At 33.6% G+C, this 113,962-nt stretch carries 107 protein-coding genes, 1 tRNA gene and 1 rRNA gene (1 of these 109 only partly in view); 57 read left to right on the plus strand and 52 right to left on the minus strand.

The features are described 5' to 3' along the window. Positions 1-204, plus strand: partial view of a C40 family peptidase gene (locus ASC72_RS22230; RefSeq protein ID WP_056196186.1) — the 3' portion only. 309 nt of this gene lie to the left of the window's left edge; 204 of the gene's 513 nt are visible here — the last part of the coding sequence; its start codon lies beyond the left edge, outside the window; the stop codon is at positions 202-204. A gap of 278 nt (positions 205-482) precedes the next feature. Here the strand turns inward: ASC72_RS22230 and ASC72_RS22235 are convergent, their stop codons facing one another. Together ASC72_RS22235 and ASC72_RS22240 are read right to left on the minus strand one after the other, a co-directional pair. Beyond that, the gene (locus ASC72_RS22235; RefSeq protein WP_056196189.1) at positions 483-2,063 is read right to left on the minus strand and encodes a murein L,D-transpeptidase; all 1,581 of its coding nucleotides are present in this window, start codon (positions 2,061-2,063) and stop codon (positions 483-485) included. Between the two features lie 172 nt (positions 2,064-2,235). Further along, a complete protein-coding gene (locus ASC72_RS22240; protein ID WP_056196191.1) occupies positions 2,236-2,643 on the minus strand; it encodes a DUF1573 domain-containing protein in 408 nt (135 codons plus the stop codon). A gap of 165 nt (positions 2,644-2,808) precedes the next feature. Here ASC72_RS22240 and ASC72_RS22245 point away from each other — a divergent pair, with 165 nt between their 5' ends. The 3 genes from ASC72_RS22245 to ASC72_RS22255 all read left to right on the plus strand — a co-directional run bounded on the left by ASC72_RS22245 (position 2,809) and on the right by ASC72_RS22255 (position 5,639). After that, positions 2,809-4,071 carry a sensor histidine kinase KdpD gene (locus tag ASC72_RS22245; protein WP_056196194.1) on the plus strand — a complete coding sequence of 421 codons (1,263 nt, stop codon included), beginning with the start codon at positions 2,809-2,811 and terminating at the stop codon, positions 4,069-4,071. Then, the gene (locus tag ASC72_RS22250) at positions 4,068-4,754 is read left to right on the plus strand and encodes a response regulator transcription factor (protein ID WP_056196197.1); all 687 of its coding nucleotides are present in this window, start codon (positions 4,068-4,070) and stop codon (positions 4,752-4,754) included. The genes ASC72_RS22245 and ASC72_RS22250 overlap by 4 nt, the downstream gene beginning before the upstream one ends. A gap of 120 nt (positions 4,755-4,874) precedes the next feature. Next, positions 4,875-5,639, plus strand: coding sequence for an MBL fold metallo-hydrolase (locus tag ASC72_RS22255; RefSeq protein WP_056196199.1), 765 nt, complete (start codon positions 4,875-4,877; stop codon positions 5,637-5,639). Position 5,640: 1 nt separating this feature from the next. Here the strand turns inward: ASC72_RS22255 and ASC72_RS22260 are convergent, their stop codons facing one another. Then, the gene (locus ASC72_RS22260; RefSeq protein ID WP_056196201.1) at positions 5,641-7,824 is read right to left on the minus strand and encodes a radical SAM protein; all 2,184 of its coding nucleotides are present in this window, start codon (positions 7,822-7,824) and stop codon (positions 5,641-5,643) included. A 122-nt stretch (positions 7,825-7,946) separates the two neighbouring features. Here ASC72_RS22260 and ASC72_RS22265 point away from each other — a divergent pair, with 122 nt between their 5' ends. Then, entirely contained in the window at positions 7,947-10,547 is a 2,601-nt protein-coding gene (locus ASC72_RS22265) for a T9SS type B sorting domain-containing protein (protein WP_056196203.1), read from the plus strand. Between the two features lie 55 nt (positions 10,548-10,602). Here the strand turns inward: ASC72_RS22265 and ASC72_RS22270 are convergent, their stop codons facing one another. Then, positions 10,603-11,880, minus strand: a complete 1,278-nt coding sequence (locus ASC72_RS22270) for an MFS transporter (RefSeq protein WP_056196439.1) — start codon at positions 11,878-11,880, stop codon at positions 10,603-10,605. 343 nt (positions 11,881-12,223) lie between these two features. Here ASC72_RS22270 and bshC point away from each other — a divergent pair, with 343 nt between their 5' ends. From bshC to ASC72_RS22285, 3 genes are all read left to right on the plus strand, one after another. After that, on the plus strand, positions 12,224-13,813 hold the full coding sequence (gene bshC, locus ASC72_RS22275) for a bacillithiol biosynthesis cysteine-adding enzyme BshC (RefSeq protein ID WP_056196206.1): 1,590 nt from the start codon (positions 12,224-12,226) through the stop codon (positions 13,811-13,813). 226 nt (positions 13,814-14,039) lie between these two features. After that, positions 14,040-15,311, plus strand: coding sequence for an acyltransferase family protein (locus tag ASC72_RS22280; RefSeq protein WP_056196208.1), 1,272 nt, complete (start codon positions 14,040-14,042; stop codon positions 15,309-15,311). 136 nt (positions 15,312-15,447) lie between these two features. After that, entirely contained in the window at positions 15,448-15,867 is a 420-nt protein-coding gene (locus ASC72_RS22285; protein ID WP_056196211.1) for a nucleoside-diphosphate kinase, read from the plus strand. A 129-nt stretch (positions 15,868-15,996) separates the two neighbouring features. Here ASC72_RS22285 and ASC72_RS22290 read toward each other — a convergent pair whose 3' ends face one another. Next, positions 15,997-16,293, minus strand: a complete 297-nt coding sequence (locus ASC72_RS22290) for a DUF721 domain-containing protein (protein WP_056196214.1) — start codon at positions 16,291-16,293, stop codon at positions 15,997-15,999. Further along, positions 16,274-16,714 (minus strand): hypothetical protein, encoded by a 441-nt coding sequence (locus ASC72_RS22295; RefSeq protein ID WP_056196216.1) that lies wholly within the window; start codon positions 16,712-16,714, stop codon positions 16,274-16,276. The genes ASC72_RS22290 and ASC72_RS22295 overlap by 20 nt, the downstream gene beginning before the upstream one ends. Positions 16,715-16,943: 229 nt before the next feature. Between ASC72_RS22295 and ASC72_RS22300 the strand changes: the two genes are divergently transcribed. Next, positions 16,944-18,008: a serine hydrolase gene (locus ASC72_RS22300; RefSeq protein WP_056196441.1), complete on the plus strand. Its 1,065-nt coding sequence runs from the start codon at positions 16,944-16,946 to the stop codon at positions 18,006-18,008. Positions 18,009-18,028: 20 nt separating this feature from the next. Here the strand turns inward: ASC72_RS22300 and ASC72_RS22305 are convergent, their stop codons facing one another. From ASC72_RS22305 to ASC72_RS22360, 12 genes are all read right to left on the minus strand, one after another. Then, on the minus strand, positions 18,029-18,634 hold the full coding sequence (locus tag ASC72_RS22305; RefSeq protein WP_056196444.1) for a Zn-dependent protease: 606 nt from the start codon (positions 18,632-18,634) through the stop codon (positions 18,029-18,031). Between the two features lie 201 nt (positions 18,635-18,835). Beyond that, positions 18,836-19,789, minus strand: coding sequence for a signal recognition particle-docking protein FtsY (ftsY, locus tag ASC72_RS22315; RefSeq protein WP_056196222.1), 954 nt, complete (start codon positions 19,787-19,789; stop codon positions 18,836-18,838). 168 nt (positions 19,790-19,957) lie between these two features. Beyond that, entirely contained in the window at positions 19,958-20,110 is a 153-nt protein-coding gene (locus ASC72_RS23815; protein ID WP_007805819.1) for a DUF4295 domain-containing protein, read from the minus strand. A gap of 74 nt (positions 20,111-20,184) precedes the next feature. Continuing rightward, positions 20,185-20,367: a 50S ribosomal protein L33 gene (gene rpmG, locus ASC72_RS22320; RefSeq protein WP_008253902.1), complete on the minus strand. Its 183-nt coding sequence runs from the start codon at positions 20,365-20,367 to the stop codon at positions 20,185-20,187. Between the two features lie 27 nt (positions 20,368-20,394). Continuing rightward, positions 20,395-20,631 (minus strand): 50S ribosomal protein L28, encoded by a 237-nt coding sequence (rpmB, locus tag ASC72_RS22325; protein WP_007805815.1) that lies wholly within the window; start codon positions 20,629-20,631, stop codon positions 20,395-20,397. Positions 20,632-20,702: 71 nt separating this feature from the next. Continuing rightward, positions 20,703-21,956, minus strand: coding sequence for a CinA family nicotinamide mononucleotide deamidase-related protein (locus tag ASC72_RS22330; RefSeq protein WP_056196225.1), 1,254 nt, complete (start codon positions 21,954-21,956; stop codon positions 20,703-20,705). Positions 21,957-22,177: 221 nt separating this feature from the next. Next, positions 22,178-22,522 (minus strand): Hpt domain-containing protein, encoded by a 345-nt coding sequence (locus ASC72_RS22335; RefSeq protein ID WP_056196228.1) that lies wholly within the window; start codon positions 22,520-22,522, stop codon positions 22,178-22,180. After that, complete coding sequence (locus ASC72_RS22340) at positions 22,522-23,133, minus strand: fumarylacetoacetate hydrolase family protein (protein ID WP_056196230.1); 612 nt, start codon at positions 23,131-23,133, stop codon at positions 22,522-22,524. Before ASC72_RS22340 ends, ASC72_RS22335 begins: the two co-directional genes overlap by 1 nt. A 93-nt stretch (positions 23,134-23,226) precedes the next feature. Beyond that, on the minus strand, positions 23,227-23,997 hold the full coding sequence (locus ASC72_RS22345; RefSeq protein WP_056196233.1) for a 3'-5' exonuclease: 771 nt from the start codon (positions 23,995-23,997) through the stop codon (positions 23,227-23,229). Between the two features lie 217 nt (positions 23,998-24,214). After that, positions 24,215-25,540: a dihydrolipoamide acetyltransferase family protein gene (locus ASC72_RS22350; protein ID WP_056196237.1), complete on the minus strand. Its 1,326-nt coding sequence runs from the start codon at positions 25,538-25,540 to the stop codon at positions 24,215-24,217. A gap of 84 nt (positions 25,541-25,624) precedes the next feature. Then, the gene (locus ASC72_RS22355) at positions 25,625-26,788 is read right to left on the minus strand and encodes a glycosyltransferase family 2 protein (protein ID WP_056196240.1); all 1,164 of its coding nucleotides are present in this window, start codon (positions 26,786-26,788) and stop codon (positions 25,625-25,627) included. Between the two features lie 30 nt (positions 26,789-26,818). Continuing rightward, on the minus strand, positions 26,819-27,922 hold the full coding sequence (locus ASC72_RS22360; protein WP_117595825.1) for a hypothetical protein: 1,104 nt from the start codon (positions 27,920-27,922) through the stop codon (positions 26,819-26,821). Positions 27,923-28,154: 232 nt separating this feature from the next. Here ASC72_RS22360 and ASC72_RS22365 point away from each other — a divergent pair, with 232 nt between their 5' ends. Continuing rightward, the gene (locus tag ASC72_RS22365) at positions 28,155-28,727 is read left to right on the plus strand and encodes a hypothetical protein (RefSeq protein WP_241775777.1); all 573 of its coding nucleotides are present in this window, start codon (positions 28,155-28,157) and stop codon (positions 28,725-28,727) included. A 62-nt stretch (positions 28,728-28,789) separates the two neighbouring features. Here ASC72_RS22365 and ASC72_RS22370 read toward each other — a convergent pair whose 3' ends face one another. After that, the gene (locus ASC72_RS22370; protein WP_056196242.1) at positions 28,790-29,980 is read right to left on the minus strand and encodes a DUF5009 domain-containing protein; all 1,191 of its coding nucleotides are present in this window, start codon (positions 29,978-29,980) and stop codon (positions 28,790-28,792) included. A 137-nt stretch (positions 29,981-30,117) separates the two neighbouring features. Here ASC72_RS22370 and ASC72_RS22375 point away from each other — a divergent pair, with 137 nt between their 5' ends. Continuing rightward, complete coding sequence (locus tag ASC72_RS22375) at positions 30,118-30,855, plus strand: tyrosine-protein phosphatase (protein ID WP_056196245.1); 738 nt, start codon at positions 30,118-30,120, stop codon at positions 30,853-30,855. Positions 30,856-30,864: 9 nt separating this feature from the next. Here ASC72_RS22375 and ASC72_RS22380 read toward each other — a convergent pair whose 3' ends face one another. Next, a complete protein-coding gene (locus tag ASC72_RS22380; protein WP_056196248.1) occupies positions 30,865-32,283 on the minus strand; it encodes an undecaprenyl-phosphate glucose phosphotransferase in 1,419 nt (472 codons plus the stop codon). Positions 32,284-32,468: 185 nt separating this feature from the next. Between ASC72_RS22380 and ASC72_RS22385 the strand changes: the two genes are divergently transcribed. The 3 genes from ASC72_RS22385 to ASC72_RS22395 all read left to right on the plus strand — a co-directional run bounded on the left by ASC72_RS22385 (position 32,469) and on the right by ASC72_RS22395 (position 35,998). Beyond that, complete coding sequence (locus ASC72_RS22385; RefSeq protein ID WP_056196251.1) at positions 32,469-33,434, plus strand: hypothetical protein; 966 nt, start codon at positions 32,469-32,471, stop codon at positions 33,432-33,434. A gap of 93 nt (positions 33,435-33,527) precedes the next feature. Continuing rightward, positions 33,528-35,390 (plus strand): ABC-F family ATP-binding cassette domain-containing protein, encoded by a 1,863-nt coding sequence (locus ASC72_RS22390; RefSeq protein WP_056196254.1) that lies wholly within the window; start codon positions 33,528-33,530, stop codon positions 35,388-35,390. 146 nt (positions 35,391-35,536) lie between these two features. After that, complete coding sequence (locus tag ASC72_RS22395; protein ID WP_056196257.1) at positions 35,537-35,998, plus strand: FKBP-type peptidyl-prolyl cis-trans isomerase; 462 nt, start codon at positions 35,537-35,539, stop codon at positions 35,996-35,998. 154 nt (positions 35,999-36,152) lie between these two features. On the opposite strand, the gene ASC72_RS22400 is transcribed toward ASC72_RS22395, so the two are convergent. Next, entirely contained in the window at positions 36,153-37,703 is a 1,551-nt protein-coding gene (locus ASC72_RS22400) for an SDR family NAD(P)-dependent oxidoreductase (protein WP_056196452.1), read from the minus strand. A 148-nt stretch (positions 37,704-37,851) separates the two neighbouring features. On the opposite strand from ASC72_RS22400, the gene ASC72_RS22405 reads away from it, so the two are divergent. Continuing rightward, positions 37,852-38,643: an O-methyltransferase gene (locus ASC72_RS22405; RefSeq protein WP_056196260.1), complete on the plus strand. Its 792-nt coding sequence runs from the start codon at positions 37,852-37,854 to the stop codon at positions 38,641-38,643. Between the two features lie 52 nt (positions 38,644-38,695). Here ASC72_RS22405 and ASC72_RS22410 read toward each other — a convergent pair whose 3' ends face one another. Continuing rightward, positions 38,696-39,355, minus strand: a complete 660-nt coding sequence (locus tag ASC72_RS22410) for a DUF6565 domain-containing protein (RefSeq protein WP_056196263.1) — start codon at positions 39,353-39,355, stop codon at positions 38,696-38,698. A gap of 303 nt (positions 39,356-39,658) precedes the next feature. Here ASC72_RS22410 and ASC72_RS22415 point away from each other — a divergent pair, with 303 nt between their 5' ends. The 9 genes from ASC72_RS22415 to ASC72_RS22455 all read left to right on the plus strand — a co-directional run bounded on the left by ASC72_RS22415 (position 39,659) and on the right by ASC72_RS22455 (position 50,992). Then, entirely contained in the window at positions 39,659-40,345 is a 687-nt protein-coding gene (locus ASC72_RS22415; RefSeq protein ID WP_056196266.1) for an ABC transporter ATP-binding protein, read from the plus strand. A gap of 104 nt (positions 40,346-40,449) precedes the next feature. Beyond that, positions 40,450-41,019, plus strand: coding sequence for a cob(I)yrinic acid a,c-diamide adenosyltransferase (locus tag ASC72_RS22420; protein ID WP_056196270.1), 570 nt, complete (start codon positions 40,450-40,452; stop codon positions 41,017-41,019). 172 nt (positions 41,020-41,191) lie between these two features. Beyond that, positions 41,192-41,413 carry a DUF2795 domain-containing protein gene (locus tag ASC72_RS22425; protein WP_007138072.1) on the plus strand — a complete coding sequence of 74 codons (222 nt, stop codon included), beginning with the start codon at positions 41,192-41,194 and terminating at the stop codon, positions 41,411-41,413. Between the two features lie 89 nt (positions 41,414-41,502). Continuing rightward, positions 41,503-44,844 carry a preprotein translocase subunit SecA gene (secA, locus tag ASC72_RS22430; RefSeq protein ID WP_056196272.1) on the plus strand — a complete coding sequence of 1,114 codons (3,342 nt, stop codon included), beginning with the start codon at positions 41,503-41,505 and terminating at the stop codon, positions 44,842-44,844. Positions 44,845-44,979: 135 nt separating this feature from the next. Beyond that, positions 44,980-45,357 (plus strand): hypothetical protein, encoded by a 378-nt coding sequence (locus ASC72_RS22435; protein ID WP_241775778.1) that lies wholly within the window; start codon positions 44,980-44,982, stop codon positions 45,355-45,357. Between the two features lie 99 nt (positions 45,358-45,456). Further along, positions 45,457-47,616 carry a TonB-dependent receptor gene (locus tag ASC72_RS22440; protein ID WP_056196278.1) on the plus strand — a complete coding sequence of 720 codons (2,160 nt, stop codon included), beginning with the start codon at positions 45,457-45,459 and terminating at the stop codon, positions 47,614-47,616. 95 nt (positions 47,617-47,711) lie between these two features. Continuing rightward, positions 47,712-49,307: a PepSY-associated TM helix domain-containing protein gene (locus tag ASC72_RS22445; protein ID WP_056196455.1), complete on the plus strand. Its 1,596-nt coding sequence runs from the start codon at positions 47,712-47,714 to the stop codon at positions 49,305-49,307. A 153-nt stretch (positions 49,308-49,460) separates the two neighbouring features. Continuing rightward, positions 49,461-50,096, plus strand: coding sequence for a DUF2306 domain-containing protein (locus ASC72_RS22450; protein ID WP_241775779.1), 636 nt, complete (start codon positions 49,461-49,463; stop codon positions 50,094-50,096). Continuing rightward, complete coding sequence (locus ASC72_RS22455; protein ID WP_056196284.1) at positions 50,093-50,992, plus strand: YARHG domain-containing protein; 900 nt, start codon at positions 50,093-50,095, stop codon at positions 50,990-50,992. The genes ASC72_RS22450 and ASC72_RS22455 overlap by 4 nt, the downstream gene beginning before the upstream one ends. A gap of 54 nt (positions 50,993-51,046) precedes the next feature. Here the strand turns inward: ASC72_RS22455 and ASC72_RS22460 are convergent, their stop codons facing one another. Next, positions 51,047-51,709, minus strand: coding sequence for an RNA methyltransferase (locus tag ASC72_RS22460; protein WP_056196287.1), 663 nt, complete (start codon positions 51,707-51,709; stop codon positions 51,047-51,049). Positions 51,710-51,870: 161 nt separating this feature from the next. On the opposite strand from ASC72_RS22460, the gene ASC72_RS22465 reads away from it, so the two are divergent. The 4 genes from ASC72_RS22465 to ASC72_RS22480 all read left to right on the plus strand — a co-directional run bounded on the left by ASC72_RS22465 (position 51,871) and on the right by ASC72_RS22480 (position 57,179). Then, positions 51,871-52,572, plus strand: coding sequence for an NAD-dependent deacylase (locus tag ASC72_RS22465; RefSeq protein WP_056196291.1), 702 nt, complete (start codon positions 51,871-51,873; stop codon positions 52,570-52,572). After that, the gene (locus tag ASC72_RS22470) at positions 52,569-53,261 is read left to right on the plus strand and encodes a sterol desaturase family protein (protein ID WP_056196292.1); all 693 of its coding nucleotides are present in this window, start codon (positions 52,569-52,571) and stop codon (positions 53,259-53,261) included. Before ASC72_RS22465 ends, ASC72_RS22470 begins: the two co-directional genes overlap by 4 nt. 91 nt (positions 53,262-53,352) lie before the next feature. After that, entirely contained in the window at positions 53,353-54,699 is a 1,347-nt protein-coding gene (gene purB / locus ASC72_RS22475; RefSeq protein ID WP_056196295.1) for an adenylosuccinate lyase, read from the plus strand. A 242-nt stretch (positions 54,700-54,941) separates the two neighbouring features. Continuing rightward, a complete protein-coding gene (locus ASC72_RS22480) occupies positions 54,942-57,179 on the plus strand; it encodes a cation:proton antiporter (RefSeq protein ID WP_056196298.1) in 2,238 nt (745 codons plus the stop codon). Between the two features lie 99 nt (positions 57,180-57,278). Here ASC72_RS22480 and ASC72_RS22485 read toward each other — a convergent pair whose 3' ends face one another. Both ASC72_RS22485 and ASC72_RS22490 read right to left on the minus strand, forming a co-directional pair. Further along, the gene (locus ASC72_RS22485; RefSeq protein ID WP_026984920.1) at positions 57,279-57,917 is read right to left on the minus strand and encodes a peroxiredoxin; all 639 of its coding nucleotides are present in this window, start codon (positions 57,915-57,917) and stop codon (positions 57,279-57,281) included. A gap of 109 nt (positions 57,918-58,026) precedes the next feature. Then, positions 58,027-58,956, minus strand: coding sequence for an AEC family transporter (locus ASC72_RS22490; protein WP_305728037.1), 930 nt, complete (start codon positions 58,954-58,956; stop codon positions 58,027-58,029). Positions 58,957-59,165: 209 nt separating this feature from the next. Between ASC72_RS22490 and ASC72_RS22495 the strand changes: the two genes are divergently transcribed. From ASC72_RS22495 to meaB, 3 genes are all read left to right on the plus strand, one after another. Next, on the plus strand, positions 59,166-59,573 hold the full coding sequence (locus tag ASC72_RS22495) for an Rrf2 family transcriptional regulator (protein WP_056196303.1): 408 nt from the start codon (positions 59,166-59,168) through the stop codon (positions 59,571-59,573). A gap of 57 nt (positions 59,574-59,630) precedes the next feature. Then, entirely contained in the window at positions 59,631-60,272 is a 642-nt protein-coding gene (locus ASC72_RS22500) for an NAD(P)-dependent oxidoreductase (RefSeq protein ID WP_056196305.1), read from the plus strand. Between the two features lie 154 nt (positions 60,273-60,426). After that, on the plus strand, positions 60,427-61,524 hold the full coding sequence (gene meaB, locus ASC72_RS22505; protein WP_056196307.1) for a methylmalonyl Co-A mutase-associated GTPase MeaB: 1,098 nt from the start codon (positions 60,427-60,429) through the stop codon (positions 61,522-61,524). Positions 61,525-61,586: 62 nt separating this feature from the next. Here the strand turns inward: meaB and ASC72_RS22510 are convergent, their stop codons facing one another. The 3 genes from ASC72_RS22510 to ASC72_RS22520 are packed head-to-tail and all read right to left on the minus strand — an operon-like array spanning position 61,587 to position 65,222. After that, positions 61,587-63,521 (minus strand): LTA synthase family protein, encoded by a 1,935-nt coding sequence (locus ASC72_RS22510; RefSeq protein ID WP_056196310.1) that lies wholly within the window; start codon positions 63,519-63,521, stop codon positions 61,587-61,589. A gap of 60 nt (positions 63,522-63,581) precedes the next feature. Next, positions 63,582-63,809, minus strand: coding sequence for a hypothetical protein (locus ASC72_RS22515; RefSeq protein ID WP_056196313.1), 228 nt, complete (start codon positions 63,807-63,809; stop codon positions 63,582-63,584). A gap of 27 nt (positions 63,810-63,836) precedes the next feature. After that, the gene (locus ASC72_RS22520) at positions 63,837-65,222 is read right to left on the minus strand and encodes an MATE family efflux transporter (protein ID WP_056196316.1); all 1,386 of its coding nucleotides are present in this window, start codon (positions 65,220-65,222) and stop codon (positions 63,837-63,839) included. A 257-nt stretch (positions 65,223-65,479) separates the two neighbouring features. On the opposite strand from ASC72_RS22520, the gene ASC72_RS22525 reads away from it, so the two are divergent. Continuing rightward, positions 65,480-66,025: a hypothetical protein gene (locus ASC72_RS22525; protein WP_082564380.1), complete on the plus strand. Its 546-nt coding sequence runs from the start codon at positions 65,480-65,482 to the stop codon at positions 66,023-66,025. 189 nt (positions 66,026-66,214) lie between these two features. Here ASC72_RS22525 and ASC72_RS22530 read toward each other — a convergent pair whose 3' ends face one another. After that, positions 66,215-67,090, minus strand: a complete 876-nt coding sequence (locus ASC72_RS22530; protein ID WP_056196319.1) for a PPK2 family polyphosphate kinase — start codon at positions 67,088-67,090, stop codon at positions 66,215-66,217. A gap of 207 nt (positions 67,091-67,297) precedes the next feature. On the opposite strand from ASC72_RS22530, the gene ASC72_RS22535 reads away from it, so the two are divergent. From ASC72_RS22535 to ASC72_RS22565, 7 genes are all read left to right on the plus strand, one after another. Beyond that, positions 67,298-68,134, plus strand: coding sequence for a hypothetical protein (locus ASC72_RS22535; protein WP_056196323.1), 837 nt, complete (start codon positions 67,298-67,300; stop codon positions 68,132-68,134). A gap of 365 nt (positions 68,135-68,499) precedes the next feature. Next, the gene (locus ASC72_RS22540) at positions 68,500-69,000 is read left to right on the plus strand and encodes an RNA polymerase sigma factor (RefSeq protein ID WP_056196326.1); all 501 of its coding nucleotides are present in this window, start codon (positions 68,500-68,502) and stop codon (positions 68,998-69,000) included. A gap of 2 nt (positions 69,001-69,002) precedes the next feature. Then, positions 69,003-69,965: a hypothetical protein gene (locus ASC72_RS22545; protein ID WP_056196329.1), complete on the plus strand. Its 963-nt coding sequence runs from the start codon at positions 69,003-69,005 to the stop codon at positions 69,963-69,965. Positions 69,966-70,040: 75 nt separating this feature from the next. Continuing rightward, complete coding sequence (locus ASC72_RS22550) at positions 70,041-70,382, plus strand: TonB-dependent receptor plug domain-containing protein (RefSeq protein ID WP_056196334.1); 342 nt, start codon at positions 70,041-70,043, stop codon at positions 70,380-70,382. A gap of 116 nt (positions 70,383-70,498) precedes the next feature. Further along, positions 70,499-71,086 (plus strand): LURP-one-related/scramblase family protein, encoded by a 588-nt coding sequence (locus ASC72_RS22555; RefSeq protein ID WP_056196459.1) that lies wholly within the window; start codon positions 70,499-70,501, stop codon positions 71,084-71,086. A 111-nt stretch (positions 71,087-71,197) separates the two neighbouring features. Next, entirely contained in the window at positions 71,198-71,914 is a 717-nt protein-coding gene (locus ASC72_RS22560) for a 3-ketoacyl-ACP reductase (RefSeq protein ID WP_056196337.1), read from the plus strand. Between the two features lie 91 nt (positions 71,915-72,005). Beyond that, on the plus strand, positions 72,006-72,515 hold the full coding sequence (locus tag ASC72_RS22565) for a hypothetical protein (RefSeq protein ID WP_056196463.1): 510 nt from the start codon (positions 72,006-72,008) through the stop codon (positions 72,513-72,515). Positions 72,516-72,706: 191 nt separating this feature from the next. On the opposite strand, the gene mtaB is transcribed toward ASC72_RS22565, so the two are convergent. Continuing rightward, positions 72,707-74,041, minus strand: a complete 1,335-nt coding sequence (gene mtaB, locus ASC72_RS22570) for a tRNA (N(6)-L-threonylcarbamoyladenosine(37)-C(2))-methylthiotransferase MtaB (protein ID WP_056196340.1) — start codon at positions 74,039-74,041, stop codon at positions 72,707-72,709. Between the two features lie 489 nt (positions 74,042-74,530). On the opposite strand from mtaB, the gene ASC72_RS22575 reads away from it, so the two are divergent. Continuing rightward, a complete protein-coding gene (locus tag ASC72_RS22575) occupies positions 74,531-75,052 on the plus strand; it encodes a hypothetical protein (protein ID WP_056196467.1) in 522 nt (173 codons plus the stop codon). 99 nt (positions 75,053-75,151) lie between these two features. On the opposite strand, the gene ASC72_RS22580 is transcribed toward ASC72_RS22575, so the two are convergent. From ASC72_RS22580 to hisS, 12 genes are all read right to left on the minus strand, one after another. Continuing rightward, positions 75,152-75,682 carry a GNAT family N-acetyltransferase gene (locus tag ASC72_RS22580; RefSeq protein ID WP_056196343.1) on the minus strand — a complete coding sequence of 177 codons (531 nt, stop codon included), beginning with the start codon at positions 75,680-75,682 and terminating at the stop codon, positions 75,152-75,154. Beyond that, entirely contained in the window at positions 75,666-76,493 is an 828-nt protein-coding gene (locus tag ASC72_RS22585) for a Cof-type HAD-IIB family hydrolase (RefSeq protein ID WP_056196346.1), read from the minus strand. The genes ASC72_RS22580 and ASC72_RS22585 overlap by 17 nt, the downstream gene beginning before the upstream one ends. Positions 76,494-76,577: 84 nt before the next feature. After that, the gene (locus ASC72_RS22590; protein ID WP_056196349.1) at positions 76,578-76,796 is read right to left on the minus strand and encodes a putative signal transducing protein; all 219 of its coding nucleotides are present in this window, start codon (positions 76,794-76,796) and stop codon (positions 76,578-76,580) included. Between the two features lie 29 nt (positions 76,797-76,825). Further along, entirely contained in the window at positions 76,826-77,641 is an 816-nt protein-coding gene (locus ASC72_RS22595) for an alpha/beta hydrolase (RefSeq protein ID WP_056196353.1), read from the minus strand. A gap of 66 nt (positions 77,642-77,707) precedes the next feature. Then, positions 77,708-78,373: a DEAD/DEAH box helicase gene (locus ASC72_RS22600; RefSeq protein WP_056196354.1), complete on the minus strand. Its 666-nt coding sequence runs from the start codon at positions 78,371-78,373 to the stop codon at positions 77,708-77,710. 133 nt (positions 78,374-78,506) lie between these two features. Next, a complete protein-coding gene (locus ASC72_RS22605) occupies positions 78,507-79,670 on the minus strand; it encodes a sigma-54 dependent transcriptional regulator (protein WP_056196357.1) in 1,164 nt (387 codons plus the stop codon). 115 nt (positions 79,671-79,785) lie between these two features. After that, complete coding sequence (locus tag ASC72_RS22610) at positions 79,786-81,102, minus strand: ABC transporter permease (RefSeq protein WP_056196360.1); 1,317 nt, start codon at positions 81,100-81,102, stop codon at positions 79,786-79,788. A 79-nt stretch (positions 81,103-81,181) separates the two neighbouring features. Further along, complete coding sequence (locus ASC72_RS22615) at positions 81,182-82,111, minus strand: ABC transporter ATP-binding protein (protein WP_056196470.1); 930 nt, start codon at positions 82,109-82,111, stop codon at positions 81,182-81,184. Positions 82,112-82,274: 163 nt separating this feature from the next. Continuing rightward, a complete protein-coding gene (dnaJ, locus tag ASC72_RS22620) occupies positions 82,275-83,384 on the minus strand; it encodes a molecular chaperone DnaJ (RefSeq protein WP_056196363.1) in 1,110 nt (369 codons plus the stop codon). Positions 83,385-83,466: 82 nt separating this feature from the next. After that, positions 83,467-84,045, minus strand: a complete 579-nt coding sequence (locus tag ASC72_RS22625) for a nucleotide exchange factor GrpE (RefSeq protein WP_056196365.1) — start codon at positions 84,043-84,045, stop codon at positions 83,467-83,469. Positions 84,046-84,548: 503 nt separating this feature from the next. Beyond that, a tRNA-Trp gene (locus tag ASC72_RS22630) sits at positions 84,549-84,619 on the minus strand. A gap of 120 nt (positions 84,620-84,739) precedes the next feature. Next, positions 84,740-86,167, minus strand: coding sequence for a histidine--tRNA ligase (gene hisS, locus ASC72_RS22635; protein ID WP_056196368.1), 1,428 nt, complete (start codon positions 86,165-86,167; stop codon positions 84,740-84,742). 199 nt (positions 86,168-86,366) lie between these two features. Here hisS and ASC72_RS22640 point away from each other — a divergent pair, with 199 nt between their 5' ends. After that, positions 86,367-87,611 (plus strand): ABC transporter permease, encoded by a 1,245-nt coding sequence (locus ASC72_RS22640; RefSeq protein WP_056196370.1) that lies wholly within the window; start codon positions 86,367-86,369, stop codon positions 87,609-87,611. A 214-nt stretch (positions 87,612-87,825) separates the two neighbouring features. Here the strand turns inward: ASC72_RS22640 and prmC are convergent, their stop codons facing one another. Together prmC and ASC72_RS22650 are read right to left on the minus strand one after the other, a co-directional pair. After that, on the minus strand, positions 87,826-88,692 hold the full coding sequence (gene prmC, locus ASC72_RS22645) for a peptide chain release factor N(5)-glutamine methyltransferase (RefSeq protein ID WP_056196473.1): 867 nt from the start codon (positions 88,690-88,692) through the stop codon (positions 87,826-87,828). A gap of 77 nt (positions 88,693-88,769) precedes the next feature. Further along, positions 88,770-89,255 carry a GNAT family N-acetyltransferase gene (locus ASC72_RS22650; protein ID WP_056196371.1) on the minus strand — a complete coding sequence of 162 codons (486 nt, stop codon included), beginning with the start codon at positions 89,253-89,255 and terminating at the stop codon, positions 88,770-88,772. Between the two features lie 109 nt (positions 89,256-89,364). On the opposite strand from ASC72_RS22650, the gene ribD reads away from it, so the two are divergent. The 3 genes from ribD to ASC72_RS22665 all read left to right on the plus strand — a co-directional run bounded on the left by ribD (position 89,365) and on the right by ASC72_RS22665 (position 91,862). Continuing rightward, positions 89,365-90,414: a bifunctional diaminohydroxyphosphoribosylaminopyrimidine deaminase/5-amino-6-(5-phosphoribosylamino)uracil reductase RibD gene (gene ribD / locus ASC72_RS22655; protein ID WP_056196375.1), complete on the plus strand. Its 1,050-nt coding sequence runs from the start codon at positions 89,365-89,367 to the stop codon at positions 90,412-90,414. Then, positions 90,407-91,009: an HAD family phosphatase gene (locus tag ASC72_RS22660; protein WP_056196378.1), complete on the plus strand. Its 603-nt coding sequence runs from the start codon at positions 90,407-90,409 to the stop codon at positions 91,007-91,009. Before ribD ends, ASC72_RS22660 begins: the two co-directional genes overlap by 8 nt. Positions 91,010-91,229: 220 nt before the next feature. Further along, positions 91,230-91,862 carry a YigZ family protein gene (locus tag ASC72_RS22665; RefSeq protein WP_056196380.1) on the plus strand — a complete coding sequence of 211 codons (633 nt, stop codon included), beginning with the start codon at positions 91,230-91,232 and terminating at the stop codon, positions 91,860-91,862. A 31-nt stretch (positions 91,863-91,893) separates the two neighbouring features. On the opposite strand, the gene ASC72_RS22670 is transcribed toward ASC72_RS22665, so the two are convergent. Next, positions 91,894-92,298, minus strand: coding sequence for a thioesterase family protein (locus tag ASC72_RS22670; RefSeq protein ID WP_056196383.1), 405 nt, complete (start codon positions 92,296-92,298; stop codon positions 91,894-91,896). 187 nt (positions 92,299-92,485) lie between these two features. Here ASC72_RS22670 and dnaA point away from each other — a divergent pair, with 187 nt between their 5' ends. The 10 genes from dnaA to scpA all read left to right on the plus strand — a co-directional run bounded on the left by dnaA (position 92,486) and on the right by scpA (position 102,785). After that, entirely contained in the window at positions 92,486-93,913 is a 1,428-nt protein-coding gene (gene dnaA / locus ASC72_RS22680) for a chromosomal replication initiator protein DnaA (protein ID WP_041517015.1), read from the plus strand. A 9-nt stretch (positions 93,914-93,922) separates the two neighbouring features. Beyond that, positions 93,923-94,390 carry a low molecular weight protein-tyrosine-phosphatase gene (locus ASC72_RS22685; protein WP_056196388.1) on the plus strand — a complete coding sequence of 156 codons (468 nt, stop codon included), beginning with the start codon at positions 93,923-93,925 and terminating at the stop codon, positions 94,388-94,390. Between the two features lie 72 nt (positions 94,391-94,462). Continuing rightward, positions 94,463-95,176 carry an SAM-dependent methyltransferase gene (locus tag ASC72_RS22690; protein WP_056196390.1) on the plus strand — a complete coding sequence of 238 codons (714 nt, stop codon included), beginning with the start codon at positions 94,463-94,465 and terminating at the stop codon, positions 95,174-95,176. Positions 95,177-95,199: 23 nt separating this feature from the next. Continuing rightward, complete coding sequence (locus tag ASC72_RS22695; RefSeq protein ID WP_082564382.1) at positions 95,200-95,730, plus strand: energy transducer TonB; 531 nt, start codon at positions 95,200-95,202, stop codon at positions 95,728-95,730. 56 nt (positions 95,731-95,786) lie between these two features. After that, the gene (locus ASC72_RS22700) at positions 95,787-96,914 is read left to right on the plus strand and encodes a methionine aminotransferase (RefSeq protein ID WP_056196392.1); all 1,128 of its coding nucleotides are present in this window, start codon (positions 95,787-95,789) and stop codon (positions 96,912-96,914) included. Between the two features lie 77 nt (positions 96,915-96,991). Beyond that, positions 96,992-97,873 (plus strand): SDR family oxidoreductase, encoded by an 882-nt coding sequence (locus tag ASC72_RS22705; protein WP_056196395.1) that lies wholly within the window; start codon positions 96,992-96,994, stop codon positions 97,871-97,873. Positions 97,874-98,127: 254 nt separating this feature from the next. Further along, positions 98,128-98,736, plus strand: a complete 609-nt coding sequence (gene udk / locus ASC72_RS22710) for a uridine kinase (protein ID WP_056196397.1) — start codon at positions 98,128-98,130, stop codon at positions 98,734-98,736. A gap of 155 nt (positions 98,737-98,891) precedes the next feature. After that, complete coding sequence (locus tag ASC72_RS22715; RefSeq protein ID WP_056196399.1) at positions 98,892-99,224, plus strand: septum formation initiator family protein; 333 nt, start codon at positions 98,892-98,894, stop codon at positions 99,222-99,224. A gap of 16 nt (positions 99,225-99,240) precedes the next feature. Continuing rightward, positions 99,241-100,605 carry a methylmalonyl-CoA mutase subunit beta gene (locus ASC72_RS22720; protein WP_056196402.1) on the plus strand — a complete coding sequence of 455 codons (1,365 nt, stop codon included), beginning with the start codon at positions 99,241-99,243 and terminating at the stop codon, positions 100,603-100,605. Positions 100,606-100,649: 44 nt separating this feature from the next. Further along, positions 100,650-102,785: a methylmalonyl-CoA mutase gene (gene scpA / locus ASC72_RS22725; protein ID WP_056196405.1), complete on the plus strand. Its 2,136-nt coding sequence runs from the start codon at positions 100,650-100,652 to the stop codon at positions 102,783-102,785. A 52-nt stretch (positions 102,786-102,837) separates the two neighbouring features. Here scpA and ASC72_RS22730 read toward each other — a convergent pair whose 3' ends face one another. From ASC72_RS22730 to dapF, 4 genes are all read right to left on the minus strand, one after another. Then, on the minus strand, positions 102,838-103,485 hold the full coding sequence (locus tag ASC72_RS22730; RefSeq protein WP_056196407.1) for a hypothetical protein: 648 nt from the start codon (positions 103,483-103,485) through the stop codon (positions 102,838-102,840). 454 nt (positions 103,486-103,939) lie between these two features. After that, a complete protein-coding gene (mltG, locus tag ASC72_RS22735; protein ID WP_056196409.1) occupies positions 103,940-104,980 on the minus strand; it encodes an endolytic transglycosylase MltG in 1,041 nt (346 codons plus the stop codon). A 10-nt stretch (positions 104,981-104,990) separates the two neighbouring features. Further along, positions 104,991-105,524 (minus strand): GNAT family N-acetyltransferase, encoded by a 534-nt coding sequence (locus ASC72_RS22740; RefSeq protein WP_056196412.1) that lies wholly within the window; start codon positions 105,522-105,524, stop codon positions 104,991-104,993. Between the two features lie 21 nt (positions 105,525-105,545). After that, positions 105,546-106,331, minus strand: a complete 786-nt coding sequence (gene dapF / locus ASC72_RS22745; RefSeq protein WP_056196414.1) for a diaminopimelate epimerase — start codon at positions 106,329-106,331, stop codon at positions 105,546-105,548. Between the two features lie 138 nt (positions 106,332-106,469). Between dapF and ASC72_RS22750 the strand changes: the two genes are divergently transcribed. Beyond that, positions 106,470-107,870, plus strand: coding sequence for a S1C family serine protease (locus tag ASC72_RS22750; RefSeq protein ID WP_056196416.1), 1,401 nt, complete (start codon positions 106,470-106,472; stop codon positions 107,868-107,870). Positions 107,871-108,074: 204 nt separating this feature from the next. Then, complete coding sequence (locus ASC72_RS22755; protein WP_056196419.1) at positions 108,075-109,523, plus strand: glyceraldehyde-3-phosphate dehydrogenase; 1,449 nt, start codon at positions 108,075-108,077, stop codon at positions 109,521-109,523. Positions 109,524-109,583: 60 nt separating this feature from the next. Here ASC72_RS22755 and ASC72_RS22760 read toward each other — a convergent pair whose 3' ends face one another. Continuing rightward, positions 109,584-110,042, minus strand: a complete 459-nt coding sequence (locus ASC72_RS22760; protein ID WP_041516998.1) for an Lrp/AsnC family transcriptional regulator — start codon at positions 110,040-110,042, stop codon at positions 109,584-109,586. A gap of 201 nt (positions 110,043-110,243) precedes the next feature. On the opposite strand from ASC72_RS22760, the gene ald reads away from it, so the two are divergent. Then, positions 110,244-111,362 carry an alanine dehydrogenase gene (gene ald, locus ASC72_RS22765; protein WP_056196423.1) on the plus strand — a complete coding sequence of 373 codons (1,119 nt, stop codon included), beginning with the start codon at positions 110,244-110,246 and terminating at the stop codon, positions 111,360-111,362. A 128-nt stretch (positions 111,363-111,490) separates the two neighbouring features. Here ald and pafA read toward each other — a convergent pair whose 3' ends face one another. Together pafA and rrf are read right to left on the minus strand one after the other, a co-directional pair. After that, the gene (gene pafA, locus ASC72_RS22770; protein ID WP_056196427.1) at positions 111,491-113,107 is read right to left on the minus strand and encodes an alkaline phosphatase PafA; all 1,617 of its coding nucleotides are present in this window, start codon (positions 113,105-113,107) and stop codon (positions 111,491-111,493) included. Between the two features lie 519 nt (positions 113,108-113,626). After that, positions 113,627-113,736 (minus strand): 5S ribosomal RNA (gene rrf / locus ASC72_RS22775). Between the last annotated feature and the right edge of the window lie 226 nt (positions 113,737-113,962).

Raw genomic sequence — 113,962 nt, forward strand, 5'->3', positions numbered from 1 at the left:
AAAGTGGGAGATATTTTAGTTTTTTACGGATACAAAGACAAAACCATTATTGGCCATCTCGGAATTATTTGCGAGGCCAATGGAATGCAATCTAAATTTATTCACGCTTCATCCGGAAAAGTAAACAGCGTCACGATTACTTCCCTTGATACAGAACATTACACCAATCGTTATTACAAGTGTATTGATGTTTTGTCGAATTAGGTCTTTTTGACCACAAATTACACAAATTTCCACTAATTATTTTTTTACACAGATTTAAAAAAGATTTAAGCAGATGTGCGCAGATTTTTTTACTGTGAAAGCTTAAAAAAAATCCAATTAAATCTACTTTAATCTGCAAAATCTGCGTGAAAATTACTGCATTCATCAATTAACCCTTAGTCATTAATTATCAGAATCTTAGTAATTATTTATATTCAAAGATTGAAAAAATAATTAGTGGAAATTTGTGAAATTTGTGGTAAACTTTTTTTTGCATTTTATTCCTCCGTTAATAATTTAATTAGACTTTCATCTCTTTGATAGACGTCTTTATAGAAATTTAATTCACCCTTACGATCAACCCAAGCGGTAAAATAACCTATATAAACTGGAACTTTCTTTTTTAGACTGACCCAATTTTCTTTTCCGGCGTGCATCGCTTTATCTATTTTTTCCGGTGTCCATCTTGGATCTTGTTTTAGGAGTTCAATAGCCAATTCTCTAGGTTTTCCAACGCGAACGCATCCGTGACTAAAAGCTCTGTTTTCTCTTTCGAACAAACTTTTGGCTGGTGTATCGTGTAAATAGATATTATTTGAATTCGGAAATAAAAACTTCACTAAACCAAGCGAATTGTTTTTTTCCGGCAACTGACGCACCGCCCCATTATTCCATTCCAGATTTTTCTGTGCCAGATAATTTTTGTTTTTGGCCATTCCCGGTTTGATTTCCTTATTGATAATACTTGTGGGAACATTCCAATACGGACTAAAAACTATATTATTCATCATTCCGCTGAAAATAACCGTTTTGGTCATCGCTTTTCCGACCACAACTGGCGAAACAAAAGCAATATCATGATCACGAATTAGGTACAATCTAAACTCCGGAATATTAACTTCGATGTATTCTTTGCCCTTTTCCAGTTGAGGATCAATCCATCTGCAACGCTCCATATTGACAATAATGGTTTTGATTCGATCTGAAACCGGAACGTTTAATTCGGCAATATGTTCTTTTAGAATTATATTTTTTGGTGTTAATCCATGATGTATTTCGTAGTTTTTAATGGCTTTAATCAAAGTAGTATCACATACATTACTTTTGTCATTTTCTTTGAGATCGCCGGTAATGAATAGTCTTTCTCTAATTTGTCCGATCGCAGCAACAGAATCTCCAATCTTCAGATTTTTAAAATCCTCATCAACCTCAACTGTTTTCCAGCCTCCTTTTTTCTCTATCTCTCTATATCGGTGAAGTGCATCTCTCAGTTTGTAATATTGACTGAACATTTTGCTCTTTTTATCATCGCTGATTGTCGCCTTTTCATGAATTGAATCTGAAAAAACTTTGTAGTCGAGTTTTTTTCTAGGCAAAAGCCATTCTAGTTTCTTTACTGTTTTTTCATCAACACCAGAAACTTTCTGCGCATAATAAAAATACAAGTTTGAAATCATCAAATCAGTATCAATTTTTGATAATTTATTTTCGGCAATATTATCAAAAACAGCATTAATCTTTTCGTTGTACGGAAAATTAGCCCTCAAACCTTCTGCTTCTAATCCTTTGTATTTATTGAATAAAGTATTTCCAAATTCGACAACACCTTTATTATCCAGCCATAATTGAGTAGATTTTTTTTCTTTGTATAAAGCCAAAACCTCATCCTGGAATTTAACCAACTTTGGATAAGCTTCATAAAATTTAGAAACTTGAAGACTGTCAATATGAAGTTTTAATTCCGGGACCACTTTTTCTGAGGTCTTTTTTAAATCTTCTTCGTTTTTTTCTGATTTAGAATTACATGAAAAAACAAAAAAAAGAATAACAACAACGACAGGCGAGTAGAAAATTTTCATAATAATATTTTTAATAAAAATAGAAAAGATTTGATAAAAACAAACCCTTTCCGAGAAAAATAATATTCACTTTACATAGCAAAATTTCATTTTAACTCAACTTCAAAAATGACATAAAAAAACTCCAAATACACTACATATTTGGAGTTCTTACTTTATAACCAACCTTTATCTAGATTACCGTTCCTTTGAGGGTAAGAATTTTTGGAGACGTTTCGGCACTTGTTGTTACCGTTACTGTTTTTGTAAAAGCACCTTTGTTTGCCGCATTGTATGTTGCAGTTACTTTAGCTGTTTTACCAGGCAAAATTGGCTCTTTTGTGTAATCTGTTGCCGTACAACCGCAAGAACCCTGAACATTTGTAATTACAACCGCTATTTTTCCTGTGTTTTTAAATTCATAAACAATTGCTTTTGGTGTTCCTTGTGGAATTTGTCCTACATCAATAGTTTCGGCTTTCCAGGCAATTGTTGAAGCAGTTGTTTCAATTTTAGAAGCAATTACTTTTACCGGTACAATTGCTGAAAATGACATTAGGCCTAAAGCCAAAGCCAACATTGAGATTTTGATGATTTTCATAGTTATTATATTTTAATGGTTTATAGTTCTAAATTTGTATTTCAAAAGTACTTCAGACAAAATCAAATCGCTGTTAAGCGGTTTCAAATCTTTGTTAACGACTTGTTAATCGCCCTTTTTAACTATAATTTTCATTAATATTACATTCTGAAAAACATTCTTTTCTTGAAAATAAATAAACTCAATACTATTATCCTTTTAGGATTGATCGCCATCATTAGCATATTGGTGGCACAATTGCTTTGGACCAAAGAGGCTTTTACTTTAGAACAGAAAAAACTAAGTCAGAAAGCCAATATTGCTTTGCTTGAAGTGGCCCGAAAATTATATGATGGAAAAGATCATGAACCATCGTGTCAAAATCCCGTTCGAAAAATTTCTAACGATTATTATATCGTAAACATCGAGAATGCTTTTGAACCTGATATTTTGGAATTTTATTTAAGATCAGAATTCAAAAAAATGCATATTACAACCGATTTTGAATATGCAGTGTACAATTGCCAAAGTGACGAAATGGTGTATGGAAAGTACATTTCATCATCTGAAAAAGGAAAAGAAAAGAAAGCAGTTTCTTTCCCAAAACATAAGGATCTGGTTTATTATTTTGCAGTTCGTTTTCCAAATGAAACAACTTATTTATTCAGTTCCATGCGTTTTTGGTTTATACTTTCTATTGCTTTAATTCTGATTTTACTGATTTATGTGTATTCGATTTTTACACTTTTACAGCAAAAGAAATATTCTGAATTGCAAAGGGATTTCATCAATAATATGACACATGAATTCAAAACGCCTTTGTCTTCAATATTGATTGCTTCGAAATATTTAATTGAACAAAACCCGATTAAAGAAGATAAAAAACTGCATACTTATACGGATATTATCATCAATCAAAGCAATAAACTCAACAGTCATATTGAACAGATTCTAAATATTTCAAAAGCAGATTATGCACCTTTGGAACTAAAAAAAGAAACTCTTTTAATTGTTCCTATTATTGAGGAAACAATTGAAAATATTCAGATGAAATATCCTGAGGCTACAATTAAGATTGATACCGATTCAGTAGAATATTATATTGAAACAGATGTTTTTCATTTCAGCAATTTAGTTTATAACCTGCTTGATAATGCTGTAAAATATTGCACCGATAAACCTGATATTACGATTCGAATTTCATTGGAAAATCAAATTTTAAAACTCGCTTTTATCGATAACGGAATCGGTATTTCTCCTAAAAACATTTCTCTTATCTTTGATAAGTTTTATCGCGCCCAAAACGAAAAAAGCAATGAAGTAAACGGCTTTGGTCTTGGTTTGTATTATGTAAAAGAAATCTGCAATCTTCAAAACTGGAAAATAAAAGCCGAAAATAACTTAGAAAAAGGTATCACTATAACTTTGTCAATTCCCTATAAAAAATGAAACAATTCAGAATACTTTATACCGAAGACGATGAAACCTTAGCGTTTTTGACCAAAGACAATTTGGAACAAAATAACTATGAAGTTATTCATTGTCCGGATGGAAAACTGGGTTTAGAAACCTTTAAAAAAGAAAAGTTTGACATTTGTATTTTTGACATTATGATGCCCAAAATGGACGGTTTTGAATTGGCAACAGAAATCAGAAAAGCAAATACAGATATTCCAATTATCTTTCTTTCAGCCAAAACTTTAAAAGAAGACCGAATTAAAGGATTGCGTTTGGGTGCCGACGATTATTTGGTAAAGCCTTTTAGTATTGAAGAATTGCTTTTGAAAGTTGAAATTTTTTTAAAGCGTTCACAGAAAAGTATTCCGACAGAAAAATCAGTTTATGAAATAGGAAAGTATCAGTTTGACACCAACAATTTTATCCTTTTTAATGAAAGCGAAAAAATCACTCTAACACAGCGCGAAGCCGAGTTGCTGAGATTATTTTTGGATAATAAAAACTCAGTTTTAAAAAGAGAGCAAATTTTAACCTCACTTTGGGGAACCGATGATTATTTTATGGGAAGAAGTCTGGATGTTTTTATTTCCCGACTTCGTAAAATCCTGGCTAATGAAAGTGGAATTTCAATAGAAAATCTACACGGAATTGGGTTTCGATTTTCTATTGTATAAACATCATTAAATGATTAGAAAATTTCAATTTAGATAATAACAATTCTGTTAAAAATAAAGAAAAATCTGTAAATTAAATTTGAAAAATCTTCGTATTTTTAAGTTCTAATTTTACATGATATGAAATTACATCATTTACGCAACGCTACTTTAGTTATTGAAACGGAGCAACATGTGATTTTAGTTGACCCGATGTTGGGAAAGAGAAAGACGATTCCACCTTTCACAATCTTCCGCTATAGCCCACATCGAAATCCAATGGTTTCTTTGCCAAAAAACAGTCGGGAAATTTTAAGTAAAGTAACACATTGTCTCATCACACATTTGCATCCCGATCATATCGATAAAGCCGGCGAAGTTTTTTTAAGACGAAAAAGCATTCCGGTAACCTGCAGTGTACAAATTGAAAAAGAATTATCAAAAAGAGGTTTAAACATTACTCAAACTTTTAATTATTGGGAATCTCAACCTTTTCTGGATGGAAAAATAACTGGAATCCCAGCGATTCACGGTTATGGATTTATTGCCAGATTTATGGGGAAAGTAATGGGTTTTTACATTCAATTAGCCAACGAAAAATCTATTTATATCAGTTCAGATACTATTTTCACAGAGCACGTACAAAAAGTTTTGGTTGAATTAAAACCCGACATCGCAACTGTCGCCTGCGGAACGGCAAGATTAGATATCGGTCAGCCTTTATTAATGCGAATGAATGATATTTTGAAATTTACAGCATTGGCACCTGGCAAAGTCTTCGCTAATCATTTAGAAGCTTTAAACCATTGTCCGACTACGAGAGAGCAATTGAAAACGGCGCTGGCAGAGAATGATCTTTTGTCTAAAACGGCAATTCCTGCTGATGGGACTTTTGTGGAGTATTGATTTATAAAACCAACAACCCAAATTCTCGTAAAGTATTCACAGGCTTTGAATACCAGAATAATTCGAAATCTTCCAATTGCGTTTCAAAATCTGCTTTTATTTCCTGAAAAGTATAACTCTTAGCATTTGAAATCGAAATTTTACTCAAAATTTCAACCAGCCATTCACCTTCATTTTTATTGGTCTGAATGTTGAAACTTTCCTTTTTATCATGAAAAGTAAAACTCATCATTTCCCAGGAATTTCCTTTTTTTGATTTTGTAAAATGTTCTACTGCTGGCTTTCCGCCAAGCCAAACTACTTTTGCATTTGGTTTAGTGTTGAAATCATTTCCTTCTTCCAGTGCATTAAAAATAAAATCGGGATCAATTTTAGTTTTCGGGATTTTAAAATCGAACCAATCCTGCAGTTCGTAATCAAAACAGATTCCGTGCATGAAATTAAAAAGTGATTTCTTTAATCCGAAACTGAATTTATCGTGATTGATTCCAGTAGAATCTGTATAATCGATGTCGTTATTAGCAAAAGTTCCAATTATTTCAGTTGCTTTTTTTACACCAAATTTTTCCGGATATAATCCAACCGGACTATGAGCCGTCATCGCAAACTGATGCCAAAAACCAGATTGCAAAATTCCGGCTTCAAACAATTGACGCACCATTTCGAGACTATCAATCGTTTCCTGAATGGTCTGGGTTGGATATCCGTACATTAAGTACGCATGTACCATAATTCCGGCTTCGGTAAAGTTGCGGGTTACTTTTGCTACTTGTTCAACTGTAACGCCTTTATCAATAAGTTTCAATAATCGGTCTGAAGCCACTTCTAAACCTCCGGAAACGGCAATGCATCCAGAAGCTTTTAAAAGCAAACATAAATCTTTAGAAAAACTTTTTTCAAATCGAATATTCGTCCACCAGGTTAACGCTAATTTTCTACGTAAAATTTCCAGAGCCAAAGCGCGCATCAAGGCTGGTGGTGCTGCTTCATCCACAAAATGAAAACCATTTTGGCCGGTTTGCAGCATCATTTCTTCCATTCTGTCGCACAATAAATTAGCCGCGACGGGTTCGTAAACTTTGATATAATCTAATGAAATATCACAGAAAGTACATTTTCCCCAATAACAGCCGTGCGCCATCGTAAGTTTGTTCCAACGCCCGTCACTCCACATACGATGCATCGGATTCACGATTTCGATAACCGAAATGTATTTATCCAAAGGCAAGTCAGAATAATCCGGAGTTCCAACAAATGCCTGTTTGTAGTCCTGTTTTAAGGAATTGTTTTTATAAACCACTTCTTCATTTTCCAAAAGAAAAGTTCTTTTATATGAATTATAATCTGGTTTTTCAACATTCAAAATCAATTCTTCTATCGGAACTTCTCCATCATCCAAAGTAATGAAATCAAAAAACTCAAAAACACGTTTATCAGAAAGGGAACGCAATTCGGTATTAGGAAAACCTCCGCCCATTGAAATTTTAATTTCAGGATGATTTTGTTTTACCCATTGCGCACAACGAAATGCGCTGTATAAATTTCCCGGAAAGGGAACAGAAATTAAAAAGAAAGTGGGATTTACGGCTTCAATTTTAGCTTTCAAAAGTGAAATTAAAATCGAATCAATATAAGTTGGCTTTTGCTGCAAAGCTTCATATAATTCATCAAAAGAATTGGCGCTCCGGCCCAAACGCTCGGCATATCGGCTAAAGCCAAAATTTTCATCGACACATTCTACAATATAATCCGAAATATCTTCAAGATATAAAGTTGCCAAATGTTTCGCTTTATCCTGAGTTCCCATTGTTCCGAAGGCCCAATCCAATTCTTCGAGCTGAGCAAAACGAGAAGCTTCTGGCAGAAAATCTTCCTGACAAATCTGCAACGCCAAAGTTGGATTTTTCCCTTGCAAAAACTGAATTACAGCATCAATAGTTTTGATGTATTCGTCCTGTAATGCAAAAATACGTTTTGAATTATCAGAGATTTCGTTTCCAACAACCTGAAACAAATCTTGTAAACCTTTCTTCGAAAACAATTCCAAAATCACATCAATACCCAAATCAGCCTGAGCAGATTCGATATTTTTTGTGTTTAGAAATCCTTTTATATAAGCTGTTGCCGGATACGGAGTATTCAGTTGGGTAAAAGGAGGCGTAATAATAAAAAGTTTTGTTTTCAAAAGGAATTATTTTTGCAAAAATACGAGATATTTAGGGACTTTTTAGGAAAAGATTGATAGCCGTAATTTTACTTTTGTTTTGTGGATATTTAATTACATTTGCCAGGATTCAAATTATAATTATGAGGCATAAATTACCTTTCATTTTTCTTCTTTTTTTATTTTTCTTTTACAATATAGGTACATCTCAAGATTTTCAATGGGTAAGGCAATTTGGAGATCAAGGCACTGATGAAGCGGAGTCTATAGAAGTAGATAACAATGGTAACTCTTATTCTATTGGAGTAGCGCAGTCTTATACCTATGACCTTGATCCAACTCCTAACGGCACACAACTTATTAATAATCTATCTACGCCATTTTCTCCGTTTAGAGATATTTATTTAGTGAAACTAAACGATGATGGGGACTTTGTTTGGGGAAAAACATTTGGCAGCTTAAAATACAACCAGTATGCTTACAAAATAAAAATCGGACCTGATGGTAATATTTACCTTTTTTTACAGACTTCAGAATTTGTTCCCAATCAAATTGATTCTTTTATTACCATTGTCAAAGTTTCTCCCAACGGAAATGAATTGTCAAGAATTAAAATTAAAAACCCTGGTTCATTTTTCACTTATAACTTTGACATAGATAATCAGAACAATTTTATTGTTAGCGGCTGGTTTGTAAGCTCAAAAACGATAAATTTCAAAAACACAGATGTAAATTTTGAGTCGCAAAACAGTATCGCTTCATACATTTTTAAGCTAGATAATTCTGGGAATTTTATTTGGAAGAAAATATTTGATACTCCACAATTATCTGACGTTACAATTCAAACAAAACCCGATGGAAATATTATCGCTGTATTAAACAGTTCAGTTCAGGGATCTCCAATAAGCTCGATACTGAACATTAATACAAGGGATGCAAATGTTATTTGGGAAAAAAAATTATCGCAACAAGCCATAAACACTTTTCATCTAGACCGTAAGGGAAATATTGTTATAGCAGGTTCTAATGGAGTTTATCAAGGAAATACAGATGTTGATCCTTCACCAAATGTAATAAATACTGCGTCGCAAAAATTTTTATTATGGCTAGACAGCAATGGTAATTTTCTGGATTTAAAAGAGTATTTTGTTACACAGTTTTCAGCAGATTTTCGAATGTGGAAGATAGAAAGTGATGTACAAAATAATATTTATTTAGTTGGTGACTTTGCTGGAAAAGTTGATGCTGACCCTTCGCCAAATACTTTTTTCTTAGAAAACCCATATGGATCAATTCAATATGGATCTGGTTATGCAATAAAATTTGATTCGAATCGAAATTTTGATAAGGCATATATGTTAATTTCTAATTATCGTTCAGTTGTAAAAGATATAAAAGTTAAAAATAACAATATATATCTTCTAGGCGATTTTAACTGGGAATGCGATTTTGATCCTGGAACCGGTAGTCAAAAATTAAATACTTTACATGGCGGAGGTGTAGTTACATCTGATGGCTTCGTCGTTAAACTTAGTCCATGTGACCCATCAAAACCTGTTGGTGAAGAAAATCAGTTTTTTTGTACAAACCAAAATGCAACAATCGGCGATTTAGTTCCAAATTTTAGTGGAATTCAATGGTATGACAATGCTACTAACGGAAATATTCTTTCCGCTATTACCAGTCTTCAAGACGGAAAAGTCTATTATGCGTCTCAAACATCAAACAGTTGTGAAACTGAAAGATTAGGTGTTAAAGTAAAAATTACGAATACTCCGATTGCTCCTACAGAAATTACAAGTCCGGTATTTTGTAAAAAAGAAGCTGCAACTTTAAACAATATTCAAATGTCAGGGCAGAATATAAAATGGTACGACAATAATATGGCTGCCACTACTTTATTTAATACTACTCTGTTAGAAGATAACAAGATATATTATGCATCACAAACAATTGGATGTGAAAGCGATAGAACACCTGTTTTAGTAAGGATTTATGATACAAAATTACCTTCCGGAAATGATAATCAATCCTTTTGCACAATTGAATTTGCAACTATTGAAAATCTTAATATAAACGGAATTGATCTCAAATGGTACGATTCTCCAGTAAATGGAACTAGTTTACAGAAAACAGATTTATTGAAAAACGGCATTTATTATGTTACGCAAACTATGAATAGCTGTGATAGTGAAAGATTTGCAGTTAATATAAAAATAAAAGAAACTCAAAACCCAATTGCTGATACACCACAAACTTTCTGCATACAGAAAAAGGCTTCAATAAACAACATTGATATTACAGGCCAGAATATTAAATGGTTCCAAAGTATTTCTTCAAGTACAAATTTATCTGAAACAACCCTACTTGAAAATGGGGTAACCTATTATGCTTCTCAAACCATTAACTCTTGCGAAAGCGATAGAATACCAGTTACGATAAATATACTTGAAGCGACAACTGGTGACTGTATCAATTTAGTTGAAGAACTTCCTTATCCAAAATTTTTCACGCCAAATAATGACGGTTACAATGATACCTGGGCAATTGATTTTGCTTATTTAGCTCCAAATACAGGGATCCGAATATTTGACCGTTATGGGAAATTCATTAAAGAACTTCACGTTAACGGAGCATGGGATGGAACTTACATAGGTATTAATGAACCCGCCTCAGATTATTGGTTTACTGTTATCCGATTAAATGGAACTGAATTTAGAGGACATTTTAGTTTGAAGCGATAAAAAAAGAGTGGCCACGACAATGTGAGCCACTCTTTTTTTTAAAATATATTTTTTTTTAAAACTGATGCACTTTTTTAGAAATCACTAAAAAGGAAACCAAAGAAATTAAAGCTGCGGCAGTCAAATAAAAGCCTACGTAACTTAATCCATAAGTACTTGCCAGCCATATTGCGATCATTGGTGCAAATGCTGCACCCAAGATTCCTGCCAAATTAAATGTCAGGGAAGCACCTGAATAACGAACTGCAGTTGGAAACAATTCCGATAAGAAAGTTCCCAACGGTCCATAAGTAAAGCCCATTAAGGACATTCCCATACAAACAAAAGCGGTTACTAAAATTGGATTTCCTGAATTAAGAAAGTACGAAAAGAAAAAACCGAAAACAGCAATAGCCGCTGTCGTAATAATTAATATTTTTCGGCGACCAATTTTATCAGCAACCAATGCTGAAACTGGAATAAAAAAGGCAAAAAACAGTACAGAAAGCAACTGAATTAATAACGCATCTCTTTTTGTAAAGCCTAAGTCGGAAGTTGCCCAACTTAAAGTAAAAACAGTCATTAAATAAAAAACCAAAAAAGTTGTTACAGCAGATAATGTTCCAAAAATCAATTGATTTTTATATGATTTCAATAAGGTAAAAAACGGAATTCTAACTTCTTTTTGTTCTAATTTAGAATTTTCGAAAGCCGGGGTTTCACTAATTTTAAGACGAATATAAAATCCAACAATTACTAAAAGCGAACTGGCTATAAACGGAATCCTCCATCCATAATCCATAAAAGCTTCGCTGGTCATACTGTCTGTTAAGATTAAGAAAGTACCTCCGGAAAGCAACAATCCAATTGGCGCTCCCAATTGCGGAAACATTCCGTACCAGGCGCGTTTATGCGGTGGTGCATTTTCAATGGCCAATAAAACAGCTCCACCCCATTCACCTCCTAAACCAACTCCTTGTCCAAATCGGCATAACATTAATAAAATTGGTGCCGCGATTCCGATACTGGCATAACCTGGTAAAAAACCAATTGCAATTGTCGATAATCCCATAGTTAATAATGCCACTACTAAAGTAACCTTACGACCGATTTTATCTCCATAATGTCCAAAAACAGCTGAACCTAAAGGTCTGGCCAAAAAAGCAATCGAAAAAGTAGCTAAAGATTCAAGTGTGGAATTTGTACTGCTAGCTCCCGGGAAAAATAGTTGTGGAAAAACCAACACGGCAGCATTGGCATAAATATAAAAATCAAAAAATTCAATTGTAGTTCCAATTAAAGAACCAAAAAGAACATGTCGAAGAGAGTTCTCCTGATTTGGGTTGTTTTTCATTGTAGTTGATATAGATTTTTTTTGAAAAATGCTAATGCAAAAATGAATCAACTCATTTAAAGCAACAAACATTTGTCTGCAAAAATATAGTTTCATTATTAAAAACACACATTTACAAACAACAGTTTTATATTACTCTCAGAATTTTAACAAAAAAACCAAATCTGTTGTTTTAATCTTTATCAAATTATTCTTTGCTCAATTAATCCCGAAACAAAAATTAAAATACTGATTATAACTATTTTAAATCAAAAATTAAAAATCAATCTTAAGCATTCGTTAAAAACACTTTTAAGTACATATTTTCATTAAATTTACAGCTATCAAAAATAAATCTAAAATTATGCCCACAGACTGTATCAGCTACCAAACCTCAGGATATTTCTCTAAATTGATACAAGATTATTTAGATCAAAAACCCGAATTGCACTCTCTGTACAATCATTACCCAACACTGGAAAATTTTAAAAAACAAATAGCAGAAAAACAGGCCAATTTTGATAATGCAAACCGAATTCCATTGGTTGAAACTTTAAAAAAGCAATATCAAAATATCGAGATTTCAGACGCAACAAAACAAAACATTGCTCTTTTAGCACATCAAAATACTTTTACAATTACTACCGGACATCAGCTAAATTTATTTAGTGGCCCGTTGTATTTCTTATATAAAATTATTTCCACGATTAATCTGACCAAAGAATTAAAGTCGAAATATCCAACGCATAATTTTGTTCCCATTTATTGGATGGCAACCGAAGATCACGATTTTGAAGAGATTAATTATTTCAATTTTAAAGGAAAAAAATTCCGTTGGAACAAAGAAAGCACAGGTCCGGTTGGAAGGCTTTCAACAGAAGGTTTAGCAGAGTTTTTCGAAATTTATGCTGCAGAATTAGGATCCAGCACAAACGCGAATGTTCTAAAAAAACTATTTGAGGAAGCGTATTTAAAACATGAAAATCTAGCCGATGCCACTCGTTTTTTAGCCAATAGTCTATTTGCCAATTATGGCTTAGTAATTTTAGATGCTGATGACGCCGATTTAAAACGTGCCTTTATTCTATTTATTAAAGAAGAATTAGAACAACAGACTTCATTCAAAGCTGTTCAGGAAACCATTTCAAAATTTGGCGATTATACGGTTCAGGTAAATCCGCGCGAAATCAATTTATTTTATATTGAAGATGATGTAAGAGAACGAATTATTTTTGAAAATGATAAATACTACGTAAACAATACAAAAATTTCATTTTCAAAAGAAGAAATTTTTAAATTATTAAAAAGTAATCCGGAGAAATTCAGTCCAAATGTAATTATGCGTCCGTTGTATCAGGAAATTATCCTGCCAAATTTATGCTACATTGGCGGAGGCGGGGAAATTGCATATTGGTTAGAATTAAAATCGTTCTTTGATGCTGTAAATAGTACTTTCCCAATGCTTTTAGTTCGTAATTCTGTGCTTTTAAATACTGAAAAACAAGCTAAAAAAGCAGACAAATTAGGTTTAAGCTGGGCCGATTTATTTACAAAACCTGCTAATTTGGTAAATGCGATTACACACAAATTATCTGCTTTTCCAATTGATTTGACTCCTCAAAAAGAAACATTAGAAAAACAATTTGAATATCTTTATGAACTCGCTCAACAAACCGATAAATCATTTAGCGGAGCTGTAAAAGCACAGGAAGTTAAGCAGAAAAAAGGCCTGGAAAACCTTGAAAAAAGATTACTAAAAGCTCAAAAAAGAAAATTAGATTCCGAATTACAGCGCGTTGCAGATTTACAATTTGAGTTGTTTCCAAACCAAAGTTTGCAGGAGCGACAAACCAATTTTTCTGAATTTTATCTAGAAAAAGGTGAACAATTGATTCCGCTTTTGATTCAAAAATTAAAACCATTAGAAAACAATTTTAATATTATAACGATATAAAAAAACTTGCCACAACCCGAGCGATAGCGAATTGGCGAAGCAATTACACAAATTTTCACTAATTTTTAATCGCAAAACTGATACTAATTCGTGGCAAAAAAGTCCAAAAAACGGGTAACAATAAAGTAATAATCATCAGAATAAATAACCGCCTCTTCTGAAATTATTGCCTCTCTAAACCAAATAGTAACTTTTTAAAACAAAAATTAACCTATTACCAAAAACTATGACCAGAGAGCGCTTGATTTCATTAGATGTCTTCAGAGGATTAACGATTTTATTAATGACCATTGTAAACAACCCGGGCGATTGGGGCCATGTTTACACACCACTTTTACATTCAGAATGGCATGGTTGTACACCAACCGATTTAGTTTTTCCGTTTTTTATTTTTATTATGGGAGTTGCAGTTCCGCTTGCAATGCCAACCAAAATCTGGGATGAAACCACTTTTAATAAAATATTGGTTCGTTCTTTACGTATGTTCTGTCTCGGAATATTCTTTAATTTCTTCGCTAAAATACAGCTTTTTGGCCTTGACGGGATTCCGCTTTTAATTGGCCGTTTAGCCATTACAATTGCAGTTGGTTATGCTTTAATGGGGAGTTTTAGTTCCAAGGTCAAAAACATTCTGGCCTTCTCCATTCTAATAATTTATCTCTTCTTAGCTTACAGTGGTATTGAAGCTTATCACGATGTACGTCTTCCGGGAGTTTTACAACGAATCGCGATTGTATATTTTGTTGTTTCTCTTTTATATTTAAAAACCACTCAAAAAACACAAATTATAACAGGAGTTGTTTTATTATTGGTTTATTGGGCCGTAATGACGTTAATTCCGGTTCCGGGAATTGGAGCGGCAAATCTCGAAAAAGGAACCAATTTAGCTTCATGGATAGACAGTATCTTACTAAAAGGTCATATGTATCGCGAGACAATTACCTGGGATCCAGAAGGAATTTTAAGCACAAGTCCATCAATCGTAAACGGAATTATTGGTTTATTAATTGGCCAAATATTACTGAGAGAAATAAGCAAAACCAAAAAAGCCAAAAAAATGGCTATAATTGGCGTAGCACTAATTATTGGAGGTTTATTATGGAATATTGTTTTCCCAATCAACAAATCGCTTTGGACAAGCAGTTACGTTTTATATACTACAGGATTAGCCACTACATTTTTAGCACTACTATATTATGTAATTGATATAGCAGATTATAAAAAAGGTTTCAAACTCTTTTTAATTTGGGGAGTAAACCCAATGATTGTATTTTTTACCTCTCAAATTATTCCGCAGGCCTTGGTAATGATTGAATTCCAAAATCTGCATAAACCTTTAGAAAAAATCAATCTTTTAAATTATTTGTATAGTTTCGGAATTGCCCCATTCTTCAGTAATCCAATGGCAGCGTCTTTAACCGGGGCATTGGTATATGTTGGAATCTGGACCTTTATATTGTGGATATTTTACAAAAACAAATTAATATTTAAAGTGTAAATCATTTAGATATACAACTCCCAATTCACAATTTTATTTGCCATAACATCATTTCACGATGTTTTAATTATGAATTTATTAAAATCAATTCATAAAAAAAGTATACTTTTGCACAAAATTAAAAATAAGCAATAAAATGGCAACAAATAGAACTTTTACAATGATTAAACCAGATGCTGTTGCAAACGGACACATCGGGAACATCTTAGCAATGATTACTAACGGAGGTTTCAAAATCGTTTCATTAAAATTAACTCAATTAACTGTAGCTGATGCTCAGGCTTTTTACGCTGTACACGCTGCAAGACCTTTCTACGGAGAATTAGTTGAATTTATGTCACGCGGACCAATTGTTGCTGCTATTTTAGAAAAAGATAACGCAGTAGAAGATTTCAGAACTTTAATTGGAGCTACAAACCCTGCTGAAGCTGCTGAAGGAACTATTCGTAAAGCATACGCAACTTCTATCGGAGAAAATGCAGTTCACGGTTCTGATAGCGACGAAAATGCTGCTATCGAAAGTGCATTCCACTTTGCTGGAAGAGAGCAGTTCTAATTTTAGATTTTAGAGTTCAGATTTTAGATTAAAATGCACAATAAAAAAATGCCGTTTCAAATTTTGAAACGGCATTTTTGTTTATTTATAAAGTTCAGCAATCTAAAATCTGAACTCTAAAATCTAAAATTAACGAAGCACTACATCCTTCACCACTTCGCGCCCCAATTCTTCATTAATCATCTTAACGATTTTCGATTTTCCATGGCTTAATTCTTCTCTTAAAACGGCAGATCCAAGTTCAACGTATAGTGTACTTCCTTTCAAAACAACGTTTTTAGTATACGTCTTTACACCATTTCCCATTAAGTTGCCCCAAGCTTCTTTCACATCAATCTGATCCATTCCGGGCTGTAATTTATTGACCTGAATAATCTGGTGCAAAACATCGCCAATCGTACTTTGATTATTTAGTCTTTTTGCCATCGTTTAAAATATTTAGTGGTCCTGCTTTTTTATAATGATATTCTTTTTGTTGCTCATTTTTAACGACAAACTCTTTGTCCGAAATCGAAATTAATTCCTCACTCCATTTCGCATAATCCGTTTTATAATCCAGAAAAGTTCCTTTATCAGTAAATCGAACCGAAACATTTTCGAATGTATTTGTAGTCAAAAAAGTACCATCAAGTTGCGCCATAACTTTCGTTCGCGTTCCTTTTGTTCCTTTAATTTGAAAATAATCAAAATTCTCATTCATTCCGTAATCCTTCACTTCTCCCTCATCAAAAACCACTTTTTCAATTTCCCAATAACCATTCAATTTTGCAATATCTACCGGTTTAATTTCCTGTTTACAGCTTACAAACAAAAGCGATAGAACCAAAATCATAAAAGTGTTTTTCATATAATATTTTTTATAAGGAGCTTATTGCCGCTGTCCGCTATATCTTTTCCTGTCTAAAGAAGCCAGAAAAAGGATACCGCTCCCATCGGGGCTGGGGCTCCAGTTTTCAAAAGAAATTTAGTGAAGTACAAAGTTAACTTTATATCAATCAAAAGAAATAAAAATTTGTAAATCTCATTAAACTATTTTGCATATTTTTGGTCAAACCCCAAACCAATACCAAAAAACCATGACCAGAAACATTTGTAAAATCTTGATTCTCTTATTATGTATAAGCTGTAGTAAAGAAGAGAATGATCCGGCACCTTCTCCAACGCAAAATATGTATTTTCCACCTTTAACAGGAAATACTTGGGAAACAACATCAATTTCAGATCTAAAATGGAATCAAACTGAGGTTCAGCCACTTTTAGATTACTTAGAATTAAAACATTCTAAATCTTTTATCATTTTAGTCAATGGCCGAATTGTTTTAGAAAATTACTTTAACGGACATTCCGCAACTACAAACTGGTATTGGGCAAGCGCCGGAAAAACATTAACTTCAACCATGACCGGAATTGCGCAGCAAGAAGGTTTATTGAATATTAATAATAAAGTTTCGCAATACATCGGAACAGGTTGGACAAGTGAAACACTAGCAAAAGAAAACCTCATTACCTGCAAACACTTATTGACCATGACATCCGGATTGGATGACAGTACTGACGACGTAGATCCGGCAAATCTTATTTACAAAGCCGATGCAGCCACACGTTGGGCTTATCATAATGTGTATGTAAAATTGCAGGATGTCGTTGCAAAAGCAAGCGGAAAAACCTGGGATAATTATTTCAATACCAAATTAAGAGACAAAATCGGAATGAATGGTAATTGGGTACAGCTTGGCGTAAATAGCGTATACACCAGTACCTCCAGAAGTATGGCGCGTTTTGGACTTTTAATGCTTAATAAAGGAAAATGGGAAAATAACCAAATTTTAAACGAAACGTATTTCAACGAAGCCACATCAACTTCACAAAATATCAATTTAGGTTACGGTTATTTATGGTGGCTTAACGGAAAAACTTCTTATCGCTTACCGCAATCACAGCTTACTTTTTCAGGAAGCGTGATACCAACTGGACCAAACGATATGTTTATGGCGCTTGGGAAAAATGATCAAAAAATATATGTTATACCAAGCAAAAATATGGTCATTATCAGAATGGGAGACGCTGCTGACAATGTCAATCTGGCGTTATCAGATTTTGATGAAACTTTGTGGGAGAAAATTAGCGCTTTGTATAAATAAAAGAATTCAAAAGAACTGCATTAGATTAATTGCCAACCACTATTTTTTAAAAACTTGGTGCAATTTTCACAAAAATCTTTTTCTTCATCCAATGGGTTTCCTCCTTCAGCATCACGCATCAAACACGTTTTAACTTTACAATGAGGTAAACCCGCTGTATGGCCAAGTTCATGCAAAACTAATTTATAAAACTGTTGATTTTTATTTTTTACAGATACTCTAAAATCAGAAACAACACAAGATTTCCCAGGTCGATAACCCAATCCCATAATGCCCCAATCTTTAATTCCGTTTTTAGTAGTACTGATATCAAAATGCGATAATCCAACAATTACTGAATCTTTTCCAATAGTATTACGAAGTGATTTAATAATACTGTCAGCGCGATATCGGTGCCTGGGTTTGTAATATGCATTTTCAGGAAAAGGAATATTTTGTCTCAAAACTACATTTGGGTTAATAGTCCTGATTTCAGAAAAAACTTTATTGGATTGTTCCAATTCAAAATTACCTAAAGGCTGAATTACAATTACCTTTTTGGAATGTATTTTTTCTACACTATTTTCATTATTTCTGTTTGTACAAGAAATTAAGCTAAAAAGCAGAATAAGAAAATAGTATTTCATAGGCAATTTATTTCTTGGTTCGGATTCTTTTAAGCATACCGGCAAAAAACAAACCTAAACCCAAAACCAATAAAACGTAATAAGAAGACAAACTCTTATCTTTTAAAACATTGGCTAAAACAAAACACACAACGCTTGCAAAATAAAAAGTAACAGGCGTTATATTTTTTAAAGAAGAAAAACTCATTAATTATCTAAAATTTATTTAAAAAAACTATCTACAAATTCATATTTATTAAAGACTTGCAAGTCTTCAATCCCTTCGCCAACACCAATGTACTTTACAGGAATCTGAAACTGATCTGAGATACCAATTACAACCCCACCTTTTGCTGTTCCGTCTAATTTAGTTACCGCAAGTGAAGTTACTTCAGTTGCAGCCGTAAATTGCTTAGCTTGTTCAAAAGCGTTCTGACCTGTAGAACCATCTAAAACCAAAAGCACATCGTGAGGAGCATCAGCAACAACTTTCTGCATTACACGTTTTACTTTTGTAAGTTCGTTCATAAGGTTGATTTTATTATGAAGACGCCCTGCTGTATCAATAATAACCACATCAGCATTTTGAGCAACAGCAGACTGCAAAGTATCAAAAGCTACAGAGGCTGGATCACTTCCCATATTTTGCCTAACGATTGGCACATCAACACGATCTGCCCAAACTTGTAATTGATCAATGGCGGCGGCACGAAACGTATCTGCAGCGCCTAAAACCACTTTATAACCAGCTTTTTTAAATTGATAAGCCAATTTACCGATTGTTGTAGTTTTACCAACTCCATTAACACCAACCACCATCAAAACATATGGTTTTTTGTCTTTCGGAATATCAAACTCAGTTGCTTCGCCTCTATTGGTTTCAGACAATAAAGCACCTATTTCATCACGAAGAATTTGGTTTAATTCGTCAGTCCCTAAATATTTATCTTCAGCAACGCGATTTTCGATTCTTGAAATAATTTTCAAAGTTGTATTCACACCAACATCTGAAGCTACCAGAATTTCTTCCAGATTATCTAAAACGTCATCATCGACCTTAGATTTTCCAGCAACGGCTTTGCTTAACTTTGAGAAAAAAGTAGTTTTTGATTTTTCAAGACTTTTGTCTAAAGTCTCTTTTTTATCAGTGGAGAATAATTTTTTAAAAAAACTCATTTTTTATAGGTTGTTAGTTTTTTAGATTAAATGATTTTACAATCTAAATAATCCTTAATATTTAAAGAAACCTAAAACTAGTCCTGCTTCTTTAAATTTTACACAAATATAAAAAATAAAAAAGCTACTTCCGAATGAAAGTAGCTTTTCTATATAATGTGATTGTTATTATTTCTTTTTCAAGAAAGTATCAACTTCTTCAGGAGCCATAATAGATTCTACGAATGTATATGCACCAGTTTTAGGAGATTTTACCATTTTGATGGCTTTTGATAATCTCTTAGAAGATGTTTGTAACGATGCTACGGTTTTCTTTGCCATGATTCAAATGTTATTTGAAGCTTTTATAAAACTCGAATGGCAAAACCATTGAGATTTACAAAAATCTCTAATTATTACTTAATTTCTTTGTGAACAGTTACACGTTTCAAGATTGGATTAAATTTTTTAATCTCTAATCTGTCCGGAGTATTTTTTTTGTTCTTAGTTGTAATGTATCTAGAAGTTCCTGGAACACCAGAAGTCTTGTGCTCAGTACATTCTAAAATTACCTGGATTCTATTACCTTTCTTTGCCATCTTGCTATATATTTATTTAGGAAAAGATTATTTGATAAATCCTTCTGACTGCGCTTTTTTCAAAACTGCAGAAATTCCATTTTTATTAATTGTTTTTATCGTAGATGCTGCTACTCTAAGAGTAATCCATCTATCTTCTTCTGGAAGATAAAAACGCTTTTTAACTAAGTTTACAGAAAACTTTCTCTTAGTTTTGTTCATAGCGTGAGAAACGTTATTTCCTACCATCGCTCTTTTACCTGTAAGGTCACAAACTCTTGACATTATACTTATCTTTTATCGTTATTCAAAATCAGGGTGCAAAGAAAAGAAAAATAAACCATTGTAGCAAAAAATTAATGCACATTTTTTAAAATTTCTTTCTGTAATATTTCTAAACTCTTAATCGTGGCTCTATCTATCACTTTCTCACGTGGTTGGCCAAAGTTAAATTCTTCTACAATTATATCAGTTGGGGTAGCCAAAGCGATAAAAACAGTGCCAATTTCAGCATCTGAATCACCTTTTGATGGTCCGGCGTTCCCAGTTGTCGCGATTGCATAGTCTGTTTTGAGTATCTCTTTCACATTCAAAGCCATAGCAGATGCAACTTGGGCACTTACAACCGAAAATTCATCAACTATATCTTGTGAGACACCGAGAACATTAACCTTCGCCTCTGTTGCGTACGAAACAACACTCCCTTTAAAATAATTTGAAGCTCCCGGAACAGCTGCCAAAAGCGATGCAATTTTTCCACCTGTAAAACTTTCAGCAGTCGAAATTGTTTTATTTTGTTTCGTTAATATTTTTCCAATTACGGTTTCGATTGTTTCATTTTCTTCATAACCTACTATAATATCGTGAATTATCGCATCTAAAGATTTTACATTTTCTTCAATTGCCGCTTCTAATTCTTCTTTATTGGTTCCTCTTCCGGTCAATCGCAAACGCACTCTTCCCGGATTTGGCAAATAAGCTAATTTGATAAAATCCGGCAGATTATTTTCCCAATCTTCAATACGCTCTGCCACCATACTCTCGCCTTGTCCATAAGTTAAAATGGTTTTATGAATGATATACGGGCGTTTGTATTCGCGAACAATCTTTGGAATTATTTCTTCTTCAACCAAATATTTCATTTCGTAAGGAACTCCCGGAAGTGAAATAAACACGGTATTTTCTTTCTTCATCCACATGCCCGGCGCCGTACCCACCTGATTATGCAGTACCGTACAAGTCGATGGAACAAGAGCCTGATCTTTATTTAATTGCGAAATTGGTCTTTTGTAAAAACCTTCAATTAATTGGGTTACATGCGCTAATACTTCAGGATTCACAACCAGTTCATCATCAAAGTATTCGCAAAAAGTTTTTTTAGTCACATCGTCTTTTGTCGGACCTAAACCTCCGGTAACAATCACAACATCAACTTTATTTTGCAGTTGCGCAAACGTGTCTAAAATATGTTTTTTATCATCGCTTATCGAAATCATTTCACGTATTTCGACTCCAATTCTATCAAGTGATTTGGCAATAAAACCAGAATTTGTATCGACGATCTGACCAATTAGAATTTCATCTCCAATTGTAATTATAGTTGCTTTCATGTAAATGCATTTTTTTCAACTTATCAGATTGTAAGTCAGTATTAGAAAGTAGATTGTTGTTGGAACGATTTGCATGAGGGGTAGAAACGGCATCCTTTTGTGACAAACAATAAGAACCCATCAAACAAAATTTCAGGAACAAAAGATGTAGTCTCCCGACGCTTTGGGACGACCTATTTTTGACCAAATTTAAAAAGGGCAAAAATAGGATCATACCTTACTTATAGGTCAAAGTCTTTTTTGATTTCTTTGATTGCTTCTTTAACCTGTATTTTTATGCTTTTGAAAGTTTCGATAATTTCTTTCTTTTTACCTTCTGCTTTTGTCCAAGCTTCCACTTGCAGAATTTCTTCAAAAGCCACATTTAAACCAATTAAATCTAAAGTAGGTTTTATTTTATGCGCATAGGCATAGGCGTATTTATGATCCTTCTTTTTAATTCCTTCTTTGATTTGTTTTAAATCCTCCGGAACTTCAGTAACAAATAATTTAAGAATTTCGTTTACAAATTCCGGATCATTGTCTGAAAGCGCATATACTTTCGAAAGGTTGTATTTTAAAGCCATTATTTTACCTGTATTCTAAATAATTTTTTTTCTTCTAAAAAGCCTTCCAAAACATCGTTTGGCTTGACCGCCGCAACTCCTGCAGGCGTTCCTGTAAAAATAATATCCCCAATTTTAAGCGTAAAATATTGCGATACATAAGCGATTAGCTCATCAATTTTCCATAGCATAAGTGCTGTATTGCCTTTTTGAACGGTTTGAGAATTATTTGTTAACTCAAAACTAAGGTTTTCCATTGAAACAAAATCGATTTTTGGCAAAAAATCTCCAATGACCGCAGAACCGTCAAATGCTTTTGCTTTTTCCCAAGGCAATCCTTTTGCTTTTAATTTATCTTGTAAATCTCTGGCAGTAAAATCGATACCCACACTAATTTCATCATAATACTTATGCGCAAATTTAGGTTCGATATACTTTCCTACCTTACTAATTTTAACAATTATCTCTATTTCGTGATGAATTTCCTCAGAAAATTCAGGGATTACAAACGGATGTTGCTTCAATAGAACTGCAGAATCCGGTTTCATAAAAATCACCGGTTCTGTTGGTCGTTCGTTTTTTAATTCTTCGATATGATTGGTATAATTTCTACCGATACAGATAATCTTCATTCCTTTATAAGTTGCTAAGTTGCTAAGATACTAAGGTTCTAAGAAACTATGCATACAAAACTTAGCATCTTAGAATCTCAGAGACTTACTGCCTTATTTTGTGTTTAATCTTCTTAATTTAATCGCTGTTAAAACCTTTTTGGTATACAATGGAAAATCGGCATTTTGAATCCAGCTGAAATATCCCGGCTCTGTTTCTAATACTTTTTCGACTTTTGCTCCTTTGTGTTTTCCGAAGGTAAAAATTTCTTCGTTGTCTGCATCAAAAGCAATCATTCCGGCAAAATCAGCGATTTTTTTTCGGGTAGTGAATTCAGATAATGATTTCATATCATTTTCTAAATCAGGATAACGGTCTAATTGTGCTTTTAGAATTTCGTAAGTCGCCATAGTATCCGCTTCTGCAGAATGGGCATTTTCTAAACTTTTTCCGCAATAAAACTTCAGGGCAGCACTTAAGGTACGCTCTTCCATTTTATGAAAAATAGTCTGCACATCAACAGAAACTTTATTTTTCATATCAAAATCAACACCAGCGCGAAGTAATTCTTCAGCCAAAAGCGGAATATCAAAACGATCTGAATTAAAACCACCTAAATCACTATCCTTAATCATGCCATGGATTTGCGATGCCAATTCATTAAAAGTAGGTTCATTAGCTACTTTTTCATCAGTAATTCCATGAACAGCGGTTGTTTGTGGCGGAATTGGAATTGTCGGGTTCACCAACCAAGTTTTACTTTCTTTATTTCCGTTTGGAAAAACTTTGAATATTGAAATCTCTACGATTCGATCTTTTCCGATATCAATTCCGGTTGTTTCTAGATCAAAAAAGCAGATTGGTTTGTTGAGTTTGAGTTCCATTTTTAGTTTTTATAAGATTACAAATGTAATTTTTAAAGCCGAATTTTCTCCCTTATTCGTGATTTTTTTTAGTTAAAAATGGACATTTTCCTGCGATTACAAGTTTAAAAATTATTCTTGAATAAAAATACTTCTTCACAAAACCACCTATTCATATCAACCAAAAAACCCGAAAAATTTTTAAATTTTCCGGGTTTCATTTTATTTGTTAATTGATTTAGAAATCCCTGTCTACATCAAAAGCTTCTAAATATTCTGCTACTCTTTTTACAAAACTTCCTCCTAAAGCTCCGTCAACAACTCTGTGGTCGTAAGAGTGCGACAAGAACATTTTTTGACGAATTCCGATAAAATCACCTTCCGGAGTTTCGATAACCGCAGGCACTTTACGAATCGCACCAAGAGCTAAGATTCCTACCTGAGGCTGATTGATAATTGGCGTTCCGAAAACACTTCCAAAAGTTCCAACATTCGTCACTGTGTAAGTTCCTCCTTGTGTATCGTCCGGTTTTAATTTTCCGGTTTTAGCACGGTTTCCTAAATCGTTTACCGCTTTTGCCATTCCAACAAGATTTAACTGATCTGCATTTTTAATTACAGGAACAATTAAGTTTCCGTTTGGCAAAGCTGCTGCCATTCCTAAATTTATATTTTTCTTTTTGATGATATAATCGCCATCAACAGAAATATTCATTCCCGGAAAATCTTTCAATGCTTTTGCAACCGCTTCCATCATAATTGGAGTAAAAGTCAACTTCTCGCCTTCTCTTTTTTCGAAAGCCGTTTTAACTTTGTCTCTCCATTTTACAATATTCGTTACGTCCACTTCAATAAATGACTGAACGTGAGCCGAAGTTTGAACTGAAGCCACCATGTATCCTGAAATCAGTTTACGCATTCTGTCCATTTCGATGATTTCATCACCTCCATTTACAGAAACCGGTACCGCCTGCTGACTTTTTTGAACTATTGGTTCTGCAGCTTTTACTGCTTCAACCGTTTTTCCAGGTTCAGCAACTTTGGGAGTTACAGCGCCAGATTTACGATCTTCAATATATTTTAAAATATCTTCTTTTGTAACGCGACCCTCTTTTCCTGAACCTTGCATTCCGTCAAGCTCAGCAATAGAAATCCCTTCTTCTTTAGCAATGTTTTTAACTAATGGCGAAAAGAATTTATCCGATGTGGTAAAATCCTGAGGAGTACTCATTGTTTCCTTAACAGTTTCAATTGTGTTCTCAATTTCAGTTACTTCCGCAGCAAATGCCGCTTCTTCAACTGCTTTTACAGCAGGAGCATCTCCTTCGGTTTCAATAATCGCAATGGTTTGTCCTACCTGAACTAAATCATCTTTACCAAATAATTGTTCAACTAAAATTCCCGATACTTCACTTGGTACTTCACTGTCAACTTTATCAGTTGCAATTTCAAGTACCGCTTCATCAGCTTCAATTTTGTCTCCTACTTCTTTCAACCAGTTGGTAATAGTTGCTTCAGCGACACTCTCTCCCATTTTAGGAAGCTTTAATTCAAATCTTGCCATATTGTTAACCTCAAGGGTGATTTTGATTTTCTGATTGCGAAATTACTGAATATTTTAAATATAAATTATATTTAATATAATTTTTTACTCAATTTTTATAATTTGACCTCTGCCATTTCGCGAATCGCTTCCGACAATAAAACTTGCATTTTTGGGGAAAATCTTAAAAGTAATGTTCTTATCTTTAAGAGTTTCTATGATTTTGATACATTTTTTAAATGAAACATACTGATTATCTAAAATTATCTCAGCCTTAGCGTCCTTTAAAATCAGGCACGAATTTACCATTTTTTCTTTTTTGAAATCCAAAAAGAGCACTTTATTTTTCAAGATAAAAGGTAATTTTTCAGACAAAATTTTATTTGAGGAGTAAAAAATATAACTTTCAGGCAACGCTTTTGTCTTTGGTTTGCCCTGAAACATTTTGATGAACGAGAAAACTACAATTCCAATTTTAATAAAGAAGGTAAAAAACCATGATTTCTTAAAATGTTTCTGATAAAAGAAATTCATGGCTTCCTGAAAACGATTCATGTACTTTTCGTCTTTTATCGTACTCTCTCCTTTATAATGTAACACAGTGGTTTCGTGAAAGTAATAATTCGTTTTTTGTTTTTGCAAAACACGATAAGATAAATCAATATCATCTGCGTACATAAAACAATCTTCATCAAAACCACCGAGTTCAAGATACAAATCACGTTTCATAAACATAAAAGCACCCACCAAAATTTCGACTTTTCCAGTTTCATTTTCGTTTATATGCTGCGCATAATATTGATTGAAAAGCGTCCATTTCGGAAAAACTTTATACAAACCAAAAACTTTCGTAAAAGCGACCCAGGGCGTTGGGATTCCACGTTTGCTTTCTGGTAGAAAATTCCCTGTTCCGTCAATTAATTTACAACCGATAATTCCGGGATCTTTTTGCTCTTCGGCGAAAGCCAAAATTTTAATAAAAGTATCTTCTGCAACAACCGTATCCGGATTTAGAATGCAAATGTATTTTCCTTTCGCTTCAGAAACTCCAATATTATTCCCTTTTGGAAATCCAAAATTCTCCTTGTTTTGAATCAGTTTTACAGATGGAAAGCGTTTCTCCATCATCAAACAGCTGTCATCTGCTGAATTATTATCGATGACAATAATTTCCGCATCAAGCGTACCGATTGCTTCCTGAACACTCAAAACGCATTGTTCCAGAAAGTAACGTACATTATAATTAAGGATAATTACCGATAATTGCATGAAAAATTAGGCTGTTGATTTTTTGGAAAGTTAGAAATTTTCTGTTAATCCCAACCGTAAAGACCAGTCGTTTTTACTAACCCCATAATCTAAGGCCAGATTACTGTTATTTTTTTTGTTCCATTTAATTCGGATTCCGGTTCCTATGGAAGGATGCCATTTATCGAATTGATAGGTATCTAACTTTGAAACTGACGAAATATTACCAAAAAATACTGCTCCAAAAAAACCATTTCTGGTGATATCCGTTCTATATTCGGTTTCTAAATAAATAAGTGCATTGCTTCGATATCTGTTTTTGGTAAAACCGCGGCCCGTTTTTCCGTCACGATCCCAACCAATACTTGGCAAATCAAGATAATGTGGTTTGCCTCCAAAAGTAGACCAATAAAAAGCCCGCGAAGCCCAAACCCGATGTTTTGTTTTACTGAAAGAATGATATTTTCGGGCATCAAAATACAGTGATTGCCATTTATTTCCGTCGACACCGCTTGTATTTATTCTCAAATCCGCTTCAACGTAAAGCCCTTGTTCTGGATTAATGATATTCTTTCTGGAATCATACAGCCCCTGAAAAGCAAAACCAAAAGAGGTTTCATCTGAGAAATCCCCATTCATATATTTTACGTAATCTGTTCCTTCATCAATATAAGAGTCCTCAGAGATATTTTGATAATTATCATACAGAAAACCGATTCCTAATCTATAATTACCTACTACTTTTGGGGTCACAAATTGATAAAAACGCCATTGTTGATAATCTAAAGTAGACATTTCTTCTTTTGAATTATGATCCCCTAATCCGTAAGTTAGCTGCGGATAAATCATATAACGATAATCTCCAATAAAATTCCATTTATTGTCTTTTGTATAAATATAAGACTGGATCGGGAAGACATATTGCTTGCTAAAACTAAAATAAGGTGAGAAAGAAACCTGTGACATATTGGTTGTTTCATGATCTTCCCCTAAATAAAAAGTCGTTAAAAAAGAAACCACCAATCCGTTTGAATTATTGGCACCGATAGGAACAGGCAATAACGAAAAAGCTAATTTTCTATCCTTTTGAATATTTGCGGAATCATTCTTTTTAAATATTTTCCGAATCACATCTAAAATATCTTTTCTTTCCACAGTTGTACTGTCTTTTTGCGAATAACAAAATGGAGAGATAAAAAAATACAAACCAGATAAATTTGATTTTTAACTTACTCATTAAAAAGATTTTAAGAATGCGTTCTTACAAATTTAAAATTTTATTAAGACAATTCTCTTATTTTGAAAAGAATTAAAAAAAGAAAACGAAATCGTTTAGAAAAGGTATATTTGAAAGGTAGAATGTTTATTATAAAACACGTTTGTGATTATGAATCGTTTGTATTTCTTACTATCAATAATTGCTATTTTCACTCTTAATTTTGATGGTAAAAGTGTTTCAGAAAAAGAGATAAATCTTGTCAAATCGAATACATGGTTTATTGCAGGACCTGTTATAGAAAGTCAGGAAATAATAAATACTACTCGTTTAAAAACGGGCATTATAAAAGTTACAGCAAAAGATAATCCGATTGGGGAAATTGAATTGAATGTAGCCATTACTCCTTCAGAATCGAATGATGGTATTCCGCAAAATTTATCCGATGACTCAAAGTATGTAACGATAACTTATAAATCATCACATCTTATAAAAATTCAGGCTCGCGAAGGAAATGAAGAGGGAACGGGCTGCGTGCATGGAGGTTCTCATCCAAGAGCTGATTTGCCAGCATCTCCCAAAAAATTTGCTACTCTTAAAATTCCCTGGCCTCATTTTAAACAAGATGGATTGCCTGACGGAAAACCTTTGAACATTCATAATCTATGTAAATTCAATTTTGTGAATTACAATCCGGTTTCTGGAGCATTTTTAGAAATAAAATCAGTTATCGTTCAAATTTAAAAAATTTTCAGGTTTCGTATTTCATGTTTAGCAAAACCTGAAACCTGAAACAAATATAACTTCTAAAGTTGTAATTGTATTTTATATTTGTTGCAGATTTTCATCACGAATAACATAATCGTTGAAAAGACTAAACTCCAAATAATCCCTGGAATTCCCTCACGGAAATATTCCGGTATAATTTCTATTTTGAAAGCCAAATTGAAGTAATAAATTACGCCAGGCAAAATATAAATCAATAACGGGTTTGCAGCCGCGGGCATGAAAAATTCGCTCCATTTTGTTTGTTTTTTAATTTCCATCAACCAATAAAGAAAGTAAAACAAAACGGTACAAATTGCAGCTGAAAACATGGTCCACGATGGTGTTCCTTTTATTTTTGAAATTCCAAAATAAGGACGAAGAAAACAACCTACAGCAAAAAAGAAAACAGCAAAACCAATTACTGACCAATTTATTTTCGGAGCAATTTTTCGATCAAAAAATAATAAGGAAATAATTACACCTGCACTTACTAATGCGGCATGAGTTAAATGTCCGGAAATAAAACTGAGTCCTGAAAATTGCTGTATTACAGATCCTTCAATTAAATTCATAGAATTTGCAACGATACAAACTATTAAAAAAGTAATCATCGCCCATAATTTTCCAGAAACCAACCAATAATAAACAACTGTAAAAAGGTATGCCCAACCAATTAAGCCGAGAATTCCCCACCATTTAGGTGTCATACCCATTGCTCCAGTTTCCTGAACATACAAGAAGTAAAGAGCTATCAAAACTAACATTCCGCCGTATTGCAATGTATTTTTTAGCCAAAGCGGAAAATCTTTAGGATATTTATTCCAAATCGGAATTGGCATTGCATACGCTAAGAGTCCCCAAAATGCGGGAGCGATTAACATTTTTGAGGCATCATAACCATACTCTGCATTCACCATAAAAACACCAATAATAATTAAGGCCAAAGCTCGTTTGAAAGTATGAGTCCAAATCGTTCTGGCACTATCACCTTTCAGTAACCTTGCATTAAATGCAAACGGAATTGACATCCCGACAATAAATAAGAAAGATGGAAAAACTATATCTACAAAAGTCATGGCGTCTGCATCTGCAGGCATGTGTTTCATCCACTGAGGCACATTTTTAACGCTGGCAAGTTCATTTACAAAAATCATTACAAAAATGGTAATTCCTCGTAAAGCGTCAATCGAAATAATTCTCTGATTATACAAGTTCTCTTTAACTTTCATAAAATAGTACATTATTGATACTAACAAATATAGAATAATAGACTAAATGGCAAATTAGATATGATAATAATATCCTTAAATAATAAAATCACCGTTTTAAATACCATAAAGCAATCTTCAATTCTTACTTTTGTACTATGTTTTCATTCTTAAAATCAAAACCTTATTTAAAGGATCTTCTGGGCGGGAATTATATTGATATTCATTCTCATTTATTACCCGGAATAGACGACGGTGCCAAAAGCATATCGAGTACAGAAAGACTTGCCAAATCTTTTCAGGAAATGGGTTTTTCTCAGTTTATTACAACACCTCATGTAAGTCATTATATCTGGAATAATTCGCGAGAAGATATTATAGACAATCATAAAGCGACAAAACTTCTGCTGGAAGAACGCAACATACAAATCCCATTTCAGGCAGCAGCAGAATATTTTATGGACGATTGGTTTGAAACTCATTTTCAAAACAAAAAACTACTAACCTTAAAGGATAATTATGTTTTGGTTGAAATGTCATACATGAATGCTCCGGTACAATTATATAAAATACTTTTTGATTTGCAGGTTGCAGGATATATTCCGGTTTTGGCACATCCGGAACGGTATTTATTTTACCATAAAAACTTCAATGAATATGAAAAGTTAAAAAAAGCCGGATGTCTTTTTCAACTAAATCTGCTTGCTGTAGCTGGCTATTATGGAAATGAAATAACTAAAACATCAGAACAACTTCTAAAAAAAGGAATGTATAATTTTGCTGGTACCGATATTCATCATAGCAATCACGTTGCTGCATTCCATCAAAAAATAAAAATTGAAAATACAAATGCTTTAAAAGAAGTTATTGCAAACAATCAGTTTTTTAAATTCTGACAAAGTTCTCTAGTAAGCATTCTCTTCTCCTTTAAAAACATTTATAAGTGTTCTCACTATAATTTTTATATCCAATAAAAGGCTCCAGTTCTCGATATACCAAATATCATATTCTACTCTATTTTGCATATCGATCAGCTCTTTTGTTTCGCCACGATAGCCATTTACCTGGGCCCAACCCGTAATTCCTGGTTTAGCATAATGACGCACAGAATAATTCGAAATCAACTCACCGTATTCTTTTGCAAGGTTAACCATATGTGGCCTTGGCCCTACAACAGACATTTCTCCCAAAAAAACATTAAAAAACTGCGGTAATTCATCTATACTCGTTTTACGCATAAAAGCTCCAAATTTAGTAATACGATGATCTCCTTTTCCTGCTTGTTTTTTATGAGCCAAATCATTTACGTACATACTTCTAAACTTGTAACAAGTAAAAGATTCATTATCCCGACCGGACCTGTCTTGTTTAAAAAAAATTGGCCCTGATGACTCCAGTTTAATGATTATCATTATTATAGGAAACAGCCATGGAAAAATTAAGAGTATTACTCCTATTGAAAAACAGATATCAAAAACTTTTTTAATTAATCTGTTTATTGCTAACTCCAGCGGTTCCGGACGAAACATCAATACCGGTGTGTTTTCATAAAAAGTAACCTCAACTTTACTTGATTTGGTATACAATTGAAAATCAGGAATAAATTTAATTCGCACCATATTTTGTTCGCAGATTTTCACTAATTTATTTATGGTTTCAACATTATTAATGTGTAAGGCTACATAAATTTCATCGACATCTTCTCTTAATATAAATTTCTCAACATCGTCAAATCCACCTAGAAGCGGTACAAAACTAATACCTGACTCCTCTGTTTGTTCATCAAAAAAGCCTAAAAACTTATAACCGTAAGTTAAATTTTTGGCTAGTATTTTTCGCATTCTTTCGCCTGTTTCATTGGCCCCAACAATTATGAATTTTTTAAAATTATAACCTTTAGCCCTAATGTATTTTAAAGTCTTCATTAAAGTGTAACGAGAAACTAATAACAGTACGAAGAACATCAGGTAAAAATACAATAATCGCAATCTGGAAATGTCTGCATATTTATAAAAAACGACAAAACAAGTCAGGATTGCAATATGTATTACTATTTTTTTAATCGTTCTTTTTAAGATTGATTCTATATATTCTATTCTTATTATTCTGTGTGAATCTTTAGTAAGTAATAATCCTATCCAAATTAAATTCGCTAATAACGACACTGTTTTTTCATCCTTTAAAAAAAGTTTCTCCAAATCTCCGAATCGAGCCCACGCAGAAGCTACTAAAGCTATATTTAGTACTATAACATCCCAAAGCACGAACAGTAATTTGGAGTAGCGTGAAAAACGGTAATGAGATAATTTTTGTACAATTTTCATTTTGCAGGACTACTTTTGATAAACAAAAGCTTTGATTCAATTTTTTTGATGCAAAATAGCATTTTAATTATATTTTAAAACTATTTCAAATTAATTCTTTACATTATAATTATATTAGAAGTATCGTTATAAAAATAAATATTTCTCCACCTTCTTGTATTTTTGTATTTGAAAAGAATCTGGCAATGACAAAAACAATCTTCCTTCTCCTCATGATCATAACGTCAGCGAACGCACAAATTTCTGGCTGTACAGATTCGCTTTCAAAAAATTATAGTCCAAACGCAACTATAAATGACGGAGGTTGCCAATATCCATCTTTGAATTTAAAGCCTAAGTATTCCATTCGCCTAAGCGATTCAATAAAAGAAACTTCGGGCTTACTATCCTTCAATAATTTATTATGGACTCATAATGACGATCACGATAAAACCATTTACGGATTGGATTCTCTTGGAATAATTCAGAAAAAAATTGTTCTCGATAAAGCAATAAATCATGATTGGGAAGAAATCACACAAGACAGTTCTTATTTATACATTGGAGATTTTGGAAATAATTTTGCTGGAAACAGAACTGATTTAAACATTCTTAAAATAGATAAAAAATCATTTTTAGACGAAAATCCAATCATCGAGACTATCTCTTTTACTTATTCAGATCAAAATGTTTTTTCTTCCCAAAAACAAAATAACACCAATTTTGATTGCGAAGCTTTTATTGTTTCTAAAGACAGTATTTATCTGTTTACTAAACAATGGCAATCTTCAAAAACAAGTATTTATGTTTTGCCCAATCAATCTGGAAATCATATCGCGCAATTTAAGGAAACACTCGACACAAAAGGTTTGGTTACCGGAGCAACTTATCTGGAAGAAAAAAAACTTATTGCACTTTGTGGCTATTCTAAACACGGGAAACCATTTTTATATTTATTGTATGATTTTAAAGATCATGATTTTTTGTCCGGAAATAAACGAAGAATTAATATTGGTCTGTCTTTTCATCAAATCGAAGGAATTACTACGAATGATGGTTTGCGCTATTATTTAACTAATGAAGTTTTGGTTCGAAAACCTGTTTTGAATGTTCATCAGCAAATCCATTATTTTGATTTAAGTCCGATTCTGAATTCCTATCTCCATAAATAATTCGCAAATCGTAATATAATAGTTTACTTTTGCAAAAAAGTTGTGTTTTGTAAAACCTTCATAACTTATAATTTATAACTCATAATTTACAAAGTGAATTACTTATCTGTAGAAAATATATCGAAGTCTTTTGGCGAAAGAACGCTTTTTGACAACATCTCATTCGGAATCAATAAAGACCAAAAAATTGCTTTTATCGCTAAAAACGGCTCTGGAAAAACCACCATAATGAGTATTATCAATGGTTTGGATGAGCCTGACACAGGACAAGTGGTTTTGAGAAAGGGAATTCGTATGGCATTTCTTTCTCAGGATAATAATCTACAGGAAGAGTTAACGATTGAAGAAAGCATTTTTGCTTCTGATAATGAAACTTTAAAAGTAATCGAAGCCTACGAAAAAGCGCTTGAAAATCCGGATGACGAAGAAGCTTATCAAAAAGCTTTTGACGGAATGGATCAGCACAATGCGTGGGATTTTGAAACACAATACAAACAGATTTTATTCAAATTAAAACTGGAAGATTTTAAACTAAAAGTAAAAAATCTTTCGGGTGGACAAAAAAAACGTCTTTCATTAGCAATAATCTTAATCAATCGTCCAGATTTATTGATTTTGGATGAGCCAACGAATCACTTAGATCTTGAAATGATTGAATGGTTAGAAAGCTATTTTGCTAAAGAAAATATTACATTGTTTATGGTAACGCACGACCGTTTCTTTCTAGAGCGTGTTTGTAATGAAATTATCGAATTAGACAACGGAAAATTATACCAATACAAAGGAAATTACTCTTATTATTTAGAGAAAAAAGAGGAGCGAGTTGCCTCTGAAAACGCCAGCGTTGACAAAGCAAAAAACTTATTCGTAAAAGAATTAGAATGGATGCGCCGTCAGCCAAAAGCGAGAACCACAAAATCGAAATCGCGTCAGGATGACTTTTACGTAATTAAAGAAAAAGCACAAAGTCGTCGTCTTGAAAACAAGGTAGAACTTGAAATTAATATGGAACGTATGGGAAGCAAGATTATCGAGCTTCACAAAATTTCAAAAAAATTCAAGGATCATGTTATTCTGGACAATTTTAGTTTTGATTTTCAGCGTGGAGAACGTATCGGAATTATTGGTAAAAACGGAACCGGAAAATCTACTTTTTTAAATCTTCTTACCGGAACAATTCCGCTTGATAGCGGGCGTGTTGTAAAAGGTGATACTATTAAAATTGGTTATTATACACAAAGCGGAATCAACCCGAAACCAAATCAGCGTGTAATTGATATTATTAAAGAATACGGAGAATTTATTCCGCTAGCAAAAGGCAGAATGATTTCGGCTTCACAATTGTTGGAACGTTTTCTTTTTGATGCTAAAAAACAATATGATTTTGTCGAAAAATTAAGTGGTGGAGAATTGAAACGTTTGTATTTATGTACCGTTTTGATTCAGAATCCGAACTTTTTAATTCTTGATGAGCCAACAAATGATTTGGATATTGTCACGCTAAATGTTCTAGAGAGTTTTCTTTTAGATTATCCCGGATGTCTTTTAGTAGTTTCTCACGACCGTTATTTCATGGATAAAATTGTCGATCATTTATTTATCTTTAGAGGAAAAGGTGAAATCGAAAGCTTCCCGGGAAATTATTCTGATTTCAGAGCTTATGAAGATAGTGCTGATGTTGCTCAAAAAGAAGAAAACAAAGCCGAAAAAAAAGATTGGAAACAAAATAATCCGACTGGAAATCTAACTTTCAACGAGCAAAAAGAATATCAAAAACTGGAAAGAGAAATTAAAGATCTGGAAATTGACAAAACTAAAATTGAACAATTATTTTCTGACGGAAAAGTAGCTGATGCTGATATCGAGAAAAAAGCAAACGAACTACAAAATATCATTACTAAAATAGATCAGAAAGAGGAGCGTTGGTTTGAATTATCAGCTAAAATAGAAGGATAAAGTCATTACACAGAGATTCACAAAGAAAAAGCAGAGTTACACTAAGTTTATTTTTGAATCTTTGTTTTTTCTTTGTGAATCTCGGTGAAACAAAAAAATCAATTTTATTATATTAGCCCCATTAAAAAATACATTTTTAAAATATCATGAAATACATCTTAACATCATTACTTGTATTAACCCTTTTCATCTCTTGTAATTCTAACGACGATCCTAAAAAAACTGATTATACTGTAGAAAACGAGAAAGAAATAGTTGATTATATTGCTAAAAACAAATTAACTGCACAAAGAACCGATTCTGGTTTGTATTATGTGATAAATGAATCTGGAGACGGAGCTCAACCGACTTCAAGCTCTAATGTTACTGTAGCATATAAAGGGTATTATTCTAATGGAAATGTTTTTGACCAGAGCAAAGCTGCAGGGATTTCCTTTGGGTTAAACCAGGTAATCAAAGGCTGGACAGAAGGTATTCCTCATTTTAAAATTGGAGGAAGCGGAATATTGTTAGTTCCTTCACATTTAGGTTATGGACCTTTCGATTATAGTGGTATTCCTGGAGGTTCAGTACTTATCTTTGATGTAAAATTAATTTCGGTAAACTAATCTCAACATTCTTACTTCGGTCATATTGCATAGACATTCTTATCGAAGAGAATGAAATCAAATAAAGGATTAAACATTTTATTATCAAAAGAAAAACCACAACAAAATTCATTTCTGTTGTGGCTTTTTATTTAAATGAGACTGAGACTAAAAACTACCAAGGGATCGGATTATAATCTTTCAGGAATTTTCCGCACCAATGTTTTCCGGTATTGATTCCGTCAAATAAAGGATCCATAACTCTCGCCGCACCATCAACAATATCCAATGGCGGTTGAAAATCTTCTAATTCCTGTTTTTTCTTTGCCAATTCAGCAGGATCTTCGTCTGTTACCCAACCTGTGTCGACTGCATTCATAAATATACCATGTTTCGCCAACGTTCCTGAAGAAGTATGGGTTAACATATTTAATGCCGCTTTTGCCATATTGGTATGCGGATGACGATCTTCTTTAAAAAAACGATGAAATTTTCCTTCCATCGCCGAAACATTGATGATGTGTTTTTGTCCTGTATTATCTTTCTTCATTACTTCCGAAAGTCGGTTACACAATACAAAAGGCGCAACCGAATTCACCAATTGCACTTCAATCATTTCAGTCGTTTCTATTTGACCGAGGCGCAAACGCCAACTGTTTGTTTTTCGTAAATCGACCTGCTGTAAATCGGCATCGAGTTCTCCCTCCGGAAAAACTTCATTGGCAACCAACGCATTATCGAAAGAATACGGAATTTGAGATAATTGAGCCGAAGCTCGCAAGCCAATTCCAGGTTCGGGTCCGTGCCAGGTAACTGGCATATTTTCGTTTGAAGAAGCTGCACTGGTCAACATCTTCAATTCGTCTAAACAATTAATATGATCCAATAATAATTCTTGTGCCTTTTGAGGAAGAGCGTTCAGTGGCAACTCTTCATTCTCCATCAAATGCGAATAGAAACCAGCAGGGCGCCTAACGGTTTGGGCTGCATTATTAATTAAAATATCAAGACGCTCGTATTTTTGCTCAATAAAATTACAGAAAATCTCCACGCTCGGAATATGTCTTAAGTCTAAACCATGAATTTTCAACCGATGCCCCCAATCCATGAAATCATCTTCTTTAGCAAAACGCAAAGCTGAATCAACAGGAAAGCGAGTGGTAGCGATTACAGTTGCTCCGCCACGCAAAAGCATCAAAGTAATATGATAACCAATTTTTAAACGAGAACCTGTAATAATAGCAATTTGTCCTTTTACATCTGCGGTCTGAAAGCGTTTGGCATAATTAAAATCGCCACAATCCGTACACATTGTGTCATAAAAGTGATGCATTCTGGTAAACTCTGTTTTACAGACGTAACAATTTCTGGGTGTTTCAAGTTCTAATTGTTCTTTTTGTACAAGATCAGTATAGGCTAGTAATTTCGGTGCGACAAATATGTTCGCTTCTCGTGCATACCTGATTCCGGTTTCCTTACGGGCAGTTTTGTCCTTCTTTTCCTTTTTCCGTTTAGCTGCCTGTAATCCGTCTTTAATTCTTCTGGAAAACTCACCTCTATCTGGTCTGGAAAACATTCCCGCTTCTTTAATTAAAGCTATTCGTTGCTCTTTTGGGATATCAAAAATTTGATCTGTATTGGTATTCAATTGTGCCAAAATAGCAATGCAACGATTAATTTCTTCAGAAGATATTATGTTATTATCTTCTATTTCTTCCTTCAACATCATAAAAAACGTATTACTATTAGCTTTATTTAAAGTCCGCAAATATAGTCTTTTTGAAGTCGGAACAATTCTAAGTCAAATTGACTGCTTCTTCCCTTTTGACAATTGTATTATCTTGTTATCTTCGTACCCTGATATAATTATTTATATGCTATTTCAAATAAAAGCTTATTTAAAATTCCTTTGGAACTCCAAGGACGAACACGGAGTACATTCTCCGTTTGTTTTTAGTTTACTGACAAAATGTTTTTACGATAAAAAGCCTAAACCGGAATATGCAATTCTAAAAAAATATAGAAAATCATTACTAGAGAATAAAAACTTTATTGAAGTAACTGATTTTGGTGCCGGATCAAAAGTTTTCAAATCAAACAGAAGGCAAATTTCGAAGATTGCATCAACAGCCGGAATTTCTCCAAAACGAGCCGAATTACTATTTCGGGTAACCCATTATTTTCAGCCTGCTACTATTCTTGAAATCGGAACTTCTTTGGGCTTGGCTACTTCTGCCCTGGCTTTAGGTAATCTAAACGCAAATGTAATTACATTAGAAGGTTGTCCACAAACTGCAAATCAATGTCAATTACAATTGCAAAAATTCAATTTCAATAATGTAAATTCAATTGTAACAGAATTTGAAAAATATTTTCAAGACATCAAACTGAGACATCAAACTGAGACTGAAAACTTCAATCTAATATATTTCGACGGTAATCATTCTAAAAAAGCAACTCTGGCCTATTTTGAACTTTTATTACCAACTATTGACAATGACTCTGTTTGGATTTTCGATGACATTCATTGGTCACAAGAAATGGAAGAAGCCTGGGGAATTATTAAAAGTCATCCAAAAGTTACCGTTACCATTGATACTTTTCAATGGGGATTTGTCTTTTTCAGGTATGAACAGAAAAAAGAGCATTTTACAATTCGGGCATAAAAAAATGACAACCGTTTCTGGTTGTCATTTTTTTATAGTAATTCAATTAATTTTATTTTTTAGCTTCTTTGTTTTCATCAGATTTAGCTCCCATTCTGTTAACAGTATACATCGGAGCAAATTTCATTTTTAAACCAGCAATTTTTCTGTTATCTTCAGATGTTAAACCCTCTTTTTCAACAGTATTTTTTCGGCTGTCTAATGCTTCATACAACAATTTGATTTCATCCCAGTCTTCACGAGAGTAACTATCTTTATTATCCTCAACTGTATGAACAAATTGTTGGTACACACTGTGAATATTTTGGGCATTTACCCAGGAAAAACTCATATCGTCTCCAATTTTTCCTTCACCAAATAAAGCATTACGCAATTGTTGTTTCGGACTTGGAGCAGGTGGGGCAAGAACGGTGGTCATTTCTTTTTTAAATTCTTCGTATTTAACTTTACTTGCATTTATTTTTTCACTCTCAGCAGTATTGTCTTTAATATCTGCCAAAGCTAACTGAGCATTTTCAGCTCTTCTATCGTACTCAGCTTCAACAGTTGCCCAATCCGCTTTCAAATCATCAGCTTTGACATTTTTTACTGAGTCGACGTAGGTTACATAAGCGTCAATTGTTTTTTGAGCCTTTTCTTGTTTTTCGTCTTTACACGATGTAAGACTCAATGCAATTAATGCAATTCCCGATAATAATTGTATGTTTTTCATAATTCTGATTATTTAATATTACATTACAAATATAGTTAAATTTTTAAATATTAATAAGTTTTAATCAATTATTTAATATTTTTGTTGAAAATAATTTATTTAAAATTGTAAAATATGAGAATTATGTAAAAATTAACTAGAATCATATAACAAGTATTTCATTCATTAAAATATTTTTTAGTTAATTCAATTAACAAAGACAGATCCTTCTGGAAATCTTCTTTTGTAACAAAAATCAATTTCACGCTACTTATCGTTTATTGAAAAGTGTTTTGTACTTTTAAAACCAAATTGTAATACGAAATGGCAAATCCATTAATTAAAATAACTAACATTAAACGAGATTTTGTACTTGGTAATGAAATCGTTTATGTCTTAAAAGGAATAGATTTAAAAATCAATAAAGGAGAATATGTTGCTTTAATGGGGCCATCAGGATCCGGAAAATCCACTTTAATGAATTTATTGGGTTGTTTGGATACACCAACTTCCGGACACTACATTTTAAATGGAAAAGATGTCAGCCAAATGAAAGATGATGAGCTGGCAGGAATTCGAAATAAGGAAATTGGTTTTGTATTTCAGACTTTTAATCTTTTGCCAAGAACAACTGCTTTAGATAACGTTGCTTTGCCGATGATTTACGCGGGCTATTCAAAATCTGAACGAAATGCACGTGCTAAAGAAGTTTTAACACAGGTAAATCTTGCCGACCGAATGGATCACCAGCCTAACCAACTTTCAGGAGGACAACGTCAGCGTGTTGCTATTGCCCGTGCTTTGGTCAATAAACCTTCTATTATATTGGCCGATGAACCAACCGGAAACTTAGACAGTAAAACTTCTGTAGAAATTATGAAGCTTTTTGGAGATATCCACGCATTAGGAAATACGGTGATTTTGGTAACTCATGAGGAAGATATTGCAGCTTATGCACATCGTGTTATCCGTTTAAGAGATGGATTGATTGAAAGCGACACTACTAAATAATTTTAGATTTCTGAATTTAGATTTTAGATTATTTTCTAAATCTTAAATTTTAGATTACAAAATTTCAACCTAAAATCAGAAATCTAAAATCTAAAATCACAAAAATGAAAGTATATACAAAAACCGGAGATAAAGGAACAACGGCTCTTTTTGGAGGTACGCGCGTTCCTAAAGATCATATTCGCATTGACAGTTATGGAACCGTCGACGAATTGAACTCTTATATAGGACTCATTCGTGATCAGGAAATCGATTCACATTACAAGACTATTTTAATTGAAATTCAGGATCGTCTTTTTACAGTTGGAGCCATTTTGGCGACTCCTGCAGAAAAAGAAGTTTTAAAAAACGGTGAACTTCGATTAAAAAATCTTGGGATCATCGATACTGATATTGAATTACTAGAGAATGAAATTGATAAAATGGAAGAAAGCCTTCTACCAATGACGCATTTTGTTTTACCTGGAGGACATCAAACCGTGTCATATTGTCATATTGCACGCTGTGTATGCCGCCGCGCTGAGCGATTGGCAGTACATTTAAGTCATAATGAACATGTTCCTGAAATCGCAATTCGATACTTAAACCGACTTTCTGACTACCTTTTTGTCTTGGCACGGAAGTTGTCGTCAGACTTAAAAGCGGAGGAAGTGAAATGGATTCCGAGAAAATAAATTTTAGATTTTAGGCTTCAGATTTTAGATTATTATGATTCAAAAATCTAAAATCAACAATCTAAAATCCGTAATAAATAGAGACGTTCTTAAATTTTATTAAAATAAATCAAAATTTACTTGTCTTTTTCAGTAAAAAATTTATTTTTGCACAAACTAAACGAGATAACAGATGTATTGGACATTAGAATTAGCATCTTATTTAAGTGATGCGCCATGGCCTGCTAACAAAGACGAACTTATTGACTACGCTATTAGAGCTGGTGCTCCATTAGAAGTGGTAGAAAACCTTCAGTCAATTGAAGACGAAGGCGAGATATATGAATCAATGGAAGAAATTTGGCCTGATTATCCAACAGACGAAGATTATCTTTGGAATGAGGATGAATATTAAAAAATAAACCAAAGGAAAAAGTCTCATCACAGAGGCTTTTTTTTTGGTTCTAAATACAACATTTACATATAATAGAAATAAAATAAATCATGAGTTTCATAAACAGCATTATTAAAGTCTTTGTAGGTGATAAATCACAGAAAGATGTCAAAGCTTTACAACCTTATTTAAACAAAATTAAAACATTCGAAACCAGCTTAATGAGTTTGTCCCACGACGAATTGAGAGCCAGAACCGCATATTTTAAAGAAAAAATAAAAGAAGCCAGAGCTGATAAAGATGCTAAAATTGCTTCGCTTAAAGCGGAAGTAGAAAACATCGAAGACATCGATAAAAGAGAAGATCTTTATGATGCTATTGATGCTCTTGAAAAAGAAGCTTACGAAATCTCAGAGAAAACTTTATTGGAAATTCTTCCGGAAGCTTTTTCTGTAGTTAAAGAAACAGCGCGTCGTTTTAAAGATAATTCTTTTATTGAAGTTACTGCAACTCCAAAAGACCGCGAATTTTCAGCAACAAAAACATACGTTACTATTGAAGGTGACAAAGCGACTTGGGCTAATAAATGGAATGCCGCTGGTAAGGAAATTACCTGGGACATGATTCATTATGATGTTCAGTTAATTGGTGGTATGGTTTTGCACGAAGGTAAAGTTGCCGAAATGCAAACAGGTGAAGGTAAAACTTTGGTGGCTACACTTCCACTTTACTTAAACGCTTTAACCGGAAACGGAGTTCATTTAGTAACGGTGAATGATTATTTGGCAAAACGTGATAGTACATGGAAAGCGCCTTTATTCGAATTCCATGGTTTAACTGTTGATTGTATCGATAATCACCAGCCAAGTACAGAGCAGAGAAAAAAAGCATACGACGCTGATATCACTTACGGAACCAACAACGAATTTGGTTTTGATTATTTGAGAGATAATATGGCACATTCGCCAGGGGATTTAGTTCAAAGAAAACACAACTACGCGATTGTCGATGAGGTCGATTCTGTATTGATTGATGATGCAAGAACACCACTTATTATTTCAGGACCGGTTCCGCAAGGAGATCGTCATGAATTTAATGAATTGAAACCAAAAATTGAAAATTTAGTTTCTCAACAACGTCAGTTAGCGAATGGTTTTTTAGCGGAAGCTAAAAAATTAATCAAGGAAGGAAATACCAAAGAAGGCGGATTCTTATTATTAAGAGCTTACAGAAGTTTACCTAAAAATAAAGCATTAATTAAATTTTTGAGTGAAGAAGGAATCAAACAATTGCTTCAAAAAACCGAAAATCAATACATGCAGGACAACAATCGCGAAATGCATAAAGTGGATGAAGCTTTGTATTTTGTAATTGAAGAAAAAAACAATCAGGTTGAATTGACTGATAACGGTATTCAATACCTTTCAGGAGATACTGATGCTGACTTTTTCGTCCTTCCGGATATTGGAACTGAAATTGCAGCGATTGAAAAACAAAAATTAGACAAAGACGCTGAAGCGGAAGCTAAAGAAAGATTATTCCAGGATTTTGGAGTAAAGAGCGAGCGTATTCACACTCTTACTCAGCTTTTAAAAGCATATGCTCTTTTTGAAAAAGATGTAGAATATGTGATCATGGACAACAAAATTATGATTGTCGATGAGCAAACAGGTCGTATCATGGATGGTCGTCGTTATTCTGACGGTTTACACCAGGCGATTGAAGCGAAAGAAAACGTAAAAATTGAAGCTGCTACACAAACATTTGCAACTGTTACATTACAGAATTATTTCAGAATGTACAGCAAATTGGGTGGTATGACGGGTACAGCGGTTACAGAAGCTGGAGAGTTATGGCAGATTTATAAATTGGATGTTGTTGAAATTCCAACCAACCGTCCAATGTCAAGACAAGACAAAGAAGATTATATCTACAAAACAACACGTGAGAAATTCAACGCTGTAATTGAAGATGTAACGCAATTATCTCAAGCAGGAAGACCGGTTTTAATTGGAACGACTTCTGTAGAGATTTCAGAGTTATTAAGCCGTATGTTGAAAATGAGAGGCGTTACACACAACGTTTTGAATGCTAAAATGCACAAACAAGAGGCACAAATTGTAGAAGAAGCAGGTAAAGCCGGAGTTGTAACCATTGCAACAAACATGGCTGGTCGTGGTACCGATATTAAATTATCTCCAGAAGTTAAAGCTGCCGGAGGTTTAGCGATCGTGGGTACAGAGCGTCATGATTCTCGTCGTGTCGACAGACAGTTACGTGGTCGTGCAGGACGTCAGGGAGATCCGGGAAGTTCTCAATTCTATGTTTCTTTGGAAGATAACTTAATGCGTTTATTTGGTTCTGAAAGAGTTGCCAAAGTAATGGACAGAATGGGATTACAGGAAGGTGAAGTTATTCAGCATTCTATGATGACCAAATCTATCGAACGTGCTCAGAAAAAAGTAGAAGAAAACAACTTTGGTGTTCGTAAACGTTTATTAGAATATGATGACGTTATGAACTCGCAACGTGAAGTAGTGTACAAACGTCGTCGTCACGCCTTGTTTGGTGAGCGTTTGAAACTGGATATCGCTAATATGCTTTATGATACTTGCGAATTAATTGTAAGTCAAACAAAACCGGTTAACGATTTCAAAAATTTCGAATTCGATTTAATTCGTTATTTCTCTATCACTTCTCCAATTTCAGAAGCTGATTTTGCAAAATTAACTGATATCGAAATCACAGGAAAAATATACAAGGAGACTTTAGCTTTCTATACGGAGAAAACAGAAAGAAGCGCAAGAGAAGCTTTCCCGATCATTAAAGGAGTTTACGAAGAGCCAAACAATCATTTTGAGCGTATCGTAGTTCCATTTACTGACGGAATCAAAACTTTGAATGTGGTTACAGATTTGAAAAAAGCATACGAAAGCGAAGGAACTCAGTTAATTGCTGATTTCGAGAAAAACATTACACTTTCTATTGTTGATGAGGCGTGGAAAAAACATTTACGTAAAATGGACGAATTGAAACAATCTGTTCAATTGGCCGTTCACGAACAAAAGGATCCATTGCTTATTTACAAATTAGAAGCTTTCAACTTGTTTAGAGGAATGTTGGACAACGTTAATAAAGAAGTTATTTCATTCTTATTCAAAGGTGATTTACCAGCTCAAAACGTTCCTGAAATTCACGAGGCAAGAGAAGTTCGTCAAAAAGAAAACTTCAAACTAAGCAAAGATGAAATTCCAAACAGTGAAGACATCAACCGTGAAGCTGGAGAAACACAACAACGTCAGGTTACTGAAACAATTGTGAGAGATATGCCAAAAATCAACCGTAATGATACTGTAACAGTTCAGGAAGTTGCGACAGGTAAAACGGAAGAAATGAAATTTAAAAAAGCCGAAACTTTAATCGCTTCTGGCGCCTGGGTTCTTGTTAAATAATAAATTTTAAACAAATACATAGTTCAATCCCCAATTACAAAAGTAGTTGGGGATTTTTTTTGCAAAAAATCTAATATTTATTCTTTATAAATCGAATAAACTGTACTTTTGCGATCGTAAACAACAAACAAAGCTTTGAAACGAATTTTAATTCTATTTCTTTCCTGCATGCTTTTAGTGCCTTCATTTGGCAGTTTCTTTGTTTACACTTCATTCAAATTAAATCAGGACGAAATTTCAAAAACCATCTGTGTACAACGAAAAATGGTTTTTAATTCTTGTAACGGTCGATGCGAACTTCAAAAAAGCTTGAAGAAATATGCCGACAATGAAAAAAGAATGCAAAACAATCTGAAAGAAAAAGCAGAAGTTGTTTACATTCAAAACACAGCAACCGCTAATTTTAAATTAGTAACCCCTATCAAATCTGCAGCAAAACTTTTTGCTTCTTTTGATAAAAAACCAATTTCGGTTTCAAACAGTACTTTCCACCCTCCATCCTATTTTATATAAATTTCAGCTACACTTTTCAATTTCAAAACTGAAAAGATTTTTCTTGGCTTTAAGTCAGGGAAAAACACATGTTACTTTTTAAAATTTATATAATTTAAAATGAAAAATATATACTTTACCCTACTCATCATAGGGCAATGTGTCTTTGCTCAAAATGAAGTAAAGCAAGACACAACAAAATCTCAGGAACTTGAAAACGTTTTTATTACTGCCAATCGTACTGCAACTTTACGCAAGGAAACCCCTGTTGCGATCAGCAAAATAACAGCAAAAACGATTAACGAAACCAAGGCAACTGCAGTTTACGAAATTATCAATAAAACGTCTGGAGTTTTAATGGTCAATTTAGGAAACGAACAGCATATGATGTCAATTCGTCAACCCATGACGACAAATGCCTATTATTTGTATTTGGAAGACGGCTTGCCAATTCGCCCAATGGGAATTTTCAATCACAATGCTTTACTGGAAATTAACCAATACAATTTACAAAGTATTGAGGTTGTAAAAGGTCCGGTTTCTTCCTTATATGGGCCGGAAGCAGTTGGCGGAACAATTAATTTAATTTCGGTAAAACCACCTGTTGACCCTGAATTTAAATTTGGCGGTCAGGCTGACAATTACGGTTACAGAAGATTTCAGGCTGCCGGCGGCGCAACCATCGGAAAAGTTGGTTTTCATATTGCCGGAATTTCAAGTTTGCAGGAAAACGGCTGGATAACGTATTCTGATTACAACAAAGACAATCTAAATGCCAGAATCGATTACAATATCTCCCCTTCTACCCGATTGATCAGTAATACCATGTATGGAAAATATTATTCTGACATGAGTGGGAGTGTTAACGAAGATGCTTTTAATAACAGAACTTATAAAAGCACTACCAATTTTACCTATAGAAAATCTGATGCATTAAGAACCCGTATAACATTAGAACACGATTGGAATGGTAATTCAAGCAGTTATATTACCGCTTATTTGCGTGACAATAAACTAGGTCAAAATCCTTCGTATGGAATCAAATGGAGCCCAACTGTAAATCCAACAACGGCAAAAGGTGAAGTGAATTCGAATAATTTCAAAAGTTACGGTGCGATTGGGCAGCATACTCAAAAGTTTGATTTCTTAAATACTAAACTAGTTGCCGGAGCCTTATATGATTATTCTCCTGTTACTTATTGGTCTTATGTCATTGATTTAAAAGCAAATTTAAATCCTGGAGAAGCCGGAAAACAAACTGTAGATTCTTATGAAATTATTGCAGAACACCCTGATTCTAAATTAGCCGATTATTCTGCTGATATTCTCAACACGGCAAGTTATGCGCAATTGAGTTTTAATCCGATAGAAAAATTAGTTGTTACGGTTGGCGGTCGTTATGATAATATGAAAGTCAATTACGACAATGCCTTAGACAATTCGATAGGAAGCAAAGTTTATGACAAAGTGACTTTTAAGGCCGGTGCAAATTATAATCCACTTGAATTTGCCGGTTTTTATGGCAATTATTCTCAAGGTTTTGCACCTCCCGGAATCACTTCTATTTTCAGAACAAAACCCGGAACTGGCGGAACAACTGGTGTTCCTGCTGATTTCTATTATAATCTGGAACCTGCCACTTTTAATAATTACGAAGTTGGCGGATGGCTTTCTTTCCTTCAAAATAAATTAAATTTTGATTATGCTTTCTATTATATGGAAGGAAAAAATGAACTTTTAAATATTAAGCTTGCTGATAATTCAACTGATTATCGTTCTGCTGGAGAGACGCATCATAAAGGAATCGAGTTTGGAGCATCCTACCGTCCTTCAAAACAAATTAACTTTCGTGTTGGCGGAACTTACGCACAGCATACTTATATCGATTTTAAACTTTCAGACAAACCATCAGATCCGGTTCAAAATTTAAATGGAAAAGAAATGCCGTCAGCACCAAAATGGTCTGGAAACTCAGAGTTAAGTTATTATCCAAACTGGCTTCCAAATCTAAGAACTTCTATTGAATGGCAATTGGTGGGAAGTTATTATCAGGATCAGATTAACACGGTAAAATATGATGGTTACAATATTTTCAATGCTCGAATTGGTTACCAATGGAAGGGCATTGAAGTATACGGAAATGTACTGAACTTAACGGACAAATTATACGCTTATAATGTCTCAAGAGCCAATACAACAAACGCACAACCAACTTATACGGCAGCGGCGCCAAGAACTTTTGTCTTCGGAATACAATATAATTTATCATTAAAAAAATAATTATTAGAAGCTAATCCCGCTGTCGCCTTTATCTTTTTATGGCAAAAAAAGCCATAAAAAGGATATCGGCTCTATCGGGGCTAAAAAACGGAACAATGAGCAAAGAAATAAAAGAGAAAAAATCTAAAAAGAAAGATTCTAAGATTGTCAAGAAAATCAAACAACACATGTACAAATGGCATCGTACAATTGGCTTGATTACAATTATTCCTGTAATATTCTGGACATTATCTGGTTTGATGCATCCGTTTATGGCGCATTTTTTCAAACCAGAAATTGCACATGATAAACTGGAGCAACCAATTATTGATAAAAATCAATTGCATTTTTCTATTCAGGAAGTTTTACAGAAAAACGAACTAACACAATTCAAAAATTTCAGAATCGTTACCTTCAATAATAAAACTTATTATCAGCTTAAGACTATAATTGGCGAATTATGGTATTATGATACTTCAACAGCTGAGAAACTAGAGAATGGAGATCAAAAATATGCAGAATGGCTTTCCAGATATTTCTTAGATGATCAAAAAAGTGCTGTAACAAAGAGCGAAATTGTAACTGAATTCACATCACAATACAAATATGTTAACCGTTATTTACCGGTTTATAAACTGAGTTTTGATCGTCCTGACACTATGGAAGTTTATGTAGAAACTTCTTCGAGTAAACTGGCGACTTATAATCCAACCTCAAGACAATGGTTTATTTGGTTTTTCGATACTTTTCATAATTGGTCATTTGTAGATGCAATTACAAACAATAGTGTCCGAATCATTACAATGATTTTCTTATTATCCATCATTGGATTTTCTGCGTTGAGCGGAATTTTAATTTATGGTTTATTGTGGAAACAATTCAAAAAAACGGATAATTTACAACCTAAAAAAGGAATTAGAAAATACCATCGCCAAATCGGGATCTGGGTGTCACTTTTTACTTTAACATTTGCTTTTAGTGGCGCTTATCACGCTACTACAAAATGGGCTCCGTACACTTTATCCCAAATGGTTTACGAACCGACTTTCGAAACCAAAGAAATTCCTGTAGCCAGTAATACTTTGAATTTAGACTGGAGTCGTTTTCAAAATGCAAGTATTATTACTTTAAATGACACGACATATTTTCGTTGTCAGTTATTGGAAAAAGAAAAATTTAAGAAACCAAAAGCCGATTCTAATTCAAAATGGAATAAAAAAGATGATAAAAAATCAGAAGTGGTTAATATCAATGCAACAACAAATAAAATTGCTCCAAATATTGATCTTGAATATGCCGAGTTTCTGGCTTATTATTTTACAGATGGCGCGCCGAAAGCCGCTTGTTGTGAAATGACAGAAAGCTCAGACGAACCGGAAGCTTCATTAGAAAACGCAAAACTGTTAGAATCTAAAGTTCTAACCGATTTTGAAAGCCGAGAATATGGTTTTGTAAATAAGAGATTGCCAGTTGTAAAATTGGCGTATGACACTCCTGGAAAAACAACTTATTTCATAGAAACGGCAACTTCCAGATTGGCGGCTAAAATTAAGAGCTCCGATATAGTGGAAGGTTATTCGTTTGCTATTCTCCATAAATTTTTATTTATGGACTGGGCGGGAAAAAATATTCGGGACCTGACAATGGTTTTGGCAGCTTTGACCATTTTGGTTGTTAGTGTTTTAGGATTTATTTTGTTTTTGAAGAAATAAATCAAGTTAGTGAGATTCTAAGTATTTGTTAAAATTTCATCAGCTATACAATTTTTTTAATCAATTAATTTATATCAAAAATTCCTCAATTGCCAAAAAGTAATTGGGGAATTTTTATATTTGAGAACTAATAAACCTTTTACATAAAAAGAATTGAGAAAGAAACTTCAGTTTTCATTACTATTTATTTGGACAATCTGTTTTAGTTATTTCTTTATTTTAATGCTGAAGCTGACATGGCAATATATGTCGCTTAAAAAAGACGTCGCTTTTCTCCAAATCAAACAAACAGAAGTTTCTGAAATCCCATTTTATATAACTTTCTTTTATATTCATGTCTATTCAGCAATTTTTGTTTTATTTTCCGGATTTTTTCAGTTTAACAATACTCTTTTAAAAAAACACCCTCTTTTACATAGAAACCTCGGAAAATTATATGTTTTTGTAGTTCTGTTTTTAAGTGCGCCTTCAGGCTTATTTATTGGTCTTTTTGCTAATGGTGGATTTTTCTCCAAAATCTCTTTTGTAACCCTCTCTATTTTATGGTTTTATTTTACTTATAAAGGTTTCATTTCTATTAAAAACAAAAATATCCCGCTACATAAAGCTTTCATGTTGAGAAGTTTTGCTTTAACTTTTTCTGCTATAACATTGCGCTTCTGGAAGGTTATTCTTGTATATTTGTTTCATCCGGCGCCAATGGATTTGTATCAAATAATTGCTTGGTTAGGATGGATTCCGAATTTATTGATCGTTGAATATTATCTTTATAACCAATTAAAAAAATGAAAAAACTTTTTTGTTTATTGTTATCCATATTCCTTTTTTCCTGCAACTCTAAAGAGAAAAACAGCATAACGCAAAATGCTGATAATAAACAACCCGAAGAAATACATACTGACTTTTACGGTTCGTGGGTAGGCGATTTTACTGTTTTAGAACGTGATACTACAAGAGCGGAATCTGAAATGTACATTAACAAAATTAATATTGTAATTAAAAAAATAACAGAATCTGAAGTTTTAGGACAAAGTATTGTTGCGGGAAATAGCAGACCTCTTAAAGGTAAAATGACAATAGACGGAAATACAGTTCATTTTATACTTAATGAACCCGGAGATGATAAAAACGACGGTGTTTTTGATTTTGAAATAAAAAATGACACTCTTTTAGTAGGAACCTGGACTGCAAATAATACAAAAAAAGAGGTTCATAAAAGAAAATACGAACTCTACAAAAAAGCTTTTAAATACAATGCCAATTTGATGCTTCCTGAAGAAGGAATGTATATCGATTATCAAAACCCAAAAGAAGAACAAGTAACAGAGTCAGAAAGTGATAATCCTGAAGATGCTAAAGAAGAAGAAACGTATATGACAACAGTATACAGAGAAGCCTCAGAAAGTATTTTTACCATAAATTCATCAACCAAAAAGTTGAAAGAATCGGATGTGAAAAATCTAAAGAAACTTGACTTGGAAATTCTTAGGAATACGATTTTTGCCAGACATGGACTTACTTTTAAAACAAAAACGGTTCGTCAGTTTTTTGATGATGTTTATTGGTATATTCCTGTTTCAGACAATGTGAACAATGAACTAACGGCAGTCGAAAAAGAAAATATCGTTTTGTTAAAACGTTTTGAAAAATATGCCGAAGATAATTATGATTCTTTTGGCCGATAATTTTAAGTTCCTTGATTTCCTGCAAGGTTTTGCAAACCTTGCAGGAAAGCCAAATTATCTGGGATTTTCTTCATAATATCGCGCCTCAATTCTTTTAATATCTTTGATTGAATTTTTAGCCCAGGCCAAACGTTTTTCCAGAATTTCTTCTTCTGATAATTGCCATTTGATATCTGAATTTCGTAATCGGTTAGTCAAGTTTTGAATGATAATTGCGGCCGAAACCGAGATATTCAAACTCTCGGTAAAACCAACCATCGGGATTTTAAGAAACCCATCGGCTTTTTGCAGAATTTCTTCAGACAACCCGTCTCTTTCTGTTCCGAAGAATAAGGCACTTGGTTTTGAAATATCAAAATCTTCTAGCAAACAATCATTTTCATGAGGAGTTGTGGCTATAATTTGATACCCTTGCTCTTTTAAAGTAGAAACACAAGTTGTAATGGAATCGAACTGATTGATGTCCACCCACTTTTGAGCGCCCATTGCAATTTCTTTATCAATTTTTTTTCCGTAACGCTGCTCAATAACATTCAATTCCTGAATTCCGAAAACTTCGCAACTGCGCATAACAGCACTTGTATTGTGCATTTGAAAAACGTCTTCGACCGCGATTGTAAAATGCTTTGTACGGTTGCCCAATACATTTAGAAATCTTTCTTTACGATTGTCGGTTAGTATATTTTCAAGAAAAGCCAGGTAATCTAAATCAATCATTTTGTTTGAGTTTGGCGCAAAAATACATTTTTTATCTTTCTTTATAATTGAGTCCAAAAAGAAGTTTTTATTTCAAACATCGAAAAACTTTAATTAAATTCGTCAATATCTTAAAGAGATGAAAACATAATAACAAAAAATAATTCTCTTAGAAATAACAAATGAAAAAGAAGTTAGTAGTTTTAACCGGAGCCGGAATCAGCGCCGAAAGTGGTATCAAAACGTTTCGTGACAGCGATGGTTTGTGGGAAGGACATGATGTAATGGAAGTGGCAACTCCAGAAGGCTGGCGCAAGAATCAGGAATTGGTTTTAGATTTTTACAATAAAAGACGCCAACAGCTCAAAGAAGTAGAACCTAATTTAGGTCACAAAATTTTGGCCGAATTAGAAAAGAATTTTGATGTTCATATTATCACACAAAATGTGGATGATTTGCACGAACGTGCCGGCAGTACAAAAGTTTTGCACTTGCATGGTGAATTGTTAAAAGTACGAAGCGTTCAAAATAGAAATCTTATTCTCGATTGGACCAATGATTTATATACTGGAGATTTAGACCAAAACGGACACCAATTGCGACCGCATATTGTTTGGTTTGGCGAAGATGTTCCGGCATTGGAAGAAGCCATTAAAATTACGGAAACTGCAGATTATTTTGCCGTCATCGGAACGTCATTACAAGTATATCCTGCGGCTGGGCTGATTTCCTATACTTACAGCATAACACCGGTTTTCTATATTGATCCAAAACCAATTGCGATTCCGAATATTCAAAATAAAGTTGAAGTAATTGCTAAAATTGCTTCGGCAGGAGTTGCAATTATGAGAGAAAAATTATTTGAAATGGAGAAAACAATATGATATTTCAAAGCTGGTTACAGCTCTTATCTCAATTTAATTTACTGAGTTTATTTATTTTCTTTTTGATCGAAAATTTAGTTCTGATAATTCTGTCTATTATTTTAGCCAAAATAATAGAATACGATAATACGAAACTCAACAAAACAGATCGTAAATGGGTAATTGCAACTTTGATCTGCAATACATTTATAACACTATTAGGATTTGAATTATATCGTTTTGGTATTATCAAAATAGATTTTTCTCCTTCATTACTTTCAATTGTTACAGATACTTTTTTGTTGATTATCGTAATGGATTTTTTTATGTTTTGTTTCCATTTTCTAGCTCATTACTTAAAATGGTTTTCTCCCATTCACAAACTTCATCACACACATGTCGAAACTAGTGTATATAGCTTATATGTGCTACATCCTGTAGAAACTTTAGGCTTTGGAATTATCTGGTTGTTTTCGATTACGATTTTGAACTTCAATTATCTTAGCATTATTATTTATCTAATTTTAAATCTTTCTTATGGAATATTTGGACATTTAAAAACCGACATTTTTCCCGATTTCTGGTATAAAAATTTTGCTACTAAATGGATCTCAACAACTAAATTTCATTCTGATCATCATAAACATCAATCTCATAATTATGGTTTTTATTTTACCATTTGGGACAAAATCTTTAAAACTATTTTCTAAATCATACTATTAAGGCATAATATATCTCTTGTAACTTTCAGAAGTTTTAACAATGACTTATATTTGCACCTTTCGAACAAACAACATAACAATGACTACTTTAAACGAATTGAATGCTATATCGCCAATTGACGGAAGATATAGAAGCAAAACCCTTTCATTAGCACCTTTTTTCTCTGAAGAAGCTTTAATCAAATACCGTGTATTGGTTGAAATCGAGTACTTTATTGCTTTATGCGAAGTACCATTGCCACAACTTTCAGGTGTAAATCCAGATTTATTTGACAGTTTAAGAGACATCTATAAAAAATTCTCTACTGAAGATGCACTTTGGATTAAAGAAACAGAGAAAGTAACGAACCACGACGTAAAAGCGGTGGAATACTTTATCAAAGATGCTTTTGAAAAATTAGGTTTATCTCAATACAAAGAGTTCATTCACTTCGGATTAACATCTCAGGATATTAACAATACTGCTATTCCGCTTTCGACAAAAGAAGCTTTTGAGCAGGTTTATATGCCCTCTTTAATTACTTTAATTTCTAAATTAAAAGAATTAAGTGTAGAATGGAAGGATATCCCAATGTTGGCGCGTACGCACGGACAGCCAGCTTCTCCTACTCGTTTGGGTAAAGAAATTTTGGTTTTTGTAGAGCGTCTGGAAGAGCAAATGCGTTTGTTATTCAACATTCCGTTTGCGGCTAAATTTGGTGGTGCAACAGGAAACTACAATGCACATCATGTAGCTTATCCACAAATTGACTGGAAACAATTCGGAAATAAATTTGTAGAAACAGATCTTGGTTTACACCATTCTTTTCCAACCACTCAAATTGAACATTACGATCATTTTGCAGCATTTTTTGATGCTTTAAAAAGGATCAACAATATCATTATTGATTTAGACCGTGATATCTGGACATATGTTTCAATGGATTATTTTAAGCAAAAAATCAAAGCTGGTGAAATTGGTTCTTCAGCAATGCCACATAAAGTTAACCCAATTGATTTTGAAAATTCTGAAGGGAATTTAGGAATTGCTAATGCTATTTTTGAGCATTTAGCTGCGAAATTACCAGTTTCAAGATTACAGCGTGATTTAACTGACAGTACTGTTTTACGTAATATTGGTGTACCAATTGGACACACAATTATTGCTTTTGAAGCTTCTTTGAAAGGTTTAAACAAATTGCTATTGAACGAGGCAAAATTTGCTGAAGATTTAGAGAAAAACTGGGCAGTTGTTGCTGAGGCAATTCAGACAATCCTGCGTCGTGAAGCGTATCCAAATCCATACGAAGCTTTGAAAGGTTTAACAAGAACAAATGAAGCTATTGACAAAAAAGCAATTCATAATTTTATTGCGACTTTAGAAGTTTCTGATGCTGTTCGTGCAGAATTAATGGCGATAACTCCTAGTAATTACACAGGTATTTAAAGAAAACCTAAAATATTTTCTCAAAAAAAGCTATCTTTAACGATAGCTTTTTTTTATACCTAATAAATCTGATTGGAAGTTAGCCCAGAGTGAAATGGAAAGCCTTTTGTGAAAAAAACTATATTTTTTTGCAGGTGCAGAGCGACCGGAGGAAGCTCCTGCAACTGCTTTAAAAATATGTTTTTTGAATAAAAGCTTGAAATGGAAAGCTGGATTGGCTCCTGAACAAAAAATACCACTTTATGATTTCCCTATACGCTGCTGCAGAAACTACACACCATTTGAAACCTTTAATTAGTGATTTGGGATTAATCCTGATCACTGCGGGAATTGCTGTTTTAATTTTTAAAAAAATGAAACAGCCTTTGGTTTTAGGGTATTTGATTGCCGGGTTCTTAGCGGGAAATCATTTTGATTTTTTCCCTTCTATCACCGAAATGAAAAGTGTGGAAGTTTGGGCCGAAATTGGTGTGATTATTTTGCTGTTTAGTTTGGGACTCGAATTTAGTTTTAAGAAATTAATGAAGGTCGGCGGTACGGCTTCTATCACGGCTATTACCCAAATTATAACTATGGTCATCATAGGCTATCTGGTCGGACAATGGATGGGCTGGGCGTCTATGGACAGTATTTTTCTTGGTGTTATTTTATCAATCTCCTCTACTACTATCATTTTAAAAACCTTTGATGAATTGGGGGTTAAGGCGCAAAAGTTTGCCGGAATTGTTATCGGATCGCTTATTGTTCAGGATATTGTGGCCATTTTAATGATGGTTTTGCTTTCGACTATTGCGGTAAGTCAGCAATTTTCAGGTAGCGAATTGATGATGTCTGTTTTAAAACTTATTTTCTTTTTAACCGTTTGGTTTTTAGGCGGAATCTTTTTTATCCCAACATTGCTAAAAAAAACAAAGCATTTACTAACTGATGAAATGCTGTTGATTATTTCATTGGCCTTATGTTTAATGATGGTTAGTTTTGCTTCGAATGTGGGCTTTTCGCCAGCTTTGGGTGCCTTTATTATGGGCTCTATTATTGCCGAAACGACTCAGGCGGAACATATTGAACATTTAATCAAACCTGTAAAAGATTTATTTGGGGCGATATTCTTTGTATCTGTAGGAATGTTAATTGACCCTAAAATGTTATATACACATGCACTTCCGGTCGCTATTTTAACACTTGTCACGATTGTTGGTCAATCTGTAAGCTCTACAATTGGAGCTTTACTTGCCGGACAGCCTCTGAAACAATCCGTACAAACCGGAATGAGTTTGTCTCAAATTGGGGAGTTCTCGTTTATCATTGCTACGTTGGGAATGACACTTAATGTTACCAGTTCGTTTTTGTATCCGGTTGTCGTGGCCGTTTCTGCCATAACAACATTTACTACACCGTTTATGGTTAAGTACGCAGTTCCTTTTTCAAATTTTCTGGAACGCAAATTACCTCGAAAATGGGTTAAAAATATTAACCGTTATAGTGTCAATGCACAAGCTATAAAATCAGTTAGTATTTGGCAAAAAGTATTGAATGCTTACCTTATACAAATTGTTTTACATACGGCAATAATTGCTGCCGTCATTCTATTATCATCCAAATTTGTTGCGCCTTTAGTGGCTGACACGAGATTTGGAAATACATTGGCAGCCCTGATTACTTTAATTATTATTGCTCCTTTTCTATGGGCTCTTTCACTGCGACGCATAGCTGACGAAGAAGTTGAATTACTGTGGGAGGAACGTAAATATCGTGGCGCGCTGTTGATGATGATTTTGATCAGGATGAGTTTAGGATTATTTTTCATTGGTTTCTTACTGAATATTTTCTTCTCGCCATTAGTTGCTTTTGTTGCCCTGATAATCGCGATTGCGGTATATCAAATATTTCCTAAAAAACTAAATGAACAATATCATCGAATTGAAAGTCACTTTTTAAAGAACTTAAACGATCGTGAAAACAAAAAAATAGACAGACGTTACGCCAACTTAATGCCTTGGGACGGTCACATGTCGTTTTTTGATATTGGAAAAGAATCTAATCTGGCTGGAAAAACGCTGGAAGAATTACGTATTCGTGAGCAAATGGGTATCAATATCGCATACATAAAACGGGGCGATGTTATGATCTCTATTCCCACTAAAAATGAACGCCTGTTTCCTGGCGATGAAGTATGTGTAATTGGTACAGATGCACAAGTTACCGAGTTTACTAAATATTTAAATCAAAACGAAGTTGAAGCACCTGCATCAATTGAAGAATCTCAAATTGTATTACGCCAATTGGAAGTTGCACAAGATGAATTTATTGATAAAAGCATTGGTCAGTTTAGAGGAAAAACCGGCGGAATGGTTGTGGGAATTGAAAGAAACGGAAAGCGAATTTTAAACCCGGAATCCAATATCGTATTAGGAAAAAATGATATTATCTGGGTTGTAGGTGATAAAAAAAGAATGACGGAGTTAATGAAGAGAACTTAGGAAAAAGGTTCTAAGGGACTAAGATTCTAAGGTTCTGAGAGTTTAACTCTTAACAAATCTTAGAATCTTAGTCCCTTAGAACCTTAGTATCTTAGCACCTTATTTGTTCGGTTGCGGTGTCATGCGCAAATATGGTTTTATTGGCGTATGTCCTTTTGGGAATTTAGCCGGAATATCACTGTCGGGAACCGCTGGTGTAATAACTACATCTTCGCCGTCTTTCCAGTTTGCAGGCGTTGCTACGCTGTAATTTGCTGTTAATTGCAAACTATCAATAACACGAAGCAATTCGTCAAAATTTCTTCCTGTTGAAGCCGGATACGTTAAAGTCAATTTGATTTTTTTATCGGCACCTATTACAAAAACAGAACGCACTGTAAATTTATCGCTTGCATTTGGATGCAACATATCATATAAAGTGGCTATTTTTTTATCTTCATCTGCAATGATCGGAAAATTTACTGTTGTATTTTGAGTTTCATTAATGTCTTTGATCCACTCTTTGTGCGATTCTAAGCCATCAACACTCAAAGCGATAACCTTGGTATTTCTTTTAGTAAATTCAGGAAGATAATTGGCTACTGTTCCCAGTTCTGTTGTACAAACGGGAGTAAAATCTGATGGATGCGAAAATAAAACACCCCATGAATCTCCTAACCATTCGTGAAAATTGATTGGTCCTTCAGTGGTTTCTGCATGAAAATCCGGAGCTATATCGCCTAATCTTAATGTTGACATAATTATATTTTTTTAGTTCCTCTAAAATTACTAAAAAATATAATTAAAAAAACTAAACTCTACTTTTTCTATCAATTTTATTCTAAAGAACTAAAGTAGCTTCAATCTATTAAATAAACTGGACAATAAAATACCAAATAGCAAGGGTTATAAAAGATATCGGGATCCCGAAACCAATCATCATACTGCTTAATTTTGGTTTTAAGCCATAAGTCGAAGCTAATATCGCACCTGTAATCATCGGTGCCATTGCGATTTCTATTATAGTAATTTTAATAGCCTCAGAATGTTGATTGAAAATGAAAACATATAAAACCATAATAATAAATGGTGTTACAATAAGCCTGAAGAAAAGACCCAATCGTAAAAACCGCCAATGCTGACTTTTTCTATCAAAATTTAATTGTAATCCAACTGAAAACAAAGCTAATGGCGTAACCAAACTCCCTACTTTCAATAAAACAGACTGAAGGTTTAAATCTAGATCATATTGAAAAACATTTAACGAGCAAGCCACCACAAACGTAATGAAAGGTGGAAATAAAATTACTTTTTTAAGAATACTCCACGCATCCGGACTGCCTTTAGAATAAAATGCAGCAACAAAAACACCCAAAGTTGAAACGACAACAAAAGTACCAGGCTGATCAACCAAAATAGCGGTTTCTAAACCTTTTTTCCCAAATAAAGCTTCCACTATTGGATAGCCCAAAAAGGATGAATTACTTAATCCTGCAGTCAGAACCAAACAACCAATTAGTTTATTTGACCAGCCCAATCTTCTCCCTAAAAAATGAAAAAAAATAAAAGCCAGAAAAAAACTGATCCAGCCCGCTCCTATTGGAAACAGCAGATCATTGTTCCATTTTATCTTTGGAATATGATATAAAGTAATGGCAGGTAAGCATATATAGATGACAATTTTATTGATGCTTTTGTAGATATGGGTTGGAAATCGCTTTACATTTTGCAAAAGCAATCCTAAAAACAAAAAGAAGAATATCTGAATAAAGTTGTTCATAGCGTAGGTTCCCGACAAAAATAAGGATTTATAATTTAGTAATTAGTGCTTAGTCGTTAGTAATTAGTCTAGTCATTTTTTGAAGATAATTTCACTAAAATCCCTAGACTAATTACTTATTTTCCAAAACTAATGACCAAGAACTGATGACTAGGAACTAAAAAAATGTTAAACTATTTTTTTTGTTCAATTAAACACTTTACATTTGTAACATATTTTATTACAGTATGATTTCAGGTAAATTTGCCATCACGATTCACATTCTTACTTTACTCACAAAATATCCAAATGATTATTTATCATCTGAATATATTGCGGGAAGTATTAACCTGAACCCTGTTTTGGTGCGAAAAGAAATTGCCAATTTAAAAGCACATCATATTGTAGAAAGTAAGGAAGGTAAAAATGGAGGAACAAAATTAGCGATAGATCCGTCGAATATTTCATTAAAAGAGATATTCGAAATGACTTTTGAAACCATTAATTTGGGATATGCTAAAAATCAGCCGAATCCGGATTGTCCTGTTGGAAAAAAAATCAATCAAAATTTATCTGCTTTATATGCAGATATGAATCAAAAAGTTAGTTTACAACTAGAAGGAATTTCTTTAGAAGATTTCTCGAATCAGTTTTAAAACTATTTTTTTACACAAAACTGTAACATTTTTTATTACTAATTAAATTATATACTTATGAAAATTGCACTTATTGGAGCGACAGGATTTGTTGGCTCAGCCATTCTAAATGAACTAACAAGCAGAAATCATGAAATTACTGCTATTGCAAGAACACCAAAAGAAACAGCAAACGTGAATTGGGTAGCCGCTGATATTTTTAATTCGGATGAATTAGCCGCAATTTTGAAGGGAAATGATTTAGTGATCAGCGCATATAACTCAGGATGGAGCAATCCAAATATCTATGATGATTTTATTGCTGGTTCAAAATCAGTACAGGAAGCCGTAAAAAAATCAGGGGTGAAACGTTTTATCGTTATTGGCGGTGGCGGAAGTTTATTTGTAGCTCCAGGTTTACAAGCGGTAGATACACCCGATTTTCCAAAAGAATATTATGTTGCTGCGACTGCTGCGCGTGATTACCTCAACATCATTAAAGAAGAAAAAGAATTGGATTGGGCGTTTTTCAGTCCGGCTTTCGAAATGCACCAAGGCATTACAACCGGAAGAACTGGAAAATACCGTTTAGGATTAGAAAATCCGGTATTCAATGACGAACAAAGAAGCATTCTATCTGTAGAAGATTTAGCCGTTGTAATTGCTGATGAAGCTGAAAATGCAAAACACCATCAAGTTCGTTTTACTGCAGCGTACTAATTTTTTTTTCGCCACGAATTCACGAATATTTTTATTTATAAATTATGCGCAAACATTCGTGAATTCGTGGCTATAAACTTCAACAGTTTCAAAGAAAATCCTTTTTTGAAACTGTTTTTGTTTTCTGTACTTTTACAATACCAAAAAAAGTATTTTGTCAAGTCCAAATAAACAATCAAGCAGTTTACAAGAAAAAGCTGGAATTTCACCTCCTGAAATTATCAATGTATCGGCTATCAGCCAAATTCAGAAAAACAGGCGAAAACAACCTTCTTCAGAAGAATTAATTAATGGAATACTTCATGGCAACAGAACGGCTTTGAGTCGGGCCATAACTTTGGTCGAAAGCACCAATCCTGAACATGCTGACAAAGCCAATGAAGTTATAAATGGATGTTTACCGCATGCCAATAAATCGATTCGAATTGGAATTACTGGCGTTCCAGGCGTTGGAAAAAGTACTTTTATTGAAGCTTTTGGAACCTTTTTAACGCAACTTGGAAAAAAGGTGGCTGTATTAGCGGTTGATCCGAGTAGTTCACTTTCGCACGGAAGTATTTTAGGGGATAAAACCCGTATGGAAGAATTGGTAAAAGACGAAAATGCTTTTATCAGACCAAGCGCTTCCGGAGACACTTTAGGTGGCGTAGCGAGGAAAACGCGTGAATCGATTATTTTGTGTGAAGCTGCTGGTTATGATACCATCATTATTGAAACTGTTGGTGTTGGACAAAGTGAAACCGCTGTTCACAGTATGGTAGATTTTTTCTTATTACTAAAAATTTCAGGTGCCGGTGATGAACTTCAGGGTATCAAACGTGGCATCATGGAAATGGCCGATGCCATTATCATCAACAAGGCGGACGGCGACAATATTAAAAAAGCCAATCAGGCAAAATTAGAATTCAACAGGGCTCTGCATTTATTTCCTCCCAAAAAATCAAACTGGCAGCCAAAAGTTACCACTTGCAGTGCCATCACTAAAGAAGGCATTTCTGATATCTGGAACACCATTTCAGAGTATGTTCAAATGACAAATGAAACTGGTTTCTTTTATGAAAAGCGAAAAGAACAAAATCATTTTTGGATGATGGAAACCATCAATGAACAATTGAAACTGAACTTCTACAATCAACCAGAAATTATTTCGCAACTGGAACAAAACAAAAAAGCAGTGCAAAATGATGAAATTTCACCATTTGCAGCTGCTCAAAATTTATTAAAACTGTATTTTGATAAAGGTTCAAAGTAGCAAAGGTTCAAAGGGACAAAGGTTTTTACAACCCGTTCCTTTGAACCTTTGCTACTTTGAACCTATTTTTTTCTAAGTTTATACTTATTTTCCTTGTACAAATTTCCTGCTGTAATTACATGTGCCAAAGCATCTTTTGCTAATTCTTCATTCAATTTTACAGGAATTAAAGTCGTATCATTTTTAATTTCAAATTGCAGTGGTTTCAAATTAGGCTGCATAATTACAACCTGATTTTCAACTCTGAACGCATTTATATCATTAAATTGCATGATTGATCTTCCCTGAATTTTGGCATCTAATTTATTTAGGTTTCTACCCACCATTGGCGTTTCAAAAGGGACTCCTAAATAACCTAATAAGGTTGGCGGAATATCAATTTGGCTTGCCAAATTGCTGTAAACGGTACCTTTTTTTACTCCTGGCCCAATGATTAAAGCCGGAATATGAAATTTATTGATTGGCACTAAGTTTTTACCATAAGTTCTCGTGTTATGATCGGCGATAACAATAAAAATAGTATTTTTAAAATACGCTTCTTTTTTAGCCATTTCGAAGAATTTCCCAATAGAGAAATCAGCATATTTCATGGCATTATTGACAGTTGCCGGGATCTTATCAAAAGGTTTGATTCTTCCTGCAGGATACTCAAAAGGTTCGTGATTTGAAGTTGAAAACATTAAAGAAAAGAAAGGTTTATCTCCTTTTGCTTTAAAGTAATTATTTGCTTTTGTAACCAAATCTTCATCTGAATAACCCCAGGTTCCTTTGAAAGCATATTTTTTTCCATCTGATTCAAAATCTTCCTGATCAACGATATCCTGAAAACCATTTCCGTTGAAAAACGAAGCCATATTGTCAAAATTTGCCATTCCGCCGTAAATGAAACTAGTGTCATACCCCTTTTGTTTTAAGGCATCAGCAAGCGTAAAAAAACCTTGTTGAGAGTTTCCTAATTTCACGACACTTTCTGAAGGCGAAGGCAAAAATCCGGTAACAACTGCTTCAATTCCACGTACACTACGGGTTCCGGTACAATATAAATTAGTAAACAGTAAACCTTCTTTTGATAATTTATCAAATTCTGGCGTCAATGGTTTTCCACCTAAAATTCCAACATATTCGGCACCTAAACTTTCTTGTAGAAAAATAACCAAATTATAAGGTTTTTTATTAACCGAATCCGGTTGTTGTACATGCAAAAACGGAATTTCAGCATCTGTAAAATCATTTGGTCCAGCAATCATGTATTTTTTCACACGAGCGATTGCTTCGGCTTCCTCCATTTTTCCGTACATCTTGGTGTTTCCTTCATTTTTAATGGAATACGCAGCAAATGCAACGGTATAAAATGAATTCAATCCCAATGTATTCGTTAATTGATCTGTAGAAAAAACAGCATTACTGGCATTAATTGGTCGTTTTGAAGTAAGACTTGAACGTGCTCCAAAAAACAATAAAAAAGCCAATAACGGAAAAATCATTAATTTGAATTTATAATCCGCAAGTGAAGTATAAAAATATTTTTTTCCTTTTTTGAAAGCAAAATAGATAACCGCACCCAAAATCAGGAAAGTGACAATTATCGAAGTCAGGTAACTTTTTAAAAGCATTCCGACCACTTCCTTAGGATAGATAAGATAATCTAAGAAAATTTTATTCGGACGCGTGTCGTATTGTTTTACAAAATCCGGAGAAGCTAATTCTACAAATAGAATCAGAAACAGAAATAAGAAACTATAAATTACCAGAAATTTATTGGTAAACTTCAACCATTTATTCGGAAGAAAAGTAATTAAAACAGCTGGCAGAAAAGACAAATAACAAAGTAAAATCAAATCCATTCGAAGACCGATTGGAAAAATATACCAGAAATTTGGTGTTTCGACAACTCTATCTTTAAAAAGAAAAAATAAAAATATTCGACTTAAAGTAGTAATTAGCAATCCGATTGCTATAAAATTAAAAATGGGTTTTAAAAAACTTAATTTTTTCATTAGAAAGATTTAAATAATTTTTATGTGAGCTGTTACTTTAAAGTACATTGTAGTTCGCCTTTACTCTTCGTAACGATTTATTTCTCTGTCATAAAATTCATTTGCTTTTTCGATCAAGCCTTCCATTTCAGCATTTAATTCAGCTTCATCAAGATCTTCTGCTTCTTCTAAAAATTCAACCTCATCATCTTTTAAATTGATGATAAATCTTGGGTAATCAAGGTGAACGATAAAAATATCATCTGGAAAATCAGTATTGTCTCCAAGTAAAAATTTAGGTAATTCCATTTTATTATTGTTTTATAAGCTTCAAATTTAACTATTTGAAACTGAATTATTGATTAATTTTTTGGTTAAGTAATGAAAACGAATGTACAGAAATAGGGCTGCAGAAGTTAATCCTGCCAAAAGCCCAATCCATACCCCCTCTGCTTTCCACGGGGTATATTCTGCTAAATAATAAGAAATTGGAAAACCAATTACCCAGTAAGCAACAAAAGTAATATACATTGGCACTTTTACATCCTGCAAACCACGGAGCGCTCCTAAGACCACAACCTGTATTCCGTCAGAAATTTGAAAAATGGCCGCTATCAAAAGTAATTTTGATGCAATATTGATTACTTCATTATTATCCAGCAATTGTCCTCCATTTTCCATATTCAAAAAGAGATACGGTAAGTAATTATGAAAGGCAACAAATAGAATTGCAAAAATGGTTTCGAGTATTATCGCCAATAAAAAAATAGAACGGGCAACGACCACCAATTTTTTAAAATCCTGCAAACCTCTTTGGTTACTAACTCTAATCATCGAAGTTACACTTAATCCCATTGCAAACATAAAAGTCATAGAGGCCAGACTCAACGCAATTTGATTGGCTGCCTGACTGGTTTTTCCGATATTCCCGCAAAGCCAGATTGAGGCCGTAAACAACACTACTTCAAAAAGCATTTGCATAGCAGATGGAAAACCAATGCTTATTATTTTTTTTATGGTTTCTTTTTTAATTTCCTGAAAACTGAAATCTTTAAAAAAGCGTTTTAAATCATTTCTTCTTGATAGCATAATGTGCATAAACATCACCAAAAATATCCTTGAAATTACAGTACCAAGAGCTGCTCCGATGATTCCCATTTTTGGAAAAATCCAAATACCATAAATCAACATATAATTAATCCCCACATGTAGCACATTTGCCATAATCATGGCGTACATCGAATATTTTGTCATCGACATTCCGTCAGCAAACTGCTTGTAACCCTGATACATAATTAGCGGAATTAATGAAAAAGCTACCCAATCAAGATAAGGTTTTGCAAGTCTGATTACATCGGCTGGCTGGTGCAGTAATTCCATTATTGGCTTTGCCAGAACAATCACGCCAAACAACATTAATCCTAAAATGGTGCATAAAAATAAACCATGATGAAAGGCTGAACGAACTTTAGTATCATTCTTTTCTGCATCGCCTTCAGCCACAATTGGAGTAATTGCTGTAGAGAAACCAATTCCTAAAGACATTGCAATAAAAATCATGCTATTGCCAAGCGAAACCGCAGCAAGTTCAGTACTCCCTAACTTCCCGACCATTATATTATCGACAATACCTATTAAAGTATGGCCTACCATTCCTAAAATTACAGGATATGCTAATTTTAAATTATACGAAAACTCTTTTGTATACTGTGCTAAGTTCAATTCTATTCTTTTTAAGTCGGGCAAAGATAATCAGAAGCTTTGGATTCTGTAGTGTTATTAAAAAAGATAAGACAATATTAAAAATTGCAATCCCGATCCCGAAACTTCGGGATGGAACAAATTCCAAATTCCAAAACTTGTAAACGAAAAAACAAAGTCAGTTTTGAAATTATATAACAATTTTAGAAAATTATATAACAGGCACAAAAGACCTCGCCACTACTTTTACATCATTAATAATTCAAAAAAAAAATCTTATGATCTTAAGAAATCTGAAATTTATCTGCCTAGCTACTATAGCTTTTTTATCTGCCAACACAACTTTCGCTCAAGAAACTACAACTACAACAACGGAAAGCGAAATTAAAAATTACGATCAGGGTTTTAGATTGGGATTTGGTTTAAACGGAGGTTTACCAACTGACAATGCTTACGATTGGTCTCTTGGCGGAGATGTTCGTTTACAATATGATTTGTCTAAAAGAACATCGTTGACTTTGACCACAGGTTTTACAAACTTATTTATGGGAAAAGATGAAAATGGAGTTGATGTAAATGATCTTGGATTTATTCCGGCAAAAGCTGGTTTTAAAGCCTTCATTTGGGAAGATCAGTTCTATGTTTTAGGTGAAGTTGGTGCGGGTTTTGCCGTTACAAACGGATATAACGACACCACTTTTTTATGGGCGCCAGGAATTGGATATGCCAACAAATATATCGATATCAGTGTCCGCTACGAGGACTATAATAAATTCAAAACCAATCAGGTGGCTTTACGTCTTGCCTACGGATTTGATTTATAAAAATACGTTCATTTATTCTTTTGTTTTTGGTATGAACCCGACAGATCCTCATAGTCTGTCGGGTTTTGTTATTTTAAAACAAATCGAAATCTCACAAAATAATAAACCTGACAAGTTTCAACAACCTGTCGGGTTTAAAATATAAAAATTATCTAATTATCTAATTGACACATTTTCTAATTATTCTAATTAACCACCCAACTCCTTTTTATACAATTCGATATTGGCTTTAATCTTATCGTCTAACTCTGGTTCTTTAATATCCGTATGCTTTTGCATTTCCTCCCAGATAATTTTGGCCACAATATAGCGTGCCATTTCTTTATCATCGGCCGGAATCACATACCACGGAGCATGATCTGTCGAAGTTTTATTAATTGCATCTTCATAATATTTTTGATATTCATCCCAGTGTTCGCGTTCTTTTAAATCCCCGGGAGAAAATTTCCAGTTGTGTTTTCCTTCCTCCAATCGACGTAACAAACGTTCTCTTTGCTCCTCTTTGCTCAAATGCATAAAAAACTTCATTACGATAGTTCCGTTTTGCGAAATATGCTTTTCAAAATTATTGATTTGCTCAATTCTGTTCTCCCAAAATTGAGGTGTGATATCGTCAACCGAATTTATTCCGGGCAAATTCTCTCCCAAAATATATTCCGGATGCACGCGCGTTACCAAAACATTTTCATAATGTGTACGATTAAAAATTGCAAACTTTCCTTTTTCGGGCAATGCAATATAATGTCTCCATAAATAATCATGCTCTAATTCGGTCGAATTGGGTGTTTTAAAACTGTGTACCACAACCCCACGCGGATTAAATTCCTTAAAAACTTCCCTGATCAAACTATCCTTTCCTGATGTGTCCATTCCCTGCAGGCAAATCAAAACACCGTATTTATTATGCGAATACATCACATCCTGCAAATCGCTTAATTTTTTCTGAACCTTATCCAGCTTTTCTTCTTTTTCATCGTCATCTGCATCAATATTAAGCAAAGTCGGAATCTTGCCTAATTTTATTTTATCTGTAACTTTAAAATCATTCGGATCTATCGATTTCATATTTTTCCATTTTTATATTATAAATATACTAATTTTACGAAGCATATTCCTGCTATTCATTGCAATACTTTTTCAATAAATTGGTTTTTTACAAGCCACAACAAGAGCTTCCTCCGGTCGCTTTGTTCTGTCAGTAAAAAATACAATTTCTCCTCAAAGTATTTTCATTACTATCAGGGCTGGGCACTCTTTTACAAAACAATATTCATGGAAAAATTTACATTAGAAATACTATTTCAAATCATCGGAATCGGTTCAGCATCAGGATTATTTTTCAATAACAATTCCCTTTATATCATTGGCGATAATAGCGGATTTTTATACGAATACAATATGCAAAATCAGCAATTAAGTCAGCATCCCTTAATTGACAATCCATCGCAAAACATTCCAAAAAACATAAAACCCGATTTTGAATCGATTACACATCATAATGATACTTTATATGTTTTTGGTTCCGGTTCTACTATCAACCGAAACAAAATGATTGCCTTTGATCTTAAGTCGAAAAGCATTTTACAGAAAAATGATTTAGTTGATTTGTATGCGTTAATGCAAAGTTTCGGTGAAATAAAACCGGAAGATTTCAATTTGGAAGGTGCTATTTTCGATGGAGAAAACTGGTATTTATTCAACCGTGGTAACGGAATCTCCAACAAAAACACCATCTTCACGATTCATGCTAAAAGCCTGGGCGAAGAATTTGCTTTGGTGGCAACCAATTATAAATTACCTAAAATAAAAGGCGTTCGCTCCAGTTTTACCGATGCTATATTAGTTGAAGACAAAATCTATTTCTTATCAACTGCCGAAGACACCAAATCAACTTATGATGACGGCGATATTTTAGGAAGTTTCATTGGACGAATCGATCTCAAAACCATGAAAATTGACTTCACACAAAAAATAACCTCAACCAATAAATTTGAAGGTTTGACTTTCTATCAAAAATCAAATGATAAAATTGAGTTTTTACTTTGCGAGGATAATGATACGGAGTTATTGGAGACTAAGATTTTTAAGTTGAGTTTGTCAATCAAGTAAATATCACATTTTAGTTTGTGCAATTTTGCGAATCCTTTGCGAATCTTTGTGTAAAAGCTTTACCACAGAGATTCGCAAAGGATTCACAGAGAAACGCAAAGAAGTAATTAATTTTCTCCTTGTAAATTTAGAGGCGCACAGAGTGCGTCTCCCGCAAAGAATATCCATTTCAATAAAAATCCAATCTAAAAACGCACAGCTGTGCACCTTTACAATAAAACTCTGTACCTTTGAACCTTAGCAACTTTGAGCCTTTAAAAAAAACTTTTTTTCATCGCCTTCCCAACCTTTTTATCTTTTAAGCTCTCTTTAGTATAAAGACAACAATTGTGATAAACGAAACTATAATTTCTAACTGCAAAAAAATGCACCGTGATGCCCAGCGTCAGGTGTATGAGCATATGGCTCCAAAATTGTATCGCGTTTGCAAACGGTACCTAAAAAAGGAAGAAGAAATTGAAGAAGCTATGGCCGACGCTTTTTACACTGTTTTTACCAAACTGGAACAGCTTAAAGAACCAAAAGCTTTTGAGGCCTGGGCTCGCAAAATAACCGTCAATCACTGTTTGGCAGCGATCAAGAAAAACACCAATTTCAATATGTATCTTGATGATGTCAAATTGCTGTCACAACCTTTTACAGATGAAATCAATTCTCTTGAAGAAGAAGATTTACTCAATTTACTAAACCATATTCCGGACGGTTGCAAAACTGTTTTTAACCTTTTTGTTATTGAAGGTTTTGGGCACAAAGAAATTGCAGCGATGCTGAATATTTCTGAAGGCACCTCAAAATCACAATTGAATGCGGCTAAAACCAAGCTGAAGGAATTAGTAAACAAATTGTATTATCAAAAAGCAAAGTAGTCATGGACAATCAAGATAAAATATTCGATAAATTTAAAGAAGCCGCCCACAACTCGGAACAAAAAGACTTTCCGGGAATGGACAAAGTCTGGGCGCGCGTTGAAGAGAAACTGGACAAAAAAGAAGACAAAAAAGCCATTTCATTATGGAAAAAAATTGCCATTGCTGCATCCCTTTTATTACTTATTTCTTTAGGGGCACAATTTTTTAAAACCAACCAAAACACTACAATTCAAACTCCCAAAGTTGTAGTAAATGAAAAGGAAAAAGAAGTGATTGAGAATTCAGAAATACAAAAAGATGCAGTTGCTGTCGAAGATTCAAAACTAATTCCGAAAGCTGAAGCTGTCAAAATTTTAGACGAACAAATAAAAGAACAGCAAACTACAGTTGCAAATACAGAGCAAATTTCACCTGTACAAGCAGTTGGTTCAGGAACAGCTTCTATGCCTGTTTATGAAGAAGCCAACACACCAATTTCGGAATCTGTTTCTTCAGGTTTTGTTAATGACGAAGAACGTTCAGTTGAAAAAGATAAAGTTGCTGATTTTGGTTATTCAAAAAAGGTAGAAAGAGAAGCTTTTGCCGCAAAAGCCGGACAACAAGCTGAACGAGCTAAAAAAAGCACACCTTTGGTTATCTTAAACGGAAAAGCATTGTCTCATAGCAACGATGCAAAAAGAGATGAAATGATGCAGGCAGAACTTTCAAACCTACAACCCGAAAACGTAGAATCGTTAGTAGTTCTAGACGAACCTTTGTACATTATTGATGGTGTCTATTATTCAGAAAATGATTTATTCGGAGATAATCCTACGAGTCCGTATGCGCCTTTAAACAAACAAGAAATCAAAACCATTACTATTCTTCAGGATTTGGAAGCTGTTGCAAAATATGGCGAAAAAGGTAAAAAAGGAGTTGTTATTATTACAACCAAAAACGGAAAACCTACCGAGAAAAAATAATCTTATTTAGAAATCTTTGTCAAGTTTAAAACTTGACAAAGATTACTTCCAACATCAATCTTAAAAATCACTTTCATGAAAAATGTAAAAATTATTTCATTAGGCATTGCTATGCTTATTTGTTTCATAACTAACGCACAAGAGAAAACAAATTCTGATACAATTTCTAAAGAAACTAAATCTACCGGAATCATCATTTGTGCTCCGTCGAGATCTGTTCTTAATGAACCTTTGTATATTTTGGATGGAGTTGTAATAAATTCTAAACAGCTTTCTATAATCAATCCAAATGATATTCAAGATATAAAAGTTCTAAAAGATGCTCAAGCTACTTCGCCTTATGGAAGTCAAGGCAGAAACGGAATAATTATTATTACAACAAAAAAGAAGTACAATCAAAACAATACTGAAGAATAAAATCGATTTAGAACATAATTCATCAAATTATTAACCAATATTTATTTACATTTGAACTTCTTTTGAAAAATCATTCAAAAGTCATTCTAGTACAAATTAATTTCAAACAAAATTTCATGAACTCTATTTTAAATCAGAATTTATTTCTTGTAAAAGAACACGTTGGAATGTTTAAAGCCGCTAACAATTATGACATTTACGACCCGGAAAGTAATCAAATCATAATGAATTGCAGAGAAAACAATTTGGGATTCTTCACTAAAATGTTACGTTTCAGCGAGTATAAAAGAATGACTCCTTTTAATATTGAAATTACAACTGCATCTGGCGAAAAAATAATTGCCGTAAAGCGTGGTATCGCAATTTTTCGTTCTACTGTTGAAATTTTTGATGAGAAAGATCGCCTGGTTGGAACCTTCAAACAAAAATTCTTTTCTATTGGAGGCAAATTTGAGATTTTAGATAAAAATGAAAAACCGGTTGCGACACTGCAGGGAAAATGGACGGGTTGGGATTTTAAATTCAGCCATGAAAATAAACAGCTTGCTCAGGTAAGTAAAAAATGGGCCGGAATGGGCAAAGAGTTTTTTACCAGCGCCGATAATTATGTATTGCAAATCGAAGAAACTGTAGCGCAGGACAGTCCGCTAAGACAATTAATTTTGGCTGCTGTAATGTGTATCGATATGGTTCTGAAAGAATAAAAAAGTTGTTAAACTTAGATTAAGAAAACATTTAAAGCATTATTTTAGGAAGCAAAAACTGTATTTTTGTGTATCTAAAATGATGCTTTCTGCATTTCTAAAAATACTATCATGACAGACTTAAAAAATAAAAATGCCCTAATTACAGGAGCTGGAAAAGGAATTGGAAAAGCGATTGCAATTGCTTTAGCAAAAGAAGGCGTAAACGTAATTTTAGTTTCAAGAACCCAAACCGACATCGATCAATTGGCTGATGAAGCATCTAATTTAGGTGTAAAATCCTTGGCTTTGGCTGCAGACGTTTCAGATATGGATTCTATAAATAGTGCGGTAGAAAAAGCATTAGCCAAATTTAAAACAATAGATATCTTAATCAACAATGCCGGAATTGCTGCTTTTGGAAAATTCATGGAATTAGAACCAACAGAATGGGAAAAAATCATTCAGGTGAATTTAATGGGAACTTATTATACAACTCGTGCCGTTATTCCAAATATGATTGAAAGACAAACTGGTGATATTATCAATATTTCGTCAACGGCGGGATTAAACGGAAATGCATTAACAAGTGCGTACAGCGCCTCTAAATTTGCCGTTTTAGGATTAACCGATTCTTTAATGCAGGAAATGAGAAAACACAATATTCGTGTTTCGGCACTGACACCAAGCACTGTTGCTACTGACATGGCAAAAGATTTAAACTTAACAGACGGTAACCCTGAAAAAGTGATGCAGTCTGAAGATATCGCAGAACTATTAATTGCTCAGCTTAAATTAAACCGCAGAGTATTTATCAAAAATAGCAGTATTTGGTCTACTAACCCTTAAAAAATAAATTCCAAATTTTAAATTCCAAATTCCAAGTATAGTTGAAATTGGAATTTGGATTTTTACTCTTGGAATTTTAAAAAAAAATATGATGGAACAACATTTAAGACAATTAATTGCAATAGAATTCACCGATAAAAAAGAAATTTTCACTGGATTCCTTATTGATTATTCTGATGACTGGATTTTACTTCGAAACAATCCCGTTGATTATATTTTGGATGGTTTTGTGATTCTGAAAAATAAAAATATAGAAGCAATCCACAGAGATGAGGATCTTGCATTTACCGAAAAAGTAATCCGATTAAAAGGTTTAAAAACAAATGCCGAAGATATTATCCCAATTAGAGATTTAGCTTCTATTGTAAGCTTTTTAACCAATAAATATGGCATTTTTCAAATTTCAAAAAAATCGGCTAAATCAGCTTATTTAGGAAAACTTCTTGAGTTGAATACTGAAGAATTAACTATTGATTTTCTGGATACAAGAGGTCAGTTTGGAGGTGAATTAAGTTTCAATCCGGAAAAAATCAGAGTTATTGAATTTGATACGGATTATATCAATTCACTGAAATTGGTTATTCCGGAGAATCAGAAATAGAGATTATTATTTATAGAAAAAGCCCTTTTAAAAGGGCTTTTCTGTTTTCTGTTATTTGTCACCCTGACGGAGGAAGGATCACACAAGAAATTCCGCATAGTAATTCTCCAATCTTTGTCGAGCTACTCGTGTGATCCTTCCTCCGTCAGGATGACAAAAATGCGTTAAAAATCTTTATCTAAGCTTCTAAACTACGCTTCCGCCAATTTATTTAAAAACTCCAGACGAACACTTCCGTCTTCGTCGATTTTTGTCAAATTGATTTCTTGCAGCGTATTAATCAATTCAGGGTTCCAGGGCGTTTTTACTTTTACGTAATTCTCTGTAAAACCATGAATGTATCCTTCTTTATTTTCGCTTTCGAATAAAACCGTTCTGTTGGTTCCTAATTGAGTTTCATAAAAAGCACGACGCTTTTTAACGGATAGGCCACGTAACATTTTGCTGCGTTTTGCACGCACATTTGCAGGAACAACGCCTGTCATATTAGCGGCTTCTGTATTGTCTCTTTCAGAATACGTAAAAACGTGTAAATAAGAAATATCCATTTCATTAAGGAAATGATAGGTTTCTAAAAAGTGCTCATCTGTTTCTCCGGGAAAACCAACAATAACATCAACACCAATACAAGCGTGTGGCATTACTTCACGAATTTTATTTACTCTTTCTGTATAAACTTCACGTAAATAACGACGCTTCATCAATTTCAAAATATCATTGCTTCCTGATTGTAACGGAATATGAAAGTGTGGTACAAAAGTGCGGCTTTTAGAAACGAATTCAATTGTTTCGTTTTTCAATAAATTAGGTTCGATAGATGAAATTCGCAAACGCTCAATTCCCTCAACCTTATCTAAAGCCTGAACTAAATCAAGAAAAGTGTGTTCGTGTTTTTTATTTCCAAATTCACCTTTTCCGTAATCACCAATATTTACACCTGTTAAAACAATTTCTTTGATATTTTGAGCTGAAATTTCTTTAGCATTTTGCAAAACATTTTCAAGAGCATCACTTCGTGAAATTCCTCTTGCTAACGGAATCGTACAATAGGTACATTTATAATCACAACCATCCTGAACTTTCAGGAAAGCACGGGTTCTGTCTCCAATAGAATAACTTCCAACGTAAAAATCGGCTTCAGCAATTTCGCAGGAGTGCACTTCACCCATATCGTTTTTGCTCAGGTCATGAATATAATCGGTAATTTTAAATTTTTCTGTAGCACCCAAAACCAAATCAACACCATCAACAGCTGCTAATTCTTCTGGTTTCAATTGTGCATAGCAACCAACAGCAGCCACAAAAGCCTTTTCATTCAATTTCATTGCTTTCTTCACAACTTGCTTAAATTGTTTATCTGCATTCTCTGTAACTGAACAGGTATTGATAACATAAATGTCTGCAACTTCTTCAAAATCGACACGATCAAAACCTTCATCATTGAAGTTTCTGGCGATTGTAGATGTCTCTGAAAAATTCAGTTTGCAACCAAGCGTATAAAAAGCAACTTTTTTTCTATTTTCCATAGGAATAAACTACGTTTTAAGTAGTAAGATATTATATTTACATAACTCTTTTGAAGAGTTTGCAAATTTACGTACAATATTCTTTAAAATAAAATCAATAATATACTATATATCAATATTTTGCACGAAACATGTATTTTGATTTAGCCTGAAAAACAGTAATCCAAACATGTATATTTGAGAAATGAAATAATTTTAGAAATACAAAAAATATTTTCAATAAGAATAAATTGACAAAACATCGATTAAATGCAAATATTATCGATTAAATGCGTTTTTATGAGGTTAAACCTGAAATTTTCCTACATTTAACTTTGTTTAGAAAATTTTTAGAAGTATTTTCACTTCACCAAAAACAAGAAAATTATTTTTATAACAAATTATATATAACAATTTTGATTTTTACTCGTTATGTTGTTGTTTTGTTATAATAAAAAATGGGCAGGCCGAAAACCAGAAAGAGTAGGCGAAAATTATAAATTAAATTCTATGAAAGCATTTTTACCTACAATCTGCTTGATGTTCTTAACCGCTTTTAGTTCGCAGGCGCAAACTAATGCTCCGGCTGCTACAAATCCATTTCCTTCTATTAGTACTTTAACAAATTGGGCGAGTTTAAACTCTCAATCACAATTTGATATTGCTATTCGTGCGGTTGGATTTAAATTTGAAGTAAAGGAACCAGGTGCAGAATCTACATCTTACACTTATATTCGTAAAGTAACTGTAAATGAAGTAAATTATACTGATAGAATTGTTTACAGAATTACAAACAATAATTCTGCAAGTATTATTTCACTGGTAACTGCTTCTACTGATTTAGTAAGTTTGTATACTCCGCAATTGGCAACTTTCAAAAATAATAATTGCAAAACAGAAATGTCTAAAGACAAAAACACAACTTGCAGCTGTTACGAAAGTGTAAATTTTGCAATCGATCTTTGCGACGAACGTGTAAAATTAACTATGGGTGACGGAAACAAGTATTTTGTTTCTGTAGCAAAAAAATAATACCAAAAAATTCAGAGAATAAAATTTCGAGTTGTTTTCCAAATCTTTGCAAACCTTTATGAGGGAAGTTTACAAAGATTTGGGACGCATTTCTCTGGTTTAAACCAAATTTGGGTTTTTCAATTCATACCAAACTTCTATTTCTTCTTCGTATTCAAACGAATTGATGTATTTCAAACCAAGTTTTTCAAGGATTTTTCTTGAATTTTCATTTCCTGCATCTGCGTAAGCATAAAGAACATCAGCTTTCAATTCGTTAAAAGCATAATCCACAAAAACCTTTCCAGCTTCAGTAGCATATCCGTTCCCCCAATGTCTTTCTATAAAGCGATATCCAATTTCATAGAAATCTTTATGACAGTTGATTTCATTGGTAATAAATTTTATTCCGGACCAGCCTAAGAACTCATTGGTTTCTTTTAGAATAACAGCCCAACGACCTGTTCCAAAAGTTTTATATTGCTGTTGAATATTATTAATTTGATGAATACTTTCGTCAATATGTTTTACAGGTTTATTTCCGAGAAATAAATGAACATTCGGATTCGAATCCAATTCAAACATCCCTTGCACATCAGAAAGCTCCAGTTCCCTCAAAAGCAGCCGTTCCGTTTCAATTGATTTCTTCACAAACAAAATTATTTAAGATATAACGCTGTACTACCTCAGCAACACCATCATTATTATTTGATGCTACAATTACATTGGCTCTGTCACGCAATTCAGGTGTCACATTATCGACCCAAACCCCTAAACCGGCATATTCTATCATGGTTAAATCGTTTCCAGCGTTTCCGACAGCAATAATTTCATTTTGATGAATATTCAGTTTTTCTGCTAAGATTTTTATACTTGCTGCTTTATCGATTCCGTTTTGCGCTGCTTCCAGAAAAAATGGTTTTGACATCGCAACACTTAAGTCAGGCATTGCTAATTTTAAATCCTGTTCCAGTTCTTTTAAATAAGACGGTTCTGCCAGTAAAATACATTTTACTGCAGGTTTAGAAACAGCATCTTTAAAACTTGGAACTTTATGATGCGCCAGTCCGGTTATTTCTTTTTCGATTTCGATATACTCAGAATCCGTTTCACTGATAATTTCGTTATCCAGATAGGTTATAATGTGTGTTTTCATTTTCACACTATAATCGTATAATTCATGGATTTGCTCTACAGTTAATTTCTGTTCAAATAAAACAAGATCATCTTTTACAGTACTAATTATAGCGCCATTAAAGGAAATAATATAAGAATCATTCAAATCTAATTCCAGTTCTTTAGCATAAGCTGTCATGGCAGATGTTGGACGGCCAGAAGCCAAAACCACATACACCCCTTTTGCCTGAGCTTCAAGAAGTACTTTTTTATTTAATTCCGAAATTTTATGATCGTCTGTCAACAAGGTGTCATCCATGTCGAGTACCAACATTTTATATTGCATATTTTTTTTGAGTTTTCAGTCGCAGTCTCAGTTTTCAGTATTGTAACTGCTAACCGTGACTGAATACTGAGACTGATTACTTATCTAAATGCTCATTCTGAAATCTTCAATCACCGGATTTGCTTTTGCAAAATCGGTTTCCTGTATGAAAACTTCAACAGCCAAATCTGTTCCGCCAAAACCTCCCAAACGAGCGGATTGAATATTATCTTTTTTTACGGTTTCTACTCCCGCTTGTTCCAATCTTTCCTGTAAAGCAATTGCTAAAACTTCACTTCCTGAAAACACCTTCATTAATCCCATGACATTTTATTTTTATAATTATTTTTATTTTATTCTAATATTCTTTTTAACTGATTCTGGAAATCATTATTCTCATTCATACCAATATGGCCCTGGTTATTTAGAGTATAAAAATGTCCATTCTTTTTTATTATTTTACTCAATCTAACTGAATTTTCATAAGGAATTAATTGATCTTCTTTTCCATGAAAAATATAAATTGGAGCTTTAATTTTTGGAAGATACTCATAAGTTTCTAACTGAAACTTCTTCATGAAATCAGGAAAAAATGGAACTCTGCTACTAGATAATTCTGCAAAACTATAATAGGGCGATTGAAGAATTAACGCTTTTGGTTTATTTTCAGAAGCCAAAATTGCAGCAAGTCCCGAACCAATCGAGTAACCTGTAATAATGATTTTATTCTCTGGATATCGCTTATGTAATGTTTTATAAACTATAGCAATATCTTTATTTAATTGTTCTTCATTTTCAATTTCACCATCGCTTTTTCCAAAACTTCGATAATCTAAAATAAAAATATCATAACTTAAATTAGTATATGTTTTTGCTATTTTACCCCAGGTTTCTAATGTTCCCGCATTTCCGTGCAGATAAAAAATGAGCCCTTTCGATTTCTCGGCTTTAAATAAAAGTCCGTTGAGATTTACGCCATCAAAAGATTTAACATTTATCTCTTCAAACTTCGATTGATATTCAAACTGATATTCTTTTGGGAGTGAAGCAGTTTGAAAAATCATTCCCACCTGATTGAAATAAACATAAGAAATAACGACCACATAAATAACAACGAAAAACGCTAAAAGTATAATCGATACAAATTTAAGTGTCTTTAATATCTCCATAAATCAAACTATAATTTAGTTTTCAGTCTCATTTTTAGTCTTCACTCCAACACTGTAAACTGTGACTTATTCCTCCTCCTCAATTCCGTCCTCTTCTTCGTCCAATTCCTCTTCTCCTTCTTCATCCATATCAAAGAAATAAGGTTCCAATAGGAATTTATCTGCTAGAATTTCGATGCGTTCTGTCAATATTTCAGCAAAAATAATACGTTGCGTTTTTGCAATACTGTTTGAAATACGCATGATTTTAGTTTCATTACGCAATCTCAAAATAGGATCTGCATCATCTAAAATCAACATTTTTAAACGGTTTACATTATAACCTGCAGTGGTAAACATATCACTCAGTTTGTTTGGCGTACCAATTAAAACATCAACTCCGGTCGAAATATAGTTTTTATCGTAGTCCATATCTCCTTTGTCGTGGACACCGTAAACTTCAAGATTGGTATATTTTCCGTATTTCTCGAAAAGAGCTTCCATCGCCAATACTTTTTCCTTGTCTTCCACAATGATCAATGCACGTGGCGATTCTTCGGTATGTCCCGCCAATTGCTGAATCACATTCAATACAATTGTTGTCGATTTTCCGGTTCCTTTTGGAGAAACAATCATACAATCCGCACCACTTTTTATCGTTGAAAAAGTTTCCATCTGCAAGATATTTGCTTCTGTCAAACCGTTTTCAATTAAGGCATCTTGTAACTTCTCGTTTATTTTTTTTAGTTTCATGTTTTTATGCTTTAAGCTTTAGGCAATAAGCCATAAGCTAAAAATTATTTGTATTTTAAATGCTATAAGCTATAGGCAAAATTCTAGGTCGCTAATAGCTTAAAGCTTACTGCCTAAAGCCTACTGCAAAAATTTATTTACTGGCAAACATTTTCACATCGGTTTCAGAAATTTCTGTTCCACCTAAAATGATTAATCTTTCGACTACATTTCGAAGTTCGCGGATATTTCCTGTCCAATCGTATTCCTGTAATAATTTTATGGCTTGCTGTGAAAATACTTTAACAACATTTCCTTGTTCAGATGCGATTTTCTCAGCGAAGTGTCTTATCAAAGCCGGAATATCATCACGTCTTTCATTCAATGGCGGAACTTTAATCAAAATTACAGCCAAACGATGGTATAAATCTTCACGAAAACGACCTTCAGCAATTTCTGTTTTTAAGTCTTTGTTGGTTGCTGCTACGACACGAACATCCACTTTTATATCTTTCTCTGCTCCCACTCTCGTAATCATACTTTCTTGTAAAGCACGTAAAACTTTGGCTTGCGCCGAAAGACTCATGTCACCAATTTCATCTAAGAAAATAGTTCCTTTATCGGCTGCTTCAAATTTCCCGGCACGATCTTTCACCGCCGATGTAAAAGCTCCTTTGACGTGACCGAATAATTCGCTTTCTATCAATTCACTAGGAATCGCAGCGCAATTTACTTCAATTAAAGGAAAATTAGCACGCTCGCTTTTTTCGTGTAATTGATGTGCAACTAACTCTTTTCCGGTTCCATTTGGGCCTGTAATTAAAACTCTGGCTTCGGTTTGGGCTACTTTATCAATCATTACTTTAATATGACTGATAGCTTCACTTTCACCTACCATTTCGTAATTTTTACTGACTTTTTTCTTTAGAATTTTATTCTCAACTACCAGTTGTTTTTTATCCAAAGCATTACGAACCGTATTTAATAAACGATTTAAATCTGGCGGTTTTGAGATATAATCAAAAGCTCCCAAACGCATGGTATGAATAGCGGTTTCCATGTCGCCATGACCAGAAATCATAACCATCGGAATTTCAGGTTTTATTTTTTTTACTTCTTCTAAAACCTCAACACCGTCCATTTTTGGCATTTTGATATCACACAAAACCAAATCGTAATCGTTGTTTTTTATCTTGTCAAGTCCCGCAACACCATCTTCAGCTTCATCTACCAGATATGAATCATTTTCTTCTGATAAAATCTTTACCAAAACTCTTCTGATCGCTGCTTCGTCTTCAATAATTAGTATTTTACTCATTCTTTTTTAAGGTGCTAAGGTTCTGAGTTGCTAAGGCTCTAAGGTTTTTTATTTATCAAGAAGCTAAGAAAATCTTAGAATCTCAGAACCTTAGAATCTTAGCAACTTTAAAAAATTAATATTTAAGCCATCTATACAATTCTTTCCATGTCGGTTTTTTGCCATACATCAAAATACCAACGCGGTAAATTTTTGCTGCGAACCAAACCACAAGAAAAAAGGTAGCAAACAATAATGATACCGAAATTGCAATTTGCCACCACGGCACGCCGAACGGAATACGCATTAACATGACAATCGGCGACGTTAGCGGAATCATTGAAAAAACCACCGCAACAGTTCCGTGTGGATCATTAACTACTGTAAAGAATCCTATGTAAACGCTTAGAATTAATGGCATAATTATCGGCAAAAGGAACTGTTGAGAATCTGTCTGATTATCAACTGCTGCACCAATCGCGGCATAGAATGAACTATACAAAAAGTACCCTCCAATAAAATACACTACAAAGCCAATTATAATACTTGCAATTGGCAAATTCCATAATTCACTAATGTACATTTGAGCCGTTCCAGACATTTCGTGCTGCGCTGATTGCATTAATTCAGGTGAAATTCTGGCTGTTGGTCCAACATTTACTCCAAAAAATGCCGAAGCTGCAAACATCAGTCCCAAGCCAATTATCGCCCAAATCAAAAATTGCAATAATCCCGCAAGCGAAGTTCCGACGATTTTGCCAATCATCAATTGAAATGGTTTTACTGATGAAATAATGATTTCGATAATTCGGTTTGTCTTTTCTTCGATTACACTTCGCATTACCATGTTTCCATAAATGATAATGAACATCATAATCAGATAACCAAATGCACCGCCAATTCCGATTTTAATTTCATTTAATCCTTTCAAACTTTCTTCTCCGGAAGCTTTTGATAAATGAATATTGACATCAGCCTGTGCTTTTTTAATTGCCGAAGTATCCAGTTTTGCTTCTTCTAAATTCAGTTTGGTAATTTTTTCTGCAATAACTTCCTGCGTATTTTCAATGAAAGAAATACTCGGACTATTATTCGAAATAAATTCAACTTTACTTTCTAAATCTTTTAAATTATTAGTTTTTGGAATAACAATTAAACCTCTGAAATTTTCTTTGGCAATACTGTCTTTTAAAGCTGTTACATCAATTTCAGATAAATTGAGATACCTAAACTCTCCATCTTTCTTATTTTGTTTCAAAAAATCATTGGCAAACAAACCCGTTTCGTCGTGAATTGCAATTCGTTTGGTTTCTGCTTTCATTGAACTCAAATAACCAATAAAGCCGGCAATTGCCACAAACAGCAACGGACTCAAAAAAGTCATGACAACAAAAGACTTATTGCGCACTTTTGCAATAAATTCTCTTTTTATAATTAATGAAATTATACTCATTCTTTAATTTTAGATTTTAGATTGTTGACTTTAGATTTTTAGATTCCAGGTTTTCACTCTAAAATCTAAAATCTGAACTCTAAACTTTATTCTCAGTAACTGTTTGAATAAAAATATCGTTTACACTCGGAATTTTTTCTACAAAATGTGTTACTTGTCCGCGTTGCGTTAAAATATGCAGTAATTCATTTGGCGTTGCATCTCCAATTTGAATGTTCAATTTCAAATCATCGTTTAAGGATTTAAAATTTGCCGGAGAAACTGTAAACTTTTGTGTAATGTCATACATCAGACCTTCAACATTGCTTGTCAGTATTCCAACTTCAAAACTATTGGTTTTAAACTGACGCTTTACATCACTTAGTTTTCCTTCAATTAATTTATTTGATTTATGAATTAAAGCTATATGATCGCAAAGCTCTTCAACGCTTTCCATTCTGTGAGTTGAAAATATAATAGTTGCACCTTGTTCTTTCAATGCCAAAATTTCATCCTTAATAACATTCGCATTTACCGGATCAAATCCAGAAAACGGCTCATCAAAAATTAGCAATTTAGGTTTATGCAGCACACAAACCACAAACTGAATTTTTTGCGCCATTCCTTTAGAAAGTTCCTGAATTTTTTTATTCCACCAACCCTGAATTCCTAAGCGGTCAAACCAATATTCTAATTGTACTTTTGCCTCGGCTTTAGAAAGTCCTTTCATCTGCGCCAGATACAAACATTGTTCCCCCACTTTCATAGAAGTATACAAACCTCTTTCTTCAGGCAAATAACCAATAGTCTGCACATGTTTTGGCTGCAATCTTTCTCCATCCAGAATAACTTCACCGCTGTCTGGCAATGTAATTTGATTAATGATACGGATAAGGGAAGTTTTTCCAGCTCCATTCGGACCTAATAATCCGTAAATACTGCCTTTTGGCACATTTAATGAAACTTCGTTAAGCGCTACATAATCACCGTATTGTTTTACGACCTTATGTACTTCGAGTAAGTTGCTCATGCGATTTTTTAGATTTTCTGCGGTCAATTTGACCATTGTGGCTTTGCGCCTGTAAAAGTAAATAATTCACAGCGAATCTGAGTATTAATACGCAAAAAACCCATTCTAAATTTATGTTAGAATGGGTTTTATATTTATTTAAACATTTCTAAAAAAGTTTAGCTTATGAAAACATATCTTTTACTTTTTCAAAAAATGATTTTTCTGATTTTTCAGGACTCGGAATAAAATGTTCATCGTTTAAAGCATTTTCAAAAAATTGTTTTTGCTCTTTATTCAACGTTTTAGGCGTCCAGACATTTACGTGAACCAATAAATCTCCACTTCCGTAACCGTTAATACTTGGAATACCTTTTCCTTTTAATCTTAATATTTTTCCTGATTGAATTCCTTCTTCCAGTTTAATACGAACTTTTCCGTTGATCGCTTCAATATCTTTTGAAACTCCCAAAACGGCTTCCGGGAAACTAATGTATAAATCAAAGTGAATGTTTTCACCTTCACGTTTTAAAAATTCATGCTCTAATTCTTCAATCGCAACAATTAAATCACCAGGAACACTGTTACCCGGTGCATCATTTCCTTTGTTAGAAACTTTCAATTGCATTCCGTCAACAACTCCAGCCGGAATTTTGATAGAAACGGTTTCATCTTCTAAAACCATTCCCTGAGCATCAGCTTCAGAAGGTCTTTTATCTAAAATTTGTCCAGAACCACCACAAGTAGGACAAGTTGATGCAGATTGCATTCTTCCTAAAATGGTGTTGGTTACACGCATTACCTGTCCCTGACCATTACAAGTCGAACACGTTTTATACGTTACACCTTTTGCCTGAACTTTACGTTTTACTTTTACTTTTTTCTCAACTCCATTTGCAATTTCTTCTAAAGTCAATTTCACTTTAATTCGAAGATTGCTTCCTTTTGCGCGACGAGGACCGCCTCCGCCTCCTCCGAAACCGCCAAATCCTCCACCAAAAATGTCACCAAACTGGCTGAAAATGTCATCCATATTCATACCACCGTGGCCGCCGCCAAATCCGCCGGAACCATCAAATGCCTGATGTCCGTATTGATCGTATTTCGCTTTTTTGTTCGGATCGCTTAAAACTTCATAAGCTTCTGCCGCAAGTTTAAAGTTTTCTTCTGCCTCTTTGTCGCCTGGATTTTTATCCGGGTGATATTTCAACGCACTCTTTCGGTAAGCTTTTTTTATTTCGGCAGCGTCAGCATTTTTTGAAATGCCTAGTATTTCGTAAAAATCTTTTTTCATAATTAGGTTTAAATTCCAAACTACAAATTCCAAATTCCAATACTTAAAAAATTGGCACTTAGAATTATTTTATTTGCATTTTTTAGTTTCCAATAACCACTTTAGGGAAACGAATAATTTTGTCTCCTAATTTGTATCCTTTTTCAATAACATCAACAATTTTACCTTTCATTTTATCAGAAGGCGCAGGAATTTGAGTAATTGCTTCAGCAAAGTCAGCATTAAAAGCATCACCAGCTCTTACTTCAACTTGCTCTAAACCTTTAGCTACCAAAGTGCTTTTTAGTTTTTCGTGAATTAACTCAACTCCTTTTTTCAAATTTTCATCATCAGACTTGTTGATCTCTATTGTCGCTCTGTCAAAATCATCCAAAACAGGAAGCATTGCTAACAAAACTTCTTGATTTGCTGTTTTAAACAAATCGATACGCTCTTTTGAAGTTCTTTTTTTGTAATTTTCAAATTCGGCAAATAATCTCAAAAATTTGTCTTTTTCTTTTGCCAAGTCTTGAGCCAATTGCTCTTCAACACTTAATTCTTCAACAATTAACTGCTCACCGTTGGCATTGTTTTCTAACGTTACATCATCTAATTCCTGATCGAACTCTGTATTTTCCGTAGTCATATTACTTTTATTTTTAAAAATATCTTTAAACTTCATTTTTTATTCTTTTTGTTGGATTGCAAAAGTACTGCCAAATCTTTTAAAATGTCAAATTGTCACTTTATTAAAAATGAGTCTTTTAAAACGACAAATTTAGATTAAAAAATTTAGTATAATTTTAAGACTATTACGATATAGTTATAGTATATTTGAGATCCAAAATGAAAACTAAATTATTACCTATCAAAATTGAATTTAAGGGTTGGCTTCGGCCTCATAAATAATTATTAATTCAACTTTACCTTATATTAAAAAAAAGCTTCGCCTTATGAGACGAAGCTTTTTTTATGCTTTTTTTACTCTTTGCCAGATCAATACTAAAAACCCGAAGAAAACGAAAAAATTTACAGCAAAGAACGCAAAGTTTTTTTTACTCTTAAGCTTTATAAAAAAGAGAAAGTTCGCAAAGCTTTGTATTGCTATAGCTTTGTGAACTTTGTGCTTTTTGAAAGTATTCTTATGACAAAAATTCTTTGCGGTCTTTGCGGTAAAAAACATTGCACGGGCGGAGGGATTCGAACCCCCATCAACGGTTTTGGAGACCGCTATTCTACCCTTGAACTACGCCCGTAACTTAAGGTCGGCAAATTAAAAGTTTTTTTTCTTCCCCGGCAACTATTTCAAGAAGAGATTTAAAAAGAAAACCCTTTAAATCTGCATGGTCCGAGACAAAAACCTCCCTTTCAAATACTTACCCTATCAAAGCTTTTTTCAATCCTTCAAAATCAACAGAAACCTGTTCACCCGAAACCAGATTTTTTAGCGAATAAGAATTTGAATCAATCTCCTGCTCGCCTGCAATGACTGCAAACGGAATCAATCTTTTATCTGCATATTGAAACTGTTTCCCTACTTTTACATTGTCCGGATACAATTCTACTTTTATATTTTCTTTTCTCAATTTCTGAATCGCCTGCGAAGCATACAAAGCCTCAGCATCTCCATAATTAATAAACAATGCTTTTGATGTTGCCGCAACAGTTTCCGGGAATAATTGCAATTCTTCCAGAACTAAATAAATTCTGTCCAGACCAAACGAAATTCCAACTCCGCTCATATTCTTTAAACCAAAAATACCCGTCAAATCGTCGTATCTTCCGCCGCCGCCAATAGAACCCATCGAAACGGTTTTTGGAGCCGCTACTTCAAAAATAGCCCCAGTGTAATAATTCAATCCACGAGCCAATGTCACATCAAGATCTAATGTCGCAGTCGACAATCCTAAAGTAGCCACATTGTCACAAATAAATTTTAATTCCTGTACGCCTTTCATCCCTTCTTCTGACGAAGCTAACAGATCTGAAAGCTGATTTATCTTATCTGAAAAAGTTCCTGTAAAACTAAAAAGCGGCTGTACTTTAACCAAAGCTTCTTCCGAAATGCCTTTTTCAATCATTTCTTTCTTTACGCCGTCTTCACCAATTTTATCTAGTTTATCCAACGCCACAGTAAAATCAATCAATTTGTCAGAAGCGCCAATTACTTCGGCAATTCCGGATAATATTTTTCTGTTATTGATTTTGATCGTAACACCTTCTAAACCTAAAGCCGTAAAAACAGTATCATACAACTGAACCAATTCTACTTCCTGCCATAATGATTTTGAACCAACAACATCGGCATCACATTGATAAAATTCTCTGTAACGTCCTCTTTGTGGTCTGTCAGCTCTCCAAACCGGTTGGATTTGGTATCTTTTAAAAGGAAATTCAATTTCGTTTTGGTGCTGTACCACGTATCTTGCAAACGGAACTGTCAAATCGTAACGTAACGCTTTCTCTGAAATTTTTCCCGTAAACTTATTCAGCTCAATTCTTTGATTCAAATCAATTGTTTCGGCCGAATTAACTTGCAACGATTCAATAGATTCCGGTAATTCAATTTTATTTTTATTGAAGAAAAAATTACCTGAGTTCAGTATTTTAAAAATCAAACGATCACCTTCTTCTCCATATTTACCCATTAAGGTATCTGAATTTTCAAACGATGGAGTTTCAATCGGCTGAAAACCGAATTTCTCAAAATTATTTTTTATCGTCTGAATAATATATTGACGTTTTGACACCTCTGCAGACGAAAAATCTCTTGTTCCTTGTGGTATACTTGGTTTTGAAGCCATCTTTGTTATTTTAGATTGTAGATTTTCGATTTTAGCTTCTTTGGAAACTTAAAATTCAAAAAACTTTTTAGATTAATGGATTTTAGAAATCAAAATATTGAAATCTAAATCGTCTGCAAATATCTTATTTTTTAAAATAAATATTGGCAGTTCGAAAACAAACTTGTAACAAAAAACGTATTTTCGTGACAAATTGGTCATGATGCTAAAATTATTTAAAGAAAATATCCGAATTGCTTTTGGTTCCATCAAAACACAATTGCTGCGAACTATTCTTACCGTATTAATCATCGCGATTGGTATTACAGCACTTGTTGGAATCCTTACAGTTGTAACGGCTCTCGAAAATACCGTTTCGACCAATTTCGCTTCTATGGGAGCTAACACTTTCAACATCAATCAATACGAAAACAACGTTAAAAATCGTGGCGGAAATAAACGCGAAATCGTAAACCCAATTATCTCCTATCCTGAGGCAGTTGCTTTCAAAAACAAATACAAATATCCATTTACCGAAACTTCTCTTTCCTTTACTGCAACATCAACCGCAGAGGTAAAATATTTAGATCAAAAAACAGATCCCGAAATTAAAGTACTTGGTGTCGATGAACATTTTATAAGCAACTCAGGTTTAGAAATAAGTTTAGGCCGTTCTTTCAATCAGTTTGACATTGAAAACAATACTTATTCTTGCGTTGTAGGTTCTGATTTTGAAAAAGGTTTATTAAAAGATGTCAACCCAATTGATAAAATCATTTCGATTCGAGGCGCCCGTTTTAAAGTTATTGGAGTCCTGAAAGAAAAAGGATCAACGTTTGGAAACAGTCAGGATTTACGTGTTTTGATTCCAATTCAGGTGGCACGTTCTTTATTTACCGCTCCAAATATCAATTACACAATGAGCGTAATGGTTTCTAAAAAAGAACTTTTAGACGAAGCTGTCGACAACGCCACAAGTACCATGAGAAGAGTACGTAAATTAAGTCCGGTTCGTGATAATAATTTTGGTATTGGTCGAAGCGACGATTTAATTAACCGAATTCTTGGAATCACACAATATTTAGGATGGGCAGCCTGGATAATTAGTGTTATTACCATCTTAGGATCATCGATTGCATTAATGAATATTATGATTGTTTCGGTTACAGAACGCACTCGGGAAATTGGTGTGCGCAAAGCTTTGGGCGCAACAAAAATTACGATTTCTGTTCAGTTTTTTATCGAAACTTTATTGATCGGACAAATTGGAGGTTTGGTCGGAATTATATTTGGAATCTTAATAGGTTCAGCATTTGCAGCTATAATGAGTTTTGCATTTGTCATTCCGTGGATGGCGATTTTTGCAGCTTTTGCAACCAGTTTTGTTGTAGCTATCGTTTCCGGATTATATCCTGCCATAAAAGCTTCTCAACTAGATCCTATTGAGGCTTTGCGTTATGAATGATTTTTTTATTTAAAGCAGAAGCAAGTCGTTTTATAAGACGTTTTGTCCCGCTATTCGTTTCAATCTTTTTTGCTGAACCCCAGCAAAAAAGGATTTCCACTACTATCGGGGCTAGATTAGAAGTTTTAAACTTTTAAGATGTTCTCCTGCAATCCCGAAGCTTCGGGACAAAACCTTGTAGGTGTTTATTTTATCAGCTTATAAAAATTCAAACCTACAAGGTTTTGGAAACCTTGCAGGAAATCATTCTGTCATTATCATAAATATCTTTTTTCAATTCAATATTTTTAAAATTCATTGTTTCCAATAAATCCGTCATTTCCTTTCCTAAATACTGATTGATTTCAAAAAACAATTGCCCGTTTTCTAAAAGACTACTTTTCGCCAAAGCAGCTATTTTTCTATAAAAAATCAACGCATCATTATCATCTACAAAAAGAGCCAAATGCGGTTCATAATCCAGAACATTCTTTTTGATTTCTTCTTTCTCTAAATTTCGAACATATGGCGGATTCGAAACGATAATATCAAAATTGCTGGTAAGCAGATCCGTTTCTAAAATATCCAAAAGGACAAAAGTCACATCAACGTTATTATTTATAGCATTTCTTTTGGATGTTTCTATAGCTTTTTTCGAAACATCAATACCAAAAACTTCGGCATTGGGAAGGTTTTTAGCTAATGAAATAGCAATACACCCACTTCCCGTTCCGATATCTAATACCTTTAGTTTTTTTGTCTTATCTGTTTTTGAATTCTCTTTTATAATCCATTCGACCAATTCTTCTGTTTCCGGCCTTGGAATCAGGACATTTTCATTTACTTCAAAATCCAAACCGTAAAAGCTGGTTTTTCCAAGTAAATATTGAATTGGAACTTCTTTTTTTAATTGACCCAACAATGAATTCCAAATTACAAAATCACTTTCCGAAAAATTCAATTCATGATTTAACGCTAAATCAATTTGTCTTAATTTATGCTTATCCTCTAAAATTAAATAGAAAAAACTTTCCGCTTCATACGCATCGTAAAAAGGCGATAATTCTTTTATAAATTGAGTGCGATATTGTTTAATTTTCATTTCGGGTCTTTGAGTTTTCGGCGAAAGCCAAGTTTCTTTCAAATAAGTATTGCAAAACCAAATTTGTTACAATTGTTTTACAAATCTTTCAACATCCAAACTGGGCAAGAACTATGTCCGGTGCATCCCATCGGAGCATCTAAATATTCAAAACCTGATTTTTTATATAATTTTTGAGCCGCATGCATAAATGGCATCGTCTCAATATAACATTTTTCAAAACCAAAAGCTTTAGCCTGTTCCAAACATTTTTCCATCATTTTATTGCCAATTCCTAAACCACGCGTTTCAGGCAAAAAATACATTTTTTGCAATTCACAAATGGCGGGATCTCCATTTTCTAAAGGCGCAATTCCACAACAACCCACTATTTTACCTTCGTTTTCAACCACAAAATAAACCGATTGCGGTTTATTGTATTCTTCAAACATCAAATCTAAATAGGGATCCTCGTAAGCTGTACCCACTTTTGGAATTTCCATTTCATCAAAAACCGATCTTATTAATTTCGCAACTGCCTGATTGTCTTCTTTTTTAATCTTTCTAATAAGCCAATTTTCCATATATTATTTATTCTTGTGATATCTACAAAAGTAAAAATAGTTTTTTGATAGTTTCTTATCACACATCAATTACTATCGCACTAAACTCAAAAATAATTACTTTTGTATCGTGAATACACATGAAAAATATATAAAACGCTGCATTGAACTTGCCAAAAATGGTTTTGGAACAACTTATCCAAACCCCATGGTAGGAAGTGTAATTGTTTATAACGATCAGATTATCGGTGAAGGCTGGCATAAAAAAGCTGGTGAACCACATGCCGAAGTCAATGCGGTACGGTCTGTAAAGGATAAATCGTTATTAAAAAAAGCAACTATTTATGTGAGTTTGGAACCTTGCAGTCATTTTGGAAAAACACCTCCTTGTTGTGATTTGATTATTGCGAATGAAATTCCCAATGTAGTTGTTGGAACTGTTGATCCAAACGAAAAAGTTGCCGGAAATGGAATTAAAAAACTAATTGTAGCCGGAAAGAATGTAACCGTGGGCATTTTAGAAAAAGAATGCCACGAACTTAATAAACGTTTTTTTACTTTTCATAATAAAAAGAGACCTTATATTATATTAAAATGGGCCGAAAGTCAGGATGGTTTTTTAGCACCTGAAAAACAAACCGATCAGGAACGAAAACCCGTTTGGATTACCAATCAATATTCAAGACAATTGGTACATAAATGGCGAAGTGAAGAACAGGCTATTTTAGTCGGCACTCAAACTGTCGTTGATGATAATCCTAGATTAAATACAAGAGATTGGTCTGGAAACAATCCTGTAAGAGTTGTTTTAGATCAAAATAATCGCATTTCAAAAGAGAGTTTTATTTTTGATGACAGTGTAAAAACTATCGTATTTACGAAATCTCAAATTAACTTTTCAGCAGAAAACACTACCTTTGAAGTAATCGATTTCAATCAAAATATAATCCCGCAGATTTTAGCTGTTTTGTATCAAAACCAAATCCAGTCTATTATTATTGAAGGCGGCTTACAGACTTTACAAGCTTTTATCGACCAGGACATTTGGGACGAAGCTCGTGTTTTTATTGGAGAAATTACTTTTAATAAAGGAACAAAAGCCCCGCTTCTTCCAAAGAAAACTACAACAAAAACTCATATTCAAAACGACGAAATAATATACGTTAGAAATCATGATTGATACTATAATTTTTGACTTTGGAGATATTTTTATCAATTTAGATAAACAGGCTACTATTTCGGGATTGCAGAAATTAGGCATGACTGAATGGAATTCTGAATTAGACCGTTTGAACCTTTTGTTTGAAACCGGAGATATTTCGCATGATGATTTTCTGACAGGTTTTCAAAAAGAACTTCCAAATGCTTCAATTGAAGAAATTCTGGAAGCCTGGAATGCCATTTTAGCAGATTTTCCATTATATCGATTAGAATTTCTTCAAATGCTTTCAAAAAAATATCGTTTATTTTTATTGAGTAATACCGATTCCATTCATATTGAAACTTTCGAAACCAAAAGTGGCATTTCATTTTACAGCGATTTCTATCAATGTTTTGAAAAAGTTTATTTTTCTTTTGAAATTGGAAAACGAAAACCAAATGCCGATGTTTTTCAATATTTAATCAACAAACATGAAATATCGCCAAAACGTACTTTGTTTATTGACGATAAAAAAGAAAACACAGATTCTGCCGCAGCTTTAGGTTTTCATGTTTGGAATTTACAAGTGGGCCAGGAAGATGTTGTGGATTTATTTGATAAGAAAATACTTTAGCAATTAAAATATCTTTGCCACTACGATTAAAATGATTTTGTTATCGTGACGTATACTTTATCGCAAAGTTCGCAAAGGGTTTACGCAAAGTTCGCCACAAACAGCTTTGTGAACTTAATAAAGCCAATTACGAACACACCAAAAAATATACTTTGCGTGCTTTGCGGTAAAATTAACTCTGTGGCTAAAAAAATAATAAACATAAATTAGAAATTTACTTTTGGAATATAACGATACGTATCAAACCATTGCTTTTGAATCTGAAGAAGTACTTTTTAAAGAAAAAGGAAGTAAATTCTTTGGCTATGCTTTTCCCATTGAAAACGAAGATGAAGTAAAACCAATTATCGAAAACTTAAAAAAACAGCATCCTCATGCTGTTCATTATTGTTATGCTTATCAACTAGGCACAGCGCCAAAAATATCCTATCGAGCCAATGACGACGGCGAGCCGAGCAATACAGCCGGGGCTCCTATTTACGGTCAAATTCAGTCTTTTGGACTAACAAATGTTTTATTAGTTGTGGTCCGAATTTTTGGCGGAGTCAAATTGGGCGTTGGCGGATTGATAGCAGCCTATAAAACAACTGCACAAATGACACTTGAAGTTTGTGAAATCATCGAAAAAACAATTGACGTTCATTTTTTAATCTCTTTTGATTATAAAAATATGAACAAAGTGATGCGGGTGATTAAAGAAAAAAAACTGGAAATTACTTCTCAGGAAATGGAAATTGATGAAGAATCCGGACTTCCAATTGGCAAAATAATCACAAAAACACGAAAAAAAAATGCCGAAACAGTATTCGACATTTTTGATTTAATGTTTGAAATCGATATAAAAATTGTATAAATTAATACAAAAACCTGCATCATTTTAACAATTATACAAGCGTTTTAAATAATTCTAAAATATAATCCGGAGGTGCAGTTGGGCGACCTGATTTTAACGAAATAAATACTAAAATAAACACGGCAGTTGTTAATAACTCATTCGCTTCGTTAAAGATTGCACAGTCGAATTCAATCTTAACAGAAGATTGACTTTTGAAAGTGGTATGAATCGTAAGAAGCTCATCATAGCGCGCTGACTTTTTATAATTTATTTGCATCGAAACAATTGGTAATCCAATTCCGCTTTCTTCCATGCTTTTATACGAAATCCCTTTATCTCTAAGCCATTCCACGCGTCCAATTTCAAAATAAGGCACATAATTTCCGTGATAAACGACCCCCATTTGGTCTGTTTCAGAGTAACGAACACGCACTTGCGTTTGATGATTTTTCATTATTTATTGATTAAAAAAATTTTACTTACAAAAGTTTACTTACAACATTTTTTTATAAAATTAGACCCCAAAATATTTTTTTTTACAGAAATTTGTTCACATATTTGTTATCCCGAAATACGGAATAAAATTGCTCCCTTTTTATTAGGAGAATCTTTATCAATAATAAAAAAATTTATCTGAATCTATGACTAAAACTGCTCAATCGGTATGGGAAAACTGTTTGTCTTTTATAAAGGACAATATTCAAGATCAAGCATATAAAACTTGGTTTGAACCAATCAAATCAGTTGAGCTAACCGACAACGCGTTATATATTCAAGTACCAAGTAAATTTTTCTACGAATGGTTAGAAGAACATTACGTTAAATTATTGAAAGTTGCGCTTACCAAAGAACTGGGAAAAAATGCAAAGTTACTCTATAAAATTAAAATGGAGAACACTTATGGCAATAAACAACCGTTTACCGAACAGTTGCCAAGTGCCAACCGAGTGCCAATGAAACCGCAAGAGGTTGATGCTCCATTTAAGAACTTAAATCCTGAACTTAAAAATCCTTTCGTAATTCCCGGAATTAGAAATTTAAAAATTGAGTCGCAATTAAATGCCAACTACAGTTTTGACAATTTCCTTGAAGGAGACTCTAACCGTTTGGCACGTTCTGCCGGTATGGCTGTTGCCAACAAACCTGGAGGAACTTCATTTAATCCGTTATTGATTTTTGGTGGAGTTGGTTTAGGAAAAACACACTTAGCACACGCTATTGGTGTTGAAGTAAAAGACAAATATCCTGAAAAAACGGTTTTATATATTTCTGCCGAAATTTTCACACAACAATATATTGATTCGGTTAAAAAGAATAATCGTAATGATTTTATTCACTTTTACCAATTAATTGACGTTTTGATTATTGATGACGTTCAGTTTTTATCTGGAAAATCAGGAACTCAGGACGTATTTTTCCACATTTTCAATTACCTGCACCAAAACGGAAAACAGGTAATCTTGACTTCGGATAAAGCTCCTGTTGATATGCAGGATATCGAGCAACGTTTATTATCTCGTTTTAAATGGGGATTATCTGCTGAGTTACATCAGCCAGATTACGAAACTCGTATTTCAATCTTGAAAAACATTTTGTATCGCGATGGTGTTGAAATGCCGGAAGACATTATTGAATATGTTGCCCGTAATATCAAAAGCAATGTCCGTGAACTTGAAGGTGCTATTATTTCATTAATTGCCCAATCTTCTTTCAACAAAAAAGAAGTTACTATCGAGTTGGCCAAAAGTGTTGTAGAGAAATTTGTTAAAAACGTGAAGAGAGAGATCTCTATCGATTATATTCAAAAAATTGTGTCTGATTATTTTCAGTTGGATATTGAAACACTTCAATCTAAAACAAGAAAAAGGCACGTTGTTCAGGCGAGACAATTGGCTATGTTTTTTGCAAAGAAATTCACTAAAGCTTCTTTGGCAAACATTGGTTCACAAATTGGAGATCGCGATCACGCTACCGTATTACACGCTTGTAAAACCGTTGACAATTTAGTTTCTACAGACAAACAATTCAAAAAATTTGTCGAAGACATCAACAAAAAATTAACGCTATAAACGCGAATCATGCCGGTAAAAATTTTAATGGTTTGTTTGGGAAATATTTGCAGATCTCCTTTAGCCGAAGGGATTTTAGCTTCTAAACTTCCAAAAGACAAATTCACAGTTGATTCAGCTGGAACAGGATCCTGGCATGTGGGTCACGCACCAGACAAACGTTCTATTGCGGTTGCCCAAAAAAACGGTTTATGTATTGACAATCAAAAAGGAAGACAATTTAAAACTGCTGATTTTGATGAATTCGATTATATCTATGTTATGGATAATTCGAATTACCGTGACGTTATTCATCTTGCCAAAACTCCTGAACATAAAAATAAAGTTCATCTTATTTTAAACGAATTATTTCCAGGCGAAAATGTTGATGTTCCGGATCCTTATTTTGGAGCTGTAAACGGTTTCGACAACGTTTATCAAATGTTAGACGAAGTTGCTGATATCATTTCTAAAAAACTCATCGAAAAACATTCTTAACTTATCTAATTTCAATTATTTGATTACTAAATAATTGGAATTTTTCATTTTATAATCTATAAAATAAATCACATGAAACTTCTCGGAAAACTATATTTAATTCCAACAACAATGGGCGAAAGCGATCCGATGGATGTTTTACCACAAACCGTTAAAAGAAGTATCGATTTTATAGATCATTATATTGTTGAAAACGAAAAAACGGCAAGAAAATCAATAAAAGCAGTTTCTCCAGAGAAAAAACAATCAGACTTAATTCTTTTCACGCTTAATAAACGAACTGAACCAAGTGAGCATTTGGACTTCATCAAACCTCTGTTAGAAGGGAAAAATGTTGGATTAATGAGCGAAGCTGGGTGTCCAGGCGTTGCAGATCCAGGTGCTGTCATCGTAAAACTAGCACATGAAAAAGGAATTCAGGTTGTGCCTTTGGTAGGGCCTTCATCTATTTTATTAGCCATGATGGCTTCAGGAATGAATGGTCAGAGCTTTACTTTCAACGGTTATTTACCAATTGATAAAGATGAGAAAAAATCGGCACTAAAACATTTTGAGAAATTATCTCAGGATAAAAACCAATCTCAAATTTTTATTGAAACTCCTTACAGAAACAATAAATTAGTCGAGGACCTTTTACAAATTCTAAATCCTTCAACATATCTTTGTATTGCAACTGATATAACGTTACCATCTGAATTTATTAAAACAATGCGTGTCGCTGACTGGAAAAAATTAAAAGTTGATTTACATAATCGACCTACAATTTTCATTATTCATAAAACGTAAACTTACTTTAAAACCATCATATAATGAAAAAACTTCTATTTCTGATTTTAATTTGCGCTGCACAAAATACATTTTCACAAAGCACTAAAAAGAATTCTAAAACAAAAACTTCACAAACAAAAAACTCAGAAATACCAATTGTCAAAGTTAATACTAGCAGTTATACTGATTCAGATTTAGTGATAGATGAGCCAGGACCTTCACAAGTTGTTATAAATGATAATGACAATGCTGTTTACAATACAGCAGGTATAGAAGTTAAACCAGAATTTCCTGGAGGGATGGAGAAATTTTTTAAATTTGTTGACAATAATTTCAAGTACCCACAAGACGCCGAAATTGCAAATATTGACTTAAAAGGAAGTAAAGTTTACGCAACATTTGTAGTTGAAAAAGATGGCTCATTAACTGATATAAAAATTCTTAGAGATGCAGGTTATGGAACAGGAGCTGAAGCAATTCGAGTTCTAAAAAAATGTCCCAAATGGATTCCTGGACAACAAAATGGCAAAAAGGTAAGAGTTTTATATTCGGTACCAATTACCATCAAATAATCCAATTAGATTATTTTAATTTTAACTCATAAGTTTCCCCTTAATCAAACTTTCTCATGAGTAAACTTCCAAACATAACGACAAGCATCTTTACGGTAATGTCTAAAATGGCAGTCGAATATAATGCGATTAATCTTTCGCAGGGATTTCCTAATTTTCCTGTGGACGAAAGATTGACAGATATTCTGGCGAAATTATCTAAAGAAAATGTGCACCAATATACACCAATGGCAGGTTATCCGCCTTTGATGAGTCAGATTGCAAAATTAATTCAGAGTTCTTATAACCGAATAATCAATACAGATCTTGAACTTTTAGTTACCGCCGGAGCAACGCAGGGTATTTTCACTACCATTTTGGCTTTGGTCAAAACCGGAGATGAAGTTGTAATTCTGGATCCGAGTTATGATTCTTATGAATCTCCTGTTTTACTTTGTAATGCAAAACCGCTTCGGGTAGCTTTAAATGATGATTATACACCAAATTGGGATACAATCGAAAAAGCTTGTTCATCAAAAACCAAGATGATTATCATCAATAATCCCCATAATCCGACAGGAAAAATTTTGACGGAAAATGATTTTTCAGAGTTTGAAAAACTACTTTTAAAATATCCTGAAATTCTAGTTTTATCTGACGAAGTTTACGAATATATTACTTTCGAAGAAAAACACATTTCAGCACATACCAAAGATTTTCTTTTGAATCGCTGTATTATGGTTTCTTCCTTCGGAAAATCATTTCACATAACAGGCTGGAAAATTGGATACACGATCGCACCTGAATATTTGATGAAAGAAATCAAAAAAGTACATCAGTTTTTGGTTTTCAGTGTTAACAGCATCTCTCAAGTAGCCATTAGTCAATATTTAGATGTTGTTGATGTAAATTTACTTGGAAAATTCTATCAGGAAAAACGCGATTATTTTCAAAAACTCCTTCAAAACAGCCGATTCGAATTAAAACCTTGCGAAGGAACCTATTTTCAAGTAGCATCATATGCCAATATTTCAGACGATGACGATATGACTTTTTGCAAAAAACTGATTACCGATCATGGCGTTGCTGCAATCCCTATTTCCACTTTTTATTCGGATCATAAAGATCAGAAATTAATACGTTTTTGCTTTGCCAAAGACAATTTTACACTTGAATCAGCAGCAAAAAAATTGTGCGATATATAAAATTTATCAAAATTTTATAACATTATTATGCATGCATCCTATTTATTTAATTAATATTGCAATAAAAAGAGAAAAGTATGAGCTATACAGATAAAATGTTGCGCGATGACGCCTTAAAAGGAAAAGTTATTGTAGTTACTGGGGGCGGAAGTGGTTTAGGAAAAGCAATGACTAAATATTTCTTAGAATTAGGCGCTCAGGTAGCGATTACTTCACGAGATTTTGATAAACTAAAAGCAACTGCTACTGAACTTGAAACCGAAACTGGCGGAAAATGTTTGCCGCTTCAATGTGACGTTCGTCATTATGAAGAAGTAGAAAACATGCTTCAGGAAGTTTTAAAAGCTTTCGGAAAAGTAGATGTTCTTTTGAACAATGCAGCTGGAAATTTCATTTCTCCAACAGAACGTTTATCTGCAAATGCTTTTGACACTGTTATCGATATTGTACTGAAAGGTTCTAAAAACTGTACACTAGCCTTTGGAAAACATTGGATTGACAGTAAACAAACATCTGCAACAATTTTAAATATCGTTACAACTTATGCTTGGACTGGATCTGCTTACGTGGTTCCAAGTGCTACTGCAAAAGCGGGAGTTTTAGCCATGACAAGAAGTCTTGCTGTAGAATGGGCCAAATACGGAATCCGTTCTAACGCGATTGCTCCAGGACCATTCCCAACAAAAGGAGCCTGGGACAGATTGTTACCCGGAGATCTTGCTGAAAAGTTTGATATGGCTAAAAAAGTGCCATTAAAACGTGTAGGTGATCATCAGGAGTTAGCCAATTTAGCAGCTTATTTAGTTTCTGATTTCTCAGCGTACGTAAACGGAGATGTAATTACAATTGACGGAGGAGAATGGTTAAAAGGCGCCGGACAATTCAATTTATTAGAAGCGATTCCGGAAGAACTTTGGGATCAGCTTGAAATGATGATAAAAGCAAAAAAGAATAAATAATTACAAGTGCTTACTAAATTCAGAATATTTTATTAAAACTATACTGATTGCACGAAATCCCGACGACTTTGCTCTCGGGATTTTTTTTATTGTTTTTATCATATAAGTGATATAAGTTCAGTTAAATAATACTTTGTTTAAACATCTGTTTACTTAAATTTACTTACGTTACTTATATGGTTTAAATGAATAATTTGCTTAGACAATTCACTTAAATTATTATTTTTGTCTAATAAATATATAATATCAAATTTATGCTCATTATTGGAATTGCAGGGGGAACAGGAAGTGGAAAAACAACAGTAGTACACCAAATCATGAACGAATTACCAGATACGGAAGTTGGGGTAATTTCTCAGGACTCGTACTATAAGGAAACCAGCAATTTGTCATTTGACGAAAGAGCATTAATCAATTTTGATCACCCAAGAGCGATCGATTTTGAATTATTGGTAAAACATCTTAAAGCATTAAAAACAGGAGAAACAATTGACCAGCCTGTGTATTCTTTTATTCAGCATAACAGAACCGACGATACTGTATCAACACATCCGCGAAAAGTAATGATTATTGAAGGGATTTTAATTCTCACTAATCCTGAATTACGTGAATTATTTGATATTAAAATTTATGTTCATGCCGATTCTGACGAAAGATTAATTCGTCGTTTAAAAAGAGATATTTCAGAACGTGGACGCGATATTGACGAGGTTTTAAACCGTTATCAAACTACTTTAAAACCTATGCATGAGCAATTTATCGAACCATCAAAAGCTTTTGCTGATATCATTATTCCAAATGACAAATACAATACTGTAGCAATTGATGTAGTTCGTGCCGTAATTAATCAGCGAATTTTATAATTTTTATTGTAAATTTAGTCCATAAAAATTAGGAGCTATTTCCCGCTCTCGCCTTTATCTTTTTATGTCCGCCGCGGCGGACATAAAAAGGATATCGGCTCCATCGGGGCTAGAAAGACGAGTCAAAATTCTAAGACACAATCGGTTAATTAAAAATGAAAATGAAAAATCCATATAAAGACAAATCATGGTTTAAATTCCTAGGCAATAAATATGTTTGGGTGTTACTGTTTTTTGTTATCTGGATGTTATTTTTAGACAATTACTCCTATTTCGATCATCGCTTTTTAGATGGGCAAATCAATGAATTACAAGACAATAAAAAATATTATCAGGAAGAAATAAAAAAAGATCAGGAACAGATCAAACAACTTAAAAATCCTGAACAAATAGAAAAATATGCTCGCGAAAAGTACTTTATGAAAAAAGACAGCGAAGATATTTACATCATCCAATTTGAAGGAGATACCATTCAAGAAAAAGAATAATCAGAAAAAACACTCCATGGCCACTACCCTATTCGACGATTTTAATCCGATTTCATCCAAACAATGGAAACAAAAAATTCAGTTTGAATTAGATGGAGCCGAATACAACCAAACGGTAATTTGGAATTCTCCCGAAGATATTCAGGTAAAGCCTTTTTATCACAGAGATGAATTTTCAAAAACGGCAGCCATAAAAACTAAGGTTTCGAATTTTAAAATCTGTCAAAATATTTTCGTTTATGATATCGAGAAATCGATTCAAAGAGCTATAAATACCATTGAAAGAGGTGCCGAAAGTTTACGTTTTACGATTCAAAACGAAAAAACAGACATTAAAAAATTATTAGAAACTCTTCCTTTAGAAAACAGAATCGTTTACTTTAATTTAAATTTTATTTCAATCGATTTCGTAAAATTATTAGATACAATTTCAATTCAGAAAAAAGCTTTTTTTTATTGTAATATTGATCCAATTGGCCATTTTGCAAGAGAAGGAAATTGGTTTCCAACATCGGATAAAAATAATTTTGAAACGATTGAAAATATTGCAAAAGCAACTACAAACCTTTCATTAATAAGTATAGATTTAGGTTTATATCAAAATGCCGGAGCTACTATTACACAGCAAATTGCTTACAGTTTGGCGCATGCAAATGAATATTTAAATCGTTTGCCTAACCTTACAAAACCATTTGTTTTTCAGGTTTCTGTTGGGACTAATTATTTCTTTGAAATTGCAAAACTTCGCGCGTTGCGAATGCTTTTTAACTTAATTGCTGCAGCATATAATCCTGATATTGAATGCCATTTATTGGTTACACCAACCAAACGAAATAAAACGATTTACGATTATAACGTTAATATGCTTCGTACTACAACCGAATGCATGTCGGCTATTTTAGGTGGTGCTGATGCTGTTGCGAATTTGCCTTATGATGCTTTATATCATAAAGACAATGAATTTGGCGACCGAATTGCGAGAAATCAGTTGCTGGTTTTAAAACATGAAAGTTATTTTGATAAAGTAGATAATCCTGCCGATGGAAGTTATTACATCGAAAGTTTAACAATGCAATTGGCTGAAAAAAGTTTGGCCCTATTTAAAGATATTGAAGCAAATGGAGGTTTTCTGAAACTTTTGAACGACGGAACAATCAAAAAGAAAATTCAGGAAAGCGCTGCAAAAGAACAGGAACTATTTGATTCGAAAAAAGAAGTTTTATTAGGAACGAACAAGTATCCAAACAAAGAAGACAAAATGAAACACGATTTAGAGTTGTTTCCTTTTGTAAAAATAAAACCAAGAAAAACATTAATTACACCCATAATAGAAAAAAGATTAGCTGAGAAATTAGAACAAGAACGATTAGAACTTGAATAATCTTTTTCAAAGTAATTAATAACCCAACAAAACGAAGTGTCTCCATGATAAGAAAAGACCTTAAACATATTAATCTGGACAGTCAAAAGTTAAAAGTCGAAAGTCAAAAGTCAGACATTTTAGCCGATAACTTTTTTACTGCTGAAGGAATTGAGCTTAAAAAAACATACTCTGAAAAAGATCTTGAAAATTTAGAATTTCTTGATTTCGGGGCAGGCTTTGCGCCAAATTTACGCGGACCATACGCCACAATGTATGTGAGACGTCCGTGGACTATTCGTCAGTATGCCGGATTCTCCACAGCAGAAGAAAGTAATGCATTTTACAGAAGAAATTTAGCTGCCGGGCAAAAAGGGCTTTCAATTGCTTTTGATTTACCAACACATCGTGGTTACGATTCAGATCATGAAAGAGTTGTCGGAGATGTTGGAAAAGCAGGTGTTGCAATTGATTCTGTCGAAGATATGAAAGTACTTTTCGACCAGATTCCGTTAGACGAAATGTCGGTTTCTATGACTATGAATGGAGCTGTTTTACCAATTATGGCTTTTTACATCGTCGCAGCTGAAGAACAAGGTGTTTCCATCGAAAAACTCTCAGGAACCATTCAGAATGATATTCTGAAAGAGTTTATGGTGCGTAACACTTATATTTATCCGCCAACACCATCGATGAAAATCATTGCAGATATTTTTGAATTTACGAGCAAGAAAATGCCAAAATTTAATTCTATCTCTATTTCGGGATATCATATGCAGGAAGCCGGTGCAACTGCGGATATTGAATTGGCTTATACTTTAGCAGATGGTTTAGAATATATCAGAACCGGACTTTCAACAGGAATGACTATAGATGAATTTGCTCCTCGCCTTTCTTTCTTTTGGGCGATTGGAATGAATCATTTTATGGAAATTGCAAAAATGAGAGCGGGAAGAATGATTTGGGCGAAATTAATTCAGCAATTTAATCCAAAAAGCGACAAGTCGTTGGCACTGAGAACACATTGTCAAACAAGCGGCTGGAGTTTAACAGAACAAGATCCTTTTAATAATGTAGCCAGAACTTGTATCGAAGCGACTGCTGCTGCTTTTGGAGGAACACAATCTTTACATACCAATGCACTTGACGAGGCAATTGCTTTACCAACCGATTTTTCTGCGAGAATTGCACGTAATACGCAAATCTTTCTACAGGAAGAAACTAAAATTACCAAAACAGTTGATCCTTGGGCTGGAAGTTACTATGTTGAAAGTTTGACAAATGAACTTTTAGAAAATACTTGGAAACTTATTGAAGAAGTTGAAGAATTGGGCGGAATGACAAAAGCCATCGAAGCCGGAATTCCGAAACTTAGAATTGAAGAAGCCGCAGCAAGAAAACAAGCCAGAATTGATAGCGGACAGGATATTATTGTTGGTGTAAATCAATTTAGATTAGAGAAAGAAGATCCGTTGCATATTTTGGATGTTGACAACCAAATGGTCCGTAAACAACAAATTGAACGTCTTGAAGATATAAAAGCAAAAAGAAATACGGAGAAAGTAAATCAATCACTGGAAAAATTAATTCATTGTGCTAAAACCGGGCAAGGAAACTTATTGGAAATCGCAACTGAGGCCGCTCGTGAAAGAGCTACTTTAGGAGAAATCAGCGATGCTCTGGAAAGTATTTTTGGCAGGTACAAAGCACAAATTAAATCCTTTAGCGGTGTGTATAGTGCAGCAATAAAAAACGACGAAAATTTTGAAAAGGCAAAACAATTAGCAGATGCCTTTGCCAAACAAGAAGGAAGACGTCCCCGAATTATGATTGCCAAAATGGGACAAGACGGACATGACAGAGGTGCAAAAGTAGTTGCTACAGGCTACGCCGATGTTGGTTTTGATGTAGATATAGGTCCACTTTTCCAAACACCGGCTGAAGCCGCTAAACAAGCTGTTGAAAATGATGTCCATATATTGGGTGTTTCTTCATTAGCTGCCGGACATAAAACTTTGGTTCCGCAGGTTATTGAAGAACTTAAAAAGCACGGCCGAGAAGATATTATGGTAATTGTGGGTGGTGTTATACCTGCACAAGACTATCAATATTTATTTGATGCCGGTGCAGTTGCCATTTTTGGACCAGGAACAAAGATTAGTGAAGCAGCCATTAAAATTTTAGAAATATTAATTGATTAATATATTCCATAAAAAAATCCCGATTCACTCGGGATTTTTTAGTTTTTACTTTTTAGTCGTTTATTGTAGCATTACTATCTGCTTCAATGTAAGAGAGATCATAACCTCCAAAAGCTTTCATGTAACTTCGTAATGAAGTTCCGTAGGCATCTCTAAAGAACCTGTTTCCTTTATTTTTAAAGAAGTTTTTTACTGATCCGGCACCACCAAGATGCGCCGCTGCCAAAATTCCGGATTCGGTAATAGCAACACCGTTAATGATTTTCCCTTCATACCTTTCAATTTCATTACGTAAAATCCATTTATTTTTGGATAATAACGCAACAAATGCTTTTTCTTGTAAAGCAGGATCTTTTAAAAAAGCCTTGCCACTGCGAACACCAATCGATCTCAGTGCCTGAGGACCAAACTGGTATTTTCCCATATAGCCAAGCGAATTTACCAAACGGTACTTTCCTTGAGACTCTTTAAAAGCAACTGCTTCTTTAAAACCGATTAGATGATTTCCCGTGTATGGGACGTTTAATTTGTTTGATTCAGGATAATCATCCTTGTCCAGCGATGGAAATAAGTATTCTGATCCATCTGTTTTTTCTATTAAAAACCAAGGTTTGGTTTCCAGATTAAAGGGTTTAAAACCCAAACTTAAAAATGTAATAATAACGACTAAACTCGCATAAAAATACCATTTCTTTATCATAAATTGTTTTTCTTCAAAACGCTGTCACCCTCTTAAAATTTCTACAGTGCAAAGGTAAGCAAAAATAAACAATGCTGATATTCAGACGTTTACATGTTTTAAAAAAACACTAATATCCGCCTGATCCCTTTATTGATCGAGTTTTCGAGCGTTAAGAAGAGCTATTTATTTTCCTCAAAAACGTCAAAAAAATAAACTTCTAAAATATCATTTTTAGGATATTTTTAGCAAATATGTTAAAATAATAATATTTAACTTACATAATTTTCATTTTTTTTACACATAAATAAATGTTATTTTTTTGATTTTTTATTGTTTCAATAAAAATTGGAAAGAAATGCAATGCTTTTTTTGCATCATAATTTTTCTAATTCACAACACTTCAAAAATGGCAATAAAAAAACCGAAGCTTAAATTTAAGCTTCGGTTTTTTTTTAGAAATAATTTTTAAAAACTATCTTGTCACACCTTGACTGGCAATCCAATCAGAATATTTTTTTGCATTTACATTATGTTCTGCCAAAGTTGAGGCAAATTCATGATATCCAAAACGCTCAACACTAGCACAAAAATAGATATAATCGTTTTTTTCCGGATTTAAAACTGCTTCAAGAGCTGTAATATCAGGCATTGCAATTGGTCCCGGAGGAAGTCCAATATTCACATAAGTATTATATGGAGACTTCATAACCAGGTCGTTATAAAAAACTCTTTTAATAACCTGATCGAAATTATTATCTCTTAATTTTAAGGCATAAATTACAGTTGGATCAGCTTGTAAAGGCATTGCTAAACGCAAACGGTTTAAATATACACCTGCAATTCTAGGTCTTTCATCTTTTTTTACTGATTCTTTATGAACGATTGAAGCTAAAATAGTAGCCTGAACTGGCGTTAAACCTTGTTCTTTTGCTTCTGCAATTCTTTTATCTGTCCAGAAATTATGATATTCCTTGATCATTTTATCACGGAATTTTTCTGCAGAAGTATTCCAATATACTTCATAAGTATTCGGAATAAACATGGCGAATACATTATCTTCATTAAAACCGTTAGCGGCCATGAAAGTCGAATCTTTAATTGCTTTCATTAAAGATAAACTATCCGCTTCGATTTCAGAACCAACTCTTCCGGCAAAATTCTCTAAACGTTCCTGGTTATTAAAAGCTAATTTTACAGGAACATTAGAACGCATTGCACGAACCAAATCGATATTATTCATGTCTTTTTTAAGTAAAAAACGACCTGATTTTACATTTTCAGGATAACTTCTCTTATTCGCTACCATTTCGAAGTTTTCGAAATTCTTGATATAAGGTTCTAATATTTTTTTTACATCGGTATAATTTGCACCGGTAGGAACATAAACATAAAGTTCTTTTTCCTCAAATTTGGTGTTGGCGCTAAAAATCCTGCTGATCAAAATAAATCCGTAAATCATTAAAACTGAAATTACGGCTACAACAGTTATCGTGATAATTTTTTTTAAGCTCAAAGTTTAAATTTTAAATTTGTTTGTTAATTAACTGGTACATTGCTTCGTCTTGATAGTGGTTATTCAGCAAAATCCAATCTTTTTTAATTCCTATTTTCTCAAAACCAAATTTAGTAAAAAGAGCTATACTTGCTACATTTTCGACACTAATATTTGCATAGAGCTGATGTAAATTTAGATTATGAAAAGCATATTTAATTAAAAGTTCCAATGCTTCAGAACCAATGTTTTGTTTTTTATTTTCGTCTTTTTGGATAACGATTCCAACCCCCGCTTTATTATTCTTCGGGTCAAATTCAAATAAATCAATTAATCCAATAGCAGGAAAATCTTCATCCTGACAAATTGCTAATCGCAACTGCTTAGCTTCATAAATATCCTGATGTGCATTTTCAAGATATTGACGAACCAGAAAACGGCTGTATGGCGTATAAGTATTGCTGACTTCCCAAATGCTCTGATCATTTTCCATCGCATACACAAACTCTAAATCATTAGGTTCTAATGCACGCAGATAGATATTTTCGCCTTTGAGTGTAATCATTGTAATTTTAGATTGTTGATTTTAGATTTCAATACTGCCTTTAAAAACAAATTTGGCTGGGCCGGTTAAGAAAACATTGGTAAAATGATCTCCCATTTTATCAAAAGAAACATTTAGCTTTCCTCCTTCAACATTTAAATTGATAGATGTTTTATCCGTTTGTCCAATCGCGTTCATTGCAATGGCAACTGCAGTTGCTCCTGTTCCACAAGCTAAAGTTTCATCTTCAACACCTCTTTCATAAGTACGAAGTGAAAAAGTATCATCATCAATTTTCTTTACAAAATTGACATTACTTCCTTTTTCTCCATACAGTTCACCATAACGAATGGCTGCACCATTTTCTTTTACATTATATTGTCTTAAATCATCAACAAGCTGTACGTGATGCGGTGAACCAGTATTCAAAAAAGTATAAGAATCTTTCTTTTGTATTTCATCAACATCAATCATTTGCAAGGAAACAATGGTATCATCTCCTCCAACAGAAGCGTGATGCAACCCATCTGCTGCCATAAAAATTGCCTGATTATTAATCACGCCCATTTGATTTGCAAAAGCTACCAGACAACGGCCACCATTTCCACACATCGAACTTTCGTTCCCGTCAGAATTGTAATAAACCATTCTGAAATCAGTATCCGAATCATTTTCTAATAAAATAAGTCCGTCTGCTCCAATACCAAATCGTCTGTCGCATAAACGTTCAATCAGTTGAATATCTTCTTTTGGGAAAAAATTAGTACGATTGTCAATCATTACAAAATCATTCCCTGTACCCTGATATTTATAAAATTCTATTTGCATTTTTTGTCTATTAAATAAGTACAAAAGTACGAACTAATAATTAATGAAATGTTAATGATTGTTAAAGAGCGTTAAACCATTTTTTGAAATAATTTTTTCTATTAATTTTACATTATAACTTAAACATTAAGCCTAATTATGAAAAGATTTTCAACCTTATTTTTAGTGTCATTACTAAGTGGTGCTACTACACTTAGTGCTTACAAATTATTATTTGATGGCAACAATTCTTTTTTTGGAAGAGAAAATTCTGTTGTTACTCTAGCCCCCAATTCATTTGGACGAAATGTTGCATTATCAGCTGAGACAGTAGATTTTACTGCTGCTGCAGATAAAACGATCCACACCGTTGTTCACGTAAAGAATGTTTCGAGAAGAACAGTCAGTAATCCAATGATGGAATTTTTCTATGGATATGGCGGCCAACAACAACAGGAACAAGTAGGAACTGGTTCTGGTGTTATTATTTCTGAAGATGGATACATTGTGACGAATAATCACGTAGTTAAAGATGCTTCAGAAATTGAAATTACCTTAAACAACAAGAAATCATATACGGCAAAATTGATTGGTACCGACTCAAAAATGGACATCGCACTGTTAAAAATCAATGCTGATGAAAAATTGCCTTATACCGCTTTTGCCAATTCTGACAATGTAAAAATTGGAGAATGGGTTTTAGCCGTTGGTAATCCGTACAACCTAACTTCTACTGTAACTGCCGGGATTGTTTCGGCGAAAGCCCGAAATTTAGACACAAGCGGAATTCAGTCTTTCATCCAAACTGATGCTGCCGTAAATCCTGGAAACAGTGGTGGAGCGTTAGTAAACACCCGAGGAGAATTAATTGGAATTAACACTATGATTTCTTCAATGACAGGTTCTTATGTTGGATATTCATTTGCAGTTCCATCCAATATCGCCAGAAAAATTATCGAGGACATTATGGAATTTGGAAATGTTCAAAGAGGTATTTTAGGTGTTGAAGGTGGCGAATTGAACAGTACAGCTTCAAAAGAATTAGGCGTAACTCAAACGCAAGGATTTTATATTAGTAAAGTTTCTAAAAATTCCGGGGCTGAAAAAGCCGGGCTTGCAAAAGGTGATATTATCGTAAAATTGGATGATCAAAACATTGCAACTTATGCTGATCTTTCGGGTTATATTAACACAAAACGACCAAACGATGTTGTCAAAGTTAGTTATATGAAAGATGGACAAACGAGAACTGTTCCGGTAACTTTAAGTAAAAATGAATTCTTTAGTACAGAATTTAAAGGAATCGAATTAGAAAATATTGATGCCACTGACAAGAAGAAATTCAGAATTGATTATGGTGTAAAAATTAAAAATATTACCAATGATAATTTAATGCAATATCAAAACGAATTACAAGGCAATATTATTTTAAGTATTGATAATGTAAAAGCAACAAATGTCGAAACTGTTTCGAAACTTTTAAGCAAAAAAGACGAAGGCCAAAGTGTTCGTATCGAAATGATAAACAGAAATGGAGAAATCTTTAGAATAATTATTTAGTCGCAGTTATCAGTCTCGGTCTTCAGTCAAAAACTGAAAACAGAGACTGAGACTGACAACTCAAAAAAGCCATCTTAGTAATTAAGGTGGCTTTTTTATTTTTCAAAAATAAATCATAAAATAGTTTACGAAATCGATTGAAATGGATACTTTTGCGCCAAATTTAAAAATAGTCGTCTATTTATTTTTTCAATTTGATCAATTATGAGTAAAAAATCTTTGTACCAAAAAGAGGTATCATTACAAGTCGACCGAAGAAGAGCTGGTGTCGAATTAATAAAAGTCATAAGCGATTTATGGTATGACAAATCCATCGAAATGGTTTTATTCAAAAACCAATTATTGGATAAAAATGTCAGTGACATAATCAATCTACATCAATATGCAGGTGAATTTGTAGGTAAGCCGATTAGTGTTTTTGATTCTGTTGAAATTGCAAAAGTGATTTTGTCTTTAGATTTTCCACCTGCAAAATTAGATTTAGGAAAACTTACGTATGAATATCTTTTAGAAGAAGAAAAATATCCGGATGCAAGATATTTTGTGATGGAAAAATTGAAAAAAGCCAAATCCACAAAAGAAATTCAGCCAAAAGATGTTGTTTTATATGGCTTTGGAAGAATTGGACGCTTGTTAGCCAGGGAATTAATGTCAAAAACCGGCAAAGGAAACCAATTGCGTTTGAGAGCAATTGTAACCCGTGATAAAAGTGATGCCGTAACTTTAGAGAAACGAGCTTCTCTATTGCGTTACGATTCAATTCATGGAGATTTTCAGGGATCTGTAATTGCTGATCCAAAAAATAATGCTTTAATCATAAACGGAACTACTGTTCATATCATAAACGCAAATACTCCGGAAGAAATAGATTATACACAATACGGAATCAATGATGCTTTAGTTATTGATAATACAGGTGCCTTTACATCAGAAGAAACTCTAAAAAGACATCTAACTTCAAATGGTGTTAGCAAAGTTTTATTGACAGCACCAGGAAAAGGAGTTCCGAATATTGTTCACGGTGTTAATCATAACGAATATAATCCTGATGAAATAAATATTTTTTCTGCAGCATCATGCACTACAAATGCGATAACGCCAATTTTAAAAGTTATTGAAGATACTTTAGGCGTAGCAAAAGGTCACTTAGAAACCATTCATGCTTATACAAACGATCAGAATCTGGTTGATAATATGCATAAAAAATACCGTCGAGGAAGAGCTGCTGCGCTAAATATGGTTATTACCGAGACCGGTGCCGGAAGTGCAGTTGCAAAAGCAATCCCATCTCTTGAAGGGAAATTAACTTCAAATGCTATTAGAGTTCCTGTTCCAAATGGATCTTTGGTTGTAGTGAATTTAGAAGTTAAAAAAGCTACCTCAATTACTGCTATCAATAAAATCATGAAAAAATACGCTTTAGAAGGAGAGCTTGTAGAGCAAATCAAATATTCATTAAATAATGAATTGGTTTCTTCTGACATCGTGGGAACTTCTGCGCCATCAATTTACGACAGTAACGCAACAATCGTTTCTAAAGATGGTAAAAACATTGTTTTATATATTTGGTATGATAATGAATACGGCTATAGTCATCAAGTAATTCGTTTAGCAAAATACATCGCTAAAGTTAGACGTTTTACTTATTATTAATACAAAACCAAACCAACCATTCTTAAAACCATCAATTTTATTGATGGTTTTTTGTTTCTTTTAAATTGGAAGAACTGTTGTACTTTTTACTTCTGAAATTACAAAAACAGTATTGATCAAAGAAACTTCAGGTAAAATTGATAATTTTTTTTGATGAAAATGGTGATAGCTTTCCATGTCCGGAATAATAATTTTAAGCATATAATCGAAATTTCCGGAAACATAATTACATTCCACAACCTCTGGCAAATTCAGAATCGATTGATTAAACCCTTCCGAAGTATCATAGGTCTGTTTCGTTAAGGTAACCTGACAATAAACAGTAAGATTATTGCCAAGTTTTTTCTTATTTAAAATCGAAACATACTTCTCTATAACTCCCTCTTTTTCAAGACGTTTAACCCTATCATGAACAGGTGTAAGAGAGAGATTTATTTTATTTGCAATGTCCTTTAAAGTGTAATGAGCATTTTCCTGCAAAAGTCGTAAGATTTTTTTGTCAATTTCATCTAAAGCCATAACGAAAACGTTTTCTTAAATTAATAGAATTTAGTCATTTTTTCTTTTTTTAGAAGTCCAAAGCCATCCAAAAAGAATATTTTTCTGTAAAAGTATAAAATAAAATAATATTTTCTTATTTATCAGTCAAATATCAATAATATATTCTCTATCAGTAGCTTTGTAAAACAAATTCAAGAAAAAACAAAAAAATATAACAAGATGATAATAGGTGTTCCAAAAGAAATAAAAAACAACGAAAATCGTGTAGCATTAACGCCTGCTGGTGTTTCTGAAATGAAAAAACATGGTCATACAGTTTACGTACAGGCAACTGCAGGTATAGGAAGTGGATTTAGTGATGATGAGTATGCAAGCGCAGGAGCAGTAGTTTTAGGAACTATTGAGGAAGTTTACGCTATTGCAGAAATGATTATTAAAGTAAAAGAACCAATTGCTTCTGAATATCCTTTAATCAAAAAAGATCAATTGCTTTTCACTTACTTTCACTTTGCTTCCTCAGAACCATTGACTCATGCAATGCTTGAAAAAGGGGCTGTTTGTTTAGCTTACGAAACAGTTGAAAAAGCAGACCGTAGTTTGCCATTATTAGTTCCAATGTCTGAGGTTGCAGGTCGTATGGCAATTCAACAAGGAGCAAAATACCTTGAAAAACCATTAAAAGGTAGAGGAATTCTTTTAGGTGGTGTTCCAGGTGTACCACCAGCTAAAGTATTAGTTTTAGGTGGAGGAATCGTAGGAACTCAGGCTGCAAAAATGGCTGCTGGTTTAGGTGCTCAGGTAACTATTATGGATTTAAGCTTGCCACGTTTACGTCAACTTGACGATATTATGCCAGCAAATGTAAATACAGAAATGTCTAACCATTACAATATTACTAGAGCAATCGCTGATGCTGATTTAATAGTTGGTGCAGTTTTAATTCCAGGAGCAAAAGCACCTCACTTAATCACTCGTGATATGCTTAAATTAATGCGTCCGGGAACTGTTGTAGTAGACGTTGCTGTTGATCAGGGTGGATGTATTGAAACTTGTACTCCAACAACACACGAAAACCCAACATTCATTATTGATGATATCGTTCACTACTGTGTAGCTAATATGCCAGGAGCTGTCCCTTATACATCAACATTAGCTTTAACAAATGCTACTTTACCTTATGCTGTACAATTGGCAAACAAAGGTTGGGAAAAAGCTTGTAACGAAAACGAAGAATTGAAAAAAGGATTAAATATTGCTAATGGAAAAATCCTTTACAAAGGAGTTGCAGAGGCTTGGAATCTTCCCTTCAACGAAGAATTAGTGTTAGCAAACGCATAGGCTAACATTATAATAAGTGCTTACTAAAAACACTATTTAAAAAGACTTTTCTTAATTGAAAAGTCTTTTTTTATGGCATAAAAAAAGACTGTCAAATTAGACAGGCTTCCAATTTATATTAAGCAGTATTATTTAGCATCCAAAACTTCCTGCATTACTTTTGCTTCTGTTCCATTCGGAAAAGCAACTTTAATTTTTTGGGCTATTGTTGGAGCAATTTCAGTAATCGCTTTTTTATCATATGATTCCCCTTTTTTAATGTGCCAGCCGTAAAAAATAGCAGGTACATGAGTATCATAGCTATATGGAGTTCCGTGAGATGTTCCAGTAACCGAATATTCCATATCGCCAGGTTTATTAATGATAACCATATCACCATCCTGAGTAACATCATATCCTTTTGCAACAAAATTCAAATAATAATCATTTCCGGAATTAGCTAAAATTTCTTCTTCCGTATAGACTTTTTTAATCTGTGGTAATGAAATCAAATACTCTTTAAAAGCTTGTTTTACTTTAGTTAACTCTAGACCTTTGTCTTTAATTATTTGTTTATTGAAGAAGATATTGAAATTAGAATAATTTAATAGTAAATCAACACCAAAAGTTTTTGTAGAGAAATCCTGCAGATTTTTTCTAAAATCTTTTGACGGAAAATTATCAACATTATATTTACGATCTTTCAAATAGATAACATTTTCAGCACCTGCATGATCCGCTGTTAAGAAAAGCAAATAATTACCTTTTCCAACTGTTTTATCTAAATACGCTAAAAAGTCAGCGATCGTTTGATCTAATCTTAAATAAGTATCCTGAAGTTCCATAGAACGTGGCCCAAGTAAATGCCCAACATAATCTGTTGATGAAAAGCTAACTGTTAAAAAATCGGTGATATTATCTTTTCCTAATTCTTCCTTCTCAATAGCTTTTTTAGCAAAGTCAGCTAACAAATCATTTCCATAAGGAGTAGCTCTTAAAATTCCGGCATCATTTTTCTCATACATTGTTTTCAAATCATATGGAAAAACTGGTGTGGCACTTCCATACAATTTACCTTCATAAGGGTTATTATCAGGCAAACTCTCATTATAAGTTGAAGCTGGTTTGTATAAATCCCAACCTTTATTAATATAAGCCATATAATGTTTCTCGCTGTTAAACTGAGTCACCCATTCTGGCAATTTTTCACCATAAAAAGTACTAGAAATAAATGAACCTGTTTTACTATACCAAAAAGCCCAATTTGCAAAATGACCCGCTGGTAAAATTGCACCACGGTCTTTAAGACTCATTCCAATAACTTTACCTTCAAAATTAGTAGCCATTCTTACTTCATCCGTAATAGTAGTACTTTGAAGATTTTTAGGAGACATTGCCCCTTCTTCAACTGTTCCGTCTCCTAATGTTTTTACACCAGCATCATCTGTACAGTACATTTCTTTTCCGGTAGTTCTGCTAAACCATTCGTTACCAACAATTCCATGTGTCGCTGGCGTCGTTCCTGTATAAATTGAAGCATGCCCCGGAGCTGTATAAGTTGGCATATAATTATAATGCATATTTTGAAAAGTATATCCATTATTCATTAATCTCTTAAATCCATTTGGCGAAAAATCATCTGAGAACCGATATAAATATTCCATTTTCATCTGATCCACTACAATACCTACAATCAACTTAGGGCGTTGTTGAGCACTTAAATTTGAGATAACAAACAATGTCAACAATACAATACTTTTTTTCATACTTAAATTATAATATTTACACAAAAATACTGATTCACATTTAAAATGGCTAACCGAGGCTAAATTAAAACCCAAAATTGATTTTTATTTAACAGAAACAAGATGATATATTATTGAAAGAATACATATGGTTGGGGCGTTTCCCTCCGGGTCGGGCTGTCCGCTGTATCTTTTGCGATAGGGGTTTTGGTTTGGGAAGAAGTCCAAGACATCGCAAAAGGATGCCGCTCCCATCCCTAACGCAGTCTACGGTAAACCTAGAAGTTTCACTTTCAAAAGAAATAGCTACAGCAACCGCTATTTAACCGCAAAGTTCGCAAAGGGATTACGCAAAGCTCCAACGGGCAGCCTTTGCGAACTTAATACAGCCAACTGTAAGCACAGCTGAAAAAAAAATCTTTGCGTGCTTTGCGGTAAAATTTTGCACCTGATCCAAAATTTCAGCGCACCGGCGGTTAAAAAAACACAAAGTGCTATAAAACAAAAAACCCCGTTTCGATAGAAACAGGGTTTTCAAAAGAAAGGCGACGACATACTCTCCCACATAACTGCAGTACCATCTGCGCAGGCGGGCTTAACTACTCTGTTCGGGATGGGAAGAGGTGAGCCCCGCCGCAATAACCACCTTAAGGTTGTTAGTCTAAAGTCACAAGTCTTAAAGTTTAAAAGTCTTTTGACTTTATGACTTTAATCTTTCGACTTAAAGACTGCTCGCGTCGAGCAAATATCTTAACATACTGAGATAAAGAAAAAAGTATTGCTTTAGAAAGTTTCTTCTCCCGACCGGAGTCGGGAGAAAAGGGTGTACATAAGCTTACGGATTATTAGTACTACTCGACTATGACATTACTGCCA

The sequence above is a fragment of the Flavobacterium sp. Root420 genome, from assembly GCF_001427905.1.
Classification (GTDB): Bacteria; Bacteroidota; Bacteroidia; order Flavobacteriales; family Flavobacteriaceae; genus Flavobacterium.

Excerpts from the sequence above, each read along its gene's own strand:
- ASC72_RS22235 (WP_056196189.1), bottom strand. The coding sequence starts at position 2,063 with ATGAAAATTTTCTACTCGCCTGTCGTTGTTGTTATTCTTTTTTTTGTT.
- ASC72_RS22240 (WP_056196191.1), bottom strand. The coding sequence starts at position 2,643 with ATGAAAATCATCAAAATCTCAATGTTGGCTTTGGCTTTAGGCCTAATG.
- ASC72_RS22250 (WP_056196197.1), top strand. The coding sequence starts at position 4,068 with ATGAAACAATTCAGAATACTTTATACCGAAGACGATGAAACCTTAGCG.
- ASC72_RS22255 (WP_056196199.1), top strand. The coding sequence starts at position 4,875 with ATGAAATTACATCATTTACGCAACGCTACTTTAGTTATTGAAACGGAG.
- ASC72_RS22265 (WP_056196203.1), top strand. The coding sequence starts at position 7,947 with ATGAGGCATAAATTACCTTTCATTTTTCTTCTTTTTTTATTTTTCTTT.
- ASC72_RS22270 (WP_056196439.1), bottom strand. The coding sequence starts at position 11,880 with ATGAAAAACAACCCAAATCAGGAGAACTCTCTTCGACATGTTCTTTTT.
- bshC (WP_056196206.1), top strand. The coding sequence starts at position 12,224 with ATGCCCACAGACTGTATCAGCTACCAAACCTCAGGATATTTCTCTAAA.
- ASC72_RS22280 (WP_056196208.1), top strand. The coding sequence starts at position 14,040 with ATGACCAGAGAGCGCTTGATTTCATTAGATGTCTTCAGAGGATTAACG.
- ASC72_RS22285 (WP_056196211.1), top strand. The coding sequence starts at position 15,448 with ATGGCAACAAATAGAACTTTTACAATGATTAAACCAGATGCTGTTGCA.
- ASC72_RS22290 (WP_056196214.1), bottom strand. The coding sequence starts at position 16,293 with ATGGCAAAAAGACTAAATAATCAAAGTACGATTGGCGATGTTTTGCAC.
- ASC72_RS22295 (WP_056196216.1), bottom strand. The coding sequence starts at position 16,714 with ATGAAAAACACTTTTATGATTTTGGTTCTATCGCTTTTGTTTGTAAGC.
- ASC72_RS22300 (WP_056196441.1), top strand. The coding sequence starts at position 16,944 with ATGACCAGAAACATTTGTAAAATCTTGATTCTCTTATTATGTATAAGC.
- ASC72_RS22305 (WP_056196444.1), bottom strand. The coding sequence starts at position 18,634 with ATGAAATACTATTTTCTTATTCTGCTTTTTAGCTTAATTTCTTGTACA.
- ftsY (WP_056196222.1), bottom strand. The coding sequence starts at position 19,789 with ATGAGTTTTTTTAAAAAATTATTCTCCACTGATAAAAAAGAGACTTTA.
- ASC72_RS23815 (WP_007805819.1), bottom strand. The coding sequence starts at position 20,110 with ATGGCAAAGAAAACCGTAGCATCGTTACAAACATCTTCTAAGAGATTA.
- rpmG (WP_008253902.1), bottom strand. The coding sequence starts at position 20,367 with ATGGCAAAGAAAGGTAATAGAATCCAGGTAATTTTAGAATGTACTGAG.
- rpmB (WP_007805815.1), bottom strand. The coding sequence starts at position 20,631 with ATGTCAAGAGTTTGTGACCTTACAGGTAAAAGAGCGATGGTAGGAAAT.
- ASC72_RS22330 (WP_056196225.1), bottom strand. The coding sequence starts at position 21,956 with ATGAAAGCAACTATAATTACAATTGGAGATGAAATTCTAATTGGTCAG.
- ASC72_RS22335 (WP_056196228.1), bottom strand. The coding sequence starts at position 22,522 with ATGGCTTTAAAATACAACCTTTCGAAAGTATATGCGCTTTCAGACAAT.
- ASC72_RS22340 (WP_056196230.1), bottom strand. The coding sequence starts at position 23,133 with ATGAAGATTATCTGTATCGGTAGAAATTATACCAATCATATCGAAGAA.
- ASC72_RS22345 (WP_056196233.1), bottom strand. The coding sequence starts at position 23,997 with ATGGAACTCAAACTCAACAAACCAATCTGCTTTTTTGATCTAGAAACA.
- ASC72_RS22350 (WP_056196237.1), bottom strand. The coding sequence starts at position 25,540 with ATGGCAAGATTTGAATTAAAGCTTCCTAAAATGGGAGAGAGTGTCGCT.
- ASC72_RS22355 (WP_056196240.1), bottom strand. The coding sequence starts at position 26,788 with ATGCAATTATCGGTAATTATCCTTAATTATAATGTACGTTACTTTCTG.
- ASC72_RS22365 (WP_241775777.1), top strand. The coding sequence starts at position 28,155 with ATGAATCGTTTGTATTTCTTACTATCAATAATTGCTATTTTCACTCTT.
- ASC72_RS22370 (WP_056196242.1), bottom strand. The coding sequence starts at position 29,980 with ATGAAAGTTAAAGAGAACTTGTATAATCAGAGAATTATTTCGATTGAC.
- ASC72_RS22375 (WP_056196245.1), top strand. The coding sequence starts at position 30,118 with ATGTTTTCATTCTTAAAATCAAAACCTTATTTAAAGGATCTTCTGGGC.
- ASC72_RS22380 (WP_056196248.1), bottom strand. The coding sequence starts at position 32,283 with ATGAAAATTGTACAAAAATTATCTCATTACCGTTTTTCACGCTACTCC.
- ASC72_RS22385 (WP_056196251.1), top strand. The coding sequence starts at position 32,469 with ATGACAAAAACAATCTTCCTTCTCCTCATGATCATAACGTCAGCGAAC.
- ASC72_RS22395 (WP_056196257.1), top strand. The coding sequence starts at position 35,537 with ATGAAATACATCTTAACATCATTACTTGTATTAACCCTTTTCATCTCT.
- ASC72_RS22400 (WP_056196452.1), bottom strand. The coding sequence starts at position 37,703 with ATGTTGAAGGAAGAAATAGAAGATAATAACATAATATCTTCTGAAGAA.
- ASC72_RS22405 (WP_056196260.1), top strand. The coding sequence starts at position 37,852 with ATGCTATTTCAAATAAAAGCTTATTTAAAATTCCTTTGGAACTCCAAG.
- ASC72_RS22410 (WP_056196263.1), bottom strand. The coding sequence starts at position 39,355 with ATGAAAAACATACAATTATTATCGGGAATTGCATTAATTGCATTGAGT.
- ASC72_RS22415 (WP_056196266.1), top strand. The coding sequence starts at position 39,659 with ATGGCAAATCCATTAATTAAAATAACTAACATTAAACGAGATTTTGTA.
- ASC72_RS22420 (WP_056196270.1), top strand. The coding sequence starts at position 40,450 with ATGAAAGTATATACAAAAACCGGAGATAAAGGAACAACGGCTCTTTTT.
- ASC72_RS22425 (WP_007138072.1), top strand. The coding sequence starts at position 41,192 with ATGTATTGGACATTAGAATTAGCATCTTATTTAAGTGATGCGCCATGG.
- secA (WP_056196272.1), top strand. The coding sequence starts at position 41,503 with ATGAGTTTCATAAACAGCATTATTAAAGTCTTTGTAGGTGATAAATCA.
- ASC72_RS22440 (WP_056196278.1), top strand. The coding sequence starts at position 45,457 with ATGAAAAATATATACTTTACCCTACTCATCATAGGGCAATGTGTCTTT.
- ASC72_RS22445 (WP_056196455.1), top strand. The coding sequence starts at position 47,712 with ATGAGCAAAGAAATAAAAGAGAAAAAATCTAAAAAGAAAGATTCTAAG.
- ASC72_RS22455 (WP_056196284.1), top strand. The coding sequence starts at position 50,093 with ATGAAAAAACTTTTTTGTTTATTGTTATCCATATTCCTTTTTTCCTGC.
- ASC72_RS22460 (WP_056196287.1), bottom strand. The coding sequence starts at position 51,709 with ATGATTGATTTAGATTACCTGGCTTTTCTTGAAAATATACTAACCGAC.
- ASC72_RS22465 (WP_056196291.1), top strand. The coding sequence starts at position 51,871 with ATGAAAAAGAAGTTAGTAGTTTTAACCGGAGCCGGAATCAGCGCCGAA.
- ASC72_RS22470 (WP_056196292.1), top strand. The coding sequence starts at position 52,569 with ATGATATTTCAAAGCTGGTTACAGCTCTTATCTCAATTTAATTTACTG.
- purB (WP_056196295.1), top strand. The coding sequence starts at position 53,353 with ATGACTACTTTAAACGAATTGAATGCTATATCGCCAATTGACGGAAGA.
- ASC72_RS22480 (WP_056196298.1), top strand. The coding sequence starts at position 54,942 with ATGATTTCCCTATACGCTGCTGCAGAAACTACACACCATTTGAAACCT.
- ASC72_RS22485 (WP_026984920.1), bottom strand. The coding sequence starts at position 57,917 with ATGTCAACATTAAGATTAGGCGATATAGCTCCGGATTTTCATGCAGAA.
- ASC72_RS22495 (WP_056196303.1), top strand. The coding sequence starts at position 59,166 with ATGATTTCAGGTAAATTTGCCATCACGATTCACATTCTTACTTTACTC.
- ASC72_RS22500 (WP_056196305.1), top strand. The coding sequence starts at position 59,631 with ATGAAAATTGCACTTATTGGAGCGACAGGATTTGTTGGCTCAGCCATT.
- ASC72_RS22510 (WP_056196310.1), bottom strand. The coding sequence starts at position 63,521 with ATGAAAAAATTAAGTTTTTTAAAACCCATTTTTAATTTTATAGCAATC.
- ASC72_RS22515 (WP_056196313.1), bottom strand. The coding sequence starts at position 63,809 with ATGGAATTACCTAAATTTTTACTTGGAGACAATACTGATTTTCCAGAT.
- ASC72_RS22525 (WP_082564380.1), top strand. The coding sequence starts at position 65,480 with ATGATCTTAAGAAATCTGAAATTTATCTGCCTAGCTACTATAGCTTTT.
- ASC72_RS22530 (WP_056196319.1), bottom strand. The coding sequence starts at position 67,090 with ATGAAATCGATAGATCCGAATGATTTTAAAGTTACAGATAAAATAAAA.
- ASC72_RS22535 (WP_056196323.1), top strand. The coding sequence starts at position 67,298 with ATGGAAAAATTTACATTAGAAATACTATTTCAAATCATCGGAATCGGT.
- ASC72_RS22540 (WP_056196326.1), top strand. The coding sequence starts at position 68,500 with ATGCACCGTGATGCCCAGCGTCAGGTGTATGAGCATATGGCTCCAAAA.
- ASC72_RS22545 (WP_056196329.1), top strand. The coding sequence starts at position 69,003 with ATGGACAATCAAGATAAAATATTCGATAAATTTAAAGAAGCCGCCCAC.
- ASC72_RS22550 (WP_056196334.1), top strand. The coding sequence starts at position 70,041 with ATGAAAAATGTAAAAATTATTTCATTAGGCATTGCTATGCTTATTTGT.
- ASC72_RS22555 (WP_056196459.1), top strand. The coding sequence starts at position 70,499 with ATGAACTCTATTTTAAATCAGAATTTATTTCTTGTAAAAGAACACGTT.
- ASC72_RS22560 (WP_056196337.1), top strand. The coding sequence starts at position 71,198 with ATGACAGACTTAAAAAATAAAAATGCCCTAATTACAGGAGCTGGAAAA.
- ASC72_RS22565 (WP_056196463.1), top strand. The coding sequence starts at position 72,006 with ATGGAACAACATTTAAGACAATTAATTGCAATAGAATTCACCGATAAA.
- mtaB (WP_056196340.1), bottom strand. The coding sequence starts at position 74,041 with ATGGAAAATAGAAAAAAAGTTGCTTTTTATACGCTTGGTTGCAAACTG.
- ASC72_RS22575 (WP_056196467.1), top strand. The coding sequence starts at position 74,531 with ATGAAAGCATTTTTACCTACAATCTGCTTGATGTTCTTAACCGCTTTT.
- ASC72_RS22585 (WP_056196346.1), bottom strand. The coding sequence starts at position 76,493 with ATGCAATATAAAATGTTGGTACTCGACATGGATGACACCTTGTTGACA.
- ASC72_RS22590 (WP_056196349.1), bottom strand. The coding sequence starts at position 76,796 with ATGGGATTAATGAAGGTGTTTTCAGGAAGTGAAGTTTTAGCAATTGCT.
- ASC72_RS22595 (WP_056196353.1), bottom strand. The coding sequence starts at position 77,641 with ATGGAGATATTAAAGACACTTAAATTTGTATCGATTATACTTTTAGCG.
- ASC72_RS22600 (WP_056196354.1), bottom strand. The coding sequence starts at position 78,373 with ATGAAACTAAAAAAAATAAACGAGAAGTTACAAGATGCCTTAATTGAA.
- ASC72_RS22605 (WP_056196357.1), bottom strand. The coding sequence starts at position 79,670 with ATGAGTAAAATACTAATTATTGAAGACGAAGCAGCGATCAGAAGAGTT.
- ASC72_RS22610 (WP_056196360.1), bottom strand. The coding sequence starts at position 81,102 with ATGAGTATAATTTCATTAATTATAAAAAGAGAATTTATTGCAAAAGTG.
- ASC72_RS22615 (WP_056196470.1), bottom strand. The coding sequence starts at position 82,111 with ATGAGCAACTTACTCGAAGTACATAAGGTCGTAAAACAATACGGTGAT.
- dnaJ (WP_056196363.1), bottom strand. The coding sequence starts at position 83,384 with ATGAAAAAAGATTTTTACGAAATACTAGGCATTTCAAAAAATGCTGAC.
- ASC72_RS22625 (WP_056196365.1), bottom strand. The coding sequence starts at position 84,045 with ATGAAGTTTAAAGATATTTTTAAAAATAAAAGTAATATGACTACGGAA.
- hisS (WP_056196368.1), bottom strand. The coding sequence starts at position 86,167 with ATGGCTTCAAAACCAAGTATACCACAAGGAACAAGAGATTTTTCGTCT.
- ASC72_RS22640 (WP_056196370.1), top strand. The coding sequence starts at position 86,367 with ATGATGCTAAAATTATTTAAAGAAAATATCCGAATTGCTTTTGGTTCC.
- prmC (WP_056196473.1), bottom strand. The coding sequence starts at position 88,692 with ATGAAAATTAAACAATATCGCACTCAATTTATAAAAGAATTATCGCCT.
- ASC72_RS22650 (WP_056196371.1), bottom strand. The coding sequence starts at position 89,255 with ATGGAAAATTGGCTTATTAGAAAGATTAAAAAAGAAGACAATCAGGCA.
- ASC72_RS22660 (WP_056196378.1), top strand. The coding sequence starts at position 90,407 with ATGATTGATACTATAATTTTTGACTTTGGAGATATTTTTATCAATTTA.
- ASC72_RS22670 (WP_056196383.1), bottom strand. The coding sequence starts at position 92,298 with ATGAAAAATCATCAAACGCAAGTGCGTGTTCGTTACTCTGAAACAGAC.
- dnaA (WP_041517015.1), top strand. The coding sequence starts at position 92,486 with ATGACTAAAACTGCTCAATCGGTATGGGAAAACTGTTTGTCTTTTATA.
- ASC72_RS22685 (WP_056196388.1), top strand. The coding sequence starts at position 93,923 with ATGCCGGTAAAAATTTTAATGGTTTGTTTGGGAAATATTTGCAGATCT.
- ASC72_RS22690 (WP_056196390.1), top strand. The coding sequence starts at position 94,463 with ATGAAACTTCTCGGAAAACTATATTTAATTCCAACAACAATGGGCGAA.
- ASC72_RS22695 (WP_082564382.1), top strand. The coding sequence starts at position 95,200 with ATGAAAAAACTTCTATTTCTGATTTTAATTTGCGCTGCACAAAATACA.
- ASC72_RS22700 (WP_056196392.1), top strand. The coding sequence starts at position 95,787 with ATGAGTAAACTTCCAAACATAACGACAAGCATCTTTACGGTAATGTCT.
- ASC72_RS22705 (WP_056196395.1), top strand. The coding sequence starts at position 96,992 with ATGAGCTATACAGATAAAATGTTGCGCGATGACGCCTTAAAAGGAAAA.
- udk (WP_056196397.1), top strand. The coding sequence starts at position 98,128 with ATGCTCATTATTGGAATTGCAGGGGGAACAGGAAGTGGAAAAACAACA.
- ASC72_RS22715 (WP_056196399.1), top strand. The coding sequence starts at position 98,892 with ATGAAAATGAAAAATCCATATAAAGACAAATCATGGTTTAAATTCCTA.
- ASC72_RS22720 (WP_056196402.1), top strand. The coding sequence starts at position 99,241 with ATGGCCACTACCCTATTCGACGATTTTAATCCGATTTCATCCAAACAA.
- scpA (WP_056196405.1), top strand. The coding sequence starts at position 100,650 with ATGATAAGAAAAGACCTTAAACATATTAATCTGGACAGTCAAAAGTTA.
- ASC72_RS22730 (WP_056196407.1), bottom strand. The coding sequence starts at position 103,485 with ATGATAAAGAAATGGTATTTTTATGCGAGTTTAGTCGTTATTATTACA.
- ASC72_RS22740 (WP_056196412.1), bottom strand. The coding sequence starts at position 105,524 with ATGATTACACTCAAAGGCGAAAATATCTATCTGCGTGCATTAGAACCT.
- dapF (WP_056196414.1), bottom strand. The coding sequence starts at position 106,331 with ATGCAAATAGAATTTTATAAATATCAGGGTACAGGGAATGATTTTGTA.
- ASC72_RS22750 (WP_056196416.1), top strand. The coding sequence starts at position 106,470 with ATGAAAAGATTTTCAACCTTATTTTTAGTGTCATTACTAAGTGGTGCT.
- ASC72_RS22755 (WP_056196419.1), top strand. The coding sequence starts at position 108,075 with ATGAGTAAAAAATCTTTGTACCAAAAAGAGGTATCATTACAAGTCGAC.
- ASC72_RS22760 (WP_041516998.1), bottom strand. The coding sequence starts at position 110,042 with ATGGCTTTAGATGAAATTGACAAAAAAATCTTACGACTTTTGCAGGAA.
- ald (WP_056196423.1), top strand. The coding sequence starts at position 110,244 with ATGATAATAGGTGTTCCAAAAGAAATAAAAAACAACGAAAATCGTGTA.
- pafA (WP_056196427.1), bottom strand. The coding sequence starts at position 113,107 with ATGAAAAAAAGTATTGTATTGTTGACATTGTTTGTTATCTCAAATTTA.